Consider the following 115343-nt stretch of genomic DNA (forward strand, 5'->3'; position numbering starts at 1 on the left):
ATGCTCTGGACAGACTGCTTAACTCGCTTGCGACAAGAGCTCTCTGACAACGTCTTTGCGATGTGGATTCGTCCTTTGGTTGCTGAAGAAGTTGACGGTGTGATGCGTTTATATGCACCTAATCCATATTGGACACGTTATATTCAAGACAACCATTTAGAGTTAATTTCAATTCTTGCTGAGCAATTATCGGAAGGTCGAGTACGTCAGGTTGAAATCTTGGTTGATTCGCGTCCAGGTACTATTTTGTCTTCTCATGAGCAACCTGCAACCACGACTGCGGCTTTAAGTAACACCTCAACCACTCCAATTGTTCCTATTAAAGCTAAGAAAGAAACTGATTTGGTGCAACCAAGTCAAAATGTCACGAAAATACCAAAGAAAAGACAACTCAACCCATTATTTACATTCTCTTTATTTGTTGAAGGCCGTTCTAACCAAATGGCTGCTGAGACTTGCCGTAAGGTATTAACCCAATTAGGCGCATCTCAGCACAATCCTTTATTTTTATATGGTCCAACAGGTTTGGGTAAAACACACTTGATGCAAGCCGTAGGGAACGCACTTTTACAAGCCAAACCGAATGCACGTGTCATGTATATGACCTCGGAAAGTTTTGTACAAGACTTTGTCAGTTCATTGCAGAAAGGTAAGGTTGAAGAGTTTAAGAAAAATTGTCGTTCTTTAGATTTATTGTTGGTTGATGATATTCATTTGCTTGCTGGTAAAGAAGCAAGTCTTGTTGAATTCTTTTATACATTCAACGCCTTATTAGACGAATCTAAACAAATTATTTTAACTTCAGACCGTTATCCAAAAGAACTCACGGAACTGGATCCGCGTTTGGTTTCCCGATTCTCTTGGGGATTATCTGTTGGTGTTGAGCCACCAGATATTGAAACCCGTATCGAAATTTTGCTAAAAAAAGCTGAAAATAGTGGGGTAGATTTGCCACGAAATTGTGCTTTATTCATTGCACAACAAGTGGTCGCAAACGTTCGTGAACTTGAAGGTGCCCTCAATAAGGTGGTGGCTATTTCACGTTTTAAAGGCACTGCGATTGATTTGGATGTGGTGCGTGAGTCATTAAAAGATGTTTTAGCAATTCGTGCACGCACCATTAGTGTGGAAAATATTCAGCGTGTCGTCAGTGAATATTTCCGCATCCCATTAAAAGAATTAATCGGACCTAAGCGTACCCGTATTTATGCACGTCCGCGCCAATTAGCGATGGGGCTAGCTCGAGAGCTGACAGGGGATAGTTTTCCTGAGATTGGAATGGCATTTGGTGGTCGTGATCATAGTACCGTGATGCATGCCTGCGAAAAAGTGGTCAGCTTGCGAGAACAAGATCCAATTTTTAATGAAGATTATAAAAACTTACTTCGACTGTTACAAAGTTAATCTATTTTTCAGAGTTGCAAACTACTTTTAAGTGCAGCATAGTACACTGCTAACATTCATATCAGCTTCTGTTGTAAGAGGAATAAAATCGTGCGTTTGAAAATCGCTAAAGAAAGTTTAGTCAATGTTTTATCACATGTGGTGGGGGCTGTTGAGCGTCGCCATACCTTGAATATTCTTTCAAATGTCAAAATTCAAACCACTCAACAGGCCTTAACGATTACGGGTTCTGATTTAGAAGTTGAATTAGTCGCAAGCACAACTTTATCTGAAGGTGCTTGTTTAGAGGTAGGAGAAACAACAGTTCCTGCACGTAAACTCGTTGAAATCTGTAAATCCCTTCCGACAGCAGCCTTGATTGATTTGCAAATAACAGAAGACCAACGCTGTATTTTAAAATCAGGCAATAGCCGTTTCGTATTGGGTACCCTTCCAGCAGAAGATTATCCATTACTCACGACTGACAATAGTCAAGGTACTCAGGTTCAAGTCACTCAGCGTGAATTAAAACGTTTATTTGAAAAAACAGCCTTTGCGATGGCAGTTCAAGATGTACGTTTTTACTTAACCGGTACTTTGTTGGAAATTGATCAAAATCAATTGCGTACAGTAACAACAGATGGTCATCGTTTAGCTTTGTGTGAAGTTGCTGCTTCATCAACTGCATCTGCACCGATTCAAGCGATCGTACCTCGTAAAGCGGTTGGTGAGTTACAACGTTTACTGAGTATTGAAGATGAACAGTTGACCCTGTTGATTGGACGTGAATTGTTGAATGTCACCATCAATACGCCAAGCCGTGATAAAGAGCAGGGCGATATTACCGTGCGTTTCACCACGAAGTTAATCGATGGAAAGTTCCCTGATTATCGCCGTGTGATTCCTAAAAATGGTGATAAGCATGTCTCTATCGCTCATGATGTCTTTAAGCAATCTTTACAACGTGTTGCCATTTTAAGTAATGAAAAACTTCGTGGTGTTTTCTTGAATTTTAATCAAGATTCATTGCAGTTGCGTGCCAATAACCCAGAACAAGATGAGGCGGTCGAAGATATTGCAATTCAATATCAAGATGCACCTTTAGAAATGTCATTTAATGCGCAATATATCCTTGAAGTACTTGGTGTGCTGGATGGTGATGACGTGAAAATGAGCATGAGTGAAGCCAATCAGTCGGTGCTTGTTCAAGATCCAGCGCATCCTGATCAAACCTATGTCGTGATGCCAATGCGAGTTTAATGAAGATTGATGTTTGAGTTCTAAAGCATGCAAATCACGCGTTTAAATATCGAACGTGTACGTAATTTAAAGACGGTTGCACTCCATGAGTTGCAACCGTTTAATATTTTTTACGGCGCAAATGGTTCTGGAAAAACTTCAGTTCTAGAGGCTATTCATTTACTAGCAACAGGGCGTTCATTTCGCACCCATATTCCAAAACATTACATTCAATATGAAGCAGGGGATGCGATTGTTTTTGCGCAATCTGTCACTGAACGTATTGGTATGCAGAAGTTGGCTTCGGGCGAACAGGTGATTAAGGTCAATGGCGATACCATTGCGACTCAAGGTCAACTGGCAAAATTATTACCTTTACAGCATATCGATCCACAAAGTACCGATATTATTGATCATGGCGCAAAGCCAAGACGACAATTATTAGACTGGTTAATGTTCCACGTGGAACCTGAATTCTATTTTGCATGGCAGTATTATTCTCGCGCACTTAAACAACGGAATAGTTTACTCAAAACACGGCGTAATCTGACTTTGGCTGATTTAGAGCCTTGGAATAAAATGCTCAGTGATTATGGTGAAATGTTGCATTCACAGCGGGTCAGTATCGTTGAGCAATGGAACCAATTTTTCCATGAAGATTTAAAAATCCTGCTACCTAATCTTGAGATAGAACTGGAATACAATCCTGGTTTTCATACTGAGCAAGGTCTATTGCAAGACTTGGTTCAGCAGCATCAAAAAGATCTGGATCGGCGTTATACTGAGTATGGTCCGCATCGTGCTGATTTACGTTTAAAAACACCTTTTGGCAATGCTGATGATGTACTCTCTCGTGGGCAAAAAAAGTTGTTAATCATGGCATTAAAACTGTCACAAATTGCAATGCTACATGCGAGTAATAAGGAAACTGTGGTATTATTAGATGATCTGACAGCAGAGTTAGATGAGACCGCACAACAACGGTTAATTGAGCGATTGAGTCAGTTAGGAAGTCAAGTTTTTATGACCACCTTAGACCATGCGTCGGTATTAAAACACTTACAGGATTTGTCGATTTCTTTTCAATTATTCCACGTTGTTCACGGTCAAGTCAGTCTTGCTGCACTATAATTTTATTTCCTCATTTTTGGATAGATTAATATTTACTAGGGAGTAACCATGAGTTCAGAGTCTCAATCAGTCTCTCAAACAGAACAATCAAATGAAAAAGCTTATGATTCCTCTAGTATCAAAGTTTTACGTGGATTAGACGCGGTTCGTAAACGTCCTGGTATGTATATCGGTGACACTGATGATGGTACAGGTTTACACCATATGGTGTTTGAGGTGGTGGATAATGCCATCGATGAAGCATTAGCTGGTCATTGTGATGAAATTTTAGTCACGATTCATGAAGATGAATCTGTCAGTGTGTCGGATAATGGTCGTGGTATTCCAACAGATATTCACCCAGAAGAGGGGATATCTGCGGCAGAAGTGATTTTGACCATTCTGCATGCAGGTGGTAAGTTTGATGATAATAGCTATAAGGTGTCAGGCGGTTTACACGGTGTAGGTGTTTCAGTTGTAAATGCTTTATCAAAAAAATTACAACTTACGATTTATCGCGCTGGACAAATTCACGAGCAAGAATATCAGCATGGTGATTCACAATATCCATTACGTGTGATTGGTGAAACAGATAAATCGGGTACAACAGTTCGTTTTTGGCCAAGTGAGCTAACGTTTAGCCAAACTATTTTTAGTGTCGATATTTTGGCACGTCGTTTAAGAGAGCTATCTTTCTTGAATGCAGGTGTTCGAATCGTTTTGCGTGATGAGCGTGTCAATCTTGAGCATGTTTATGACTATGAAGGCGGTTTATCTGAATTTGTTAAATATATTAACGAAGGCAAACACCATTTAAACGATATTTTCCATTTTACCGTTGATGCTGATAATGGCATCGGGGTAGAAGTCGCGTTACAGTGGAACGATAGTTACCAAGAAAATGTACGTTGCTTTACCAATAATATTCCGCAAAAAGATGGTGGTACACACCTTGCAGGTTTCCGTGCTGCATTGACTCGTGGCTTAAACAGCTACATGGAAAATGAAAGTTTATTGAAAAAAGAAAAAGTTGCTGTGACTGGTGATGATGCACGTGAAGGTTTAACTGCAATTATTTCAGTGAAAGTACCTGATCCTAAATTCTCTTCACAAACCAAAGAAAAATTGGTTTCGAGCGAAGTAAAACCTGCGGTAGAGCAGGCCATGAACAAAGAGTTTTCTGCTTATTTACTAGAAAATCCGCAAGCAGCGAAATCGATTGCAGGTAAGATCATTGATGCGGCGCGTGCGCGTGATGCAGCGCGTAAAGCACGAGAAATGACCCGTCGTAAGAGTGCATTAGATATTGCTGGTTTACCGGGTAAATTGGCAGACTGTCAGGAAAAAGATCCAGCATTGTCTGAATTGTATCTAGTCGAGGGTGACTCTGCGGGCGGAAGTGCGAAGCAAGGTCGTAACCGTAAGATGCAAGCGATTTTGCCGCTGAAAGGTAAAATTCTAAATGTCGAACGTGCACGTTTTGACAAGATGATTTCCAGTCAGGAAGTAGGTACTTTGATTACCGCTTTGGGTTGTGGGATTGGACGTGAAGAATACAATCCAGACAAATTACGTTATCACAAAATCATTATCATGACCGATGCGGACGTGGATGGTTCACATATTCGGACCTTGTTATTGACCTTCTTCTTCCGTCAAATGCCAGAATTGGTTGAGCGTGGATATATTTATATTGCACAGCCACCATTGTATAAGTTGAAGAAAGGTAAGCAAGAACAGTACATCAAAGATAATGATGCACTTGAAACTTATCTGATTTCCAATGCGATTGATGAACTTGCATTACATGTCAGCGCTGAAGCACCAGCGATTAATGGTGCGGCATTAGCGAGCGTTATTGCTGACTACCAAGTGTCGCAAAAGAGCTTACAACGCCTCACTCAACGTTATCCTGCAAGTTTGTTGGATGGTTTACTTGAGATTGATGCATTTAAAACAGATCACAATCATGAACGTGACTATGTTGAATCATGGGCTGAGCAATTACGTGTTGCAATTGAAAAGTTACAACCAAGCTTACGCCCTGAGATTACATTAGAAGCGTTTGAACGTGAAAATGCACAAGGTGAGAAATCAGCACATTATTGGCCACGTGTCACTGTTTATGTACATAACTTACCGCATTCGTATTTACTCGATGCTGGTCTGTTAAATTCTGCTGAATATGCGCGTTTACTGAAGAACTCGAAGAGCTGGTTCAAGTTGCTTGAAGAAGGCGCTTATCTGCAAAAAGGCGAGCGTCGTATTCAGGTAAGTAATTTCCATCAAGTATGGCAACACATTTTACAAGACTCGCGCCGTGGCATGATGATCCAACGCTATAAAGGTTTGGGTGAGATGAATGCTGAGCAGCTTTGGGAAACCACAATGGATCCTGAAAATCGTAATATGTTGCAAGTGACTATTGATGATGCGATTGAAGCAGACCGCATGTTCTCATGCTTAATGGGTGATGATGTCGAGCCACGTCGTGCCTTCATTGAAGAAAATGCATTGAATGCAGATATTGATGCTTAATTAAATTGATGGGAGATTTAGTTTGTATTATTTCTCTCGTATATAAGAAAAAGGCGATGCTTGATGCATCGCCTTTTTCTTATATGAATGTTTCACGTGAAACATTCCGTTGATTAGGTTTCAACTAAATCACTGACTTGAATGAGTGCATGCCCAAATAAATAACCAGCAGTAACAAGCACACTAATCCATAATAGCGCACCTAAGATATTATAAATTACGAAATGCGTATAATTCATAGCACTAGAACCAGCTGCTAAAGGTGCAAAAGAACGCGCAAATGGGATAAAACGAGCCAATAGAATAGTTTTCCCACCATGTTTTAAGAAAAATGTATTGGTTTTCTTTAGATATTCTTGTTTGATAAATCGAGATTCCATCTTAAAAATTCGGTCACCAAAATGACGACCAATGTGATAATTCACCATGTAGCCTAAAGCCGCAGCTATAAAAAGTAAGCTAATCATATAACCGAGATGCATAAACTCAATGACTGAACATAAAGCGCCTACGGTGAGTAAAAGACTATCGCCTGGTAAAAAGAACATAAACACAAAGGCGGTTTCTGAAAAGATAATCAAAAAGAGGATCGCATAAATCCATAAGCCATATTCTTGAATTAAAATGGGAAGAATATGTTCAAAGTTAAAAATAAAATCTAAAGAATTCATTCAGTTTGTATGATCCAAAATAGAGTACTCACCAAATTGAAGTACAAAAATATAAAATGAACTTAGTTCTCAATGCGCATTTAAAAGTAATAACTTTAAAATGATAGGGTTGAGTATATCTAGCCTGAACCTAAAGCTCAATTTTATGAGAAAATTCCAATTTAGACCTTATCTGAAATGATTGGCTGAATCATGACATTTTTAGCAGGATTCTTAGTATTTTTAGTATCTTAGAAAACTGTAAGGTGGTCTTTTCCTCTGTGATGAGATAATGCCTAATTCATCATTGAGATAGAATTAGGCATTTATTTTTAAACTTCAAAAGAACTTTCTAACTCTTCAAGTTCCATCATCAACTCTAACAGTTGTTCTTCGTACTGTTCTAGCTTAGATTTTAGCTCAGTTTGTTCATTCATCAGCTTAATCAAATCATCTTTTCGATTGGCTTCGTATAAAGCACTGTCTGCCAAAGCATGTTCAATAGTGGCTAAGCGAGGCTGAACTTTCTCAATTTGCGCTTCAACTTTCTCAATATTTTTTCGAATAGGACGAGTTATTTCACGACGACGAGCCGCTTCTTTACGTTGCGCTTCTTTGTCTACTTTTGTTGCTGAGGTTTGAGGACTTGCTGTTTGCTGCTGTTGTGTATTTTGTGCATTGATTTGTTGTTGGCGTGCTTCACGTAACCATTTCGCATAGTCTTGTAAATCACCCTCAAACTCCGTGCATTGACCTGCATGAACCAAAAGTAAGTCATCACATACACTGGCAATTAATTGGCGTTCGTGTGAAACCAATACCACAGCACCATCGAAATCTTGTAGAGCCATACTTAAAGCATGGCGCATATCTAAGTCTAAATGGTTGGTGGGTTCATCTAGAATTAAAACATTTGGGCGCTGCCATACGATGAGGGCTAAAGCTAAGCGGGCACGTTCACCGCCTGAGAAACTTTCACACGGCGTATCCATACGTTCGCCACTAAAACCAAAACCACCTAAAAATGACCGTAAAGTAGCTTCACTGATTTTTCGATCAGCTATGCGAGCCAATTGCAGCATTGGACTGGCATTGGCATCTAAAGCATCCATCTGGTGCTGAGCAAAATATCCAATATTGAGTAATTCTGAGGCTTTACGTTCGCCAGCAAGTAATGGCAAATCACCCACTAAAGTTTTGATCAGCGTTGATTTACCCGCGCCGTTCATCCCTAGTAAACCAATACGAGAACTTGGAGTAATTTGCAGACGAATTTTTTCAGCAATCATTTTATCGCCATAACCAATCGTAGCTGCATCTAGACTAAGGAGTGGTGAACTCATTTTAGTAGGTTCACGAAAACTAAAGGTAAAGGGGGTGTCGACATGGGCAGGTGCAAGTTGTTGCATGCGTTCCAACTGTTTGATACGGCTTTGCGCTTGGCGAGCCTTAGTTGCTTGGGCTTTAAAGCGGTCAATATATTTTTGAATATGTGCGCGTGTTTCGAGTTGCTTTTCATAAGCTTGTTGTTGTTGTGCCAAACGTTCTGCACGAGTGGTTTCAAAGGTCGAGTAGTTCCCTGTATATAAGGTTAACTCTTGATTTTCGATATGCAGAATATGGTCGGTAATTGCATCTAAAAAGTCACGATCATGCGAAATGAGGACTAACGTTCCTTCATAAGCTTTAAGCCAATCTTCTAACCATAAAATCGCATCTAAATCCAAATGGTTCGTTGGTTCATCCAGTAACAGGAGATCTGAACGGCTCATCAAGGTACGTGCTAAGTTTAAACGCATCCGCCAACCACCAGAGAAGCTTGCGACATTTAAACGGATTTGATGGTCAAGAAATCCTAAACCTGCCATTAATTGGGCTGCTTTAGCCGGTGCTGCATAACCATGAATTTCATCAAATCGACCATGTAATTTGGCTAAATCATCATTACTTAGCTGGTCTGGATGAGCTAATTTTTCTTGAATATCCCAATATTCTTCGTCACCAGACAAAACAAAATCAATTGCTGGCATTTCTAAGGCTTTAATTTCCTGAGCCATGTGCGCCACAGTCCATACCGCAGGACGGGTTAGATTACCTTCGTCAGCAACCACGCCACCTAAGAAAGCGGAAAAGAGTGTTGATTTACCTGCACCATTCACGCCAGTAAGACCAATTTTCCAGCCAGGGTGAAGCTGCATCGATGCTTTTTGAAATAGGACTCGCCCACCACGGCGTAAAGAAACTTGGTCAAATTGAATCATGAGTCTGCAAGGTCGCAAAGAGATAGCTGCATTTTAAGGTGATCGCCCATGAATGCAAATTTTTATATTACAGATCAAACTGATCGAATTAAATCATTCAATCAATAAAAAAATAGAGCAAAAGCTCTACTTTTGTCATGCAAATCAGATTATTATTTAGTTTATATGAAAAAATAAGTAACAAGACTAGAAAGATAGAAACAGGATTATGAATGAAGAATGGAATTCTTGCATTAGGGGCGATGCTACTTTTGGGTTTAAACACTCAGGTAAATGCCTCAACCACAATTTGTGTTTTCGATTTATTGGGTAAGTCTGGTGAAGCCTACAAAGCCATGGAGGAATGGGCACTGGCTGCAAAAACATGGCGCGCTGACATTCATTTAATTAGCTATCAAAGTGAAGCACAAGCTGACAACGATTTTGAGCAAGGCAAATGCGATGGCGTATACATGACCTCTATGCGTGCACGTCGTTATAATAAATTTGCAGGTTCTGTCGATGCCATTGGTGCTGTACCGAGCTATGCGATTGCGCAAAAAGCAATTAGTTTTGCCTTGGATCAACGTAATCAACGTCGTCTGACCAGTAGTATAGGTAATCAGGTCTACGAAGTTGTCGGTATATCACAAATTGGTCTGGCTTATATTTTCGTTAAAGATAAAAAAATGGATACCATTGAGCAAATCAAGGGTAAAAAATTTGCTGTTCTAGCCTATGACGAAGCACAGAAAATCGTTGTGAAAAGCCTTGGTGGGCAAGCGGTCCTTTCAGACATTTCCGATATCGCTAAAAAATTTAACAATCGCCAAGCCGATATTATGGCCGCACCAGCTTATGCCTATAAACCATTAGAACTCTTTAAAGGTTTGGGAAATGATGGGGCAATTATTACTTTTCCAGCTGTCAACATGACCATGGATTTGATTATCCGTCCTGAAAAATTCTCAAGCAACTTTGGTCAAAATTCGAGAAATTGGTTCTTGAATCGTTTGAATAATAATTTTGCATTAATCCAAAGAATCGAGGCTGAACTACCAGCGAAATATAAAATTAATCTGAGCAATGAAGACAAAATGCGTTATCAGCAAATTTTGCGTGAAGCTCGAATTGGTTTAATTAAAAAGGGGATTTACGACGCCAGTATGATGAACGTTTTAAAGCGTGCCCGTTGTACTGTAGAACGTACCAATTTTGAATGTACCCTCGGTGGAGAATAATTTTTTAGTTTTTTGTGTGTTTGATAATTTGATTTTTTGCAGGGAAACGAAATGAAAAAGGGGTTGTTTGTTTTGGCTGGCTTAGCACTTATGGGTATGAGTGCAACTGGTCAAGTTCAGGCTAAACAAAATGTATGTGTATTTGATTTACTTGGTAAAGCAGGTGAAACATTTAAAATTACTGAAGAATGGGCAATTGCAGCTAAAGGATGGCAAGCAGATATTCGTTTGCTCTCTTATCAAGATGAAGCAAAAGCGCAAAATGATTTTGAGGCGGGTAAATGTGATGCTGTTTATATGACCTCGATGCGTGCTCGTAAGTACAATCGTTTTGCAGGGTCGATTGATGCAATTGGTGGGGTTACAAATAATCATGTCGCGCAAAAAGCGATTAGTTTTGCTTTGGACAAGAGAAATAAGCGTCGTTTATTGGCAAATGTCGATAATCAGAATTATGAAGTTGCGGGTATTTTACAATTTGGTTTGGCATATGTATTTGTACACGACCGCAATTTAAATACGATCGAAAAGGCAAAGGGTAAAAAGTTTGCCTACTTGCAATACGATATTGCACAAAAAGAGATTGTTGATAGTTTGGAAATGGTTTCCGTGCCTTCTGAAATCTCAGATTTTGTTAAAAAATTTAATAGCTATCAGGTAGATGTGATTGCTTCGCCAGCTTATGCATATAAACCCTTAGAAATTGAGCGAGGAATTTCAAAAGGTGGTGCAATGTTTTCGTTTCCTGTAGTCAACATTACGGGTGATTTGATTATTCGTCCAGAGAAATTCCCAGCGAATTTTGCTGCACAATCAAGAGAATGGTATGTTGATCAATTACCAAGAAGTTTTGCATTAGTGAAACGTCTCGAAAATGGGATTCCAAATAAATATAAGTTGAATCTTCCGAAGGAAGACGAAGTGCGTTACCAGAAAATTTTACGAGAAGGCCGTATTCGTTTAACCAAACAAGGAGTCTACGATCCAATTATGATGAGTGTATTAAAACGTGCTCGTTGTACAGTAGAAAGAACAAGTTTTGAGTGTTCTTTAGGAGGCGAATAATTCGCTTTTGTAATCTAAGTTAAATAGAGTGATTATTTTTGATAAATGATCACTCCATAAAACATTTGTGAAAATGTGATTTGGGTTGTAAAAAAACATAAAAAACCGGCTTATGTCGATAAATACACTAGGTTTTTAGGCAGAATTTGACTATATTTGTCTCAATTTGGCGTAAAAATATGCAAAAACAGCAAATAAGGGAAAACAAGATGAAAAAAGGAATTTGGGCATTGAGTGCTGCGACTCTATTTGTTATGACCACTCCTGTACAGGCAAAACAAGAAATTTGTGTATTTGATCTATTGGGAAAAGCTGGCGAATCTTACAAACTTGTTGAAGAGTGGAAGCTTGCCTCAAAAACATGGCAAGCTGATGTTGAGCTGATCCCTTATCAAGATGAAGAAAAAGCAGAGAAAGATTTTGATGCGGGTAAATGTGACGGGGTTTATATGACTTCGATGCGTGCTCGTAAATATAATAAATTTGCAGGATCGGTTGATGCTGTAGGCGCGGTGACTAGCAATGCGATTGCACAGAAAGCAATTACTTATGTGCTTGATAAGCGTAACCAACACCGTTTAACTGCAACAACCAATGGTGAAAAATACGAAGTTGTTGGTATTATTCAAGTTGGCTTAGCCTATATTTTCGTACGTGATAAAAATATAGATACGATTGAAAAGGCCAAAGGCAAAAAATTTGCGTATTTACATTATGATCAAGCGCAAAAAACGATTGTTGAAAGCATAAATCTTGTTGCTGTGCCCTCTGATATTTCAGATTTTGTGAAGAAGTTTAACAGTGGTCAGGTTGATGTAATTGCTGCACCAGCATATGCATATAAACCTTTAGAGATTAATAAAGGTTTAGCAAATGGTGCATTATTTAATTTTCCAGTTGTGAACATCACGGGAGATTTAATTATTCGCCCTGAGCAATTCCCGAGTGGTTTTGGTACCCAATCTCGACAATGGTTCGTGAACAAATTGCCAAGTAACTTCGCAATGGTACAGCGCTTAGAAGCGGGTATGAATGCGAAAAGAATTACATTGTCTAGTGAAGATAAAATTCGCTATCAAAAAATGTTGCGTGATGGGCGAATGAATTTGACCAGACAAGGGGTCTACGATGCCAGCATGATGAACGTCCTCAAACGAGCACGTTGTACGGTTGAACGCACTAACTTTGAATGTTCTTTGAGTGCCGAATAGTTATAGTTTTGTTCCTGAATTTATAAATTGATTAACAAAAGTCATCACTTATCACAAATATGTTTATGAAAATAAGTGAATGAGATAAAACAGGACAAAAAGCAAACATTATTGACATAAAAATAGAGCACAAGCTCTATTTTTTTTTGAAAAACATGATTAATATTTGCTTCGAACAAGGAGACAAACATAAAGTTTGTGGAAGGATGAAAAATATGAAAAAAATTGCGTTAGCTATTGCAGCAACTTCAATCTTAGGTGTATCTGCTTCTACTCAAGCAGCAATTGATGTGTGTGTATTCGACTTATTAGGAAAGTCAGGTGAATCATACAAAATGATGCAGGACTGGGCACTTGCAGCAAAAGGCTGGGGCGCTGATGTAAACCTTCTTGCGATTACAGATGAACAAGTCGCTGATAATAACTTTAAAGCGGGTAAATGTGCTGCTGTAGCAATGACAGCGATGCGTGCTCGTCCATATAACAAGTTTGCGGGTTCTATTGACTCTTTAGGCGGTGCGCCAAGTAATGAGATCGCTCAACGTGCGATTACTTATGTTCTAGATGAACGTAATGCTGCAAAAATGGTAACTAACCTTGGTGGTAATAAATACGAAGTTGCTGGTATTGCTCCATTAGGCGCGGCTTACATTTTCGTGCGTGATAAGAGTATTAACTCAATCGAAAAAGCAGCGGGTAAAAAATTCGCAGTATTGGGTTATGACGATGCGCAAAAAATTATGGTACAACGCGTAGGAGCACAAGCGGTACTTTCTGATATTTCTAACTTTGCTGCTAAATTTAACAATGGCCAAGTAGATATGGTAGGCGCTCCTGCTTATGCATATAAGCCATTAGAGTTGAGCAAAGGCTTAGGCGCTAACGGTGCAATGTTTAACTTCCCTGTATTACAAGTGACTGCGGATCTTGTGTTACGCCCAGAAAAATTCCCAGCTGGTTTTGGCCAAAAATCTCGTGATTATTTTGTGAAGCAACTTCCAAAAGCTTTCGCAATGATCAAGCGTTATGAAGCTGAAATCCCAGCAAAATACAAAATGAACTTAACTGCTGAAGACAAGTTAAAATATCAAAAATTAATGCGTGATGGTCGTTTAGAAATGACTAAACGTGGTATTTATGATGCTGGTATGATGTCAGTATTGAAGAAAGCACGTTGTTCAGTAGACAAAGCTAACTTTGAATGTGCATTACCAGGTGAATAATCATCAAATGCTATAAAAGTAACTTAAGGCCTAGATTTTTCTAGGCTTTTTGTTTTTAAGTGCTTGTCATTTAAGTCATTGTCTTTATGTGAAAATATCGCAATCATAACCATATAAAAACAAATGAAATCGATAAGATTTAAAAATATGTTTTAATCAGGAAGATTAAAAACGACTGTATTTAAACATATATTCATTTGAAGACCCTATCAGGATAGAACGTTGCTCTTCATATACGTAAATGTTTCGCAACAAAACAATATAGATGCAAAGGAAAAATAATATGCAATGGTTTAAAACACTCCTACTCGTAACGGGTATAGCAGCAGTATCTGCTGGAGCTCAAGCAAAACAAACAATGTGTGTATTTGACATTGTAGGCAAAAGCGGTGATGTGTATGCATTAATGAAAGATTATCAGCTTGCAGCTAAAACTTGGGGTGCAGATATTGAACTCAAAGTGGCAACGAATGAAGCTGTAATTGCTGAAGATTTTAAAGCAGGGAAATGTGATGGCGTCAGTATCACAGGCATGCGAGGCCGCCAATTCAATCCATTTACAGGCTCATTAGATGCAATTGGTGCTATCACCGACCTTAAGCTTGCTGTAAAAGTGATGCAAGGTTTAGCGAGTCCAACTTTTGCCAAAGCGATGGTCAATGGTAAATATGAAGTGGCTGGTGTAATTCCGATTGGTGATGCATATTTATTAGTAAACGACCGTAATATCAATACTGTTGCAAAAGCTGCAGGTAAAAAAATTGCGGTTTTAGACTATGATGAAGCACAAAAAATTATGGCTTCACAAGTGGGTGCTCAAGCTGTAAGTTCAGATATTACTAATTTTGGTGCTAAATTTAATAATGGTCAGGTTGATATTATTGGTGCACCTGCTGCCGCGTTTAAACCATTAGAACTTTACAAAGGTTTAGGTACTAAAGGGGCAATTGTCAATTATCCAATTTTACAGGTAACAGGTAACTTAATTATTCATCCTGATAAATTCCCAGAAGGTTTTGGTCAAAAATCAAGAGAATGGGTGAAGGCACAATTGCCACGTGCTTTTGGTATCTTGGGTAAAATGAAAGCGGATATTCCACAAAAATACTGGATGGAAGTACCTCCTGCTGATAAACCTGGCTATCAAAAATTAATGCGTGAGGCACGTATTAACCTTACAGCAAAAGGAATTTACGATAAGCGTATGATGAAGTTGTTATGGCAATTCCGTTGCCGTGAAGATGCCAAAAATTTTGAATGTGCTTTGCAGGAAGAGAATTATAAATAATCTGTTAAAAAGTCCTTAATCGTACTTTAAACTTCAAATACAGACCCGATATTGAGTATGCTATACTGAATATCGGGTCTTTTATTTATGAAAGACGTATTGAAGTCTGAGGAATATCTACCATGAATGCCCAAGCTCTTGAATTGTCAGATAATGCTGCCAACAAAGTTCGCCAATTACGCGAAAGTGAAGGGAATAACGACTTGATGTTACGTGTTTATGTAACGGGTGGTGGATGTTCAGGCTTTTCTTATGGTTTTAATTTCGCTGAAAGTGTTAATGAAGATGATGCTGAATTTACCAATGGCGACGTTAAAATGTTAGTTGATTCACTTAGCTATCAATACTTAGTTGGTTCAGTGGTTGATTATCTTGAAGGACTAGAAGGTTCTCGCTTTGTAGTGCAAAACCCGAATGCAACGACAACTTGCGGTTGTGGATCATCTTTCTCGATTTAATAGATTCTAAAGATAAAAAAGCTTCTCAATTTGAGAAGCTTTTTTATTGTTTACACCATCGTAATCGTACCTAAAATACGATCACCCGATGCACCTGTTACAGCGGGTAAATTACCGCTAAGTTGTTCAACGAAACGCATGGCTAACCATGCAAACGCCGTCGCTTCGACCCATGTCGGTGCCAAACCAAGGGCATCCGTGGTTTGTACTGACCAATTGTGTTTGCGTAAGCGCCAACGTAATTGTTCCAATAAATAAGAATTATAAGCACCGCCACCACAAACGTAGAGTTCGCCTGTTTCCATGCTAGAACGATAGACTGCTTTTTGAATTGCTCTTACGGTAAGTTTCAGTAAGGTCGCTTGAATATTTTCAGGCGTATCTTCTAGTTCGTCATAGGTTAAATCATTGCGCCAATCGATCAGTTGATCATCTAACCAATCAATATTAAAGTCTTCGCGACCTGTACTTTTTGGAGGTTCTTTCGAAAAGTATTCGTGTGAGTGCAGTCGATCTAATAGGGAACGTATTGGATGGCCATAAGCAGCCCAGTCGCCATTTTCATCGTATGGATGCCCTGTATGACGATGACACCATGCATCCATTAACATATTTGCAGGGCCTGTATCAAAGCCATAAACACCGTCAAGGTCATTTGCAGGCAACATACTGACATTGGCAATACCGCCTAAATTTAAAATGACACGATGGATACTGTCATGCTGAAACAATGCTTGATGAAAAGCTGGTACTAAAGGAGCACCTTGCCCTCCTGCGGCCATATCACGACGACGAAAATCTGAAATAACAGGAAGTTGAGTGATTTCAGTGATGATATTTGGATCACCAATTTGTAAGGTAAAGCCATGCTCAGGGCGATGACGAATAGTTTGCCCATGAGAACCAACCGCCTTGATTTGATTACGATCTAAATTGTTCTTTTCAATCAGCGTATTGATGCCATGTCCAATCATTTGTGCCAAAGCGACATCGGCTTTACCCATACGATCAATTTCATTGTCATCTGGAAGCGTGAGAGCCATTAACTCATCACGTAGCTCAGGCTCAAAAGGCACGGTCAGCGTAGCGTGCAGTGTTAAAGGATCAAATGAAGTTGCAACAATATCAACACCATCCATGCTCGTGCCTGTCATTACACCAATATAGATTGCGCTCATATACAACTTATCCTGCAAGATGCTGAAAAAATGTTAGTATATCGCACAAATTGAATAACTGATGTGTTTAGGTTTTGTGATGTCAAATTTCTTGCCAGCCGAAGAACAGCTTGCTCTCATTCAACGAGGCACGCACGAGATTATCTCTGACGAAGATTTACTTAAAAAACTGAAAGAGAATCGTCCACTCCGTGTAAAAGCAGGCTTTGACCCAACGGCTCCTGATTTACACTTAGGACATACGGTTCTAATTAATAAATTAAAAACCTTCCAAGATTTGGGACATGAGGTTACTTTCTTGATTGGTGATTATACCGCCATGATCGGTGATCCAACGGGCAAAAGCGCAACACGTCCGCCGTTGTCGCAAGAGCAAGTACTTGCCAATGCCAAAACTTATCAAGAACAAGTTTTTAAAATTTTAGATCCAAATAAAACCAAAGTTCGTTTTAACTCAGAATGGTTTAGCCAAAAAACTGCGGCTGATTTAATTCAATTGGCAAGTCAGCAAACAGTATCACGTATGTTAGAGCGTGATGACTTTACTAAGCGATATAATAACCATCAACCGATTGCGATTCATGAATTTCTCTATCCATTGGTACAAGGTTATGACTCGATTGCTCTTGAAGCGGATGTGGAGTTAGGCGGAACAGACCAAACCTTTAACTTGCTCATGGGACGTACTTTACAAGGTCGTTATGGTCAAGAATCACAAGTCTGCATTACTGTACCAATCCTTGAAGGTTTAGATGGTGTCAATAAGATGTCTAAATCTTTAGGCAACTATATTGGTGTATTTGACACCCCAGGTGCAATGTATCAAAAAATCCTGTCTATGCCAGATAGCTTGATTGAACGTTACTTTGATCTACTGAGCTTTAAGTCACTTGATGAAATCAAAGTCTTACTTGATGAAATGGCTGCGGGGCGTAACCCACAAGAAATCAAACGTATTTTGGCGCTTGAGTTGGTTGAACGTTTCCATGATGCAGAAGCAGCGGAAAATGCACATAAGAGCGCAGGTAACCGTGTAACTGAAGGTGAAGTGCCAGAAGATACCCCAGAAGTGACGATTTCTCGTGCTGAGTTTGGTGGTGAGTTATTTATTGCAACGATTCTTCGTGTTGCAGGTTTAAACCCAAATGCAGCTGCAGCGAAAGACGCCGTGGGTCGTGGTGCAGTAAAAGTTGATTGGAATGTGGTCGATATGAGCTACTCTGTAAAAGAGAATGTCACTTTAATCATCCAATCGGGTAAAAAAGCCATTGCACGAGTGACTTTCACTGACTAAATCGAAATGAAAATAATAAAAAGCAGGCCATGAGCCTGCTTTTTATACGTAAATAGCTGATAAAAACAACGAAAACACTGGTTTTGTAGAAAAAAGAAACATGCGAAAGAAAATAATAAAAAAGGGGGTTGCACCTGATGTGAAATACTGTAGAATGCACATCCATCGGCGGTGATGCAGATAAAAACTTGTTGAGAAACAAGGATTTGGCTAGAAGGGTTAGATTCTTGGATTGATTAGTGGGTTTAAAAATATCGAAATTACCTGTTGACTTTAGTTTAGATTAGAGTAACATAGCCGACCTAGCTTGATGATGACGAATCATCGAGAAGATCATTAAGAGAATAGAAGAACAACTTGTGTGGATTTTTACTGGTTGATCGATCGAAAATATTTCATTGATTGAAAGGTAGAAATTTCTCGAAGTTTATTTGAGCGAATTTTTAGTCAGAAAATTGATGAGCCAAGATTTGTAGCCATAAGCTACTAATGATTTTAAACTGAAGAGTTTGATCATGGCTCAGATTGAACGCTGGCGGCAGGCTTAACACATGCAAGTCGAGCGGGGTGAGGTGCTTCGGTACTGATCCTAGCGGCGGACGGGTGAGTAATGCTTAGGAATCTGCCATTTAGTGGGGGACAACATTCCGAAAGGAATGCTAATACCGCATACGTCCTACGGGAGAAAGCAGGGGATCTTCGGACCTTGCGCTAAATGATGAGCCTAAGTCGGATTAGCTAGTTGGTGGGGTAAAGGCCTACCAAGGCGACGATCTGTAGCGGGTCTGAGAGGATGATCCGCCACACTGGGACTGAGACACGGCCCAGACTCCTACGGGAGGCAGCAGTGGGGAATATTGGACAATGGGCGGAAGCCTGATCCAGCCATGCCGCGTGTGTGAAGAAGGCCTTTTGGTTGTAAAGCACTTTAAGCGAGGAGGAGGCTACCTAGATTAATACTCTGGGATAGTGGACGTTACTCGCAGAATAAGCACCGGCTAACTCTGTGCCAGCAGCCGCGGTAATACAGAGGGTGCGAGCGTTAATCGGATTTACTGGGCGTAAAGCGTGCGTAGGCGGCTGATTAAGTCGGATGTGAAATCCCTGAGCTTAACTTAGGAATTGCATTCGATACTGGTCAGCTAGAGTATGGGAGAGGATGGTAGAATTCCAGGTGTAGCGGTGAAATGCGTAGAGATCTGGAGGAATACCGATGGCGAAGGCAGCCATCTGGCCTAATACTGACGCTGAGGTACGAAAGCATGGGGAGCAAACAGGATTAGATACCCTGGTAGTCCATGCCGTAAACGATGTCTACTAGCCGTTGGGGCCTTTGAGGCTTTAGTGGCGCAGCTAACGCGATAAGTAGACCGCCTGGGGAGTACGGTCGCAAGACTAAAACTCAAATGAATTGACGGGGGCCCGCACAAGCGGTGGAGCATGTGGTTTAATTCGATGCAACGCGAAGAACCTTACCTGGCCTTGACATACTAGAAACTTTCCAGAGATGGATTGGTGCCTTCGGGAATCTAGATACAGGTGCTGCATGGCTGTCGTCAGCTCGTGTCGTGAGATGTTGGGTTAAGTCCCGCAACGAGCGCAACCCTTTTCCTTATTTGCCAGCGAGTAATGTCGGGAACTTTAAGGATACTGCCAGTGACAAACTGGAGGAAGGCGGGGACGACGTCAAGTCATCATGGCCCTTACGGCCAGGGCTACACACGTGCTACAATGGTCGGTACAAAGGGTTGCTACCTAGCGATAGGATGCTAATCTCAAAAAGCCGATCGTAGTCCGGATTGGAGTCTGCAACTCGACTCCATGAAGTCGGAATCGCTAGTAATCGCGGATCAGAATGCCGCGGTGAATACGTTCCCGGGCCTTGTACACACCGCCCGTCACACCATGGGAGTTTGTTGCACCAGAAGTAGGTAGTCTAACCGCAAGGAGGACGCTTACCACGGTGTGGCCGATGACTGGGGTGAAGTCGTAACAAGGTAGCCGTAGGGGAACCTGCGGCTGGATCACCTCCTTAACGAAAGATTGACGATCGGTAAGAATCCACAACAAGTTGTTCTTCGAAGATGTATCTGAGGGTCTGTAGCTCAGTTGGTTAGAGCACACGCTTGATAAGCGTGGGGTCACAAGTTCAAGTCTTGTCAGACCCACCAAATCTGAAAGATATATCGTTCATTAAGTGATAAGCTGGGGACTTAGCTTAGTTGGTAGAGCGCCTGCTTTGCACGCAGGAGGTCAGGAGTTCGACTCTCCTAGTCTCCACCATGAATTAAAAGAGTTTTTAAAACAAAATTAATTCAAAGCTAAGAAGATTATAGAGTTTAGTGAATACAGTCTAATTTGACTGGTTTATTAATCTCTGTGATTTATCACAGTTTACTGCAAGCTGACGAGGCTGTAGTTAATCATTAACAGATTAGAATTTGAGTCTGAAATAAATTGTTCAAACTCGATTAAATAGGAAGATAACAAGTAATTGTTAAATTAATATTTAATCTGAGAACTAGCAAAAACACTGAATCAAGCGTTTTGGTATATGAATTTAGATTGAAGCTGTATGGTGATTAAGTTCACAGACAACGAATAGTAGCAATTAAGTTTGCAACGCTAACACTGACTTGTATGTGTTAACGACTGTTTGGGGTTGTATAGTCAAGTAATTAAGTGCATGTGGTGGATGCCTTGGCAGTCAGAGGCGATGAAAGACGTAATAGCCTGCGATAAGCTCCGGGGAGGCGGCAAATATCCTTTGATCCGGAGATTTCTGAATGGGGGAACCCACCCGCTATAAGGCGGGTATCATAAGCTGAATACATAGGCTTATGAAGCGAACGAGGGGAAGTGAAACATCTCAGTACCCTTAGGAAAAGAAATCAATTGAGATTCCCTTAGTAGCGGCGAGCGAACGGGGAGTAGCCCATTAAGTTGTGTGTGTTCTAGTGGAACGCTCTGGGAAGTGCGAACGTAGAGGGTGATATTCCCGTACACGAAAGGGCACACACAATGATGACGAGTAGGGCGAGGCACGTGAAACCTTGTCTGAATATGGGGGGACCATCCTCCAAGGCTAAATACTCCTGACTGACCGATAGTGAACCAGTACCGTGAGGGAAAGGCGAAAAGAACCCCTGTGAGGGGAGTGAAATAGATCCTGAAACCGCATGCATACAAGCAGTGGGAGCCGACTTGTTCGGTGACTGCGTACCTTTTGTATAATGGGTCAGCGACTTATATTCAGTAGCGAGGTTAACCGTATAGGGGAGCCGTAGAGAAATCGAGTCTTAATAGGGCGTTTAGTTGCTGGGTATAGACCCGAAACCAGGCGATCTATCCATGAGCAGGTTGAAGGTTGGGTAACACTAACTGGAGGACCGAACCCACTGTCGTTGAAAAGCCAGGGGATGACTTGTGGATAGGGGTGAAAGGCTAATCAAGCCTGGTGATAGCTGGTTCTCCCCGAAAGCTATTTAGGTAGCGCCTCGGACGAATACCATTGGGGGTAGAGCACTGTTTCGGCTAGGGGGTCATCCCGACTTACCAAACCGATGCAAACTCCGAATACCAATGAGTACTATCCGGGAGACAGACTGCGGGTGCTAACGTCCGTAGTCAAGAGGAAAACAATCCAGACCGCCAGCTAAGGCCCCAAAATCATAGTTAAGTGGGAAACGATGTGGGAAGGCATAGACAGCTAGGAGGTTGGCTTAGAAGCAGCCACCCTTTAAAGAAAGCGTAATAGCTCACTAGTCGAGTCGGCCTGCGCGGAAGATGTAACGGGGCTAAAACTATGTGCCGAAGCTGCGGATTTGACAATAGTCAAGTGGTAGGGGAGCGTTCTGTAAGCCGATGAAGGTGTATTGAGAAGTATGCTGGAGGTATCAGAAGTGCGAATGCTGACGTGAGTAACGACAAAACGGGTGAAAAACCCGTTCGCTGAAAGACCAAGGGTTCCAGTCCAACGTTAATCGGGGCTGGGTGAGTCGACCCCTAAGGCGAGGCCGAGAGGCGTAGTCGATGGGAAATTGGTTAATATTCCAATACTTCTGTGTAATGCGATGAGAGGACGGAGAAGGTTAAGTCAGCCTGGCGTTGGTTGTCCAGGTGGAAGGTTGTAGGCATGTATCTTAGGCAAATCCGGGGTACTCTATGCTGAGAACTGATAGCAAGCTGTACTTGTACAGTGAAGTGGCTGATACCATGCTTCCAGGAAAAGTCTCTAAGCTTCAGTTACACAGGAATCGTACCCGAAACCGACACAGGTGGTCAGGTCGAGTAGACCAAAGCGCTTGAGAGAACTCTGCTGAAGGAACTAGGCAAAATGGTACCGTAACTTCGGGAGAAGGTACGCTGCTGACGGTGATGGGACTTGCTCCCTGAGCTATTGGCAGCCACAGAAACCAGGCCGCTGCAACTGTTTATTAAAAACATAGCACTCTGCAAACACGAAAGTGGACGTATAGGGTGTGATGCCTGCCCGGTGCTGGAAGGTTAATTGATGGGGTTAGCGTAAGCGAAGCTCTTGATCGAAGCCCCAGTAAACGGCGGCCGTAACTATAACGGTCCTAAGGTAGCGAAATTCCTTGTCGGGTAAGTTCCGACCTGCACGAATGGCATAATGATGGCGGCGCTGTCTCCAGCAGAGGCTCAGTGAAATCGAAATCGCTGTGAAGATGCAGTGTACCCGCGGCTAGACGGAAAGACCCCGTGAACCTTTACTGCAGCTTGACATTGAACTTTGACCTTACTTGTGTAGGATAGGTGGGAGGCTTTGAAGTTGGAACGCTAGTTCCAATGGAGCCGTCCTTGAAATACCACCCTGGTAATGTTGAGGTTCTAACTCTGCCCCGTAATCCGGGGCGAGGACCATGTCTGGTGGGTAGTTTGACTGGGGCGGTCTCCTCCTAAAGAGTAACGGAGGAGTACGAAGGTGCGCTCAGCGTGGTCGGAAATCACGCGTAGAGTATAAAGGCAAAAGCGCGCTTAACTGCGAGACCCACAAGTCGAGCAGGTACGAAAGTAGGTCTTAGTGATCCGGTGGTTCTGTATGGAAGGGCCATCGCTCAACGGATAAAAGGTACTCTGGGGATAACAGGCTGATACCGCCCAAGAGTTCATATCGACGGCGGTGTTTGGCACCTCGATGTCGGCTCATCTCATCCTGGGGCTGAAGCAGGTCCCAAGGGTATGGCTGTTCGCCATTTAAAGAGGTACGCGAGCTGGGTTTAGAACGTCGTGAGACAGTTCGGTCCCTATCTACCGTGGGCGCTGGAAATTTGAGAGGATCTGCTCCTAGTACGAGAGGACCAGAGTGGACGAACCTCTGGTGTACCGGTTGTGACGCCAGTCGCATCGCCGGGTAGCTATGTTCGGAAGGGATAACCGCTGAAAGCATCTAAGCGGGAAGCCTACCTCAAGATAAGATTTCCCTAGGAATTTATTCCTCTAAAGAGCCGTTCGAGACTAGGACGTTGATAGGTTGGGTGTGGAAGCACGGTGACGTGTGAAGCTGACCAATACTAATTGCTCGTGAGGCTTGACTATACAACACCCAAACAGTTGTTGTATTCAAGATAAATTCAATACATAACTTGATTTAGTGTGAAAACTAGTTAAAATGCTGAACACAAAGTTAGACTCAATATCTAATCCGTTAATAACTCATTTGGAAAAAGCCTTGGCATAGATAAGACCAAAGCAAGTATCCATAAACAGTTTGCTGGCGACAATAGCAAGAGTGAACCACCTGATCCCTTCCCGAACTCAGAAGTGAAACCTCTTAGCGCTGATGGTAGTGTGGCGTTTGCCATGTGAGAGTAAGTCATCGCCAGCTTTTAAATTATAAACACCCCCTCCGCTAATGCAGAGGGGGTGTTTTTTATTCGGGGCAGAATAAATAAATTGGCTTGTGTTAATATCCCTCTATATTTGTCTAGGGAGATGGAGTAGACATGAAAAAAGGCTTGTTGGTATTGGTTGTTAGCTTATTAGTTTCAAGTATGGCTTTTGCAATCAATGACTTGGATACAGGTCTAAAAGCTTATTATCAAAAGAATTATAAAGTTGCTTTTGACAGTTTTGAAAAATCAGCAAAGACGGGAAACGTTCAGGCAATACACTATTTAGCAAGTTTGTATTTTCAAGGCTTAGGTGTCCCCAAGAATGTAGAGAAGGCTTTTAACTTATTTAATCAATCTGCTCAAAAAGGTTATGCTCCCTCCTTAGCAAATCTTTCGATTATGTATTATGAAGGTATTGGAGTACAAAAAAATCCGGAAAAGGGTTTTGAATATACTGAAAAGGCTGCGAATGCAGGAGATTTGCAATCTCAATTTAATTTAGGTAATGCTTTTCGCAAAGGGAACTTTGTTAAACAAGATTATACTAAAGCTGCTTTTTGGTATGAAAAATCAGCAAAAGCTGGCTATTCTTTTTCTCAAAATGAGTATGGTTTATTATTTGCTCAAGGTTTAGGCGTTGAACAAGACTATTATAAAGCTTACGCATGGATCAGTGTTTCAGCTGAAACCGAAAATGATCAGGCAATTAAAAATTTGAAGAATTTTACTCAAATTTTTAATATTCAAGAAATGAAGAAGGCTAAGGAGCTAGCTGATCAGTATAAAACACTTTATCTTAAATAAAAAAATTAGGTATTTCTGATGAAACTCAACTCTTTTTCTCCACTGCCTGAAGATGATGAAGAACTGCATCTTCCTGAGCTAGTGTATTGGGCATCACTGGGTGATGTGGAACAAGTCGAGCAGCTATTGGCGGGGGGAACAGATCCTAATCAGACTGATGATGAAGGTTATAGCGCGCTTCAAGCTGCTGCCGAGAATGATCATTTAGCTGTGGTGAAGCTACTGGTGAGCAAAGGAGCAAATGTCGCTTATAAAGGCGAATATACTGCGCTGCAGCTTGCAGAAATGGCAGAGCATGACGAAGTGATTGTCTATCTAAAAAGTCTTTAAATCGCGCATGAAATAATAAATAAAAAGAAGCCCCATCATCCTGACGGGGCTTCTTAGTATTCAGTTTCTTGTCGTTTATATTCCTTATGAACGACCGCTTCTTGCGTATCTTGTTATTTTCAATGAGACTTCCTGTCTCTCTATGATTTGTATGATATGTGAAAACTTTAGAATGGGATATTCGCCAATCGCTGCGATTGTTGTAGGTTTTGGCTTACATCAATTTTGAGTGATGTAATCATAAATAATAAAAAACGGAATCAAAAGATTCCGTTTCTCACCTTATTACGATTTAGAAATGAACATCTAAACCGATATAAGGACCTTTAAAATTAAATTTAAGATCGTTTTTTTCGTAGTCATCTAATTTAATGTCTAAGATACGGTAGCCAGCTTTCAAGCCAACATCGACCAACAGATTATCAATAAAGTTATATTGTAATTCGGCTTGTGCGTCAGTAATTTTGGTATCATTGATGTTGCTATATAACAATTCAGCTTTAGCACTCAAGCCTGTAAATGGTAATTTTACACCTGCTGATCCATAGATCACAGGAACAGTTTTATCGATGTCTGTTTTGCTTAAACCGAGTGTTTTAACATCACCATTTAAACTGGTTGCGCCTAAACCAACATCTGCATTTACGATAGTATCCAAGATTTCATAATATAAAATGAAATCGGTATGGTCTATGTTCAAGTCATAAACTGGCCGACCTGCAACTTCATTTTCAGTTTGTGATTTTAAATTCACATAGCGAATTTTTGCATTTGGAATCAGTGGAATCGGGTGCTCAAATGCAAGCGAAACCTGTGCAGATCCCTTACGATCAAGGTCTTGATCTGGTGCAGATGTTTGTGCAGCTACATTGGCTTCACCGTTGTAATTCCAGTAGCTGAGATCGCCTTTTACACCAATCATATCTGCTTGTGCTAGACCACACAGACTTGTCCCTAAAGCTAAGATTGATATTTTTAATATTTTCATTTGATTGTCCTAATTCATATCAAAAACCGTAATGAATTGTTGTGAATTCATCAGTGATTGGGCGAATCATATAGTGATAATTGAAAATATACAGTAGTCTAATTTTAAATTTTGATAATGGGATGAAGAATAATGACCGATGCACAAAATGTTGTGGATTATCCTTTGTATGTTGCAGGAAAAGCAGTAACGACAGGTCAATGGTTAGAAGTTCATGATAAATATACTAATACGGTCTATGCTAGAGTTGCGTTAGCAGATGAAAAAGTGTTGGAAAAAGCAATTTCTGCATCAGTTAAAGCTGAGGTAGATATGGCGACTCTTAAGCCATTTGAAAAACAAAAAGTTCTATTACATTGCGTTAAACGTTTTAATGAATTACGTGAAGAATTGACAGAAATATTGATTGTTGAAGGGGGTAAGCCGCGAGGTGCTGCAAATGCAGAAGTGGAACGTCTGATAAATACTTTCCAATTGGCTGCAGATGCGGTCACACAACTTGATGATGGTCGAATGTTGCCTTTGGCAGTAACGCCTGCGGCTGCTCGTTTTCGAGGTATGGTTAAGCATGTGCCAATTGGTGCAGTTTCGCTGATTAGCCCATTTAATTTCCCTTTAAATCTGGTGGCACACAAGATCGCACCTGCAATTGCAGCAGGTTGTCCATTTGTATTGAAGCCTGCGAGTTTGACACCGATCAGTGCATTAATGATTGCCAAAGTTTTGGCGGAAACTGATTTACCCAAAGGCTCATGGTCAGTGTTGCCTTGTGATCGCCAAGCAGCAGATATTTTGGTAACAGATGATCGTTTTAAATTACTCAGCTTTACGGGGTCAGATCAGGTTGGTTGGGACATGAAAGCACGTGCAGGGCGCAAGAAAGTTACTTTGGAACTGGGTGGGAACGCTGCGGTTCTGATCGATGCAGATACCGTGATTGATGAGGCGCTGATTGATCGTTTGATCAGTGCCGCTTATGCACATGCAGGGCAAGTCTGTATCAGTGTACAACGGATTTTAGTTCATGCTGATCTTTATGTGGAAGTGAAAAAGAAACTGATTGCTAAACTGAAAAAAATTAAAGTAGATGATCCAAAGCTCAATACCACATTAGTAGGTCCGATGATTAAGGAAGCTGAAGCTGTTCGTCTGAAAAAATGGGTTGATAAAGCTGAGAAAAAAGGGGCAAAGGTTCTGACGGGAGGACATTTACAAGGGGTATTATTTGAACCAACCTTACTGGAAAATGTTGATCCCAAGCTAGAAATTTATAAGGATGAAGCATTTGGCCCGATTGCTATTTTAGAAAAATTTAAAGAGTTTGAGCATGGTATTAATACAATTAATCAAAGTCGTTTTGGTTTACAGGCAGGGGTATATACGCAAAATCTGAATAAAATGCTGTATGCATGGGATCATTTGCATGTTGGTGGAGTCATCATTAATGATGTGCCTACATTCCGTGTCGATAACATGCCTTATGGTGGCGTGAAGGATTCTGGATTAGGTCGCGAAGGAATTCACTCAGCGATTCGTGATATGCAAGAAGAACGTTTGCTCGCAATTAAACAATAAAATAGAAGTTCAAGCGGAGTTCTGGCTTCGCTTGATTAGTTTATATACTTGATTTTATAAATTGACTGTAAGGTCAAAATTTCATTCAGTTAAAAAATAATCAGTTATTTAAAAAACATAATTTTTCAGACAGAAATTACAGTAAAAAGAAATAAAAACAGGTATTGTTCGGCTATTAAAAAGCAGAAAAACAAAATCCAATCTTTAAGGAAGATGGTTTGGTTTTTGCTTGTTTGTTCATGAAAGTGAGAGGCCCACAAGGTTGGAATTTCATGCAAGCAAAACGATATTTTTTATGGCACTTTTCATGTCTGTTGGATAATAAAACCTAACGCAGTATGAAAAATGCCAGCAGTAAATTTTTAGGTGTTATATGGCAGATTCTCGTGAAAACTGGACATCACGATCTGGTTTTATTATTGCAGCTGTTGGTTCGGCTGTAGGTTTAGGTAATATTTGGCGCTTTCCTTATGTTGCCTACGAAAATGGTGGTGGTGCGTTTCTTATTCCGTATTTACTCGCACTCATTACGGCTGGTTTACCTCTTTTATTTTTAGATTATGCGACAGGTCATCGTGCGCGTAATTCACCTCCAAAAGCTTATAGAGCGTTATTTAAAGGTGGTGAAACATTAGGTTGGTGGCAAGTCTGTGTGTGTATCATTATCGGTTTGTACTATGCCAGCGTACTGACATGGGCGGGAAGTTATGTGTATTTCTCGATTGGTCAGGCGTGGGGCAGTGACCCAGAAAGTTTCTTCTTTAATACGTACTTACAGACCTCTAAAGCAACTGGCTTTGATTTGCAGTTTGTCAGTCATTTATTTTGGCCGATCGTTGGTATTTGGGCATTAACATTAATTATTCTTTATGGTGGCGTTAAAAAAGGCGTTGAATTATCAAATAAGATTTGCATGCCTTTATTATTCGTTCTGTTCACAGTTTTGGTGATTCAATCATTACGTTTACCTGGTGCAGCTGAAGGCTTAAATGCATTTTTCACTCCGAACTGGTCTGCAATGATGGATTATAAAGTGTGGTTAGCTGCTTATGGGCACACTTTCTTCTCATTATCTGTTGGCTTCGGGATCATGGTGACATACTCCTCTTACTTAAAGCCGAAAACCAATTTAACAGGCTCGGGTTTGATCGTTGGTTTTGCCAATGCTTCAACTGAGATCTTGGCAGGTATTGGTATTTTTGCAGCATTGGGTTTTATGGCTCATGCGGCGGGGAAAGAAGTACATGATGTTGTCAGTGGTGGTATTGGTCTAGCATTTATTGCCTTTCCAAAAATCATTTCAAGCTTGGGTGCAGGTGCAGATTTATTTGGTCTATTGTTCTTCTCTTCGCTTTTTGTCGCTGGTATTTCTTCCATGGTCAGTATCTTGGAAGTACCAATTGCAGCGATGCAAGATAAGTTAAAATGGAGTCGTAAGAAAGCAGTAACCATCATTGGTGGTGGTAGCGCATTCGTTTCAGTTATCTTATTCTCAAGCGTAAATGCGATTAAACTGGTGGATATTGTGGATCACTTTATCAATAACATCGGGATTATTGGTGGTGCATTATTATCCATCATCAGTGTGGCTTGGTTTAAGCGTTCAGCTTTAATCGAACTTCGTGATCATGTGAACCGTATTTCGACGATTCAATTGGGTAAAGGTTGGGATTTCACTTTAACTGTGATCACGTCTTTGATCTTATTAACCACATTGAGCATGACAGTGTTTAACTTGGTCAAAAATGGTTACGATACGTATAGCATGAGCTTGCAAGGTATCTTTGGGTGGGGCAGTGTGATTTTCTGTGCTGTCGTTGCAGTTATACTCAGCAAAATGAAAGATCGCTAGGAGCGCAGTTATGAATACTTCAGCAATCGTGATGATGATCATTTCAATGGTGTTTTTATGGGGCGGACTTGCTTTGTCTATCCTACACTTGATGAAACATCCAGAAGAGCTTGATGACGTTCTGGAAGAAGTCAAAGACCAACATACGCTGTAAATTAATTTAAAAAAAAGCAGGCTTTCAGCCTGCTTTTTTTATTACGCCATTTTTTTAATATGGCAATAATAGAAACCATCGCCAGAGTGCGCAGACGGTAATAATTGACGACCATAAGTCTGTTCAATCCCCCAATCCGCATTGATTTTGATTTCTTCTGCATCCGCATGTTCTGCAAAGAATGCCGCCATTTGCTGCTCATTTTCAGCCTTTAGAAGCGAGCAGGTGATATACAACAACGTCCCACCAACTTTGAGCTGTTGCCACATCTGCTGCAAAATCTGTTGCTGTAAGGCCACTGTTTGCGCGATATCGGTTGATTGTCTTAACAGACGAATATCGGGGTGGCGACGAATCACACCTGTTGCAGAACAAGGCGCATCCAGCACGATACAATCAACCAGTTCCTGTGCCTGCCACGTGGTGGCATCAGCGGTAATAATTTCAACATTGTCCTGATCTAGGGCAAGACGTTCTAAATTTTCAGAAACACGCAATAAACGTTTGGCATCATGATCAAGTGCAATCAATTTTTTAGGATTAAAGCGCTCAAGGATATGTGCGGCTTTACCCCCTGGTGCAGCACAGGCATCGACAACAACTTTATTATCTAAGTTCGGTAAAAGCGTCGCGCACAATTGTGCATGTTCATCTTGAACAGAAAAACCACCTTCTTCGAAACCGGGTAAATGGGTAATATTGCCCGTTTGCTCCAAAACAATGCCAACATCTGAAAGCGTGCAAGGACGAGCATCAATCTGCTCTTCGTCCAAGATCTCTAAATATTCGTTGCGACTGACTTGGCGTTCATTGATGCGGAGAGTTAGTGGAGCGACTTGTTTTAAGGCTTGGCATAGAGTCTCTGCTTGCTCAGGCCAATCTTTTTTAAGTCGCTTGAATAACCAACTTGGTAAACCATGCGTATTATTCAACGCTGTTTCAAACTCAGCTGTTTCACGTGAAACACGACGCAGAATCGCATTGACCAAACCACTCATTGGTTCGAAACCGAGTTGCTTAGCCGCATTTACCGTTTCTGAAATCGCAGCATGTACAGGAATACGGGTACATAAAATTTGATATAAACCTAGATATAAACAACTTTCTAGTGCTTCATTGTCTAATGGTTTCGTAAGCAATGGTAGAGTAATTGCTTTTAAAGAAAACCATTGGCGTAAACACCCTAAAGTAAGCTCGTGATATAAACCACGGTCACGTTCAGAAACAATATTGATATGTTGATTTAAAACAGAAGCCAAAGATTGCCCATTTTGAACAGCCAAAAGTGTTTTAATCACTTGCGCACGCAGGTTCAAATTTTTTGTAGATGATTGATTCGATTGGCTCATGGGAGAATTTGTCCAAGATGTAATTTCTGGGTTTGGCTAATTTGAACTGGATTGAGGGCTTTAGCACCTGGCCATTGCAAACTGGTTAAGCACACTGCGCTATTGTCGCCACAGGCAACATGTACGCCTTGTTTATCAATTCCTATGATTTCCCCCAATTGAGCATCCGTTTTACTGTGTTCAGAAAGGATCGAATTCCAAACCCTTAAAGCATTGTTTTCATCCAGTTGGATAAAAGCCACTGGCCAAGGATTAAAAGCACGAATATTACGATCGATTTGAACTGCATCTACAGTCCAATCGATACGGGCTTCGGCTTTGACTAATTTATGTGCATAAACGGTCAGAGCTTCATCTTGAACTTCACGTTTTTCGATAAAATCTTGTAAACTTTGTTCAGATTCGAGTACGGTACAAATCGCTTCTGCACCTTGAGCAGCTAATTTGTCATGCAGGCTAGCAGACGTATCTTCGGCGGTGATTGGACAGTAGGTTTTATACATCATATCGCCTGTATCTAAACCTGCCGCCATTTGCATGATGGTGATGCCCGTTTCAGTATCACCTGTGGCAATGGCACGTTGAATTGGTGCAGCACCACGCCAGCGGGGTAATAGTGAACCATGGATATTTAAACAGCCATATTTAGGGGTATCTAAAACCGCTTGCGGTAAGATTAAACCATAGGCTGCAACCACCATCACATCAGCACCTAGAGCAGCAAGTTCTTGTCGAGCTGCCAAGCCTTCTTCGGTAGACGCTTTAAAATTCAAAGGTTGGTAAACGGGTAAATCGTGTTCAAGTGCCAATTGTTTAACAGGCGATGGCGTTAATTTTTGACCACGTCCTGATTTACGGTCAGGCTGGGTATAAACAGCAATAATTTGGTGTGATGTTTTTAATAATGCCGCTAATGCAGTTGCTGCAAATTCAGGTGTACCAGCAAAAATGATTTTCACAAATGGAATCCAAATAAAACTTATCGCAAATTATAAGCGAAAAAGCGATAAGCCCCTAATTCAGGGCATGAATTGCTTTTGAGCAAAAAAAGATAGGCCTGTTGGTCATCTGTTAAACGATAACTTGTAGTATGATGCAAAGAGCTCAGTATCATTTCGCCAGAGAGAATGTCCTATTCTTCTCGAGCACAAACTTGTTGGGAATCAAAAATGCCTGATTATCGTTCGAAAACATCAACACATGGAAGAAATATGGCTGGCGCACGCGGTTTATGGCGTGCGACAGGTATGAAAGATGAAGATTTTGGCAAACCAATTATTGCGGTGGTCAATTCATTTACCCAATTTGTTCCTGGACATGTGCATCTTAAAGATTTAGGGCAACTGGTTGCACGAGAAATTGAAGCTTCTGGTGGTGTCGCAAAAGAATTTAATACCATTGCCGTTGATGACGGGATTGCCATGGGCCATGACGGGATGCTGTATTCACTACCATCACGTGATTTAATTGCCGATTCTGTAGAATACATGGTCAATGCCCATTGTGCCGATGCAATGGTGTGTATCTCGAACTGTGACAAGATCACACCGGGAATGCTGATGGCAGCAATGCGCTTGAATATCCCAGTGGTGTTCGTGTCTGGCGGTCCTATGGAAGCGGGTAAAGTCAAATTCCGTGGTAATGAAAAAGCCATTGACCTTGTTGATGCCATGGTCGTTGCAGCAGATGAAAGCTATACCGATGAAGAAGTTGCAGCATTTGAGCGTTCGGCATGTCCAACTTGTGGTTCATGTTCGGGTATGTTTACTGCAAACTCAATGAACTGTTTAACTGAAGCTTTGGGTTTATCATTGCCGGGTAATGGTTCTATTGTTGCAACACATGCCAACCGTGAAAAATTGTTCTTAAAAGCGGGTCGTTTAGTAGTTGAACTGGCGAAACGTTATTATGAACAAAATGACGACAGCATTCTGCCACGTTCAATTGCAACCAAAGCAGCATTTGAAAATGCGATGACTTTGGATATTGCAATGGGTGGTTCTACCAATACCGTATTGCATTTGCTTGCTGCTGCACATGAAGCAGAAGTTGATTTCACTATGGATGATATCGACAATTTATCTCGTAAAGTACCTGTATTGTCTAAAGTTGCACCTGCAAAGTCAGATGTGCACATGGAAGATGTACACCGTGCTGGGGGTATCATGGCGATCTTGGGTGAACTCGATCGTGCTAACTTACTGAACACCTCTTGCCCAACGGTACATGAACCTACTCTGAAAGATGCCTTAGACAAGTGGGATATTATCCGCACTGAAGATGCTGATGTTTATGAGTTCTATCGCTCATCACCGGGTGGTGTTCCAACTCAAGTGGCATTCTCACAAAACCGTTATTATTCAACTTTGGATGGTGACCGTGAGAAAGGTGTGATTCGTAATGCTGAACATGCTTTCTCTAAAGACGGCGGCTTGGCAGTCCTTTACGGTAACATTGCTTTAGATGGCTGTATTGTGAAAACTGCGGGTGTGGATGAGTCGATTCTTAAATTCACCGGTACAGCGCGTGTTTTTGAAAGCCAAGATTCAGCGGTTGAAGCGATTTTAGATCATAAGATCGTGGCAGGTGACATCGTTGTCATTCGTTATGAAGGCCCACGTGGTGGTCCAGGCATGCAGGAAATGTTGTACCCAACCAGTTACTTGAAGTCGAAAGGTTTGGGTAAGGACTGTGCATTGATTACTGATGGTCGCTTCTCTGGTGGTTCTTCAGGTTTATCAATTGGTCACGTGTCTCCAGAAGCAGCGGAAGGTGGTGCAATTGGTCTGGTTGAAGATGGTGATACCATCCAAATCGATATTCCGAATCGTACCATTCACCTTGATGTAGATGATGCAACGATGGCACATCGCCGTACAGCTCAAGAAGCCAAAGGTTGGCATCCAGCGGAAGAGCGTAAGCGTAAAGTTTCAAAATCTTTGAAAATTTATGCTTTGCATTCAACCAGTGCTGCGAAAGGTGCTGTACGCGTTCTGTAAACTATTGCTAAGCGACAATGTTTATCATCCCTCTTTATTACGATAAAGAGGGACTTTTTTCTGATTTTATAAGATACTCATTATACTTATTTGCTCACTTGTTTGAATTCAAGTTAGAGAAAGCTTATCCATTCATCACTTTATAATCATTAGAGGCGATCGACATGTCTTTGTTACGTCGTTGGTTTGATCCCATCCGATCGAGTTGGTTCTATCAAAAACCTTCTCGTCAGGCGGTGTTGCCCACGGAACAGGGTTTAAGTATTTACCTGCGTTTAGACGATGTTTATAGTTATCTTGCAGTACAACAGCTTGATCAGCTCAATGAAATTTTGAGTGATGAACTAAAACCTTTAAAAGTGATTATTTCAAGACAGGGTGCTGAGCCTCCTAATGGTATGTCAGAACAAGATTGGCAGAGTTATTGTTTAAATGATGCTAAAACTCTCGCCAAACAACATCGGTTTGGTTTCGATGAAACCCCTGAAATACCTAGTCCAGAAGCATTACAACAAGCAGAAATAATTCTAAAAAATACTCCTCTTAGAGAACAAAGTTTTTTACATTTACTCGAAGATGTATTCCACATGTTATGGCAACAACAATATGGGAAATTACGTACTCTTTATGCGATGGCAAGTCAGCATCAAACACCTCAAGATTATCCTGAACGTATTTTTAAAGATGTGCCTGTTGCAGCCAGTTACTTCGAATTTGGTGAGCGTAAATATCAGGCCGTTGATGATTTATTACGCCTTACACGCCGTTTGAAACAACAAAAATTACTCACCGGAAATCCAATTTTTCTGATTAATCATATCGAATGGCGTGAGCATCTCATTAATGACGGTGAGTCACTGACAGAAGTCCAAAGCTTACATCCAGAATTAGATCTGTATATTGCGCTTGAAGACCCTATGAGTTGGCTATTATTGGCTTATATCAAAGAAGAATTGGCCAATTATTATAATATTCAATTGAGCGTTTATCCGCTGAGCTATCATGGGCGAGATTGGTTTGACTGGAGTTTGGCGACCCGTGTTTCCAAACGTACACAGGTCGCATTCACCCCATTCTGTCGGCCTACCAAAGAAGCGACTTATGAAATGGCAAAACTATTTTATAGCGTGCCTGAAGAAGAACAGATCGATTGTATTCATGAGATATTGCAAGGTGTTTGGACGCGTGGCAAAGATCTTTCTTTCAAAACCCACTTTCAACGTATGCAGAAGCGTTTAGAGATTGACAACATTACCGAACAAGATGTTGAAGCTTTATTGAAACAGAATGATGAACTCTGTCAGCAAAAGCATCAGCCAGATTTTCCTGTATTGGAATTACGTATAGATGGGCAAAGTTATGTGTTTAATAGCTTATATCGGGTTTGGATGATTGAAAGTATCATTAGTAATGTACTTGAAGAAAAATATAAGCAAGAGAGTGAAGAATAGTTGATTTTCCTCAATAAAAAGCTTTAATAGGAATTGCCTGAAAAAACTAATAAATAGGAAATAAAGATGGGAACTTGGTCACATGAACCATTTGGGAATGACACGGCAAATGATTGGGCTGACGAATTAGAAGATGCGACTGATTTTTCAGTCATTGAAGCTACTTTACAGACGGCATTGGATGAAGGACAAGAATATCTTGATGCAGATGTTGCGATGGAAGCTCTAGCTGCGATAGAAGTGCTTGCCAAGAGTCTGGGTCATGGTACTCAAACAGATGTTTATACTGAGAAAGTAGATGAGTGGCTTGAGTCAGTTTCACTGAAACCAAGCGCAGATTTATTACTACAAGCTCAGCAAGTACTTGTTTTGGTTTTGTCAGATCAGTCTGAATTAAAAGATTTATGGCAGGAAGCGGATGATTATGAGATTTGGTTAGCCAGTATCCAACAGCTCAAAGATGCGCTTCATTAAGTACATCGAAGAATAAAAAAGGCAGCCTTAGCTGCCTTCAATTTTTTAGTTTTTGTCTTTTAAACTGAATAACAAGTTTAAGAAAATTGCCGCAAAAGTTGCGGTTCCAATTCCCCCTAAATTAAAGCTACCAAACAGTAATTCAAAGTTACCTGCACCTAAAATAATGGTGACAGATGCAACAATAAGGTTTTTATTATTAGAAAAATCGACTTTATTTTCGATCCAAATTTTCGCACCTGCAATGGTAATTAAACCAAATACTACGATCGAAGCACCCGTGAGGACTGCTGTCGGGATAGTACTAATCACTGCGCCAAATTTAGGAGACAGCCCCAAGAAAATTGCAAATACGCCAGCGATTACAAACACAATCGTAGAATAAACACGGGTCACTGCCATCACACCAATATTTTCACCATAGGTGGTCATCCCTGGTGCGCCAACACTACCCGATAACGTTGTGGCCAAACCATCCGCAACAAAAGCTTTACCCAGTTGAGGTGTAAGATCTTCGCCTGTCATTGAACCGACTGCTTTGATATGACCTAAATTTTCAGCGACTAAAATCAAAGCAACGGGAGCAATAATTAAAATTGCATTTAAATCAAAAGTTGGGTGTGAAAAAGTTGGGATACCAAACCATGGTGCTGCTGCGATTTGGGAGAAATCAATCGGTTTACCAAATCCTAGAATATTTGTTGCAACCACATATAGGGCATAAGCAATCAATAAACCCACTAACAGTAATAAACGTTGTAATAAGCCCTTGGTAAATACAGCAATAATGCCCATGCTTAATACAGTGATGAGTGCCATCCACATTTCAAAAGGTTGTCCAGCAACGCCTTTAATAGTAACGGGTGCAAGGTTGAGACCAATAATCATCACCACAGCACCTGTGACGACAGGTGGCATGAGTTTCTCAATCCAGCGTGTTCCTGTCAGCATCACAGCAAAGCCGATCAAGGCATAAAAAATACCACAGGCAACAATGCCCCCAAGCGCAACGGCTAGGTTTGGGTTAGCACCTGATCCTGTAACGTGACCTGTCGCTGCTGCAACAACACCGATAAAGGCAAAGCTTGAGCCTAAATAACTTGGAACACGTCCACCCGTGATCAAGAAGAAAATAATGGTACAAATCCCTGACATTAAAATGGCAAGGTTCGGGCTAAAACCCATGAGGAGGGGTGCAAGTACAGTGGCACCAAACATTGCAAATGCGTGTTGTACCCCTAATACCGCACTTTGTAAGGGCGGTAAATATTCGTTTGTCGCAACAGGTCGATGATCAATCTTTCCCTGATACGGCTGCCATTTTGGAAACCAATTTGACATAGATGAGACTCATTATGTGATATCAGCGGGTATGATACCCTGTCTTAAAACGAGCTTTCATCTACTGATCTTTGAGAATGTCGTTAGATAATCCGTTGAAGTTTAATATTTTTACCTTTTGGTAAAATTAGTTTTAAAATAAACTATCGTATTTATTATTTATTTTTTTCTAAATTATTTGAAAAGTTAACTATCTTATTTAAAAAATATTTTCTAATTTTTTTCTAAAAATGGAGTGTTTTGCCAATCTTGCCATCAACACGTGTGATTTATGTTGATGGCAAGGCTCTTATTTAGCCGGTATTGCGCAAACCTGCGGCAATCCCTGCAATACTCACCATTAAGGCATGATCGACAGGGCTATGCTCGGTTTGATGCTCGGCTAAATACAGACGACGGCGTTTCATCAGCTCTGCTTGTAATAAATGCAGAGGCAATAAATATGGTTTACGCACCTGCATGGATTGATCCAATACTTCATTATTACTCAGAAGTTTGGATTCACCTTTGAGACGTAACAGCGTATCGACGGCATTTTGCAAGCGTTGGCGTAGCTCAATCCCTAGAACTTTTAAGTCCTGATCTTGGGTGAGATGAGACTCATAGTACAGCGCAATGTCTGCATCGGATTTGGATAACACCATTTCCAGCATATCAATTAAAGTTTGGAAATACGGCCACTGTTCAAGCATTTCATTTAAGGTGTTTTGGTGTTGTCCATGTACCTGATTGATCGCCGTGCCTGTACCCAACCAAGCGGGCAGCATTAAGCGGATTTGTGTCCATGCAAATACCCAAGGAATCGCTCGAAGAGATTCTATGCCACCACTGACTTTTCGTTTGGCTGGGCGTGAACCAAGCGGTAGCATTTGTAATTCTAACTCAGGCGTGACTGTGCGTAGATAACTGACAAAATTCGGATTTTCACGCACAGTTTGGCGATAGACCTGTACTGATAAATCAGTCATTTGATTCATCAAATCACGCCATTGTTTCTTTGGCTCTGGCGGTGGCAATAACGTTGCTTCTAAAGTCGCTGCTGTATAGATTTCCAAATTTTGTAATGCGATGCCTTCTAAGCCAAATTTAAAGCGAATCATTTCACCCTGTTCAGTGACACGGATTGCACCTGAAATCGAACCTGGTGGTTGAGAGAATAGTGCTTGTTGGGTTGGTGCACCGCCACGACTGATCGAACCGCCACGACCATGAAACAGAGTCAATTGCACCCCATGTTGTCGAGCGACAGCGGTGAGTTCTTCTTGCGCACGATATTGTGCCCAGTTTGCCGACATAAAGCCTGCATCTTTCGCAGAGTCCGAATAGCCAATCATCACCTCATGTTTGCCTTGAATATGCTGTTTGTACCAATGCATATTGAATAAGGTACTCATAGTTTTGGCTGCGCCGTCGAGATCCCTTAATGTTTCAAATAAGGGTACCACTCGAAGAGGATGCTGAATGCCTGCTTCTTTTTGCAAAAGCAGCACCGCTAAGACATCACTCGGATATTCTGCCATCGAAATAATATAAGCACCCAAGCTCTCGGTAGGTTGTTCAGCCAAAGTGCGCATGGTCGCAAAGACTTCGAGTACATCAGGATGTTGAATCAAACTGCCTTCAGGTTCATTGAAATATTTAGGGAGTAAAGGACGTTTGCTTTGTAGTTCCTGAATGAGGAAGTTCTGACGGGCTTGCTCCGTCCACGATTCAAAGTTACCCAAACCTAAATATTCAGTAATCGCTGAAATGGCTTGACGATGCCGCCCTGATTCTTGGCGAATGTCGAGTTTGAGTAATTCAATCCCGAAACAATTCACACGATAAATGAAATCGAGTAATTGCCCATTGGCGATTTCAGCTAAGTTACTGTCGATCAGTGAGCGATAGCAGAGTAATAAGGGCTGTAATAATTCATCTTTATTTCGAATGATCTGGCTATCATCGGCTTCTAAGCCTTGTAAGCGTTGACCCAAGCAATGACGTGTTGCTTTCAAGCGTTCACGGGTTTCGCGTAAATATTCACGATAGGGTTCAGGATGTTCATAACCGAGTGCTTGAGTGAGTTCATCTGAACAGCTTTGAATTGATAATTCCCAGCGTAGATTTTCAATATCACGTAGATATAAATCAGCTGCCTGCCAACGTGATAACCATAATACTTCTTGGGTTACTTGATGAGTTACATTGGGATTACCATCACGATCACCGCCCATCCATGAGGCAAAGCGAATGGGTGCAATATTGAGTGGCAAATACTGTTCACAATGCTGCTGGGTGAGTTCATTCAGCTCACGAATAAACTTGGGTACAGCATTCCATAAGGTTTGTTCAATGGTGGCAAAGCCCCATTTCGCTTCATCGACAGGGGTCGGGCGATGTTGGCGAATTTCGTCTGTCTGCCAAGCTGAACTGACCAATTGTTTCAGGGTGGCGATGGTTTGTTGACGCTCACGTGGAGTGAGTTTTTGCTGATCCAGTTGAGATAGACAATCGGTAATATCATCATATTTTTGAATCAAGGTACGACGACTGACTTCAGTTGGATGCGCTGTGAGTACCAATTCAATTTTTAAATCGCAGATTTGTTCGAAGAGTTGTTTTTGATTGATCTGTTCAGTTTTGAATTTTTCAAATAAATGTGACAAAGGATTTGGATTAGGGGCTTGTTCGTCAAACTCAGCCTGACGACGATTACGCACCACATGATATTGTTCCGCGATATTGGCAAAATTAAGAAAATGTGAAAATGCACGAGTCAGCGGTAAAATTTCTTCATCTTTCAAGCCGAGAAAAAGTTGTTCGAGCTGTTTTTCTGCTTCAACTTGACCGTCACGAGCACCTTTGGCTAATGTACGGATTTGCTCAATTTGATTAAACAAATCTTGCCCAGCGTGTTGCTTTAAGGTCTCTCCAAGTAGATTGCCCAGTAAACGGACATCTTCACGTAATGGAGCTGTGATTTGTTGAATCATTCTATTTCTCCTCATGGTCTCTTTCGACTATAGCGCGATTGAGAGACAATCCAAGTGGAGAACGTAAATAAATGTGAATTTTATCTAATTTTTAGGTTGATATTTAAGCAAAAAAAATTCCATTGCTTGTTCAATCATCTGCTCGATTTCCATAGTGGTTGGAACGGGATCTAAGCCAAGCAAGACTTTATGATGACGTATGCCTAACAGCAATGACATGATGAGGTCAGTCAGTTTAAGTGGCTCATCTGCCCGAATGAATTTAAACGCAATCGCCTGCTCAAAAAAATCACACCAAACATTACACATTCGCGTATGTGATGCATCAAAAAATTGTTGTGTAAGTGGACTTTGTTCAGCGGCAAGTTCAAACAAGAGACAATCTAATTTAAGCGCCTCAGGCAAATAAATAATGTTTAAGGCTCGATGACACATTAAATACAATGCTTGCCCAAAATCGGACTCAGCTGTCAGTTCAAATTGTTTCGCTCGAATCGATTCTTCACAGCTTTCTTCAATCGCGCAGATAAATAAATTGGCTTTGTCTTGAAAGTGGTTATACACCGTGAGTTTGGTGACACCTGCTTCTTTTGCAATCTGATTCATATTGGTCGCGTGGTAGCCCATTTTTAAAAAAATAGATTTCGCAGCCTGTAAAATTTTGGCTCTCTTTTCTAAATCTTTAGGACGACCACTGTGAATTTGCACGTTACCTTTCTCTTTAATTCAATTAAAAATCAGAATGCTAGATTTATTTTTTAATTAGTGTACTCATGAGTATATTAATTAAAAAATAAACAATCTATCATAATGTGCATATTGTGCCTTAAAAAATCAATTTGAATAAGAGCGAAACAGAGATGAATCTGCTAAATCATGTAATTGTGGGGTTGCTCGTACTCAGCAGTGTCACTTTAACGGCATGTCAAAAAGAGGTTCCCAAGACAGAGGAAATTCCTTATGTCATGGTGACGCAGCCGAATACGAATCATATCGATCAAAAAAGTTATGCAGGTGATGTTCAAGCCAAGCAACAAACGGCATTGGCATTTCGTGTCGGGGGACAAATTACCGAACGTTATGTTGATGTGGGTGATCGGGTCAAAGTCGGACAGGTTTTGGCTAAATTAGATGTGAAAGACGCACAATTGCAAATGAACGCTGCCAAAGCACAATTGCAAAGTGCTGAAGCCGCAGCAAAAATTGCTGCTGAAGAATATCAGCGTTATCAACAGTTATTACCTGTCAATGCAGTGAGTCGCTCACAATTTGATGCGGTGAAAAATCAGTATGAATCTGCGCAAGCAGCTTTACAGCAAGCACGTTCTAATTATGAAGTGTCTTCAAATCAAACGGGCTATAACCAACTTATTTCGAATAAGAATGGGGTGATTACACAACGTCAAATAGAGGTTGGACAGGTCATCGCAGCAGCACAACCTGCCTATCAACTCGCCATTGAAGGCGAGCGAGAAGTCGTGTTTGGCGTACCTGAGCAAGCCGTTAGCAGCATTAAAGTGGGTCAACCTGCTTGGGTTACGTTGTGGTCTCAGCCTGATGCTCGTTTTGCAGCGAAAGTTCGTGAAGTGTCACCTGCCGCAGATCAATCTCGAACCTTCACAGTTAAAGTTTCATTATTGGAAGGGCAATCGAGCATCCAGTTGGGGCAAAGTGCGCGAGTAATTTTTGTCGCAAATGAAAATAATGTGTTGAGTGTGCCTTTATCCAGTGTCACTGCCAATAATCAACAAGCGTATGTTTGGGTGGTCAATGCCAATCAAACCTTACGTAAAGTCCCTGTGACGTTGGGCACTTATGGGCGTGATAGCGTACCGATCCTTTCAGGTTTGAAAGCTTCAGATTGGGTCGTGGTGGGTGGTGTGCATCTATTACGTGACCAGCAAAAAATCCATCCTGTAGATCGTGATAATCGCGAAGTCACCGTTAAAACGGGAGGTTAAGCATGAAATTTAACCTTTCAGAATGGGCGCTGAAGAATAAGGGCATTGTTCTGTATTTTATGCTGTTACTCGGCATTGTCGGAATTATGTCTTATTCCAAGCTCTCACAGAGTGAAGATCCTCCCTTTACGTTCAAAGTGATGGTGGTACAGACCTATTGGCCAGGGGCAACTGCTAAAGAAGTGTCGACACTCGTTACCGATCGTATTGAAAAAGAATTGATGACCACGGGGCAGTATGATCGCATCATGGCGTATTCACGCCCTGGTGAATCGTTGGTGACCTTTGTTGCTAAAGACAGTTTGCCATCGAGCCAGATTCCTGATATTTGGTATAACGTCCGTAAAAAGGTCAATGATGTACGTTCACAGCTACCGAGTGGCGTGCAAGGGCCATTTTTTAATGATGAATTTGGCGATACCTTCGGGAATATTTATGTCCTGACGGGTAAAGATTTTGACTATGCGGTAATGAAAGAATATGCCGATCGTTTGCAACTACAACTGCAACGGGTCAAAGATGTCAGCAAAGTCAATCTCGTTGGTCTGCAAGATCAGAAAATCTGGATTGAATTATCCAATACCAAAGCTGTTCAGCTCGGTGTCCCCGTGACTGCAATTCAGGAAGCGATACAAAAGCAAAATGATATGGCAGGTGCAGGTTTCTTTGAAACAGGTACCGACCGTATTCAAATTCGTGTCAGTGGGCATTTACATAGTGTCGATGACCTGAAAAAAATGCCGTTGTTGGTCGGGAATAAAACCATTCAATTGGGTGATGTTGCTGAAGTCTATCGTGGTTTCAGTGAACCTGCTCAGCCTCGTATGCGTTTCATGGGCGAGAACGGTATTGGGATTGCGGTGTCGATGCGCAAAGGTGGAGACATCATTGCACTGGGCAAAAACCTAGAAACTGAATTTAATAGCTTACAAAAGAGCTTACCTTTGGGCATGAAACTGCAAAAAGTTTCAGATCAGCCTGTAGCGGTACAACGCAGTATTCAAGAATTTTTAAAAGTACTGGCTGAAGCGGTGATTATCGTTTTATTGGTGAGTTTCTTCTCGCTCGGTTTCCGTACAGGGTTGGTCGTTGCATTGTCGATACCGTTGGTACTGGCGATGACGTTTGCAGGGATGAGCTTATTTGATGTAGGGCTACACAAGATTTCTTTGGGTGCATTAATTCTTGCACTGGGTTTGTTGGTCGATGATGCGATTATCGCTGTTGAAATGATGGCGATTAAAATGGAGCAGGGTTACAGCCGACTGAAAGCCGCAGGCTTTGCATGGCAAACCACCGCGTTTCCAATGTTGACAGGAACGCTGATTACTGCAGCAGGTTTCCTTCCAATTGCTACAGCTCAATCAGGCACAGGTGAATACACACGTTCTATTTTCCAAGTCGTGACGATTGCATTGATCGTTTCATGGATTGCTGCGGTTTTATTCGTACCTTATTTGGGCGAAAAATTACTGCCTGATTTCACCAAGCAAAATCAACAAGCGGCGTGGTATTTACGCCTATGGGCAAGGTTACGTAAGCAACCAGCACCTGTCGTTGAGGCACATGCTGGGCATCATGATCCATATCAGTCAAAATTTTATCAATCTTTCCGTGGTGTCGTTGAAATCTGTATTACCTATCGTAAGACAGTGATTGCAGTGACCGTTGGCATATTTGTGTTGTCAGTGGCGATGTTTAAATTCGTTCCACAGCAGTTCTTCCCAGCATCAAACCGTGCGGAAATTTTGGTTGATTTAAAATTAGAAGAAGGCGCATCACTGGTTGCGACTGAACAGGCAGTGCATAAGGTTGAGCAATTCCTTGCGAAACAAAAAGGGATTGATAACTATGTAGCCTATGTCGGTACAGGGTCACCACGTTTCTATTTACCTTTGGATCAACAGCTTCCACAAGCCAGTTTTGCTCAATTTGTGGTATTGGCATCGTCTTTAGATGATCGTAATGAAATTCGCCGCTCTTTAGAGAAACAAATCAAGCAACTCTTGCCACAAGTACGTACCCGTGTGTCTTTACTTGAAAATGGCCCACCTGTGGGTTATCCATTGCAGTATCGTGTCTCAGGTGAAGATTTGGCAACGGTTCGGGCAGAGGCACAAAAAGTTGCTAAAGTTGTAGGTGAAGACCTGAATACCACCAATGTCCATTTGGATTGGGGTGAGCCAAGTAAAATTATTGCGATTGAAATTGACCAAGACCGTGCCCGTCAAATGGGTGTTTCTAGTGTTGATTTAGCCAATTTCTTGAATGCTTCGGTGACAGGCTCAGTGATGAATCAATATCGTGAAAAACGTGAGTTGATTGAGATTCGTCTACGTGGTGATAAAACTGAACGTGCAGAAGTAGCTTCTTTGGCAAGCTTAGCTGTGCCAACCACCAAAGGAACAACCGTACCTTTGGCACAGATTGCAAAAATTGAATCGCGCTTCGAAGAAGGCTTGATTTGGCATCGTAACCGCCTACCAACGATTACAGTTCGTGCCGATATTCGAACCAATTTACAGCCTGCAACCGTGGTTCAGCAGTTAGCAGATAAAATGCAAACTTTACGTGCGGATTTACCAAATGGCTATTTGCTTGAGGTGGGGGGGACGGTTGAAGAATCTGCGAAAGGTCAAAATTCAGTCAATGCAGGTATGCCATTGTTCTTGGCTGTGGTAATGACCTTGTTGATGATTCAATTGCGGAGTATGTCACGTGCAACGATTGTTCTGCTGACAGCACCACTTGGCTTAATCGGAGTGGTTGCATTCTTACTCTTGTTTAATAAACCGTTTGGTTTCGTGGCGATGCTTGGGACGATTGCATTGTCAGGGATGATTATGCGGAACTCGCTGATTTTGATTGATCAAATTGAACAAGATATTCAGGCAGGGTATGCGCCGTGGGATGCGGTGATTGGTGCAACCATGCGCCGTTTCCGCCCAATTGTATTGACGGCATTGGCTGCGGTACTGGCGATGATCCCGTTATCACGCAGTCTTTTCTTTGGTCCAATGGCAGTTGCGATTATGGGAGGCTTAATTGTTGCGACCTTATTGACCTTATTTTTCTTACCTGCATTGTATGCAGCATGGTTCAAAGTGAAGAAAGCAACACCGCTATCGTAATTATTTTGTGAATAAAGGTGCGAAATATTGAAAATTTCAATATAGTAGCACCTATATTTGAAGACCAAAAAATAATTGAATTTCATTGCATGATTGGTTTGGCAAAATGCGATGAATGAGGTGATCTAGAGCATGGGGCAAGACAATGTTGAGCAGCATCGCCGTTACGTGGCGATTTCTTATGTGTTCATGTTTCTTGCATTATTTACAATCGTGTTTGCAGTATTTGCATACCTATTAGCGCGAAAAGTTGCGATTGTGGATAATGCTGAAGTATGGATTCATGCACATGCCCTTTGGATCATGCGTAACGTGCTGTTATTTACCATGATCATTTGCTTTGCTGCGTTATGGTTTATTCCATTATTCTTTTTTGCATGGGATAGTGCATTGTGGGTAACAGGCATGACGGTCGCAGGTGTGATTTTCAGTGCAATCGCATGGTTGTTTTTGTTAAATGCATGGATCAAAGGTGTTGCTAAGTATTTTAAAAATAAAGCGGTATTCTAATTTTATCGCTTTTTTATTGTGCTAGGCCTTGTAAATTTAGAGTAGTGCCCTTATTAAGGCTCTGTTGACTTTGTTAATAAAATGTCAACAGAGCTTATTTATTTGTAGAGATTGAACCAATTCCGTGAGGAGCATCGCCAACCATGGCTAAACGTGATTATTATGAGGTTTTAGGCGTTTCGAAAACCGCAAGTGATGATGAGATTAAAAAAGCCTATCGTAAGTTGGCGATGAAGTATCATCCAGATCGTAACCCAGACAATACTGAAGCAGAAGATAAGTTCAAAGAAGCTGCAGAAGCCTATGAAATCCTGTCTGATGGCGAAAAGCGCAGTATGTACGATCGCGCTGGTCATAGTGCTTTTGAAGGCGGTTTTGGTGGCGGCGGTGGCTTCGGTGGTGGTTTTAGTGCAGAAGACATCTTTAGTCAGTTTGGCGATATTTTTGGTGGTGCTTTCGGTGGCGGTGGTCGTCAGCAGCAACGTCAACGCCGTGGCTCAGATCTTCGCTATGTGATGGAATTGACGCTTGAAGAAGCTGTCAAAGGCGTAAAAAAGACCATTACGTTTACTGCACCTGCACCTTGTGATAGCTGTGATGGTAAAGGTTCTAAGAATCCAAATGATGTTGAGACGTGTCGTACCTGTCATGGTGCGGGTCAAGTACGTATGCAGCAAGGTTTCTTCTCGGTTCAACAAACTTGTAGTACTTGCCGCGGTCAAGGCAAAATTATCAAAAACCCTTGTAATACTTGTCATGGTTCGGGTGTTGCCGATCGTCAACAAACGCTTGAAGTCACCATTCCTGCGGGTGTGGACAACGGCGATCGTGTTCGCTTAACAGGTAAAGGTGAAGCGATTCGTGATGGTCAAGCGGGTGATTTATACGTTGAAGTCGTAGTTCGTGAACATGAAGTCTTCCAACGTGACGGTGCAGATCTATATATGGATGTGCCAGTCAGTATTGCTGATGCTGCATTAGGCAAAGAAATTGAAATTCCGACGCTTGATGGTCGTGTCAGCTTAAAAATCCCAGAAGGTACTCAAACAGGTAAGTTATTCCGCTTACGGGGTAAAGGTGTTCGTCCTGTACGTAGCAGCATGGTCGGTGACTTATTGTGCCGTATCGTGGTAGAAACACCTGTGAATTTAAACAGTCGCCAACGTGAATTGTTGAAAGAATTACAAGCGTCGTTAGATGGTGATGGACATGCCTCATCACCAAAGAAAAAGTCATTCTTTGACTGGTTTAACTGATGTTGAAAAAACCTGCTTCGGCAGGTTTTTTTATGGGAATTTTTTAGCGTAGGCATAGAGTTTTGCTATAGTAGCCCAATTGTTTAAATAAAAGACTAGGAAAAATTATGTCGACTTCTCCACGCATTGGAATCTTGGGTGCAGGCGGACGCATGGGGCGTATTCTGATTCAAGCAGTACAACAAGCAGGCTACCAACTCGCAGCAGCTGTTGAACGTCCAGAAAGCAGTTTGGTGGGTGCAGATGCAGGGGAACTTGCAGGGATTGGCAACATCGGCGTCAAGATTGTGGGAAATTTAAGTGAAGTTTTAAAAGACTGTGATGTGGTGATTGATTTCACTGCGCCTGTTGCCACTGAACAACACTTAAAGTTATGCCGTGAGGCAGGTGTTGCAATGGTGATCGGCACTACAGGCATGTCGGATGAACAAAAGGCTTTCTTAGATGAAACTGCAACACAGACTCCAGTCGTTTATGCTGCTAACTATTCAGTTGGTGTGAATGTTTCAATCAAATTATTAGAGCTCGCAGCGAAAGTGTTTGGTGATACCGTTGACATCGAAATCATCGAATCACATCACCGTCATAAAGTGGATGCACCATCAGGTACCGCATTTATGATGGGTGAGGCGATTGCAGATACCTTAGGCCGTGACTTGAAAACGGATGCAGTGTATTGCCGTGAAGGTCATACAGGCGCTCGTGAACGTCAAAGTATTGGTTTTCAAACTATTCGTGGTGGCGACATCGTCGGTGAACATACCGTGATGTTTATTGGTGAAGGTGAGCGTGTTGAAATCACACACAAAGCGACCAATCGAATGAATTTTGCTTCTGGTGCTGTGCGCGCGGCTGCATGGGTTGTTGGTCGTGAAGCACGTAAATATGATATGAAAGATGTTCTTGGCTTTAATGATATTGAAGTTTAATCTTTCTTTTTTCGCCTAAAGAGCTTGTTGAGCATCTAAAAAATGTGCTGTTCAAACAAGCTCTCACAATGACTAAAACAATTGAGCATGACATGAATAAAAAGCATATTGTTCTTGCTGCACTGCTAAGTGCGACCAGCTTGGCTACTAGTGCCGCAGAAGCACCTAAACTGAGTTTACATCGTAATAATATTAAAGTTTGGACTTACCAAACAGAAAATAATCCTGTTTTCCAATATAGAGCAGAAACCACTTTTGATGTGCCATTAGAACGGGCTGTTGCTGTGGTACTGGATGTTGAACGTACGCCACAATGGGTACCTTATGTTGCGAAAGCACAACTCTTGTCTCGTGATGAAAAGAAAGGTGAATTTACCCTATATATGTTGTTAGATTTTCCGTTTCCTTTAAAAGACCGAGATGTGGTGATTAAAGGTAAAATGATTAAAAATGCAGATGGTAGTATTAGTATTAAAAATAGTACAGTGAAGAATAGTTATCCTGAACAGCCTGATGTGATTCGTCTAACTCAGTATACGGGGGATTGGACATTTCAACGGCTCGCCAATAATAAAGTCAAAGTCATGACCAGTGGTTATGCCGATCCAGCAGGTTCGATCCCTCTCAGTTTTGTAAATATGTTTGTGCAGCAGCAACCGTATCAAATGCTAATGAGGATGAAGAAAGAAATTTATAACCCATTATATGCTCAGCCTAAGTTACCCGATATGTTGAAATAAACAGAGTGATTGATCATAAGAAAGCGGCTTTTATGCACTAAAAGCCGCTTTGTATTGTGATTTGTTATTTATAAGGATAATTTGGAACGGAGCCTGTTGCAGGCAAGGTTAACCAAGTGCCTTCATTTAAATGGTTAGACCGATTTACAGGTTGTGCATAGAACGTGAGGGGGGCTGTTGGTAAGTTCAGCATTGCAATCGACGCTCGTGCGGTATCTGTGACAGATAAACCATAGAACTGAAAAATATCTTTTAAGTCATAACCCATAATCTTTGAGCTCAGCACGTAGATCAGATCAGGACGACTCAAGTTTTTGCTGCTAAATGCACCCAGACCTAACTGATTTTTCTCTGCGATAGAGGCTTTGCTCAAATCAATCTGATTGTATAAACGCTGTGAAATATTGAGTAAGCGAATAAACTCCAATACCCCTTGTGCGTCGGGTTGAGCCTTGCCCTGATGTAATTTGGTATAATTGTGTGCTAGTTGTAGATGAAATGCTTGTTTGGCATTATCATTACCTTGCCATAAGCGTTTTTCCATATCGATACGGAGTGCTTCACCAGCCAAACCTGTATCACGGTTGCTTTTGATGTAGCTGTACAATTCCGAATGATTAAAGTTATTGCCATTATTATCTAAAGCATAAATTTCATATTTACGCAGCATACTTAAGCCTGCCAAAATATTATTGTTACACTCCACACCGCAACCAATCGTATTGCCATTTTCGCTAGATGGGAAGGTCATGGTGAGCACAGCTTGAACGGTATTGTGCCCCAATTCGTGCGCCCAACCCCAACCAATATCGACTCCTGTAGAGCCATCGGATGGATTACCCGAACATAAGAAGCCGCAGGTTGCAATCCAGCCAACAAAATGCTGTACGTTTGGCGCACGATGCAGAGCACTGGTGCAATCCCAATTCAAAGCGCGACAAGCCTGTTGAGTACTGTTATCTAGCGGCATATTGTTATAACCATTGGCAATATGGTTACTGTCATAAATCACGGCTTTAATTCGACTAATATATTCGTCTGGACTTAAATTGCCAATTGCATTGAGGGCATAGGCATTGGTTTGCTGAATTTCACCACCAACAAATTTAAAGGTATTCCAACCAAAGGTTTTGCTTTGCAGCACTTGAGTTGCCGCATTTTTTTCGGCGCTGCTCATTTCTTGGGTAAAGTCGTAATGTGCGTATTTGGCACTGCCCTTGATTTTCAAGGTGATGATGCTGCCTGCTGTGGCATTGCGATAATTCAGCATCAAAGGGCCGCCGAATGGACTAATAAAGGCATTATCCTGTTGCGGCAATAATTTGACAGGATAGCTGTTTGGACGCAATGGGCGTTTATAACCTGCATCATCAAATGGGCTGCCCCAAGTGCGTAAATAACTAGTTTGTATTGAAAGATCGGCTGCTTGTGCATCGACAATTTGAATTTGTACAGCCTTGGCTGGGATACTGGCACGACCAATACTCGTCATACCACTACCTTGTGGAATCGTCACGGTAATGGTTTCCCAATCACTGCTGACGGGCATATTCTGTGCCGCTGTAGGCATATAATCCCCAGCGCCATAGTTCGATGCACGAGTATTGGTGCGGTTATAATCGACCCAAGCATCAGATGCATAGGTATGCATAAAGGTGGTTGCATCACTGGTTTTTTTCAAACCTGTATAATTTACGGTTGGTCGCCATAAATCGGCAATCAGCACGAGAGCCTTGAGGAGCTCATTTTTATTCTGTGTACTAAAAGCAGATAAACCCTGAGCATTAAGCAATTGTAAGAGATTAGACTGGTTTAAAATGCTCTTAATTAGCGGATTATTATTGTTCAATTCACCCAAAGTCGTGGTGCTTGGATCAATCAGATATTGTAGGACCTGAATGCTGTCTTCAATTTGGTTAATTCGTTGCCAACGCTCTTCTAGAGTTGCGGTTTTAGCGATGAGCAGCGTATTTTTGTTGCGGAAAAAATTATGATTAACTTGAAGTTTTAATGCATTGAGTACTTTTTGGCTATTGGTTTGAGTTTGCCAAGTTGAGGCTTGGAAATAAATTGGTTTGCCTGCTGCCATGTATTTTTCGATGAGAGATTGATCAAATTTTTCTGTTTCGATACCTTGCCCAAGAACAATCACATCCAACGCTTGCCAACAGCTATTAGCAGGGTCTAGTACATTACAGTTTGCGTCACGAACCGTTGCACCCAGTTGTTTTTCCAAATAATTTTTAGCCTGTACTGCCGATGTGCCTCTTACACTAATGGTTAAGGATTTTCCAGCCAAGGATTGATGCGCATCACCTGTAATGAGCCAACGCAAGCTGTTGTTCATCACTTCGCTAAACTGTATATAATCGCTATTATTTTCCAGTATTTTATTAAACATTTCCTGACCATAAGCCAATACCCGGCTTTGATCAATTCGACTAATAACGCCTAGACCACAGCCTTTACCTGCTTGCAGACTTAAGGCATCTTCACAGACGGCGTCCCCCATAGCGAATGGTATGCTTTGACTAAGATCGGTCGGATACAGATTTAAAGAAACGTTACTAGGTACTTGTAAAACAGGTTGTATGGCTTGATTGTTGGTATTGGAATAGAGAGCAGTGAGCAGATTTTTTTGCCAGTCACGTTGTGTCTCTGCCTTAGCCAATGCCCATTTTAACAGTGCAGGTGTATCTTGTGCTGTGAGGTTCGCTGTACTGCCTGTACGTAAAGCTTCATTGATACGAGTATTGACTGAATGATCAGGTTGAATGCTGTCAGGCGGTTGCGTTGCTTCAGGTTTTGTTGTGGTACTGTCATTGCTGCCACCACCACAAGCAGTTAGCCCTAGTGTCAAAGAAAGTGCCAAGAGTGTGTTGCGTAAGACCAAAGTGTGTTCTGTCACCATAATTCCCCAAGATTAAAATAACAACGAGCAAACTGGCATATTGTTATACATATGCTCTGAGAGAGATTATAAGAAAAAACGGTCATATTTTTTAACTAACTATCGGATTATATTGAATTTTTATACATATTGTTTTGCAGAAAAATAGTTTTATGTGATCTAAGTACAATTCGAACAAGCTGATATTTGCATGGTGTGCTGATATGAGAAGCGAAATAAATTGTGAAAAGCCGATGGGCGATGTTTGTATATCTACACGATTTCAAGCCCAACGGTATGCCACAACCCTAACGCATATTATTTGATCATTTGATTGATTTTACTGGGTTTGCCAATAGCTGTTTCGGCAAGTTTGAGTTCTAAAACTTGAACAAGTTGTCCAGTCGGTTGTTGTACTGCAACTTTGACCTGTTGCTGTTGTTGCGTGCATTCAATTTTGACCGTTGGCAGAAAGTTACTTGAGAGCATCAGGCCATTTTCATTGGGCTTCTTATAGGTCAGTTTGATGACACGGGTCTGCTCAGTGGCTTCACTTTTCTCCATTTTCCATAATTCATAAGTCGATTGGTTTTGAATTTGCAGATATCCCTGTGAGAGAGATTTACACACTTGTTGTTGCTGATAAGTGGACTGGTCAGTCAGATTGCAGCCTGTAAAAAAAATTGTAGAAAATACAAATAAGATGTTGTTTTTCATGCTCTTATCCTTTGTCAGTTGATTTTTATAGCTTAACGGTGTTGTATTGACCAATACAGATACAGAAATTTATAAAAAAGCAGTACAGATATGACTTTTCAATATCAACGCCTAGCAGATCAACTGGCTCATAAAATTTATCAACATGAATTACAGCCACAGCAAAAGTTGAGTTCTTTAAGGGAATTTGCTCGTCAGCAAAGTATTAGTTTGAGTACCGCACAACAATGCTACGAACTGTTAGAAGCGAAAGGGCTGATTTATGTCAAAGCCAAGTCAGGCTATTTTGTAAGTTCAAGACAATATCAAAGTGCTGCTCCTAAAAGTCCAAGCTTTGAGTCCAAAGCACGGCAAGTCTCGAATTTAGACTTACAAAATCAGATTCAAACAGCATCGATTCAAAATCATTTAACCCCTTTAGGGGCTATTCAGTTGTCGCCCCATTTAATTCCTGTAGATGGGCTACGTCGTTCCCTACAGCGTGCGCTTAAACACTGTCAGCCTGAAGATTTTTTATATTGTAATAAACAGGGGCATGAGCAGTTACGTAAGGCTTTATCAGATCATTGGCGTGAAGATGGAATTTATGTCGCTACGGAAGATATTTTTATTACCAATGGCTGTATGCCAGCTTTGTCCCTGTTAATTCAGCAGATCAGTCAGGAAGGGGACAGTATTTTAATTCCAACACCTACTTTTAACGGTCAGTTGCAAATGTTGGCAAGTCTTAAGCGTAAGATTATTGAGATTCCAGCAGATCATCGAGGTATTGATCTTGAACGTCTTGAGTTTTTTATGAAACAGGGCGATGCCAAGCTGTGTTTACTCACTGCTAATTTTCAAAATCCATTGGGCTACTGTTTAAGTCATTCACAGAAGCAAAAAATTGCTCAACTCGCACAGCAATACCAATGTTTTATTTTAGAAGATGATATTTATGGTGAATGCAGTTTCCAAAAAGAGAGGCCTTTGCCGATTCGTTATTGGGATCAACAAGGCTACGTAATTTGGTGTGGTTCAGTCTCGAAGTCACTGTCTACAGCCTATCGTGTGGGGTGGTTTTGCTTGGGACAACAATTGCAACACTTACGACCACAACTCTTATCAAATAACGTCGGTGTCAATACACCCTTACAGTTAGGCTTGGCTGATTTCATTTATAGTCGTGGTTATCGTGAGCATTTGGATGACTTAAGACCGAAGTTGATGCAACAAGTCGAACAGTATCGTGCTTATATTTTGGAAGTATTTGATGGGATTTCAATCGCCTTGAGTCAATCAGAAGGTGGTTATGCTTTGTGGTTGCAACTACCAGAAAATATTACAGGCTTAGAGTTATATTATTTAGCGCAGCGCCAAGGGATTAATATCGTACCAGGGGAAGTATTTGGTGAAGATCAGCGTTATCAGCACTTCATCCGCTTAAATGCAGGACATGCGTTGACCACCGAAATCCGCCAAGCAATTCAACAGTTGGCGGATTGGGTGAGAGAGCGTATGTCGTCGATTTTAAATTAATCAAAGTCTGCTTTAAGTACAATACGATAACGTGCTTGACCTGAATGAAGTCGTTCAATTGCTTCATTGAGTTGAGACATTGGAAATAGCTCAATTTGTGGTGCAATATTTTTACGTGCGGCAAATTGTAGTAGTTGGCGCAGTGCTAAAGGTGACCCAGTTGGTGAAGCTGTAACAGATTTGGCACCACTCATGATAGTACCTACAGAAACTGGAATAGGCTCTAAGGTAATACCCAAGAAATGCATACTACCATTCGGTGCCAATGTATTGAGATAGGATTGCCAATTCAGGGTTACATTGACGGTGCTAAGCAATAGATCAAACTTGCCACGTTGCGCTTTGATCGCTTGAGCATCACGACTATTTACCACATGGTCAGCGCCCATGGCTTTGAGCTCTTCAGTTTTGTCTGGATTTGAACTAAATGCGGTAATCTCGCAACCCCAAGCCTTAAGTAGCTTGATGGCCATATGCCCTAAACCACCAATCCCAATCACACCGACATGATGTGTTGCTTGAATCTGATGTTTAAGCAAAGGATCAAACACGGTAATGCCGCCACAAAGCAATGGTCCTGCACTTTCAGGATCCAAAGCCTCCGGTAGAGGAATGACCCATTGCCAACCCGCGCGAACTTTTTCTGCAAAGCCACCCGCATGACCAACGATAGTCGCAACGCTGCCACCGGTACATAAAACTTGATGACCACCAATACAAGGATCACATGCTTGGCAACTTTCAGCTGTCCAACCAATGCCAACACGTTGACCAAGTTTCAGTCCTTTGGCTTCTGAACCGAGTGCGATAATTGTGCCAATAATTTCATGTCCAGCGACAGCAGGATAAACGGATGAATGCCATTCATTATTGATCACAGACAAATCTGAGTGACATAAACCGCAGTATTCAACTTTAACTTCAACCTGATGTGGCTTTAATTCACCTGCATCAAATTGATAAGGAACCAATTGCTCGCCTGCTTTCATTGCAGCATAAGCACGAATTTGGTTATTGCTCATTCGATAACTCCTTGGAAAGGAAAATGAATTGATATTATTTAAAATGGCAGTGATTTTCGTGATCGTTGACCATTCCTACCGCTTGCATAAACGCATAACAAGTTGTGGGGCCAACAAATTTAAAACCACGTTTTTTCAGTGTTTTTGAAAGTTTTTGACTGAGTTCGGTTTGTGCAGGTGCATCACGATAGTGAATGACATCGTTATTTGGAGTCTGATGGTCAACAAAGGCCCATAGCCAATGAGATACATCACCAACTTCATTTTTGAGTTGCTGCCATGCAATTGCATTGTCTCGAATCGCTTTAAGTTTACCTAGATGACGAATTAATCCTGCATCACTCAGTTTGTCTTCGAGTTGATCATCAGTAAACTCTGCAATCTTAGTAATTGGATAGTGAAAGAAGTGTGAACGGTAATTCTCGCGCTTTTTTAGTACTGTAATCCATGATAATCCAGCTTGTTGACCTTCAAGACAAAGCATCTCAAATAATCGTTTTTCATCTTGTTCTACTTTGCCCCATTCTTTATCGTGGTAGTTAATATAGAGTGGATCATTGGAGCACCAGCCACAGCGTTGAATCGTCATATTTGATGCTCCCTATTGTTATTCATATAAAATCATTAAAGTGTGAATGCCACCCATTCATTTGGGCGAGTATCCCAATAATACAGTTCAGCTGTATTTAAATCAGTAAATTTAAGCCAAAAGTCTTTACCAGATTTATCTGCAAATCCTGTGCTAATCAGCAGAGCATCTTCGGTAATTTCCATAATCCAGCCTTGATAGCTTGTACCATTGATGATGATTTTTTGCTGATTTCCAGACTCTGCAAATTTAACCAGTCGTTCAATCAATGCTTCTGACATTCTATGTTCCTAACGTAAATATGAGTATGGATTGACTGCTCCACGCCCTTTGCCATTTAAATAAATACCATAATGTAAATGTGGGGCAGTCGCACGAGCATTGCCTGTATTGCCCACATAACCAATGAGGTCGCCTTTATGAACATAGTCTCCCACATTAAGACCACGTTTATGACCATCTAAATGGGCATAGTAGTGCCAAGAACCAGATGGTCCAAGAATCCAAATGATTTTGCCACCTAAATTATTATTACGTAAATCAGCGACTAACCCTTCGGTAGCACTATACACTTTCGTCCCACGCTCCGCCATGATATCAATCCCTTCGTGGTTACGTCCTTGGCTACGTGCAGCTCCCCAAGTATCTCGTAATTCACTTCGATTGATACCTTTGACTGGAACGGGCAAACGGCTATCTAAACGCAGATTTTTAAGTTTATTGATTTGAGTGGCTGGTAGGGGCGTAGGCTTACTAGGCGTTGTCGTACATGCAGAAATTAGAATAGCCAATAGACTAATCACGATAAATGGAATCGAAAGACGCACACAAACTCCTTGTGATTTCGATTTACAACAATTAAGTAGAGCAAGTCTTTTGTTTTGCTGTAATCAATTTTTTCATGGCGGTTGGAATGCCTTTGGCAATCGCAGCTTCTGGACTTAGCCATACTCCATTTAATTCGATACTGAGCTGTTCTTTTTGATCATGTTCCACGTGGAACAGTTGTTCATGCAGTATCCATGTAAAGTGAGTAAAACTATGACTAATCTGTAGTGATGATACTTGAGCTTGGAGCTTAAATTGCTGTTCAATCTGTTGTAATTCGGTTGCCTGTTCGATGATAGGCAGACAATACAAACCTCCCCATAGACCGTGGGCTTCACGTTGTTGCCAAAGCCACTCACGATCTGCTTGAATTAGGAGCACATTCGCCGTTTTAACAGGGACAGGTTTTTTTGCTTTTTTAAATGGGAGTTCTTGTTCTAAACCTTGTTGATAGGCCTGACAGTGTTGTTGCATTGGGCAGTATAAACATAAAGGCTTTTTCGGTGTGCAGACTGTAGCACCCAAATCCATGATTGCTTGGGTGTAATCATGGTTACGTTCTTTCGGACACAGCTGTTCCGCAATTTGCCATAAAGCACGCTCATGTTGTGGCTTAGATAGATCATCTTCAATCGCAAAAAAACGTGCTAAAACTCGTTTCACATTGCCATCCATAATGACGCCATATTGTCGTAAGCCAAGAGACATTAATGCACCAGCAGTTGAACGACCAATGCCTGGTAATTCAATCCACTGTTCTAATGTTTCAGGAAACTTTCCTTTCTGCTTTACGATTGCAGCGGCTTTGTGCAGATTGCGTGCACGGGCATAGTAGCCTAAACCAGCCCAATAAGGGGCAACGTCATCCCAACTGGCCTGACCAAGATCGTCTACGGTTGGAAACCTTTCGATAAAGCGATCAAAATATTGCAGCACAGTTTTAACTTGAGTCTGTTGTAGCATGATTTCTGACACCCACACTTTGTAGGGATCATCAGCGACTTGCCATGGTAAATCGTGGCGGCCATGTTGGTCGAACCACGTGAGTAGTGCATCAGAAAATGAGAAATCAGACATGAATCAGAACAATCAAAAGCAGAGGCTTAGTATAATGAAAATATAATCGTGGACTCATTTAAATGATAAAAACATTTGTTCGTGTGTAGGAGACATAAATGCCACCTACACAGAATGAAGTCTTTGCGAAAGTTTATGCCAATATTTTGAATCAGGTTAAATGTTTATCTAGTAATTCATACATAGCTTCTAATCCTTGATGTTCAGCTTCGGCGTTATAGCCTAAGTCAACATTATTTGCTTTAGCTCGCTCATCTGCGAGGCGATTACTAAAACCATGTTTGGCATCTTCAAAAATAATCACGTCATGATCGACTTCTGCATCGTGCATTTCCTGACGGAAGCTTGCGACATCATCTAAAGAAACCATGGTGTCGATCTCACCATGTAATACAAGAATTTCAGCCTGAATCTTTCCTTTTTGTGCAGGTGCTTTAGGGCTTAAATTCGCGTGGAAGGTCACCACAGCTTTCAAATCGGCACCAGATCGCGCCAAATCCAGAACAACTTTACCACCATAACAAAAACCAATTGCTGCCAATTTTTCAGTATTGACCTCTGGTTGTGCTTTTAAAGCATCTAAGCCTGCTTGAGCACGCTCAACCACGGTGTCTACATGATCAAATGTTTGCATCATCCATGCAGATGCTTGAGGAACATCAGAGGTAACTTTTTTGTCTCCATACATATCAATTGCGAGAGCAGCAAAACCGTGTTCTGCAAGTTCACGCGCACGTTGCTCGGTGTATTCGGTACGTCCCCACCATTCTGGAGCAACAATAACTCCTGCAACTGGTACATCGCGGATAGGTGTCGCAAAATAGCCAATAAGGCGCTGACCATCTGGTGCAGTATATTCAATTTCACGTGTTGTAATTGGAAAGCTCATTTTTTAATCCTGATCTATATTTTCAATGCTTTGATTAAAGCATAAAAAAGCAAAAAATTGATGATGTTAGCGGAAAGACAAATTTTTATTCGGCTGAAATGATGACAATAAAAAAAGAAGAATACGGCGATTCTTCTTTTTTCTTTCTGAATTTTTATTTCTCTTTAAACTAAGCTTTACCGCGTGATAAAAAACCCACTACAGCAAGAATAGCCGCGATCACTAATAAAATGACGGCAAAGTCTTTGGATAAACCAGCAACACCACCAAAACCTAATAAACTCGCGATTAATGCAATCACTGCAAAGATAATAGCCCAACGGAACATATTACTTACTCCTAAATTTATCGTTATGAGATTACTATAGCGTGTATTTTTTGAACCAAATGTGGTGTTTCTGTGGTTGAAATGTTCAATAACTTAAGTATTGTTAATCGCTTAAGTCGCTTGGAAAACAGCTTGATTGGGAATAAATGCTATAATCAACACAAATTTTAAAAGCCTAAAACATTTGCCATGTCTACCGAATTGCGCGCTAACTTTTGGAAACTATATCCACTTGATCAGTTGAATAATACTGAGTGGGAGGCATTGTGTGATGGTTGCGGTTTATGTTGTTTGGTTAAGCTTGAAGATGAAGAAACGGCAGAAGTCGCATACACCAAAGTTGCATGTAAATTATTAGATTGTAAAACGGCACGTTGTTCTGATTATCCGAATCGTCAACAGCATGTTGCAGATTGTATTCAATTGACACCTGAAAGATTGCAAACAATTACATGGTTACCTCCTAGTTGTGCTTATCGCCGTTTGAATGAAGGTAAAAATTTACCGTCATGGCATTATTTAAATACGGGCTCACGTCAAAGTGTGATTAAAGCGAAAAAATCAGCAGCAGGACGCTGTATTTCAGAACAAGATATCAATGACGAAGATATCGAAGATTATGTCGTACGTTGGATACGATAAGATAGAGTTCTCTTTATTGATCAGCATTTCTCAGCAATAAAAACAATACTTTTACAGTAATTTTTCTATTCCCCCGATAGGATGAGCATCGAGAGGCAGGCATTGTTGCCGCAGGCTCTCTAGTTGTTTGAATGAAATGAGTTTGGGAAATAGACATGATCGCATCAAGAATGCTGTTCTTCACCGTAGGGCTTTTATCTTGTTATTCTTCGGTTTGGGCGCAACCGCTCAGTGAGCAGCAAGTCAAAGAGATTGTAGATCAGCAATTTAAACCACTATTAGATCAATATAAGATTCCTGGATTAGTGGTTGCGGTGACATTGAAAGGGCAGCATTACTTTGTAAATTATGGTGTTGCTTCCAAGCAAAGCAATCAACCGATGAGTAATAAGACCTTATTTGAACTTGGCTCAGTCAGTAAGACCTTTAATGCTACTTTGACAGGCTATGCACAGGCGCAAGGGCAATTATTGTTGTCTGATCATCCTGCCAAGTATTTTCCAGAATTAAAAAATACCGCACTGAATAAAGCTACGATTTTAAATTTAGGTACATATACCGCAGGTGGCTTTCCGCTGCAATTTCCAGATGAAGTTGTTAGTCAGCAGGATATGCTTCAATATTTTCAGACTTGGCAGCCAAAAACCAAAGTTGGTGCAGCTCGTCAATATTCCAATCCAAGTATTGGTTTGATGGGTTATGTCACGGCATTCGCCATGAAAAAGCCGTATGCAGAATTACTTGAGAAAACGTTGTTTCCGCAACTTGGTTTGACACAGAGTTTTATTCATGTGCCTGAGCAGCAGATGCCACAATACGCATGGGGGTATAAAAATGACCAACCCATTCGCGTTTCTGCGGGGATGTTTGATGCGGAAGCGTATGGCGTGAAGAGTAGCAGTTTCGATATGCTGAAATTTTTAGATGTTCAAATTTACCCACAAAAATTAAAACACCCTCTTCGCAAAGCGATTGAAAATACGCATGTTGGGTATTTTAAAGTCGGTGCGATGACCCAAGGTTTAGGTTGGGAGCAATATGCTTATCCTGTTAAGCTTGAAACACTTTTACAAGGCAATTCAAGCAAAATGGCTTTAGAAAGTCATATCGTTACACCGATCAAACAACCAAAGCGTGCTCGAGCAGCAACATTGTTTAATAAAACTGGTTCAAGTAATGGCTTTGGTGCCTATGCTGCATTTATTCCACAGCAGAAAATTGGGATTGTGATGCTCGCGAATACTAATTTTCCGAATGAAGCTCGAATTACTGCAAGCTACCATGTCATGCAGCAGTTACTTCAAAAGAATACTGCGCAATAGAATGTCGCGTGATTGCAGATTCAAATTGTAGATTTGGATCAGACGCAATAGACTAGGATAAAACAGTATAAAGTCCGTGATGATGTCAGATACGCATATTCCTTTACCTGAACGCTTACGCCCTCGTGATTTGTCAGAAATCATCGGGCAAGATCATTTGCTCGGTGAGCATGCACCGTTACGTCAAATGATTGATCAGGGGCATTTGCCTTCGATTATCTTTTGGGGACCACCAGGGGTAGGGAAAACCACGATTGCTTTATTATTGGCACAAGCAGTCGATCGCCCTTTTATTAGTTTATCTGCATTAAATACGGGCGTAAAAGAGCTGCGTGAAGTGATTGCTGAAAGTGGTGATCTACTGACACCAGTGGTGTTTATTGACGAGATTCATCGTTTTAATAAGTCACAACAAGATGCCTTACTGAATGCAGTTGAAAAAGGCAAAATCACTTTGATTGGTGCAACCACGGAGAATCCATCTTTTGAAGTGAATAGTGCACTGCTTTCTCGTTGTCAGGTTTATACCTTAAACAGTTTGGATGCTGATGCGATTCAAACCCTGATCAATAAAGCCATTCAAAGTGATAAGTTTTTGAAAGAGCGTTTTATTCAGATTGAAGAATATGATGCGCTTATTCAATTTGCTGCGGGTGATGCACGTAAAGCGCTTAATTTGATTGATTTAATTGCCAGCACTTTTGAGCCTGATATTGAAAATATCGTGACCAATGCGATTGTGGTCAAAGTCGCACAGCAGAATATTGCACGTTATGACAAATCAGGTGAGCAGCATTATGATTTGGTTTCGGCATTTATCAAATCAATTCGTGGTAGCGATGCGGATGCGACCCTATACTGGATGGCACGCATGCTCAAAGGTGGTGAAGACCCTATTTTTATTGCACGTCGAATGTTGATTGCAGCATCGGAAGATATTGGCAACTCGAATCCGAATGCCTTGTTGTTGGCGGGTGAGTGTTTCCGTTCAGTACAAGCGGTCGGTATGCCTGAAGCACGGATTATTTTAGGTCAATGTGCTGTATATCTCGCAACCAGCCCGAAAAGTAATAGTACCTATCTCGCGATTAACCGAGCTTTGGAGCTTGCCGAAAAAACTGCGAATTTGCCTGTGCCGTTGCATCTACGTAATGCACCAACCAAATTGATGAAGCAACAAGGTTATGGCGTGGATTATCTCTATCCACATCATTACCCTGAGCATTTTGTTTTACAGGATTATTTGCCACCTGAGTTGCGGGGTACGAAGCTGTATGAGCGAGCCTTAAATAAACGTGAAGTTGAAGCCGAACGTTTGCAGCAACGCCGTTGGCAGCAGGAACAGCAGCAACAATAAAGATCTGTTTAAACAGATGAGTTGTATTTTCACATTTCACCTAGTCAAGTTCCCAAAAGTGTAAATGGGAATCTGACTGCGGTTTTATATTCGATTTATTTTAACATGAACTCAAAAAAAGCCACACTCATTGGATTGCTTGCGATCTTCCTTTGGAGCTTGATCGTTGCTTTGATCAAGGATGTCAGCTCGCATTTTGGTGCAGTCGGTGGCGCAGCATTAATTTATACGCTTGCCTCTATTTTCCTGTTTTTTTCAGTAGGTTGGAGCAAGCTTAAAAATTTTCCAAAAGCCTATTTAATTTGGGGTAGTATTTTATTTGTTAGCTATGAAGTGTGTTTATCACTATCTATTGGCTTTAGCAGTAATAATCGAGAAGCGATTGAAGTTGGGATGGTGAACTATTTATGGCCAACATTCACGATGGTTGCTGCTATTGTATTTAATCAACAAAAAGCCAATTTTCTCATTATTCCTGGTTTTATGATCTCTCTCTTGGGCATTTGCTGGGTATTAGGCGGTGAGCAAGGTCTTGATTTACCTAGCATGTGGGCAAACATACAACATAACCCACTGAGTTATGCACTGGCTTTCATCGGAACGCTCCTTTGGTCGGCTTATTGTACTCTCACTGCGAAGATGGCTAAGGGTAGTAATGGGATTACCTTATTTTTTATGTTGGTTTCGATGGTGCTTTGGATTAAATATGCATTGATGGGCGGCGCCGCATTTGATTTTGATTGGTCATCTTCCACGTCCTTACTTTTTGCCGCTGCCGCTATGGGCTTTGGTTATGCTGCATGGAATGTCGGGATTTTGCATGGCAATGTCACGTTATTGGCAGGTGCTTCGTATTTCATTCCTGTATTCTCAGCTTTTTTCTCGGCAATTCTACTCAGTACGCCACTGACGATTTCTTTTTGGTATGGTGCCTTTATGGTGTGTATGGGGTCAATTTTATGTTGGTTCTCGACTCGAGTGAAGCAATAAGTAGGCGCATTTCAGATGGGTAGATGCTTTTATTCTGAGTTGTTATAGTCACTATATTTTTTAAGTGGCTACTAGACACTTCACATAAAAGATCGCATTATCGCGGCATATCACGGATGATAAAGCTCTGCCATGATCACAAACAAAATCAATGCTGCGGAAAGTATCCGAGGTTTAGCCTGCCTTGCGGTTGTGTTGTCACATCTATCGTTGACATTCTTTCCTCAAATGCATCATTTTGATTTAAGTGCTGTACCTCAATATCCCTTTTTTGATCAACTTTATCATTCTCCATTTGCATTCTTTTATTCAGGTACAGGCGCGGTTTTTGTCTTTTTTGTTTTAAGCGGTTATGTCCTAAGTTTATCGAGTTTAAAAAAGAAAAATTCAGCTGAAAAACTCAAAAAATCATTAATTAAACGTTATCCACGTTTGGCTATTCCTGCGTTTATTTCTTGTATTGTTGCCTACCTCGTTTGTTTTGTTCCTGTCGATGTTACGCATGTTTCTGAATGGGGGGCAGCTTTGGCAAATCCTCATCCAAAATTAAGTATAGCTTTGTATGAGGGCAGTATCGGAGCATTTTTATTTGGCGACTCAAGCTATAATTGGGTATTGTGGACGATGCAGATTGAGCTGCTCGGTTCATTGGTAATTTATCTCGCCAGTTATTTTTATAGCAAACGACCGATGCTTGCAGGTGTATTCTTGCTGTTGAGTACTGCGACAGCCTATACGATTTCACAAACAGTATTACTCGGTATGCTGAGCTTTATTTTAGGTATGGGTTTATTTCTATATGCATCAGAATTAGCAACAGGGTTATCTGTGTTGCTATTCACGCTGGGGCTATATTTCTGTGGTGCGCATAATGAAAGTTTGAGTTATCGGATTTTTGCTCAATTTTTAGGTGAGCAAACCTACGATTACCTGAATTTCATTGGCGGTTTTTGTATCGTGTATGCGGTATTAAAAGGCAAATGGTTAGCACAATTTTTTGATTCGCCATTTTTAGCTTTCTTAGGCAAGATCTCATTTTCTATTTATTTAATTCATCTTGCTGTGATTTATGCTTTAGCAATTCCTTGTTTTAATCTATTGCATATTCAATTGGGTTTTTCGTATTGGGTAGCGGGTCTGTGGGCGAGTTTGTTTACAGTGATGATAAGTATTGTTTTAGCGACTCCTTATAGTCGCTATGTGGATGATATTGCAATTAAAGTCTCTAATAGGCTTACAAAGATATTTTAATTTCACAGTATTCATTTCGTCTTTTGAATGTTGTATCGCACGATAAATATTATTTTCGTATTACAAAAAGAATCCTTTTAACCTTTTTCAACAGAAAAAGAATAAGGTTTAATAATAAAGACATAATAAAAACATGGAATTAGCTCTATGCATTTAAAATATTTTTATCCTGTTTCTCTCATCACTTTGTTTACCGTTGCTGTATCTGGTTGTATGAGCATCAAGTCAGCTCAACAGCAGTCAACGGAGAAATTATTTTATGGTGGCTCTATTCTGACGATGGAAGGAATGCAGCCTAAATATGCTGAGGCGCTATTAGTAAAGGACGGGAAAATCGTATTTGTTGGCTCGAAGCAGCAAGCAGAACGGTTGGCAAATGCCCAAGTTCAATATATTAATCTAAACAACAAAACCTTATTGCCGAGTTTTATTGATGCGCATAGCCATGTGAATATGGTGGGTTTTCATCAAATGGTGGCGAACTTGTATCCGATGCCTGATGGTTCAGTTTCTGATATCAACTCACTTGTAAAGGTAATGAATACGTGGAAGACACAAAATCCAGCAGTGATTAAAATGATGGGTGGTTGGATTTTGGGAAATGGTTATGATGATGCACAATTATCTGAACAACGTCATCCTACGGCAAGTGATTTAGATCGGGTGTCCAAAGATCAACCCGTGATGATTTTACATCAGTCTGGGCATTTAGCTTCTGTGAATCATAAAGCATTAGAATTACTGAATTTTAATCAAAATACACCAAATCCAGAAGGAGGAGTTATTCGTCGTGAAGCCAATTCAAATATTCCAAATGGAGTCTTAGAAGAATCGGCTTTATTTACGGCGATTGGTTCAATTTTTAAAGATGTGCCGCCGCAAGTGATGTTCCAAATCGCGCAAAAAGGTATCGATGCCTACGTCAAAAATGGTTTTACCACGGTACAGGAAGGGCGTGCAGATCAGGGCACAACGGAGATGTGGCATGCTTTAGCCAAACAAAATCAATTGCCAATTGATGTGGTTTCTTATCCAGATATTACCACCAGTCAGGAGTATATGCTGAAGCAAGGCAGTAGTCGTCAGTATAATCAGCATTTCCGTATTGGTGGCGTGAAAATCAGTTTAGATGGCTCACCACAAGGTAAAACAGCTTGGTTGACACAACCTTACTTAATTCCACCTGAAGGTAAAGATAAAAACTATAAGGGCTATCCTGCGATTAAAGATAACCAACAGGTCAATCAATATATTAATTTAGCGTTTAAACAGGGTTGGCAAGTACTTGCACATGCCAATGGTGATGCGGCAATTGATCAATTTATTGGAGCTGTAAAAGATGCCACATTAAAACAAGGCAAAGCAGATCGTAGAAGCGTATTGATTCACTCTCAAACGATTCGTGAAGATCAACTGGATCAACTGAAAGCCTTGGATATTATTCCATCCTTCTTCTCATTGCATACGTTCTATTGGGGGGATTGGCATCGTCAACAAACCTTAGGTGAGGCGAGAGCAGCACGTATTTCACCAACGGCAAGTGCTTTGAAGAAACAGCTTATTTTTACAGAGCATCATGATGCACCTGTTGTGCCGCCGAATAGTTTGATGATGTTAGATGCAACCGTCAATCGAGTGACACGCAGCAATTATGTATTGGGTGCAGATGAGCGCGTGAGTCCCTATATGGCTTTAAAATCCATGACTGATTGGGCAGCTTATCAATATTTTGAAGATCAGCATAAGGGCACGATAACTCAAGGGAAACTGGCTGATTTAGTGATCTTGGATCAAAATCCGTTGACTGTGCCAAATCGAGAGATCAAAAATATTCAGGTATTGGCAACCTATAAAGAAGGGAATCTGATTTATCAGAAATTAGGGAAGTAGATAAACCAATAAAAAACCAGCCTAATCAGGCTGGTTTTTACTCAGAAGTTAGAGTTTAGGCTTAGATATTATCTAAGTTAATGCCTAAACGTGTAGCAACTTCTTCATAAGCTTCAACCACACCACCTAAACCTTGGCGGAAACGGTCTTTGTCTAATTTTTTCTTGGTGTCTTTATCCCATAAACGGCAACCGTCTGGAGAGAATTCATCACCCAATACGATACGATCGTGGAATACACCGAATTCAAGTTTGAAATCAACAAGAATCATATTACCTGCATCGAATAATGCTTTCAGTACATCATTCACTTGGTAAGTCAGTTCTTTCATTTTTTCAAGTTGAGGTGCTGTTGCCCAACCTAAAGCAATTGCTTGAGATTCATTGACCATTGGGTCGCCAAGCGCATCATCTTTGAAGAACAATTCAAATGTTGGAGGCGTTAATTCTTTACCTTCTTCAACACCTAAACGACGACATAATGAACCTGCTGCGTAGTTACGAATAACGCATTCAACAGGGATCATTTGTAATTTCTTTACAAGTACTTCTGTTGGAGAAAGTAACTTTTCAAAATGAGTTTCGATACCCGCTTCAGCCAACTTTTCCATGATGAAGGCATTAAAACGGTTGTTCACCTTGCCTTTACGATCTAGTTGCTCAATTTTTTCGCCATTGAATGCTGATGCATCATCACGAAAGACTAAAATCAGGTGATCAGCATTATCTGTTTCATATACAGATTTTGCTTTACCAGTATAGAGCAAGGTTTGTTTTAACATGGGGGAACCTTTTGAAAAAGTATGCCTAGTAAACGACTAGGCTGGCCAATTTTGGTAAATCTGGGTTAACACTTCAGCTGCAACAGCAGGGTCTGCAAATGTTGTATCAAGTTTGAATAGCGCAACTGTATTGCTTGAGCCTACAGCCGATAATTTCAGTAGGTAATTTTGATCGCCTACTTTAATCGTTGCTTCATAGCCATTTTCTGCTTGAGAAATAACTTTGTAGTTGAGGCTACTCAATGTTGCAAAAGTATATTGCCACGCACCTGCTGTTGGGCCATCAACTTTGAGTAATGGGTTTTTATTCCCATCAGTGACGAGCTGTGGGCGACCCACTGTTGAAGCGGTTGCTGAAGTATTATCGGCTGAATTTTGCATCGCTTTTGGACGAGGCAATGCATAGCGGTTGCCACTTTCATTCTCAAGCTTTGGCGCATGCTCAATTGCAAGTGGGTCAACCGTAGGCGCTGGATACAATGGCGTAAATGGTCTTGCCGTTATGCCCTCAGGAAATTTGAGTGGTTCAAGGGCTTGAGCTTTTTTATAATCTAAAGAATGATTATTGAGGGCAAAACGACCACAACCAGTCAAACTCAAAGCTGAAATGACTAGGACAACACCAAGACGTAATTGCATCATAAATTGCTCGTATTAAATAATTCCCGCAGCTTTTAAATCTGTGCGGAGCGGTTCACGATATTGTTCTGCTAGAGCGGTTAATGGTAAGCGTACGCCAGTACCAATTGATCCCATCTCGTGCAATGCCCATTTCACAGGAATTGGGTTTGATTCGCAAAACAAAATATTGTGTAGATTTGCAATTTGTTGATTCAAGCTTTGTGCTTTTGCTTTATCTCCAACTAACGCAGCTTCACAAATTTCGCTCATTTGCTTTGGTGCAACATTGGCTGTTACAGAGATATTACCTTTTGCACCCAGTAAAATGAGTTCCCAAGCAGTTTCGTCATCACCTGAATAAACAGCGATTTTATTATTTAAACCTTCGATGAGGGCTTGACCACGTGGTACGTCGCCTGTTGCATCTTTAATACCAACAATGTTTTTAACATCAGCAAGACGAATAACGGTTTCGTTTTGCATATCGACACCAGTACGACCTGGTACATTATAAAGAATTTGTGGAATATCAACAGCTTCAGCAATAGCTTTGTAGTGTTGATATAGGCCTTCTTGTGTTGGTTTATTATAATATGGCGTAACGAGTAAGGCCGCATCAGCACCTAATTCTTTTGCAGCTTTAGTCAATTCAATCGCTTCACGCGTTGAATTTGCACCTGTACCTGCGATAATTGGAATACGTTTGTTGGCTACACGAATCACTTCTTTGATGACTTGTGTGTGTTCTTCCATGCTTAATGTAGACGCTTCGCCCGTCGTGCCGACCGCAACAATACTATGTGTACCTTGTTGGATATGCCACTCAACGAGCTTCTCAAGACTCTTCCAATCTACGCTGCCATCTTCAAACATAGGGGTGACGATTGCGACAATTGAGCCTTGAATATTCTGTGCTAGCTGAGTCATTTTAAAAAACTATCCTATTTTCCCATCCGAGATTGAATTAGTTGAAACGAAATATTGGATGGTTGCAGTATTTTGATTGGTCACCCAACAATTCGATCGGGTTGAATGACAATTACGCAAATTATGACTGATCGGAGGCATAAGAACAATATGCTTTAGTCAAACTGTGGAAAACTTTAATTCATCTTTATCTTGAATTGTTTTCATCTTTTGTAAAAGTGAAAACATGAGTAGCCAGAACATAATCAGCAGGGTATTGTAAAAATACAAGTTTTAAACTGGAGCATGGTATGCAGACACAATCTCATCATGTCGCATTAATTGTTGTTGATGTCCAAAATGGATTTACTCCTGGGGGGAATTTGGCCGTTGCAAAAGCAGATCAAATTATTCCGATTATTAATCAACTTGCAAAAAAGTTTGAGCATATCGTGCTAACACAGGACTGGCATCCTGAGCAACATATTTCTTTTGCAGATAATCACGACAATAAAGTGCCGTTTGAAACCATTGAATTGCCGTATGGAACCCAAGTGTTATGGCCGAAACATTGTGTTCAAGGCACTCACGATGCGGAATTTCATCCTAATCTGGATGTTCCAACTGCACAACTGGTTATTCGTAAAGGCTTTCATGCCGATATTGATAGTTATTCTGCTTTTATGGAAGCAGATCGTAAAACACCAACGGGTTTGAAGGGTTATTTAACAGAACATCAAATTGATACAGTATATATCGTAGGGATTGCCACAGACTTTTGCGTGGCGTGGACAGCCTTAGATGCTGCACAGATGGGCTTTAAAACTTATGTTATTGAAGATGCCTGTAAAGCGATTGATTTGGATGGTTCACTACAAAGCGCATGGCACAGTATGTTAGAGCAGGGGATTGAGCGTATTCAATCGACTACAATTTTGTCATAAGCTTGAGCCGCTTGATCCAAAGGCGTTAAACTTCTAAAACTGATAAATCAATATCAGTTAAACTCTAACTTCAGACAGAATTGAGCGTTTTATGTCAGTTGAACTTGATGATTTTGATCAGAAAATTATTCATTATTTACAAATGAATGGAAGATTAGCTAATCAAGAATTAGCAGAATTGGTGGGATTATCAACTTCTCAATGTTCACGTCGTCGTATTCAGCTTGAACAAAATAAAATTATTACGGGTTACTATGCGCAAATCGCATTAAGCGCAGATCCGACACCGATCATGGGTATTATTGAAGTGAAATTGCAAAACTACAATGATGCGACACATGATCGCTTTGTTGAGTTTCTTTTAAATGAACCTGCGGTGAAAGATATTCATAAACTCACAGGAAGTTATGATTTTGCACTGAAGGTTGCAGTCAAAAATTTAGATGAAATGGTCAAGTTGATTGGGATTTTGTCATCTAGTAACTTTGGCGTCAGTAATTTAAATACATCGATTGTGTTGGAAAAATTAAAAGAAAATGGGATTGTGATTAAGTAAAAAATCTTTCTCTTAGATCAATATCATTCAAACTGAAGCATTGGACTGTACTGCATAAAGATTATTCAAAAAAGAATATTTTGAGTATAAATTGCATTTATGGTGAAAATATAAGAATAAATTGCGAAATTTGAATAAAAATGATCAAATATGCCATATCTTTCTTTGAAAGATATTTCTCCCTGCTGTTGTTCTCCTATTGAGTTGTATCCTTATGAATACCGATCAGAATATATCTTTGGTCAGTCCAGTCATGCCCGTGATTGACCAACACTCTAAGATTGAAGATGGATTGGCAATGTTAATTGGAACATTCATTCTATCGTTTGCCATGACTTTATTGCAGCAAGCAGGGATTATGACAGGTGGTACAGCGGGCTTATCGTTGTTGATCCACTATATCACCGACCTGAAGTTTGGCATCTTATTTTTTCTGATCAATATTCCATTTTATTATTTTGCTTATAAAAAAATGGGCATGGCATTGGTCGTCAAGACATTTATTGCCGTTGGATTATTAGCTGGTTTTACCGAAATTATTCCTCATTTTTTTCATTTATCTAGTGTAAATCCAATTTATGCTGCGATTTTTGCGAATGTGTTGATGGGGGTAAGCTTTCTGATTTTATTTCGCCATCGCTCAAGCTTAGGAGGAATCAACCTCTTAGTTCTATATTTACAAGAACGCTTTAACATTCCAGCAGGTAAAGTGCAGATGGGAATTGATGTTACCATCTTATTAGTTTCGTTGTTTTTCGTAGATTGGAAATTGATTCTAATTTCAATTTTAGGGGCTGTTATTTTAAATTCAATTATTCTTTTGAATCATAAAAGCAGTCGGTATGTGGCTTAAGGAATCAGATTGTTATAATTTTTATATTAGTATTTAATGATGGAAGAACGGTTATATGGTCATAAAAAATAGTTTTTAATTAGATAACGAAAATCAGTAAGTTACAATGATTTCCTTCCATTATAAATGATAATATAGTTTAAATAAAAGGTGGTGTTCTAAAAAGTATGCTCATAAGAAAAGGAGGCAACGAGGAACAATTCAGCTATATTTAAATGTGTGAAAATCGAAATAGAACTTCATTGTCCTCGATGCCAGAGTACAAGTATAAAGAAGAATGGCATTAAACACGATGGTAAGCAAAACTATCGTTGTAAAGAATGTAATAGGCAGTTTGTGGGTGACCATAATTTGACGTATTTAGGCTGTCATTCAAAAGCGGTCAAATTGATTTTGCTTATGCTTGTGCGATGTTGTGGCATTCGGGATATTGCAAAGATTACGAGGTTTAGTATTGGCAAGATACTTAAAACGCTTACACAATCAAATCATGAAATAATTCCTCAAAGAACTCATTATAAATGCTTGGAAGTTGATGAATTTTGGACATTTGTAGGCAACAAGAAAGATAAGCATTGGCTACAGTACGTCTATGATAGAAGTAGCGGAGAAATAGTGGCTTTTGTATGGGGAGGAAGAGATGCTCATACAGCACAAAGGCTAAAAAACCGTTTAGAAGAACTGGGTATTACTTATGATTGTATATCGAGTGATCATTGGGAAAGTTTCATCAAAATTTTTAAGCCGGACCAAGAAGGGAAATATTATACAGTCGGGATAGAAGGAAACAACTGCCGATTAAGACACCGCATAAAGCGAGCAGTAAGAAGAACATGCTGTTTTTCGAAGAAGGTATTGAATCATGTAAAAGCTTTTAATCTTGGATTCTTTTACATTAACCACGGTTTTGTATAGTGATGTTAAAATGATCAGCATACATTTTGAAACACCACCAAATAAAAATGGCTCCAATTCTTATATGAAAGGAACCATTCTAACACTTAAAGATTGAAAGCCAATTTTTCTACAGCTTTAGGCATATAGTTCGTTAGTGCTGGTTGTTTAACAAGACCCAATAACTCGTAGACTTGACCACCAATTCCTGGGATTACTTCACCACTATTGCTGTCCTTTTGTGAATCTTTTGCAAAATACACAAAATTAAATTTTGATGAAATATCACATGGAAATTCTTTAATTAATGATATTTCTGAATTTTTATGAACTACAGGTGCTACAATAAAAATTTGTTTAGAATTTTTAATTTGACTTAGCATAGCAATCAAATTGGTGCGAACAACGCAACTACCTGACATTACAGATTTAACGATAATTATATTATCAGCTTGTTCAAATCCAGGTTCTATGAATTTATGAACAATTGGCGCTACGCTACCTTTAGTTGGTAATTGATAATGATTATTCCAAAAAACGGCAAGTTTTGTGGAAATCTGATTTTGCTTCAGTACGGATTCGACACCAGCTTGTAAGAAATCAGCATCTTCTGCCGTAGATATAATCAAGCAATTTTCTGATTTGTTTAAGTCCTGTACCAAAGATTCAGCTAATAACTTACCTAACTCTTTCATATGCTCACGATAAGCCCTTGGATTCGTTTTAGATTCCAATAAACCTTGCAAATGATCTTTTGCTAAATGATTAGCAATATTACTGTAGGTACGGTTTTTTATGCCCATTCTAAGCTCCTCCTAAAGGAGAAGAATCTAGGGATGTGTCTATGTTATTTAACTCGTCACTAGTTAAACTCATAAATAACATCGCTAAATCTTTAGTGTTAGTAATTTCCTGATATTTTGACTCAGGAACTTGTAGGATGAAATCTAAAGAAGCAGTGACTTCAAAGCCAGTTGCTATACATAAATATACCCTACCAGATTGTAATCTATAAGTTGTATTGTTGGAAGATGTCGTTACAATTTGTTCAACCCACTTAGGTATTTCACAATTGGTAGAAGTATTATTTCTAAATTTAATAAATGGATTTGGGTATGCACTTGAGCAAGCCTGTTCAAAAATGCTTTTAACGTCCTCTGAACTTCTGCCTTGTAAAACTCCTAAAATTAAATTTGCAGCGAAATCAATTTGAGATGGTTCATCAGTTTCAATTAAAGTTGTTACGTAATGCTTTAAATTAGTTTGATCTAAAAGTTCCACTAAGTTTTTACAATAAGGGAAAAAAATACATGTGTTAAGTTTATTCAATTTTATAGGTACTTTTTTTAGATTATCAATTCTTTTCTTTTCGCATGACACTAATAAATAATTTTTTGATTTAGTAATATTATGAAATTTTTTATCCAAGATAGTTTGGTGCTTACATCGAGTTGTGATGTCACTAGTCCAATTTGCTGCTGAACCAGAGGAGTTTTTAGCTTGAAAATTATGTTTGATAGATTTTTCCAAATCCCAGTGACATACGTCATCAATAAATGCTAATTCTTGACAACTCAATAAATGTTTTCTGTGATCTATATCTTGTGAGCCTAACTCGAATGCTTTAAATAATTGAAAGAAATTTTCATAATCTCTTCCCTTTTTATTATTAGTACCTCCAATATGTATTCTTTTTAGGTTCAAAAGAACAGCCTTTCCTAGCTCTTTTTCTACAAATAATTCAATTTCACTCAAGATAGATGATCCTATTTATCGATATAATTTATATACTAAAAATATCTTTAAAATGAATAATTATCAAGTGGACTAAAGAGCGGTTATGTATATTAAGTTCTTAAAAAAAATCACTATTTCTCACTGTTGTTAAATAATTTAAAAGTGCTATTTTTGTTTTGAGAAGTACAAGTAAATAATATTAGTAAGGTATCCTAACATTTAAGCATTAAAAAAACCCAACCCACTGTTTAATTAGTATGGTGGTTGGTGTAAGAGAGTAATAAAGTCTCATACTAAACTAGCCTTATCTCATTGAAATTTATAAATTGTAAATAATTGAAGAAAAAATAAAGTTTCATACTAAAAATTATTTTTTCTTCAATTTTCACTACCAGTTGAGTAATAAAGTTTCATACTGAAATGAAACTTTAGGCTCGTTTAATCCATTTTCATATTATATCAGTGATGTTAGAAAGTCAGTGTAAGCTTTCAGTTTTTCAATATCTTGAAGTAATTGGTTTTTTCTTCTCAAAATATCAGTTTTTAGTTCTGGAAAGTCTATCAGAGCCTGTTCAGAAGCTTTAATTTGGTTTTCAAATATCTTTTGCTTTTCTTTTAGTTCTTTAGCCTTGAAGCCAAGTTTTCCTGAGTCATTTTTAACGGTTTGGATTTCAAATTGCTTTCTAAATGTAGTCATACTTTTTGTTTCAATAAATGTTGAAAGTCTTGGATTGTCTAAATGAATGTTTTTGATCAAATGACCTTGATGTACAAGTTTTCTAAGGAGTCTATAAAGTTGTTGTTGGTTGATTCGTTGCTTTTCATTTTCTGAAAGATTTAATTTGTTCCAAATTTTGTTTGATGTCCATCCATCGATTTGGCTTTGAGATAGAAGTAAAAGAAAAGATTGAAAGATAGGGGAAGCAATTTGTTTCATAATGGAAAGCTAGAAAATATTAAAAGAGGATTATAATCCGTGGATATATAGTCCTCAAATAGTGATAGTTCTGTTTTTTAAGCATTTGAATGTTTATGTCAGAACTTACTATTCAATTTGGGCAATTAGTTCGCAAATACAGAAAAGAAAAAAGTATGTCACAAGAGCAATTGGCATTGCTATGTAATATGGATCGAAGCTATCTTGGACGGATTGAAAGAGGAGAGGTTAATCCCACTTTGGAAAAAATCTATGAACTGGCAAGTGCTTTAGAAATTTTACCTTCTAAATTAATTCCTTGAGTTAGAGAGATCTCTTTCTGATAATTAAGTAGTTCTAGTTTTAGTTCATTACAAATATTATTAAACTCATTTAATAAAAATAATCCGATACCCTCTGCCATTAATGGAGGAATGGCATTGCCGACTTGAGTGTATTTGGGGCAGCTTACTTTTCTTCGTTCTCCACCAGTTGTATAAGGGCCATGAAATTCGAACCAATCGGGAAATGATTGTAAACGAGCACATTCTCGTACAGTTAAGATACGAGGTTCGTCATAATGTAATAAATCATCTGGCAATGTTGTGATAGTTGGAGCACATTCCGATGGATCTAAAACTTTAGTAATTTGCTTTTTTGTATTGAAAGTATCTAATACATAATCTTTTGGCAGAGTTCGCATTCTTCGCAATTGATATTTTTCAGATAGTTTAGGGTTATTCAAATCGTTTAAAATTCTTTTAAATTTATTTTTTATAATAGTAGTATGGTTGGCCAAGCGTAGTCCTGTTGGTAAAAAATCTTCTGCAAGTCCATTTCTCATTAAATCAATATAACTTTTATTTAAATTTTCAGGACAATGTGTGCTGGAAATTTGTAGAAACTTATCACTTGAAATATCAGTGACATTTTTTAATTTATAAGCACGATTATGCTTGTTTAAAGTTTTTAGGTCCGCAATAGCCTCTTGTGCAGAAACTTTTTCTGGCAAATTTTTTATAGATTTAAATGCTTTAGCGAAGTTATTAAAACGCTCTTCAAAGAAAGGAGTAATTTTCTGACTAAATTCCAATATTTGTTTTTGAGATAAAGAGAAATTAATTCCAATTATCTCTTCAAGGCTAATACCAAATAATATAAATCGAATTCTATGTTGAGGAACCCCCCAGACAGAGCAATCTTCAATGAATGTTATTGGCAAATATCCTAATTCCGCTAATTTACTTTTGATACTATTAGCCGTGGCGGGTTGATCTTTGATTTTATATGTTATGCCTTTAACATTTTCCATCAAAATAATTTTGGGGCGTACTAAAGAAACTACTTTCAGATAGTCGTATACTAATTTACTTCTTGGGTCATTGGGATCTCTACGCCCAGCAGTTGAGAAACCTTGGCAAGGAGGACCTCCAACAATCAAATCAATAGATTTAGTACGGCCTAATTCCGCTAAAAGATGAGATTTTTCCAATATAAGCTTGTGTATGTCATAAGGCTGAATAGGTAGATCTTGTTGACTCCACTGATATTGATTAGAACTTGTTCCATCAATCAAGTTGAATTTTAAAGATTTAAATGCATCTGGATTTTTTTCTATAGCAAAAGTACCTGTAAGACCTGCCTGAAGAAGTCCTAAAGAAAGCCCGCCACAACCTGCAAATAAATCTATAAAGTGCATAACTCTATTTCATACCCAAACATAAGTAATGTAAAGGACAAGGTTGAAGAAGTCCAGGAATATTATGCACTATCACTACTCATGACGTCAGTTGATATTAGCGGTTGAGGTTGTTCTAATCCTTCCATAATACTATTGATGTGTTCAGCAGTTGTTTGTAATTTCTCCAAGTCATTAGTACATATTTGATTTAAATAATCATCAGTGTGATAACCAGCCTCTTTTAAAAGATCGATTTGTTCTTTAACGAATTGAGCATAATATTCAACGCCACCTTCAATCATTATGTCATCTAAATTTTTAATATTTGCTAGCTTGTTTAAAGGATTCTTGGCTTGTTCAACTTTGGTTGGAAGAGGTGGACTAGCATTCGGAAAGTTCATGACACGTGTAAAGACAAAACACATAGACATCATATCATTAGTGTTTTCTCCTGTAATGTCGTACCGAACCACGTTACTCAATTTTACTTTAAAATACCTATTATGCGCAGTTTTGATAAGCCAACTCATTAAACCAACAACGAGCATATTAATATGCTTTTGATTTTCTAAATCAGATCTAACAACCAAATTATTATTCAAGAGAATATTGGAAAAGGCTTTAATAAACTCTTGGAAATAAATTTCTTCACTTAAATTTTCATCAATACAGGCAACTAGTTCTTCATAGAGTGCCGAATTTGTAGTGTCCTTTGATGATCTTGTTGTGATAAATAGCACCCAACCTTCGGAAATCTTTTGAAATTGATACTCCATAAAGTTGTGCAAAGCTTTTAAACGGTTTTCAGTAGCATTCGGGATGACATTTTCACAAAAATCCAAATTTACTACATCAAAGCAGCCAAACTCATTCAATTTATCAAATGCAATAGATGAGGTGTTTTCAAGATAGTCAAAGTTAAGTTGCTCAACTTTAGAGCTTTTATCAACTCCATCTAAATCCATAATTTTACTAAGTTGGGTTTGTGCAGATGACCAACCTGTTTCAGTATTAATTAAACCAAATAAACAAATCTTTTTCTGAAGCGATGGTAATTTTTGCTGAAAGAAGCGAATATCCAATAAATCATTACCTGGTAACCCAAAATATTTAATAGTATCAATACCAGGCTTTAATTTTCTTACAATATGTTCTTCAATTTGATTCCACCATTGTTTGTGGCGAATCCACTGTTTTCTTGGTTTATGCCATGGCAAGAATTGTTTTTTTTCACTGACATTATTTGTAATTACTTCAGATGTTCCAAAATCATCAAATGTAGTATCAAAATCATCAAATTTCATTTTCATTACTCTCAATCTACATTCAAAACTTTAGAAATCATTTCAAATATGGTTTTTCTATCGTCAGCAGATAAACCATCGAGCAAATCAAAAGAATCAAGAACTTGAATAATAGCTGATACTTTTTCCTTTAATACTTCTTGGCGTGGGTTTGGTCTTTCATCACCAATCCATCTTGAAAATTCATTCTGATCTATTACATAACTATCAATTTTACTTTCATTATTTGAAATAAACTCAACAGGTCTAATTTCATCAATTTCTTTACCTTGTTTCTTAGCAGCATCAATGACCAAATCTGATAATGATTGACTACGAAAATTAGTAATAGTTTCAGAATTTTTATGACGTTCTTCTCTTTTAATTTCTTTATACTTACTAATAACTTGCCTTAAGGCATCGTGAAGCCAACGCATAATAAGTTGATAGTGTGGATGTGATATATTAAAGGACTCTCTATCAATATTTAATGCTGAATCTAAACCTTCATTTAGAAAAATTTCAGCTGTTAACTGCCCTCGAATAGTATATTCTGAAACTTGATATTTCATGAATGTAGTATCAAATAGAATACCAGAAGCATTATTTATTCTGAGAATAACGCCATTATGCTCTTTGGGAATTACTTTTGGACACCATAGAATGTAGGCATCAAAAGATAATTCTCCACCAGTAATATTTGGTTCATATCTGCTTAAATCTGGTTTTGCTGAGCCAATAAATAGAATAGGTTCTTTTACGATGGCTTGAGTAGAGGGTAGTTGGGTAAATTTAATAGGTCTAAACAACTCAACATCATCAATAAAAACTTGGAAACCAGTAGAGTTTGTTTCAGTTTTAAGGGTAAACAAATCTTTAATAGTTGTATTATTATTCAATAAAATTTTTTCTGATTTACCACCCTTTTTATTGCTTAATTGAAAAACATGAGGGTATTCATCATTAGTTAATAAAAATGGATGCTTTTCAATATAATCTACGGGAACAGATAAACCTAAGACCCATAACATATTTAAGTAGTTATCAAGGTCTTCTTCTAATTTTGGTGTAACTGTAGTATTCGTCCTTTCAATCATAGAATTATAAAATTTAGTAAATTTTTCCTTTGGAGTATCTTGTTTAGCCCAAGGTAACTTTGGTTCAATTTCTAACTTTTCATGATCATTGATATCTGTACATCCTATATGAAAGGTTCTTTGTATTACTTCGCTTTCATCATCTACAGATTCTTGAAGCCAGAGATCAACACTCTTAAGTTGGTCTTTAGCACTTTTTTTTATATTTTTTAAAATAATATCAGTACCGTGAGCCTTAGTATTAGATGTTTTCTCAGTCTTAATTTTTACTACACCCGTATCGAAACTTTCTCCTCTTTTTTCTTTTGAAGAAATAATTTGTTCTGAATAATTATTAAGTTCAATGTCTGCAATAAGATAGTAGTCAGTACCAGCTTGTTTTGTCACGATAGTAAATGTTCGGGTAAGTTGAGCAACACTAAATAAACCAATTCCAATTTTACCTATTAGTTTCCTTTTTTTCTGAGGACTTAAAGTCGGGTCATCTTCATTTGTTATACCAAGAGATGTATTTCTAGGATTGGCACTTCTTTTGGCACTTCCACCTATGTGATAAATTAAATTTGCTAAAACTTCTATAGACATACCATTCCCATCATCTCGGATAGTCATATGGTTAAATCTAGGGGCATCTGTTTCTATATAAACTGTTTCAGCATCAGCATCGTAGGCATTTGAAATTAACTCACGAATTGCCGAAGATGGTTGACGATAAATACCATCGGTAACTCTAGCTAATACTTTTTCATCAGTAGAAAGTTTTGCTTCAGAAACTTCTCCATTTTTTAATTTGGTTGTTATGTCTTCAACTAGAGTAGTTTGTTTTTTATTTATGTCATCTGATGGTGTTGTATTTTCAAGTTTATTTGTCACGATTAAATCCCAAATTTACAATAATTTATTTGTTGGTTTTTACATAATATATGAAAATTTACGTAAATTTAATTTTCTAGGCATTTATTTAGTCTATTAAGCCAGGTTTCTAATTCATTTTCTGAGATTTCTTGTTTATCGATATCCATCCGTGGATGATTCAAAGTACTACTCTTTAAGCTTATTCTTTTCAGAATGCCCTTAGGCCATCGTAAACATTGAGTGACTACAAGTTCTAGTACTTTTACTCTATCATTAGTATGCCAATGATTTGTATTTTTAAGCGATAAAATACGTGTTGAAAGTGGTTTCTTATTATCAGAAGTATCAACCTCTAAGATCACAATATTTTGATTATTAAGTTGAAAACTAACTTCGGCTACACACCTAGGATTACCATCAGTTTTTACATGTTTGGAATGACCTTGAATATTTGGTAGTTTGTGTAATTGAAAGCTAAAATTATTGATAGGGTTTTTTTTGCAAAATAAATCAATCATTTGTTGAAATGCAGAGAATCGATCAAGATACAGATGAAGATCTTCAGTCTCATCTTCTGCACCGTTAAATTCAGCAGAGGGGACAGAGCCTTCAGATACTGGTTCGTTAGTACTAACGTCAGATGATTCATTGGCAGATAGTAGGTCTTGATCTTTTGTGCCGTAATTTCTATGTCGAGTTTTTTTTGATGCTTTTCTTGTCTCAATTGCTTCAAGAAACTCAAAACTAGTAGGAACTACATCAATAATTTGCACATCATCATTGTTACCTTCTTCGTCATCTTTAATTGTTGGTTCTTTCCCATTATTTTTAGTGCCTGAAGAGCTTTCAGTTTTACCACCTGATTTTGACTCTATGAATTTATCGCTATAGAACTCAACCTCTTTTGATATATGGCTTGAGATTTTTTGAAAACCTGAAATTTCATTTACGAAAAACTCTGATGTTTCAGCTCTGTAATAACCATAGGTATCGAAGATTACGCCATCAAGTTGAGGTGGGTTAAAACAAAAATTCCAGATACGATATTGATCAAAATCATAGCCATACTGGGTGCAAAATTGGCTGATACTTTCAAAAGATTGTCGAATATCGCTATCAAGTAGAATCCAGGATAGGATTCTTCGTATACCTGCATCGTTGAAATGAGAGGTAGGATAGGAACAAGCAGGCAGAATGTTGATGAAGTAATGATCTGGGTTTGAAACAATATCAAAATCAATACTTAGACTATTTTCTAAAACTGCTGATCTTGCAAGATATGGAGTATAGAAAAAGAGCGATCTAGCAAGTTCAAATTGTGGAAGCCGAACTTTGATTGTTTCGGGCATTGGCTGTCCAAATTGATCGACTCGAAGAGCATCAAATAAGAAATGGTGTTCTAAAAATTTTCCTTTTGTTAAATCTGAATTGTAAGTAGAGGACACCCAATCTTGAGTTGAGGTGATTTTAAACCGTAAATGGTAACCTTTAGTGTATTCTTGCGTGGGATTGATATGACTGTTTTTCCTCAATAATTTTGCATTGGAAAAATTAGTATAGTCTGATGAGATCAGGCCATCTTCATTTTCTAGGCTTAAGTTAATTGCCCAAGTAGTAGAATTATGTTTTTTAAATAAAGCACCAATCTTTTTTATTTTCATATCTTTAGCTATGTGACTTATTTTAGCCATGATTAATCCTTTTAATCTGATTTAGAAATTTAAGAGTTTCATCGGTAAATCTTTCTTCGCTTAATCCCGACTTTCGTAATATTTTCCAACCAACTTGATGCTGATTAAGTATTTGAAATTGAATAATAGTTCGAGTAATTCTTCGGATTTGATAACTGCTAATATCTTCTGAATAAATATCCAGAAATTTATTCGTTAAAGGAAGTCGGTGTAGGTTTTTTTCTACAGTAGAGTGTTGTGGTAACTGTTTTAAATACCAATTTCTTGATTGTCTAGGCAAACTCAAATCATCTAATGATTTATAGAATACTTTGAACAGCAGTCTTACCAGTTGCCAGTCCCTCAGAGGCCAGTTAACTTTTTTAAAGCCTAATGTTGATAAAACATGAAATTTTTTATTTTCCGTTAGCAGCCAAGTTTTATCATTACGATAAAGCCATGCGTATAAAGCGGCATTTTTGAGTCTAGAGGGCTTTATTCCATATTTTTGGATCAAAGATACCCACTCATTACGTTTTTCTGTGAGTGTCGATATGTCTTTATATTCCGTTCCTTGAATTTGTGTATCAGTATTGGAAGGATTAGATGGAATCTGATGGATTTCGCTTACAATGGCTTTCCATGTCCAGCCTTTAGGATAGAAAGTTTCTAAGACAATAATATGTTCAAGATAACTGAATGACTTATGATGTTTTCTAAAAATAGCTCTGAGCCAGCTTGTTTCAGCATGAAGTCCATCCAGATGATGTTGTTGTAACCAATTTAAATCCCATTTTTTTATAATAGCAGTATAAATTTTTGTATGATCAATGTGTTTAGCACCTTTGCCGAATCCTAATCGCTTTGCAATACGCTGATAAAATTGACTCCATTGATGAAATGTTGGTGCTGATATTGGAGGAAGCTGTAAAAGCTCTTCAATACGTGTACTAATAATCAAATCTAACTTATGAGCAGGATTGGTAAGTTGCTTCCGATCTAGGATAAAACTTGCAGGAATAAATTGATGTCGTCCATTCAGATGGAGTGGTGGTAAAAATTCTGACAATTTAATTTTATGTTTGCTACAACAATTTGCGCCTTGGATGTACCAAACTCTTGACCAAAAGAATTCTCCATATTGGCGATATTGGTTTTTCAAGCAAAGGCTGCAATATCGATGCGTTGAAATTTGCTTAACTTTGGATGCAGCAACCCCTAATGCTAAATGGATAGAACCTTTTGATTGATTCCCCATCCATTGAAGGCATTTTAAACGTGTATTTTCTGGAGAAAATATAGCGTGGATTGGGAAAAGCGTATGTCCATAAACAATCTTTTCAAGCGTGTAGTTCGATGATAAATGCGTTAAAAGGCATATTAGATGGCTAGGTAAGTCAATCGTTGCAATGACCTTACGATTAGCAAATACTTCTTCGAGTAATTGCTTAGGACTTGTAATAGCATGGTGAATTCCAGCTCTTGCTATCGTGCTGTAAATTAGCTCATTAGGATATGGTGTAGGAAAGTTCAACATGCCAATTCCACTATTACATTGATTGCACCCAAATTTGAGTATCAAAAATCAAATCGCTTGATTGAAGAACGTCATGAAAATTTTGTGATTTTTGCTTTTGAGAAAATTTAAACCTTAAATCATCTGACGGTAAGCTCATCCATTCACTTTGTTTTATTTTTTTGAGATTCATTTTTTCAGATTTAATTTCTTTGTCCGCCTCAACTTCAGTTAGCCAATTCGAAACGATAGGCATGAGTTCTTGCATATTGAGATGAGGAAAGTCGGCAAAGGCTTTTTTGATTACAGCGATTACTTTAGATTCTGGATATCCAGTGGCAATAAGTAGGTTGTGCAATCTTTGTGCATGTACATTTCCATTGTATTGTTCAACATTATCTTGTTCTTCTTCTATTTTTTTCTGAAGTAAAAGTAATGTTTTGTCTACATATGGAATAGTTAAGTCGGAATAAAGTGCAATGCGATTAGGATCTCCTGACTTGAGTGCTTCTATCATTGGATGGACAAATTTGAGTTCATCCTCATAGACTTGTCTAAGAACCTATCCAGAATATTTTCTATGCAAAAGTAGCCTTAAAAAGGCTAAATTAATGAACTGAAGGCTCGTATTTAGGTGCTTTTCACAGTTTTTCCAAAGCCTTCTACATTTTTCTAACCAAGCAAATGATCTTTCCACAACCCAGCGTTGTGGTATGACTGCAAATTTATGTAATTCACTTCGTTTAGCAACTTCAACTCGCGCTCTGATTAAATCATTAACAGCCAAAGAAAAGGGTTCGCCTGTATAACCACCATCAACAAGTACAACCTCTACATTTTGTAAGGTGTCTCTATGTAAAGTTATGGCATCTAATGCACCTTGACGATCTGTTTTATCTGCTGTCGTAATAAATATTCCATGAGGCAGACCTTGAGTATCAACAATGATATGTCTTTTAATCCCTGAAACTCTTTTACCAGCGTCATAGCCTTTATTACGTGCGGTATCTGTGTTTTTTACACTTTGTGAATCAATGATGATAAAGCTCGTTTGTTCTTTCCGTCCATTGTTGATACGGGCCTCGCCAACCACATTTTTTTAAAGCCTGCTCAAGTATGCTAGGTTCAGTTTCTGATGGTTTTCTATTCCAAATCGAGAAGTAATAATGCACAGTGCTTTTAGGTGGAAAGTCTCGAGGAAGCATACTCCATTGACATCCACTTTTTAGAATATAGAGCAAGGCGCAAAACACTTCATAGACATCAACGACTCTTGGACGCGTTTGTTTTCTTCCGCTCAATAGTAACGGTTCAATTTCTTTAAAGGCTTCTCGACTAATGTCGCTGGGATATGGTTTTCTCATGGGGGAGAATTTAACAAATTATTTTTCCAATTGCCAAAAAAGAATGAAATTAATATTGGATAGGTTCTAAGCAAACGAGTTGTAATTTTTTCTAGTCCTGTCATGATCGCTCGGCATTGAGCCAAAACAAAAAGTTTGACGACTATATCCAATACTCCTTGAGAAAGTTCATACCAGCAGTCTCGAATTTCATCACTCAGTAGCTCTTTATTGGTTAGCCATTGGTACTTCCAAAGAGCATTGGTGAAAGCCATCCATTCTGTTTTAGTTGCGGTATTTGATAATGGGGGATTGTTCTGCATAGGTTCCCAAATAGCAGCCCCCAAACCAGCCCCACGACGTGCTGAACGCAGGTCACCATCAAATATAAATTTAGCTTTAGGTGTGCCGACCATAACCACTGGCAAACCTACAACATTGATTAAGGTGACAAAGAAGTTCAGCATTTTTTCAGCACCACCTGAATTTTTAACACTTAGATGTTGGATTTCGTCAATGACGAGTACACCAATAGCATAGGTATTAGTAATTTGACGCATATAATTTAAAAGGGCTTCGATTCCTAATCTCTTTAAAGCCACTTTTCTTTCAAAATCTGTTCCTAATGCAACATCAATCGCTTTAAAGAAATGCAAACAGAGGTTTTTCAGTGAACCATCATGAGGGCAGTCTATTTTGAGATAAACGAGCTGTGTAAAGTTGTATTTTTCATGATAAATCACTTGAGGATAAAGGTTCAGAATTCGCTGAAGCGTTGTGCTTTTACCACTGCCTGAACAACCGATAAGTGAATAGCTTAAAGCTGTAGATTTTGGGGCATCAAAACGAAAGGCATTAATGTCTCCTGACATGATACGTTCATAACCATTTTGCAAATGTTGATGCAATTTCCCATCAGCAATATTGCGCCCTACATAGCCTTGACGAATTAATATTGCTATTTTTTGCTCTAATGAAATATGGCGAGTAATTGGTTGAAAAAATTGATGAAGAAGTTGGGATGCAAGGTGAATTCTTTCGTTCTTAGATCTCAGAATATCTTGAGGATTAAAGTCTACTTTACCAATCAGATTTGCTTTAATATCTGAAATTTCTTGCATGATTGGTGGAAGAGCTTCAATAAATGGATTGTCTTTATATTCACCGAAACTAGGTGTGTAACGTGCTTGAATAAAATTTAAAGGCAAACTCATTTAGTCATCCTCATCAAATAATTCATCAGTTAAATCAGGATAGTGAACAGCTTCAGCCTCAAGAGAAGTGCTTGGTGTTTTGGCTTTAGGCATTGGAATAATATTTGTATCTACTATTTGTTGCTGTTTTACCTGAGCTTTGCGTTCCCTATTTTTTTCATTTGCTTTATTTGTAGATATTTCAGCGATACGTTGAGAGGGTTTAATTGGGCTTTTTACATTTTTGGTTTTAAGTTTCTCACTGATGAAAGCTTCAAGTTCTCTTCGTTTTTTTGATGCTTCTAATTCATGCTGTACAAGGTTCTCTTTCTGGGCTTTTTGTTTTTTTTTGATTTCCCAAAAAGTACAATCCAAGAATTCTCTAGATCGAGCGGAGAGAGTCCCTGTCCAATATTCAAGACTATTATCCTGTGGAAAAATATAAATTTTATTCATTAAATAAGGATCATATGCAGCCTCAAGATTTTGAGGACGAGCATTTCCTGTTTTTCGATGCAACCAACCAAGATCGAGTATTTCTTTCGCTAGATAGTAAAGACCGAATGCTTTGATACCTAAATCTGATATTGTGATTTTGGTGCGTGGTAATAAGGCGATTCTAAGAGCTTCTTCTGGAACACTTCGCAATTTTCCAGTTCTATTTTGAATGCCCCAATTCCATAAATGTATGGGAATGGTTGGTAAATCATTAGGCATATCAGCTTCACGATCATATGTCTTTAATACATGAAATTGATTATGTGAGATGATGCAGGCAAGAATGATTTCAGTAAATTGATGAATATTTAATGTTGCATCTTGACGGTAATCTCTCCCCCCAGCCTTTCTTACTGTAGTACCTTCAACAACACCTTTTCCTTTACCTTCTTTTTTGAAATAAGCTTGATATGTATTGAAAGCTTGCTCTACGATGCCTTTAGCATCACCACGTCTAGCTGGTGCATTTTCAAGTCTCAAAGCGAAGGTTTTTTCTAGTGCTTCAATTTGATAGCCTAATAGTTCTCCTCGGTCTGCGAGTAGGGCATCAGGTAGACCAATCGCTGGCCAATCTTCTGACTGAATTGATATCCCATATTTAGCACAATAGTTAACTTTATCAGTCATTGCTGTGTTCAGTGCTTGTATTGCCGCTAAATATGAAGGTGATTCAAAACCAATATAAAAGCCAGCGACTAATCTACTGAAGACATCAATTACAAAATAAATAGTAGGTCTGCCAACGATACTTTCTGGATTTGAGTTTGAAACTAGATAAATATCAGCAATCGTTGCATCAATTTCATAACGTGATCCAGGCCCCAATGCTTGAGAACTAGAAGTAGATTGTAAAGGTCGATAGTCCTTACGGTAGTTGGAAGTACTAATACGATATTTAATACTTTCAATTTTTTTAAATTCCTTTTCGTAGTAGTACTTAAACTGCCATATAGTCGGAATATCTGCTTCAGATGTATCTGGATAGAGATTTTTATAAGTGGTTTGAAATTTTCGATAGACAAATGGAAGCGAGTGTTTATTGTCTTTTAAAAAGAATAATTTAATAGTGCGATAGAAAAGCTTTTCAATTTCTTCATTAACATTGATGCCTTGTTCTTCACTATTATAGATACGAGGGCGTCCTAGTTTTTTGTCTTTAGCAATTCTTTTTTGACCTTTAGCTCCACTATTTCTGTAATCAGGAAGTAATGCATTAGGTGTTTGTCCTCTTTGCCAATATCTACGAGCTAAGCGATAAAGAGTTTGTTTGGTGACTTCATGCTGAGTCATGATTTCATGAATTATTTTTCCTCTTTGAGTGGGAATGAAAAATAATTCATGAGAGATTAGAGGGTAAATAAGAGTGTAATTTTGATCACGTTTTATTTCTTGTGTAGATCCTTTTTCGGGCTGAAAGAAGGCAAGTGACTCATGTGGGTCTACTGTTCTTTGGATACTGCTATCTTCTAGACCATTTAATATTTCTGTTTTAGTTATTTCGATGGGAAAAGCATTTTTAACGTCGAGATTAATCCAAACCACAGAGTGAGGCAGGATAGATAGAATCCTAAATAAAGAACTTTCAAAACTTAATACCTCATTGATTTTCAGCATGAAGTACCTCATTCCAAATATTAAGTTGACCCAATTGAATATGATCTGTTCTTAGATCTTTAAATGAAATATTGAGATCAAATATGAAATACCGCTGAGCAAGTAAGTCTCTGATTTCTCTTAAAGATTGTCCTATTTCAAAATGATATTTTTGATCAATGATTCTCGTTAATTCATTAATCTTTTTAGACTTATTTTTACTAAAAATTTCTGCATAAAAGTTTAGTTTATCTAACGTATCTTGTTCACTCAGTTTCATAGTATTTATTGAGCTGTACATCCATTGAATATTTTGGCTGACAATTCTAGGAACTTGGTGTTCAGTAAAAATATAAAAAGGAATGTTTTGCTGTTTCCAATATTGTCGTTCGATTTCTATTTTTTCTATTGTACGTGGGTCATTGAGAGCATTTGAATATTTAACTTGGATTGCAAATTTAGGAGATATTGAATTATTTGTATCCACTAAAAAATCGCTTGTCATGATTTGATAGTGTTTCCCAAATCTAGGGTGAGCGATTCCAATTGTCTCCGCAATTTTTAGAGTTTGTTCGAGATCTAAGGGATATTGTTCTCGAATATCGATAGTAGTGGAATGCCATTCCAGTAATAAAAAAGCAGAAAGTTCTAGATCAGACAGAAGATGATGGGTTCTTTGGCTTTTATGACCAAAAACTCGGTGAGATCGACCTTCTGAACTCACATCTCGAATTGTAATCCAAGGCTTATAGTTATTTCCAAAACCCTGTCCTCGTCCTTCTTTAATCCACTTTTGAATTTTGAGTTCATGATTTTGTGTGTTCTTAAAATTAGCCATAAAAAAATCCACACAACATGCTTTTTAGAGCATAGCTTGTGTGGATTTTTTGAGCAATCTAGTATTACACTTTATTACTCAGTATGAGACTTTATTACTCAGTATGAAACTTTATTACTCTAATACAGTTGGGTTTGATTTGTGTTTGAACAATAAAGTTGTAAACTTATGGTTTAATAAAATCAATGAGTTAAAAATTTAATACGTTCCAATTTTTACATTAAAGTCTTAAACTTGATTTAAGGCTTTAATTTTGAATTTAACAATATAGTTGTAAACTAAGAAATCAATATCTGATCTTTCGCTACACTTTTCTTAAAAGCTTAGTTTCTCTAACATGTAATATCTGATGTTATCGGTTAGTCTAAATCTAAGTATTAGGACTTTTATTATTTTTATGCGAAAGCAAAGAAGCTCTATCCCAATATTTTAGAAATAGGTTGGATAAGTTCACATTTCTTTAAGAGGGCATTCATCTAACGTACCACAACATGTCTTTCCTTTGAAATGGGCCCAAAAATTTGCTTCTTCCATTTTCCAATGGTAATAGTTGATCGCAAAATCGACAAAATATTTTTGGTGCAATTTTTTATTGCAGTTCCGTAGAGTGCTTTTATAATGTTTTTTACTTCGGCATCCGCACAGGCATTTTTGTCTTAATATGGCTATTCGCTTAAACTTTTCCCATACTACATACCATAGTAGACCATTTCTCAGTACCTTATAATAACTACCATTGCCTTTATTCGTCTTATGATAAGTGACCTGTATAGTGTCTGAAAAAACTAAATTTTTAAAATTTTCCCCAACTTTATCAAGTGCTGATAAAGCATCTCTTTGAAATTTGGCTGCTGAACCATGAGCCCAGGCATTTTGGTCAGGCCATTGTCTTTTGTTATGAACTCGTTCTTGTTTAAGTAAGAAGCCAATAAGTGTTTGCCACCAAAAAGCTGCTTTCTCAATGTCAGTAATACTTAAATCAATATCATTTTGCCAAGCTAAGCAGAAAGTACCATCAGAGTTGATATGTCGTTCTGGACAACATTTGGGTAATATCTGACTCGATTCAGACACCGCAACCCTATCATCTTTAACAGCATGAATCTCTAATTGGTAGGGAACAGTTTTACCATCGACTCTTTTCAAATTAATTAAAACATTTAAACATGATTTATCATGACTCTGAACTATAAGTTCAGAGTCATGAGTATTGTTCAGAGCAGTTACTAATAGTTCAATTGAGCTCATTTACAATAAGGTCTTACTACTTGTGTGCTTGCTTTCTGCATTAATGTAGAAGCACTATCATAGGCAGCTTCTTTTACGGACGTGGCTGAGGCATTTTTAGAATCAGCCAAAGACTCAATAACTTCATTGTAATCAAGGTGATTAGCTTTTCTATGATGGTTAAATAGTTTTTTGATGTCATCAGGAGCATGCCTGTAAGCTGCTTCACCCAAAGCAGTTTGATTCCCATCACATCGCATTTGAGTATTTTCTGATTCAATAACAGAACGACTTATACAACAACGTATTTTTTTACCCTGTTTTCCTAAACGACTGATAGCAATAGGTCCATATTCTAAACCGATCTGTAAACCCAAATCTCCTGTATCAATACCATTTTGAGCAAGTATTTCAAGTGCTAAGTCAAAACTACTTCTCATAGCACTAGCACAGATTACAGCAGTAGTGATAGTTTCAGGAATATTAGTAGATTGTGATGTTCCCTCACATATTACGCCATGAACACAATCTCCAATAAAGCGAATACGACGACCTCCAAAATCATTTGTTAATACACGTTCAAGTTCTGAACGGAGTACATGCAATACTTTTACCACCGCTTCAGGGTTGCTATTGATATGTTCAGTTACATAGTTGGTAAAGCCATCAATATCTGCATATATAGAAACAGCCTCTTGACGTTTTGAATTTCCTGGTGTCAGATTCAAAATGTCCATATCTTTAAGTGGAGGTGTTTGACGAGTAAATTTAAACTTACCAATAGGGTGAGAATTTAGATCATTACGCCAGCATTCAATAATTTGATCAACAGTTACAGGAATTTTTGTTTGTGAAACAATTTGATTAATATCAATATTATTTAGAGCTGTATTTTTTTCTGAACCAACCCGATTGAGACCAATCACTTCTCTGGCTCGATTAGTCATAAAAATACCTGATGAGTTACCACCACTTGCTATTTTAGCAGCGTGATTAGCTGGATCGCCTAGAAACAAGGGTTCGCGATGTCCATTACGCCCATTGTTTACAGTTAAAGCAATTCCGCTATCAATACCAACTCTCATTTTTGCTTGGGGAAGAGATGTATTGTCTTCATCTCGTTCATCATCAAGTTGGTTACTTACGTCTAAAATGGTTTTTGCAATAGCTACAGCTTTATAAATACGTTTTGATTCTGCATCACTTTCTGTATTATAAGGTTGCGTTATAACTGCATGAAGCCGTTGGTTATGATAGTCAACACGGATGGCCCCACAGCTTTCTAGTATCTTATCAATAGCTCGGTAGTGTAGGGATAAAAACTGTAATACACGCTTATGACATGTTTCTCCCTCAGAGATTGTAGTACCTAATAAGCCATCCATATTTAGTATATCAATATATAGATGAACCCCATCTAGGACACATGCTTCGGCAGTTTTGATATTGTTCAAATCTCTTCTTTTGACATACTCAGTAATTGTGATGTTGTTTACTTGAGCCAAACAATTGTTGATGCACTTTAGTGCAGCTTCTCGATTCCAAATCTTAGCCACGATGAATTTTTGCCTTTAGAATTTTCTAACTTATGGATGGGGGTTGATCATGAAAAATTCAAGCCCAACTGGGCTTTTATTTTGATTAAAATTCATTCGTGCTTGGTTCTTGAAAATTCATATATCTTACTTTTTATCTGATTGTAAAAAAGAATAATGAAATAAACTTTACTCAAAAATTTCTATTTATAAAAAAGTTTATTTGTCTATAATTGAATCAGAAAAACTCCATAGACTAAGTGTGGTTCTACATGACCAATTTTGATATAGATAAAAATATTGAGAAGAACCAGTGGCTGCTAGAAAAACAGCTAAATTGGATCAGTAATGGTGATGTAAAAATAGGTGCAATAGTAACTTTAAACTTAGCTTTATTAGCTGGTTTAGGAAGTTATTTTAATGCAAAAGAACCATTACTATTATTAGATATTTTATATGCCATTACTGTTATTATAATTATTGTGAGTATATATTTTTGTAAATTAGGATTTAGACCTAAGTTTGACCCTCCTAACCAGTCAAATATTTTCTTTGGAACAATAGCTAAAAATGATTTAACTACCTTTGTTCAAAGTATAGATAATATTACTAAAGAAACTTATTCGGAAGACTTATCAAATCAAATTTACAGAAATGCAAAAATCGCATCTATGAAATATGAATATTTATCTAAAGCCACTTCGGTTTTTTTAGTAGCTAGTGTTTTCTGGATCATTACATTGAGTATAACCTTGTTTACTAATAAATATTCCATAACTCAAAAAGAACCAGAAAAACCAACTAAAATTGAACTCATTAAATGAAAACTGATCCTAGACAGAATTGTGAACAGTCGATCCCTCTAAAGCTCTAAAATATTTCTGCTCAAAAACTTCTGGGCTTAACCAACCATTGGCAGAATGTCGCCTCATTCGATTGTAGTAAATCTCAATATATTCAAACAAAACAGCATTGGCTTCTTTTCTGGTAGTAAACACACTACCGTGTACCACATGACCTTTCAATGTATGAAAGAAGCTTTCGGTTACAGCATTATCCCAACATGAGCAGTGTACTGCGCAAGACTGCGTGACATGCTTTGAATACATCCATTCGTCAATAGTATCGCTCTAAAATCACGACTACAATACTGACTACCTTGATCCGAATGTACCATCACACCCTTTGGATAACCCTGACGTGCCATTGCATAATTAAATGCGTCACACACCAATTGACGGTCTATTCGATGGCTGGTTTGCCATCCCACAATACGACGGCTAAATAGATCCAACATCACGCACAAATACAACCAGCCTTCTTTGGTTCGAATGTAAGTAATATCTGTCGTCCATACCCGATTCGGCTTTGTGACTGTAAATTGGCGATCCAACAGATTGGGAGCTGTAGGCAAACGATGATTTGAATCTGTCGTATGCTTATATTTACGTGAAATCTTACTGCGTAACCCGAGATGCTTGAGCATTCTTCCTATCGTACGTTCACTCAGGCTATAGCCTAGATCATGCATATCATGAACGAGTGATGGTGCACCTAAGCGAGCATGATGGTGCCAATACACTGCTTTTAAATCCTTATATTTCTGAGCAGTATCAACTCGTCGCTTACGCCAAGCATAATAACCAGAAGGGCTGACGGCTAAGTATTTACAGGCGGAAAATATAGTGACTGCCTTTTTCATCGTTAAATCCGCAATTACCGTGTACTTTTCTTGGTTTGATCGACTGTCAGAAAGTACACATGCGCCTTTTTTAGAATGTCATTGGCTTCTCTAAGCTGTTTGACTTCTTTTTCTAAATCTAAAATACGTTGTTGTTCTGCTGTGAGTTGTCGTTTGCTGGTTCCTGCCAGATTCGTTTCTCGTACCCATTTATCTAGCGTTGAATAGCCCACACCTAACTTTTTGGCTATAGCAGCTAGTGATTCATGTGTGTTTGCTAGTGCGTACTCTATCGATTGTTGTTTAAATTCGGTGCTAAAGAGTTTCGCCATTTCTTGTATCTCCAAAGTTAATTTTACGTTAGCTTTAGAGGGACTATCTGTCCATTATTTTGGCTAGGATCAGTTGGGGGAAATGTGGATAAAGCTAGGGAAGAGATCATAAGCTCAATACAGGCTTATCCTGCACATTAATGAAAAGATAGGGAGTTTTAATCTCCCTATCCCTTTGAATTTAATTGATATTAAATTTTTTTAATAAGCTTAATAATATAAAGAATTAACTTTCTATTACAGACTAATTAATCGATTATAAATTCGATTTGCCCAACTATCTAAATCCTCAATGGCGACTTGCTGTCCCTCATCAATACGTGGATGATTAAATCTGACTTGTTGAGTTGCTATTTTTTGGATGAAGCTATGTGGCCAGTTAAGCGTTTTTTGAACTACAAACTTACGAAGTTTTTCATAATCTTCTTCCCAACTATTCATATCTTTTATCGTTAATAATTGGGTTGAAAGACGTGTTGTATTATCGGATGTGTCAACTTCTAGTAAAATGAAATGCTGGCCTCGATAAAGAAAATGTACTTCAGCAATACAACGTGGTTTATCATCAGCCTTTAGATGTTTGGTAAACCCTGCTACTTGAGGTAGAACTTTTAAAGTCAGTGAATACTGTATTCCATACTTTTCCTCAAGTTTATAAAGCATCTTCATAAATGCGGAGAAACGGTCTAGATATAAATGGGCATCATCAGTTTGATCCTTTGCACCCTCAAAATCCCCTGCTTTAACTGAACCACCAATTCCTGGTTCATCTGCATTCACATCGCCAATCAATTCATCAATATACTCTTGGGCATCATCTACGATAACAGCATTTTTTGTACCAGTTTTATCTGCGACTTTCCCAGTTTCAAATGGATCATCAAAATCAAGTAAAGTGGTTGGACCATCTACAATAGTAGGCTTATTGCTAGGCGTTGCTTCTTCCTCATCATTGAGTTTGGGCTCTGCATGATTCGGCTTTGGTGGTATGGTGCTGGTATTACCCGATTTTTTTGAGGCTTTAGAAAATTTATCATGATGAAAATAAACAGGTTTATCAATATGGGTGGAGAGCCCAGAAAAGCTAATGATTTCATCAATCTTAAATGTATTGGTTAACCTGTCGTAATAACCGTGTGCCTCAATGTTTACGTCTGTTAAGTTGGGAGGGATGAAACTAAAGTTCCATGTTTTTAGTGTATTATTAATGCTTTCAAAAGCTTGACACTGTTGAGCGATGCTTTCGTATGAAGCTCTTATGTTTTTATTCAGGAGTAAATATGCAAAAAATCGACGAAACCCAGGTTTATTGAAATGAGAAAGTGCAAGTGAACCCTCACATGAGGGAAGAACACTAATCAGGTAATGATCAGTCTTGTTCTGAATATCAAAGTCTTCTGCCAGCACATTCAACTCAAGCGCAGATCGAGTTAGGTAAGCATTCTGAAAGAAGAAAGCTCTTGCTAACTCAAGCTGTGGCAATTCAATACGAACCTGTTTAACGGTTTGTGCTTCATTTGAAAATGTTGCCAAAGCATCAAATCCAAAAAAATGAAATTGTGATTTAGATTGGGCAAAAGACATCCACTCTGCTGGTAAGGGGCATCTAAATTTTAGGTGAAATCCAGATTTTCGATGCTCATTTTGGGTAGAGTTGATAATTCGACGTTTAGCCAGCAAATGCATGTGGGAAAAAGAGGTGTTATATTTTGCTTTAGAATCTTCGGATTCTCCCCACAGATTAATAAACCAGGGTCTATCATCATATTTAAATAGTCGTCCTATACCTGTAATCAATGTATCTAAAGGGAGGCGTTTAATGTGCATAAATCTTCTTCTCACAAATCATATTTAGGAAAATTTGGGCTTCTTGAGTAATTCTTTCTTTACTTAATCCTGCAAGTCGCAATATCCGCCATCTATCTTTAGTACTGGACTCTGTATACCCAAGCCTGATCATGGCATGGGTAATTCTCCGTATTTGATAAGCTATTGTATCTTCAGAATAAGTTGAAAGAAATTTGGAGCTTAAAGGCAGTTGGTGCAAATTTTTGGAAATGGAATTTCCTTTGGATAATTGATTGAGAAACCAACTTTTTGACATTCTTGGACAAGCTAAGTCATCATTTGAACGATATAAAATTTTGAATAATTCTTTGGTTATTGAAAAATCACGTATAGGCCAATTTACTTTATTTTTTCGGACTTGGGGTTTTGACAAATGTTTTGAATTAAAGGTTAGGAGCCAATTTTGATCATTTCTATATAGCCATATATAAGTTGCTTGGCCTGATTTAATTTTACGACCAGACGTTACACCATGAAGTAGCACGATATCTTGCCATTTCTGTCTCATCCCCTCTATTTTTACAGGGGGAATATTGTCCGTAGAAGTAGGTCGTTTTACAAAATATTGGTTTGCTGAAATAGAGCTGACATATTGCAGAATGTCTTTAGGTGTCATTTCAGGTATAAATGAAGACCAGACAATACAATGTTCTAAAAAACTAAAGGCTTTGCGATGTTTTCTAAAAATAGTTTTGAGCCATGAAGTATCTTGATCAGAAGCAATCCCTAAATTCTTAGATTTGAGATAGGCATCGTTAAACTTTTTAATCACCTGCTCATAGGTTTGATCATGACAAACATGATTCCCCCTGCGGAAATTCTTTGTATCAGCAATTTCCAGATAAAACCTAGTCCATTGTTCATAGCTTGGCGATGGTTGGGGATCAAGTTGTAATAACTCTACAGTCATTTGCCCTAATATGAAGTCTTCCTTGAAGTAGGGATTAGGCATGTCCTGAGTTTGATTTGGTAATAAGGGCAAGAAAAGATGTCGATGCTGTTGTTGAATATAATCCTGAGACAGAAGTGAACAATTATGTTTCAGGCATATTGGAAGGTTAGGTACAAACCAAGCCCTATTCCAGAAATACTCGCCATAGCTTTCTCGTTGCTGCTGTATGCAGATTGGACAGTAATGGAGTTTGATGTTGTTGGGGACTCTGGAAGCATTCAGACCAAGCATAAGATGGACAGAACCAGATGCCTGCTCAGCCATTAAAGTGATTGCTTTTTGTCGATGGGATTCCTGAACAAAAGGTGCATATAAGCCAAACATCGTATGTTTGTAAATCAGTTCTATTAAACTAAAACGGCCAGTTCGCTGTAATAAATGTACGATAGCATTTAAATGACTGGGTAAGTCAATGGTAGCAACGACTTTTCTATCTTGGAAGACCTCATCAAGTAGCTGTTTGGGACTTTGAATGCCATGGTGTAATCCAGCACGGGCGATGGTACTGTAGATTAGTTCATCGGTAAGCGGTGTTGGAAAATTCCACATGATTCTTACCCCATACTATGACAACAGATCTGACATTTGCAGAATTAAACCTTGATGGTCTAATTGGGTATAAATACTTTCTGGACTGGCTGGGTTCATCGAAAAAATATGACGAAGATCGGTATCTTCCAACTCATTCCATTGTTTTAGGCTAATCCGTTGGTTTTTCTTTTTGGTTGCTGGTGCCTGTGATGGTGTATTGTCTGTCTCCATTGCTTGAACAATAGCAGCCAAGAGCTGTTGTCTAGATATTTGAGGTTTTAACGCTACAATTTTTTGAATAGCAAAGATGATGGAGTCTGATGGAAACTCATCTTTTAGCATCAGATATACACGTCGTTGATCATCATTACTCAACTGTTTTAAGGCTCGGTCTTCTTCGGATTCAACGGTAGATGCGGAGATTTTCTGAATAAGATGGATGATTTTCTTATCCATATCGGGTACAGCAAGATCTGAGAATTGAGCGATTCGTTCAGGTATACCTGAACGTAATGCGCTGAGCATAGGATGTACAAGTTTCAGCTCATCCTCATAAACACGTTTCAGCAGCTCTACAGTAATCGTTTCTGCTCCCGTTGCGAGGGCACGTAACTGGGCCAAAATAAAAAGTTTTACTACAATATCGAGAATACCTTGGCTCAAATCAAACCAGGTATCTCGAATCTCATCACTTAAGATAGGGTCTCTTTTCTGTAAGTACTGCAACTTCCAAAGCGTATTAGTAAATGCTATCCACTCAGCGTTTTGACTCTTCTGATCAGGTAGGTATTGTGGGATTGGATTCCAAAAGATAGATCCCAGACCAGCAGCACGTCGACTGGAACGTAGATCAAGATCAAAGATGTCTCTAGCTTTAGGTGTACCCACGAACAGCACAGGAATACCAATGGTATTGGTCATGGTGACAAAGAAGTTCAGCATTTTCTCTGAACCGCCAGACTTTGCCCGACTTAAATGTTGGATTTCATCAATGACTAACAGGCCTAAGGCAAACATATTGGCTGTTTGTGCCATGAGGGCAAGCATGGTTTCTACGCCATGTCTTTTCATCCCATACTTTTTCTCATAATTTGAACCAATGATTTTATCAATTGCCCGAAAAAAATTGAGACAAAGTTCTTTGAGCGAGCCATCATGCGAGCAATCTATCTTTAAATAGACGATCTGATGACGATTTAATGCTGGGTGAAAAATAACTTGAGGATATGATCCTAGTATTCTTCGTAAAGAGGTCGTCTTGCCACTGCCTGAACAGCCAATGATGGCCATGCTATGAGCAGTTGATTCGGTTTCATCAAAGCGTTTGGCATTCAGATTACGTGTTTGCAATCTTTCATAACCATTTTGCAGGTGTTGTTGCAACTTTCCTGTATTTGGATTACGACCAACATATCCTCCACGAATCATGAGAGAAATACGTTCACTCAATAACATATGCATTGCCAAAGGCTGGAAAAATGAACCTGTGATCTGGTGAATATTATGGGCTCGAATAACTCTTTTTTGCTTTAGATCATCAAGAGTAGGCGTTACTTTTGAGATAAGATTTTTTGTATCTTCAAAAGGTTCTTGAATAGGTGGTAGAGCCTCAATGAATGGGTTATCTTTATAAGCATGAACACCAGTATCCTGATATTCTGCATTTCTGATTATATGATTTGTCATGACTGATCATCCTCATCATCAAAAAGACCTGGAACGAACTGCGGATAGCTTGATTCATCTTGTTTTGGCTTAAATGAAATAATCGTTCCTTGATCTTTAGGGTGTCTATCAGTTTTTAAGGAAGTATTTGATAATTTCTCATTTTCACGAACAGACTTTTTATTCGATTTAATTTCAGATAAACGCTGGCGATTGGATACACCAGAGTTGGTCGCCATTTTTTTTGATTCAGCAATGGTGTCACGAATAAATTGATCCAACTCTCTACGGGCAGTTTTACTATTATCTTTTTCAATTGCATGTAGATTCTTTTCTTGATCTTGTATCTCCCACACTTGCCAAAATGACATACTCGCAAATTGACGACTTTTGGTTGATAAAGAACATTCCCAATAGATCGTACTATCATGTTTTGGGAATAAATATATCTTATCTACACAGCTTGGATCGTAGGCTGCTTGGAGATCCTGTGGGCGAGTGACTTCTTTACTACGATGTAACCAGCCTTCTCTGAGTATCTCTGATCCAATGTAATACAGGCCCCATAAATTGACACCAGAAGTGGAAATGGAAACTTTTTTACGAGGTAGTATCATGATTCGTAAAGTATCTGGGTCTACAGTACGAAGATGGCCTGTACGGTTTTGGATTCCCCAGTTCCATATATGTAATGGAATTGAGGGTAAGTCTGGAGGGAAATCTGCATCTCTGTCATAAGTATCCAATACATGATACTGATTACGATAAAGTATGGTCTTTATGATTATCTTGGCAAAGGCTGAAATAGGTACAACCGCCTCAAGACGGTAATCTTTTTCACCATGTTTTTGAATACGATTTCCTTTGACTACCCCAGGGGCATAAGGTTTGAATTCTGCCTGTAATGTTCCGAAATAGCGTTCAACAATGCCCTTTGCATCTCCTCGATATGCAGGTGCATTTTCAATACGAACATTATAACCATGGACTAAGCGTTCGACCTGATGACTCATCATCTCACCACGGTCAGCAAGAATTGCATCAGGTAAACCTATGGTTGGCCATTGTTCTGGCCCGATATCAATTCCAAGTAATTTGCATAAACTGGCTTTATCACTGCAAGCATTTACAATCGCCTGCATGGCAACAACATAGGATGGATTATGAAATCCAATATAGAATCCCACGACCATTCTGCTAAAAACATCAACCACTACATATAGGATCGGACGACCTAGAATCTTACTTCGATCATCATCAGCAACTAGGTAGATATCGGCAATAGTTGCATCAATTTCATAACGACTACCAGGTCCAAGCGTATTTGCTGTAGCAGTTCCACTTAATGGTCGTACATCTTTTTGGAAACTCAAGACAGGAGTTCTGGCTTCTATTCTTTGTGGAAGTTCGTATTCACGTTTGTAGAAATGGTCAAACTGTCTACGTGTCGGAATATCTCCCTGTTTTATATGTGGGTAATGTTGGACAAAAAGTTCTTCAAATTGTCGATGAGCCGATGTGATATTGATTTTCTTGTCATTTAATAATTCAGATTCAACGATTAACCGAAATAGCCGTTCAATTTCTGGCGTAATTTTAATACCAGTTCCATTGCCAAATTTACGTTTTGCTCCCGATTTTCTAGAGCCTGCCAAGGTTCTTGGCTTTCCTGGTGCACCAGCATTTCTATAATCTGGCAATAAGGCATTTGGAATTTGGCCTCTTTGCCAATAGCGGCGTAGATATTTGTATATCGTCGCCTTAGTTGCGATATTTGTCTGTTCTACTAAACGAACCCGTTTAGCTCTAATCTCTTCATTAAAACAGCTTGTGTCATATACGATTGGTTCAATAATTCGGTAAGCCTGAGCACGTTTTTCAAAAGCGACTGAGTTTACGGGTGGCTCTATAGACTTAAGATATTCAAAAGGGTCTGAACTTCTAAATAAGCGTTTTTCATCAATCCATTGTGAAAGTTGTTCTTCAAGAACTAAAGATGGAACTCCTTTGGATTCCTCCATATGAATCCATATGATTTCGCCAGATTGAAAGAATAAAATCCGGTAGTGGCTTTCATCAAATTTAACGACCTCATTGATTTGCCACATAAGACACCTCTAAATCAAACACTAGGTCAGCCCCTTTTAATTTCTGAAATGGCTGTTGGATATCAAATTTAATTAAACGATTTGCTATAAGTGTTCTTAAATATTGTAGGGTTGTTCCAGAGGTAGTTTTTTCCTGTGCATCTACTTCTGTACAGAGTTTAATGATAGAAATCTCTGGTTTTTTTGAAAAATAATAAGAAATTATATGTAGGCTATTCCAGATATCAGGCTCTAAATGTTCAGTAATAAAAGGGCTCAACCATTCGAGATTTTTTCGGGCAGTTGTGGGAATATTTTGTTCCGTCACAATACTCCAAGGAATTTCTTTGAATGCCCAGTAACGACGTTCAATTTCGAGTTTTTCGATAGTTCTTTCTTTGATGAGCTCTTTTAAGGGCTTTACCTGAATCACAAACTGAGGCTGTTTTTTGTCATTTGTATCTATAAGGAAATCGGAAGTCATGACTTGTTCTGAGCCTTGTATGTTGGGATGTCTCAAACCATGCTCTAAACAGATTTCTTTTGTGTCATCTAGATTTAAAGGAAATTGTTCCCGAATATCCTGAACAGAACTAGACCAATCTAAAATCAAAAAAACATACAGTTCCAAATTAGAAAGTAAATGATGCACTCTTTGCGTTTTATGAGAATAAATACGATGAGAGACCCCACGAGAGGGTACATCCTGAATAGTCAGCCATGGTTGGTAATCTTTTCCCATACCTTGTCCACGACCATCTTTTATTCTTTTGCTAATTTGTTCTTGTGTGAAGAATCTCGGTGCTCTACTCATAGAAAAACCCAGCCTACTTTTTAATCAGTATAGCTGGGTTTATCTGGTTTACAACTTTAATGTCTAGTTTAGAACTATATTGTTACAGTTTAGAACTTTAATGTTTAGTTTAAAACTATATTGTCTAAACACATGATTTTGATAAAATTTACAATTTTTTACTCTACCGTTACACTCTTCGCAAGGTTACGTGGCTGATCGACATCTGTTCCACGTAATACCGCAACATGATACGAGAGCAATTGCACAGGAATACTGTACACAATTGGTGCTAACCATTGATTGACAGCTGGAACATGAACGACATGTTGGCGATCTTTGCTATGAATACCACTGTTTTCATCAGCAAAAACAAATAGTTCCCCACCACGAGCTTGAACTTCTTCCATATTCGATTTTAACTTATCGAGCATTTCGTCTTGTGGAGCCAAGATCACGACAGGCATCTCATTGTCTACTAAAGCCAATGGACCATGCTTGAGTTCACCAGCCGCATATCCTTCAGCATGAATGTATGAAATTTCTTTCAGTTTCAATGCGCCTTCTAGTGCGATAGGGAAGTGTGTGCCACGTCCTAAGAATAAGCAGTGGTTCTTTTCAACGAAGAGTGCTGATAGGCGCTGAATCTCAGTATTGCCTTGTAAAGTATCTAAAATCACTTTCGGACAATGCCATAGCGCTTCTGTAATTTCATTCACTTGAGCATCTGCAAGACGTTGTTTAACTTGACCAACTTTCAAGATTAACAACATCAATGCTGCAAGTTGAGTGGTAAAGGCTTTGGTGGATGCAACGCCGATTTCAGGACCAGCAAGCGTCAGTAAATGATGATCTGTTTCGCGAACCATTGATGAAGTGGCAACGTTACAAATGGTCATGGTACTAATGTCGATGTTCTGAGCTTGAGCACGTTTTTGTGTTTCGCGTAATGCAGCCAAGGTATCCGCAGTTTCTCCAGACTGAGAAATACAGATATACAGTGTATGAGCAACAATGACAGGCGTGCGATAACGGAATTCACTTGCAATCTCAACTTGGCAAGGTACACCAATCAATTGCTCGAACCAGTATTTTGCAATCATACCTGCGTGGTAGCTGGTACCGCAGGCAATGATTTGTACTTGCTGAATTTTGTCAAAATCCGCATTGGCATGTTGAAGAAAATCTTCACGCAAATTATTGCCATTCAATGCTTGTGAAATCGTTTGTTGAATCGCTTCTGGTTGCTCATAAATTTCTTTGAGCATGAAATGCTTGTATTCGCCTTTTGATGCATTGCTGACAGTTGCATCCAATTCTTTGATTGGACGTTCAACACGGGTTCCATTGACAAAAACTTCAATACTAGTACGTGTTAAGCGCGCAATGTCACCTTCTTCGAGATAGACGAAACGATTAGTAACAGGTAATAAAGCCAATTGGTCTGAACTAATAAAGTTCTCGCCAATACCTACACCGATTACCAATGGTGAACCTTCACGCACAGTGATCAGTTCATCAGGGTGTGCGGTATGCACAATACCCAGTGCAAAAGCGCCTTTTAGGCGAGGAATAACTTTTTGTACAGCTTCAAGTAAGCTATCAGTTTGCTTTAAAGCATCGTTGACAAGATGAGCAACAACTTCAGTATCTGTTTGTGAGGTAAAGACATAACCTAGCGCTTGTAATTCATCTTTAAGGTCTTGGTAGTTTTCAATAATACCATTATGTACAACAGCTACATCACCTGAAACATGTGGATGAGCATTATTTTCAGTTGGTTTACCATGGGTTGCCCAACGGGTATGTGCAATACCCACATGGCCCATCAAGTTTTGTTCTGATACAGCTTCAGCTAGATTTGCAACTTTACCTACGCGACGCTCACGCAAGATTTTTTGATCATTCAGTAATACCAAACCCGCAGAATCGTAACCACGATATTCGAGACGTTTTAATCCTTCAATGAGGATGTCGGTTACAGAACGTTCAGCAACACCACCAACAATACCACACATAATTGTATCCTCTTATTTTTTCAGCTTTTGGGGACGTTGATAATTTGCTTTTTCAAACTGTTTAGATCGTTCGACAGCTAAACTATGCTCAGCCACATTTCGAGTTAAGGTTGAGCCTGCGCCTGTTGTTGCACCTTGACCAATTTTGATCGGTGCAACCAATGAGTTATTGGTACCAATAAATACATTGTCTTCAATCACAGTACGATGTTTATTTGCGCCATCATAATTACAAGTGATTGTCCCTGCACCAATATTACAATTCGCACCAATATCTGCATCACCTAGATAAGTGAAGTGATTGGCTTTTGAACCTTGTCCCATATGGGTATTTTTAACTTCAACGAAGTTGCCAATATGCACGTCATCCGCCAAGTTCGCACCTGGACGTAAGCGTGCAAAAGGACCGATTTGGGTATTTTCACCCACAATTGCATTTTCAAATACGCTATAAGCTTGAACTTTAGTGCCTGCCGAAATACGAGTATTTTTTAAAATACAGCCTGCGCCAAGTTGAACGTTGTCACCTAATTCGCAATCACCTTCAATAATGACATTGACATCAATTTGTACATCTTGACCACATTTCACAGTTCCACGTAGGTCAAAACGATTTGGATCAATTAAATGTACGCCTTGTTGCATCAATTCTTTTGCTTGTTGTTGCTGAAATTGACGTTCCAAAGTTGCAAGTTGTAGGCGGTCATTCACACCTTCAACTTCAAATTCAAGCTCAGGTTGAATTGAAGCAATTTCTAAGCCATCGGCAACGGCCATTGCCACGATATCCGTAAGGTAATATTCACCTTGAACATTGTTATTAGACAGTTTTGGCAACCATTGATGTAATTTGGCATTACTTACACAATAAATACCAGTATTAATTTCTTGTATTAGACGCTGTTCGTCAGAGGCATCTTTATGCTCAACAATCGCTTGAATCTTATCTGCTTGACGAACGATACGACCATAGCCTGTTGGATTCTCAACATTAAGCGTAATCATACCAATACCAGATTGGCTAGAGGCTTCAAGTAGCTGTTCAAGGGTACTTTGACGAACGAGTGGAACATCCCCATATAAAATCAAAGAAATACCATCTTGAGGTAATACAGGGAGAGTCATTTGAACAGCATGACCTGTTCCTAACTGTTCTGCTTGTTCAACCCACTCTATTTGTTCAGCAGCAAAGCTTTGTTTAACTAGATCACCACCATGCCCATAGATCGTAATAATATTTTGAGCATGTAATTTTTTTGCAGTTTGAATCACATGTCCTAAAAGTGGACGACCTGCCAATGGTTGGAGAACTTTGGGTAGTTTCGAACGCATCCGCGTTCCTTTCCCAGCTGCAAGAATAATAACAGTTGTTGACATAACTAACCCTAATATCAATGGTTTAAGTCAAAAAATAAAAATGAATCATAAAAATACAAAGCGCAGCCCAAAGACCTGCAATGATGTCATCAAGCATAATCCCTAGACCACCAGTAACTTTTTGGTCTGCCCAACTAATCGGAAATGGTTTCCAGATGTCAAATATACGGAAAAAAATGAAACCGACAATGACCCATAACCAGTTTAATTGCTGTAGATAGAGCAAGGGCAATAGCGTAATAGATTGCCCTGCAAATTCATCCCATACAATTCGACCATCATCGTGTACATCAATCACTTTGGCGGTATGTCCACAGATGTATATGCCCACCAAAGACATGATAAAAATTGCTAAAACACTCAAATTAAAACCGAGATATAACCAGAGTGGCGTAAATAGCAATACAAATGCAGAACCAAATGTTCCCGGTGCTTTAGGACTGAGACCAGAACCAAATCCAACCCCGCAGAAAACGATGCAGCGATCGAACCAAGTCATCTGTTTGAAGTGAATGGGAGGCTTATGCAAAATGTTGGTATCCATGAATTTGTAGTGGGTAATTCTCACCCATATACTCAAATAACAATCCAGTTTGTTGGGTAATTTTGCCGATTATTGTAAGCGGAACATCTAATTGTTGTCGTGACAGTTTTTCAAAATTTTGCGGTGATATTGTAAAACATAATTCGTAATCATCACCACCTGCAAGCGCATAATGCAAAGCTTGTCGCAAATCTATATTTTTTAGTGACTGATCTATCGGAAGCTGTTCAAGCTGTAATGTTGCACCTACTTTTGAGGCATTCAGAATATGTCCTAAATCTTGTGCGAGTCCATCTGAAACATCAATCATACTTGAGGCTAAACCTTTTAGCTGTTGCCCCAAATTACAACGAGGTGTTGGATAATCTAAGCGTTGTTGTAGAGGATGTCCTAAGTGTTGTAATCCAAACGCGGCATCACCAATCTGTCCACTAATACAGACATAGTCGCCGACTTGTGCACCAGCACGCGTGATGGCTTGACCTTGTTCAATCCAGCCTAAAGCGGTGACACTTATAGTGAGTTGGGTGCTTTGAGTGGTATCGCCACCAATCAGACTCACACCAAATTGATCGCAACAATCAAAAAGACCCTGACTAAATCCAGCCAACCAGTCATGATCAACGGTAGGGAGACTCAGTGCGAGTAAAATACTATGGGGTTTTGCACCCATGGCGGCGAGATCAGATAAATTGACCGCGACACTTTTCCAGCCAATGGCATGGGCAGGGGTATCTAAGGGAAAATGTCGACCAGCAACCAATGTATCTGCACAGATCACGAGTTGTTGTGAAGAAGGAGGGGTGACGATGGCTGAGTCATCACCGATACCTAAACTGACATCAGATTTTGATGCACGTTTAAAGTACCGCTCAATAATTGAAAACTCAGCCATGCAACATCAAGCCTATTATTTTGCTTGCTGTTTTTCAGCTTCACGAAGCTTTGATGAAAGACGGTCTAATACACCATTGATGTATTTATGGCTGTCTGCACCACCAAAGTGTTTTGCTAGCTCAATTGCTTCATCAAGTACAACGCGGTATGGAACTTCGAGATGATCTCGTAATTCATAAGCACCAAGTCGTAAGGTTGCAAGTTCTACACCATCTAGTGCAGTTAACTCACGATCAAGTACAGGGATGAGTAACTCATCTAAAGCTTCATGTTGAGCAACCACTTGAGTGAGCAATTCATGGTAATAGTTAAGGTCAACTTTGTGCATAGCATTTTCTACACGTGTACGTGCTTCAATTTCATGGACAGGGTTATGACTCATTTGCCATTCATAAATCCCTTGTACAGCAAAACGACGTGCTTTGCGTTTCGCTGCATAAGCGGCCTGAAGTGTTTGCGACATGCTTTAAATTGCCTTTAATAAGTTAACCATTTCGATTGCAGTCAATGCAGCTTCGCTACCTTTGTTTCCTGCTTTCGTACCTGAACGTTCGATTGCTTGTTCAATGCTGTCTGTCGTTAAGACACCATTGATCACAGGCATTGTGCTTTCAAGTGCAACTACACCTAAACCTTTCGCACATTCACCTGCAACAAAATCAAAATGTGGTGTACTACCACGGATCACTGCACCGAGTGCAATGATGGCATCAAATTTGTTTGAAGCCGCTAATTTTTTTGCAACGATAGGAAGTTCCCACGCACCTGGTGCGTGAATAACAGTAATCGCATCTTCTGAAACACCATGACGTTTTAGAGTGTCGATCGCGCCTTCAAGTAAATGTTCAACCACGAAGCTGTTGAAACGTCCTACTAAGATCGCATAACGACCTTCGCTTGCGAGATGTAATAAACCTTCAATTCGGCGAATTGCCATAGCAACCTCGATTATTTTGCTGTGATTTGATCGGCAGTGATATATTCCACTACCTCTAAATGGAAACCAGATAAAGCATTGAAACGAAGCGGAGAACTCAGAAGCTTCATTTTTTCAACACCTAAATCTCGTAAAATCTGCGCGCCAACACCAATCGTCTGGTACTGATGCGAAAGTGCTGCATTAGACTTAAGCGGTTTTGGTTGATTTAACTGCTCTAAGGCATGTCCTAGATCTTCTAAATGATCTTGACCAATCCATACCAATACACCGCGCTCGCTTGCAGCAATTGTTTTCATTGCTAGATCTAAATTCCACGCTGCCGAACCATCGGCCTTATTTAATTTTAATAAGTCGCGAACAGGATTAAAACCATGCACACGAACAGTGGTGATGCCTTGTTTTGGCTCGCCTTTTACTAAAGCTAAATGAATATCTGGATTACCGATTTCACGGTATTTGTATAAATCAAATTCACCATATTCGGTTTGAATCGTCTCTTGAGACAAACGCTCAACAGTTTGTTCATTGGTCATGCGGTAATGGATCAGATCCGCAATTGTACCGATTTTTAAACCATGTTTCTCTGCAAAGACTTCTAAATCAGGGCGACGGGCCATGGTGCCGTCATCATTAATAATTTCACAGATAACAGAGGCAGGCTCTAGACCTGCTAAGCGGGTGAGGTCGCATCCTGCTTCCGTATGACCTGCACGGTGCAGTACCCCGCCCGGTTGAGCCATTAATGGAAAAATATGACCAGGTTGAACGATATCACTTGGTTTAGCATGTGCTGCAACTGCGGTACGAATCGTATGCGCGCGTTCAGCAGCGGAGATACCAGTACTGATCCCTTCTGCTGCTTCAATTGACAGCGTGAAGTTAGTGGCATGTTGTGCACCGTTTTGATCTACCATTAACGGTAAATTAAGCTGTTTACAGCGATCACGGCTCAAAGTTAGGCAAACTAGGCCGCGTGCATGCGTAATCATGAAGTTAATATCTTCAGGGCGAACATGCGTTGCAGCGATGACTAAGTCACCTTCATTTTCACGATCTTCATCATCCATTAGGATGACCATTTTGCCTGCACGAATATCTGCGACAAGCTCTTCAACACGACTCAGCGGCATTCGCTTTCACCTTTTATGCTGCCTTATAGGGCACTAGTATTCGATAAATCTGGTGTAGTTTACCGTATTTTAATAAATTTCGCCTGTGCTTCTTTATCAATTAAAAAAGTGAATCAAGCAAATAATAAAGCAACGCTTTATCCTAATGGGCATTTATAGCCTTGTAAGGGAGCGTTGCATTTTAAATTAGAGCCAATCTAGCCGATTAGCCTAGGATTCAGTCGAAACTTTTACTTTTTTACCCATCAAAATTTCAGTGCGCAGATTTTGTGCTACGGTGGCACATTGCTCATTCATCCCATTAATCATAAAGGCATGACGAGTCATAATACTACTCGGATTTGGCATCACAACTAATTCATAACTGTTTTGAACCGTTTTGAGTTGCTCGTGATTGAGGTGTAAAGCTGCTTCTTTGGCATGTAAGTGTTGAGTTAAGCGTTTGGCTGCCTCAATCGCATCTAATTGCATCGCTTCTACAGCACTAGCAACAGCACCGCGTGTTTGTAGTGCAAAACGTTTATCTTCACGATAGCGTTTATATAAAACATCTGCCAATAACTGGAAAACAGCACCAATCATCATCAGGCATTCTAATGCATGAGGATGTTCTGATGTCGTCGACAAGGTTGCGCCTTCGGCATTAAATTCTTGAACGACGTTAATTTGTGTAGCGTCGAGTTGGTAATGTTTCGCACAGAGATCAATGCTTTTATCCAAGAATAATTGACAGAGTTTAAAGTAAGGCACAGAAACCGATTGATTGACACTGCTCAACAGTTGTTTTGGATCATAAAACTGGATATTCAATGCGACAGTTTGATGATCTAAATTGACTTGTTGATCTGTTGAAGCTTTTTCAATACGTGATTTTGGTTGTGCTTTTGCCTGTTGCTGTGCTTGTGCAACTAACGTGACTGTATTTTGCTTCTCAAGTGCAAGTGCCTGAGTTAAACGTTGAATTTCATGCTTGAGATGATTTTCTTGGTTAATACGGGCTAAATATTCACTGCGTGTTGGTCGAGCAATGGCACGGTACGCCAACCAAATCAACCCATGAATAAATAAAGATGCCAAAATCGCCAGCCATTGCGTGCGTAAGATTTCACCAATACTCGGTTGGATGAGCGTGATTTCAACTGTTCCAACTTTTTTCTCATTTTGTAACGCATCACGGACAAAGACTTCACCTTGACGCGTCTTTGCCATACCACTGGTTGCAAGGACTTGTTTATTGGCATCTAAGATACGGATTGAAGCAATACTCGGATTGGTTGCATAGCGATTGGCAACCAATGCCAATGAGACAGTATTGGCAGGTTCCAACTCTGAAAGACTATCCGCCACTAACTGACTGGTCATCAGTTGTCCTTGGCTGGCGCGATTTTCATTGAGTTGATGTGTCGTTGCAATCACCAATAAAAAGGTATGCAATGCAAAACTTACAATTAGTAGGCTAGCAAATAGCCCTTGGCGAGGCGCATTCAAGTTAAACTTCCAAGGCAAATAGATTTAGGTTGGGTTATGTTATGATTCTTACATACAATAGTTGTCGCTCAAACACGAGTCAATTCATGCGTGAAATCATTCTTATATCCTTTTTAGGACCAGATCAACCGAATCAGTTTACTCGATTAATGCAGGTACTTTCCGTGCATTCTTTGCAAATACTCGATGTGGGTCAGGCTGTTATCCATAATCAACTCACTTTAGGAATTGTTGTTGCTTCGGATAATGAGACTGCAACAGCATTAGCAATGAAAGAGATTTTGATTTTAGCACATGATATTGGCTTAACTGTGCGATTTAAACCAATCTCCAACGCAGAATATGATCAATGGGTGAGTGAAGGTGGGCGTACACGTTATATCGTGACGGCACTTGCACCAGAGCTTACCGCTGCGCATTTGCAGGCAGTCACTAAAATTGTATCGAGTCAGGGCTTTAACATTGAAACAGTAACACGCTTATCTGGTCGTTTAGATCTCGATGCAGAAAGCCAATTCCCACGTCGTGCCTGTGTTCAGTTTGGTCTAAGTGGACAAATGTTGGATGCACAAGCGATGCGAGCTGCATGTTTGAGTTTGTCGGGTGAGCTGAATATTGATGTGGCGGTGCAAGAAGATAATGCTTACCGTCGTAATCGTCGTTTAGTTTGTTTTGATATGGACTCAACCTTGATTGAACAAGAAGTGATTGATGAATTGGCGCTAGAAGCAGGCGTCGGTGAACAGGTCGCTGAAATTACTGAACGTGCCATGCAAGGTGAACTCGATTTCCAACAAAGTTTTCGTGCACGTGTTGCATTGTTAAAAGGCTTGGATGCTTCTGTATTACCTAAAATTGCAGAACGTTTAACCGTGACGGAAGGGGCGGAACGTTTAATCTCGACTCTGAAAGCATTGGGATATAAAACGGCAATCTTATCGGGGGGGTTCCAGTATTTTGCTGAATATTTACAAGCAAAGCTCTGTATTGATGAAGTCCATGCCAATATTTTAGATGTACAAGACGGGTTGGTGACAGGTGAAGTCAAAGGTGCAATCGTGGATGGCGCACGTAAGGCTGAATTATTGCGTCAATTGGCAGATAAAATGGGAATCTCATTAGAGCAGGCGATGGCTGTAGGTGATGGTGCTAATGACCTACCGATGCTTGCAATCGCAGGTTTAGGCGTGGCGTTCCGCGCTAAACCGCTCGTTCGTGAAAATGCGAATCAAGCGATCTCAAGCGTTGGTTTAGATGGTGTTTTGTACTTATTGGGTATGCATGATAAAGATTTGAATCGTGCCTAAAACAGCATATTTAGCCTTAAATAAAGCCGCTGTCTAAGCGGCTTTATTGATTTTAGACTCGTCATTAATTCGTCATATTTATGTCTAAATGTATAGAAAAACAACAATAAAGAAATTCTGAAAAAAGTTTCTGAATGATTAAAAAGAGCTATATTTTTTTGTAATGACACGCTGCAATTGATGCTATATAGCACTTTGAGACTTTTGTAATTTAAGAAAATGTAATGACAAAAGCATATTGCGACATCTTGTGTCGTATGGTTAATTTCAAGCTCTTTTTTTCTATAAAAAACCCTCCATAATGCTTAAAGACGTTAATGCAACACCAAATACTGTTTAGAGATTACAGAACAAATATGAGGTTTGGGCATGATCGATCCAAACCACCTTTTAAAGACGGAGGTTTCTATGGAAGCAGCGAATTTCACCATGTGGGTTGGATTTGGCTTAATCGCTGTCGCAGTTATTGCTGTTTTCTTTTCTCCGTATCGTCGTTGGTTAGGTTTTATGCTGGCAGGTATGCTGAGTTGGGGGCTGTTAGAAGTGGTGCGCTTTGCTATGCAAACCATGTTCGAAATGTCAGTTGCCTATAGCTATTTGACAGCTCTAAGCCTTGCGATGGTCACGGTTACATTCATTCTTTTACGCGAAGATCAACAAACTAGGAAACAATTGGAGAAGCGTCAATATATTGAACACACACCAGTCTACAAGGATGATCAACAACAATGTTCTAGCCGATAATTTATAATAATTTGAACTACATCAAAGGCATGCTCAGCATGCCTTTTTTGTATTAATTTTCTGAAACAAAGCTTTTACAGAGTTTTCTACAATTGTGCTAGGATACGGTTGTCTTAAATTTCATCATAATACTGTAGGCATAAATGTCATGAAGCTTTCTTCTTTACCTGTGATTCAGTTACCGATCGTTGATGTAAGCACTGATCCATTAGATTTATTGGTGGCAGGTTTGGCGTTACGTATGAAGCAATTGGCACGTACGAGCCCGAAGTTTATTGAATTGGTTCATGACCGTGAATTTCGTATTCAAATTGGTACAGATTTAGGTTTGGCACGTCAGATTATTGTTAATCGTGGCAAAATTGATACGGTTGCGGGTAGTCCTGAAAAAGCTGATTTTATTTTGCAATTTGCTTCAAGTGAGCAAGGCGTAAAAACTTTGGTAAAGGGTGATCCAACTGCATTCATGACAGGTATGCAAGATGGCAGCATTAAAATGGAAGGTGACTTCAGCTTGTTAGTTTGGTTTAACCAAGCAGCTAAATTGATTCCACCAAAAGTGCCAAAGCCAGTAAAAGAAAAAATCCGTCAAGCACGTGCATTTATTAAAGAAAAAACAGGTAAATAAACCAACCTGAAAGAAAACTCCCTAAAAGGGAGTTTTTTTATGTCTTATTTATTCAATTTCTAAATTAAAAGTCACTGGTCCGTCATTGATTAAATGAACTTTCATATCAGCAGCAAAAATACCTGTTTGGACATGAGCAAATTGTTGACGCGCATACTCAACCAATTGCTCATACAAAGCTTTCGCTTCGGCTGGCGGCATGGCAGGTCCAAAGTCAGGACGTAAGCCTTTTTGTGTTTGTGCCATCAAAGTAAATTGCGAAACCAATAAAAGTCCACCTTTGGCTTGACTGACATTCCACCCCATTTTGCCTTGTTCATCATCAAAAATTCGATATTTTAAAATTTTATCAATCAGTTTTTGCCCTTTCTCTAGTGTATCTTCTTTGCCTAGACCTAAAAAGACCAGTAAGCCGTGTTGAATCTCCCCCGTGGTTTGACCCTCAACTACCACTTTTGCTTCGAGAACTCGTTGAATTAATGCACGCATAAGATTGAAAAAAACAGAAAAATGAAGTGGGTAAGTTTAGCAGAGACACGCTATAAAAATGAGTTGTGCAGCAAAAGTCTACTATTCAATATGAGTCAATTGATTGTATAACAATAGCCATTATGCAAAAGAATCGGTTATAACCATCCGCTATGTCTGCCATTATTCGATCTTTACTCGACACTGACTTATATAAATTCACCATGCTACAAGTGGTGCTGCATCAATTTCCACAGACGCATAGCGTGTATTTATTTCGCTGTCGAAACTTAGAAGATACGGTTTATCCTTTGGTTGAGATTCTAGAAGATCTAAATCATCAGCTTGATTTACTCTGTGAATTGCGTTTTGCTGAAGATGAATTGCAGTATCTTCGTTCTTTACGTTTCATTAAAAGTGATTTTGTTGATTATTTAGAATTATTTCAGCTTAAACGTCGATTTATTCAAGCCAACATTGATGAATCGGGTCGGTTGGATATTCGGATTGAAGGGCCGATGGTTCAGGCCATGATGTTTGAGATTTTTGTATTGGCGATCGTCAATGAATTGTATTTCCGCCGTATCCGTAGCGATGAAGTATTGGCGGAAGGTGAACGTCGCTTACAACAGAAATTACTTCAGTTAGAACAATATGCTAAAGAACAAAAAGAGAGTGATCCACCATTTTTAGTTTCGGATTTTGGTACACGCCGTCGTTATAGTTTTGAATGGCAAAAACATGTGGTACAAGCCTTTCATGCGGTTGCACCAAAAGTGTTTCGTGGAACCAGTAATGTTCTACTTGCTAAAGAGCTGGGTATTAGCCCAATCGGGACGATGGCACATGAGTTTTTACAAGCCTTTCAGGCTTTGGATGTGCGATTGCGTAATTTTCAAAAGGCAGCGCTAGAAGCTTGGGTACAAGAATATCGGGGGGATTTAGGCATTGCCTTGACTGATGTAGTGGGAATAGATGCCTTCTTACGTGATTTTGATTTGTATTTTGCCAAACTGTTTGATGGCTTACGCCATGACAGTGGTGATCCGTACGAATGGGGCGATAAAGCCTATGCGCACTACCGTAAATTAAAGATTGATACCAAAACCAAGATGCTGACTTTTAGTGATGGTTTGAATTTAGAAAAAGCATGGTTATTACATCAATATTTTAAGGATCGTTTCCAAGTGAGTTTTGGGATTGGGACGAATTTAACCAATGATATGGGACAGACGCCATTGAATATTGTGTTGAAATTGGTGGAGTGTAATGGTCAGTCGGTGGCAAAAATTTCTGATAGTTCGGGTAAAACCATGACGGATAATGAAACGTTCTTGGCGTATTTAAGACAGGTGTTTGAGATTGAAGAAGCCTAGCTATTCTTTCACACTCAAAATCTGGTACGGTCGTGGAATAGCTCAAACGTTATGAGAGATTTGTATAAACGCTCTTTACTTTTGAAAGATCAAAAGTAACAAAAATCTTGTGTTGAACTGACGGCACATCCTTGATGCCGCAGTTCAACGGGCGGCATCCATGCCGCCTCCGCACCAGTAAATTGTCTCGATAGATTTATATGGCTTAACTTTCGCAATGGTCAGCAAATTTTATACTTCTAATCCATAATCGTTGCGCTTTTTGCTATATCTCCTTTTCTGCTAATTGAATGCAAAAAATCAGACAAAGATAAAAAGTCGGCTATGCTAAAATCATCCCCAATGCGGATGACAAAACAGCATAAAAATGACTGATGTAGATTTTAAACTGGGTTTACTGATTGAGCCTGAAGAAGTTGTACCTTATATAGGACATGAGCTGATTCGTGTCGTTGATTTAAGCCGAGCATCGGTTTATGAACAATTGCATATTCCTCATGCCATTCATTTACAGCCTAAATTCTTGGTTGCACAGCATGAACAGGCCAATGGGGTATTACCTGATCTAGCAGGTTTGCAGGCTTTAATTGAGAAATTGAATATTACCCCTCAGCACCATGTCGTGGTCTATGACGATGAGGGTGGCGCATGGGCAGGGCGTTTAATCTGGAATTTGCATTGTCTTGGTTTTAACCGCACCAGTTTGATTAATGGTGGGATTCATGCTTGGTTAGGTGCAGCTTTGCCAACAACCGCAGATGTTGAAAAAGTCATACCAGTCGCTGATCTTCTAAACGTTGATTTAGAGACGGTGCAACAACATCGTATTGAGTACAACGAATTACTTCAGCAAGTGCAAGAACAGAATATTCAGCTCTGGGATTGTCGTACCAATGAAGAATATACTGGACTACGTTTAGCTGCGCGACGCGGTGGTCACATCCCAAATGCATTGCATTTTGAATGGAGTACTGCCCTAAACCGTGAAAATCATCTAAAATTACACTCGCTTGAACGCACACAACAACGTTTAGAACAATTAGGCTTTAATTTACAACAACCTGTCGTGGTGTATTGTCAGTCTCACCATCGTTCGGGCTTGGCGTATATATTGGCAAGATTGCTCAATTGGCAAGTTAGAGCCTATGACGGTGCGTGGAGTGAATGGGGCAATCGCCTCGATAGTCCTATTATTTCAGGGGAGTCACCGTCTTGAGTTTTTCAGCAGATTTAAAAAAACAACTTTTTATCAAAGCACAAAATTTAGTACCGCAACATCAACTGAGCCGAGTCATTGGTAAAGTTGCAGCAAGTGAAAATGTTTTGGTGAAAACTGCTGTGATTCAAGCATTCAAAGCAAAATATGGCATTGATATGAGCATTGCCGAACAAACGAATCCAAATCAATATAAATCATTTAATGAATTTTTCACTCGTGCATTAAAACAAGGTGTACGTGGTGTAGATGAACAAGCAGATAGTATTGTTTGCCCTGCGGATGGTGCGATTTCACAGTTGGGTAAAATTGAAGCAGGTGATATTTTTCAAGCCAAAGGTCAAAGCTTTTCTGTTGATAAATTAATTGGCGATCCGCAACTGGCAAAGCCGTTTATTGATGGTCAGTTTGCGACGGTTTATTTGTCACCGAAAGATTATCATCGTGTACATATGCCATTGGCTGGCACGTTGACCGAAACTCTATATATTCCAGGTGAGTTGTTCTCAGTCAACCAAACTACAGCTGAAAATGTACCAGGTTTGTTTGCACGTAACGAGCGTATGGTGTGTTTATTTGATACTGAACTTGGTCGTATGGCGGTGGTATTAGTCGGTGCAATGATTGTGGCAGGCATTGAAACTGTTGCAACGGGTAAAGTAAAACCAACAGGTCGTGTTGA

Annotated in this window: 93 protein-coding genes, 2 tRNA genes, 3 rRNA genes and 2 pseudogenes (1 of these 100 running past the window's edge); 49 read left to right on the forward strand and 51 right to left on the reverse strand. The window is 39.3% G+C overall.

The features are described 5' to 3' along the window. The 4 genes from dnaA (at position 1) to gyrB (ending at position 6270) form a co-directional block, all read left to right on the forward strand. Positions 1-1404: a chromosomal replication initiator protein DnaA gene (gene dnaA / locus O1450_RS00005; protein WP_005219063.1), complete on the forward strand. Its 1404-nt coding sequence runs from the start codon at positions 1-3 to the stop codon at positions 1402-1404. A gap of 90 nt (positions 1405-1494) precedes the next feature. Beyond that, a complete protein-coding gene (gene dnaN, locus O1450_RS00010; RefSeq protein WP_269229234.1) occupies positions 1495-2643 on the forward strand; it encodes a DNA polymerase III subunit beta in 1149 nt (382 codons plus the stop codon). Between the two features lie 27 nt (positions 2644-2670). Then, positions 2671-3753 (forward strand): DNA replication/repair protein RecF, encoded by a 1083-nt coding sequence (gene recF, locus O1450_RS00015; RefSeq protein WP_269229235.1) that lies wholly within the window; start codon positions 2671-2673, stop codon positions 3751-3753. A 48-nt stretch (positions 3754-3801) separates the two neighbouring features. Further along, on the forward strand, positions 3802-6270 hold the full coding sequence (gene gyrB, locus O1450_RS00020) for a DNA topoisomerase (ATP-hydrolyzing) subunit B (RefSeq protein ID WP_269229236.1): 2469 nt from the start codon (positions 3802-3804) through the stop codon (positions 6268-6270). 113 nt (positions 6271-6383) lie between these two features. On the opposite strand, the gene O1450_RS00025 is transcribed toward gyrB, so the two are convergent. Together O1450_RS00025 and O1450_RS00030 are read right to left on the reverse strand one after the other, a co-directional pair. Next, positions 6384-6941, reverse strand: coding sequence for a VTT domain-containing protein (locus O1450_RS00025; protein ID WP_269229237.1), 558 nt, complete (start codon positions 6939-6941; stop codon positions 6384-6386). 311 nt (positions 6942-7252) lie between these two features. After that, positions 7253-9181, reverse strand: a complete 1929-nt coding sequence (locus tag O1450_RS00030; protein WP_269229238.1) for an ATP-binding cassette domain-containing protein — start codon at positions 9179-9181, stop codon at positions 7253-7255. Positions 9182-9393: 212 nt separating this feature from the next. On the opposite strand from O1450_RS00030, the gene O1450_RS00035 reads away from it, so the two are divergent. From O1450_RS00035 to erpA, 6 genes are all read left to right on the forward strand, one after another. Continuing rightward, positions 9394-10401: a putative solute-binding protein gene (locus tag O1450_RS00035; RefSeq protein WP_269229239.1), complete on the forward strand. Its 1008-nt coding sequence runs from the start codon at positions 9394-9396 to the stop codon at positions 10399-10401. A 51-nt stretch (positions 10402-10452) separates the two neighbouring features. Further along, positions 10453-11466: a putative solute-binding protein gene (locus O1450_RS00040; RefSeq protein WP_269229240.1), complete on the forward strand. Its 1014-nt coding sequence runs from the start codon at positions 10453-10455 to the stop codon at positions 11464-11466. 209 nt (positions 11467-11675) lie between these two features. After that, on the forward strand, positions 11676-12677 hold the full coding sequence (locus O1450_RS00045) for a putative solute-binding protein (protein WP_269229241.1): 1002 nt from the start codon (positions 11676-11678) through the stop codon (positions 12675-12677). Positions 12678-12892: 215 nt separating this feature from the next. Then, positions 12893-13900 carry a putative solute-binding protein gene (locus O1450_RS00050; RefSeq protein ID WP_269229242.1) on the forward strand — a complete coding sequence of 336 codons (1008 nt, stop codon included), beginning with the start codon at positions 12893-12895 and terminating at the stop codon, positions 13898-13900. A gap of 283 nt (positions 13901-14183) precedes the next feature. Further along, entirely contained in the window at positions 14184-15188 is a 1005-nt protein-coding gene (locus tag O1450_RS00055) for a putative solute-binding protein (protein ID WP_269229243.1), read from the forward strand. 122 nt (positions 15189-15310) lie between these two features. Then, positions 15311-15646, forward strand: coding sequence for an iron-sulfur cluster insertion protein ErpA (gene erpA, locus O1450_RS00060; RefSeq protein ID WP_005158950.1), 336 nt, complete (start codon positions 15311-15313; stop codon positions 15644-15646). Positions 15647-15696: 50 nt separating this feature from the next. On the opposite strand, the gene O1450_RS00065 is transcribed toward erpA, so the two are convergent. After that, positions 15697-16824 (reverse strand): anhydro-N-acetylmuramic acid kinase, encoded by a 1128-nt coding sequence (locus O1450_RS00065; RefSeq protein WP_269229244.1) that lies wholly within the window; start codon positions 16822-16824, stop codon positions 15697-15699. A gap of 61 nt (positions 16825-16885) precedes the next feature. On the opposite strand from O1450_RS00065, the gene tyrS reads away from it, so the two are divergent. From tyrS to O1450_RS00105, 8 genes are all read left to right on the forward strand, one after another. Then, positions 16886-18118, forward strand: coding sequence for a tyrosine--tRNA ligase (gene tyrS, locus O1450_RS00070; RefSeq protein WP_269229245.1), 1233 nt, complete (start codon positions 16886-16888; stop codon positions 18116-18118). A gap of 497 nt (positions 18119-18615) precedes the next feature. Beyond that, a 16S ribosomal RNA gene (locus tag O1450_RS00075) occupies positions 18616-20153 on the forward strand. Between the two features lie 59 nt (positions 20154-20212). Further along, positions 20213-20289 (forward strand) — tRNA-Ile (locus O1450_RS00080). Between the two features lie 36 nt (positions 20290-20325). Then, positions 20326-20401: transfer RNA gene (locus O1450_RS00085), tRNA-Ala, on the forward strand. 385 nt (positions 20402-20786) lie between these two features. Next, a 23S ribosomal RNA gene (locus tag O1450_RS00090) occupies positions 20787-23677 on the forward strand. A gap of 174 nt (positions 23678-23851) precedes the next feature. After that, positions 23852-23966, forward strand: a 5S ribosomal RNA gene (rrf, locus tag O1450_RS00095). The 16S, 23S and 5S rRNA genes sit together here with 2 tRNA genes alongside, the layout of an rRNA operon. A 118-nt stretch (positions 23967-24084) precedes the next feature. Next, on the forward strand, positions 24085-24777 hold the full coding sequence (locus O1450_RS00100) for a tetratricopeptide repeat protein (RefSeq protein ID WP_269229246.1): 693 nt from the start codon (positions 24085-24087) through the stop codon (positions 24775-24777). 18 nt (positions 24778-24795) lie between these two features. Then, positions 24796-25107, forward strand: coding sequence for an ankyrin repeat domain-containing protein (locus tag O1450_RS00105; protein WP_269229247.1), 312 nt, complete (start codon positions 24796-24798; stop codon positions 25105-25107). A gap of 292 nt (positions 25108-25399) precedes the next feature. On the opposite strand, the gene O1450_RS00110 is transcribed toward O1450_RS00105, so the two are convergent. After that, positions 25400-26095, reverse strand: coding sequence for a TIGR04219 family outer membrane beta-barrel protein (locus tag O1450_RS00110; protein WP_269229248.1), 696 nt, complete (start codon positions 26093-26095; stop codon positions 25400-25402). Between the two features lie 132 nt (positions 26096-26227). Between O1450_RS00110 and O1450_RS00115 the strand changes: the two genes are divergently transcribed. The 3 genes from O1450_RS00115 to O1450_RS00125 all read left to right on the forward strand — a co-directional run bounded on the left by O1450_RS00115 (position 26228) and on the right by O1450_RS00125 (position 29676). Then, on the forward strand, positions 26228-27670 hold the full coding sequence (locus O1450_RS00115; RefSeq protein WP_269229249.1) for an aldehyde dehydrogenase family protein: 1443 nt from the start codon (positions 26228-26230) through the stop codon (positions 27668-27670). Between the two features lie 373 nt (positions 27671-28043). After that, positions 28044-29522: a sodium-dependent transporter gene (locus O1450_RS00120; protein ID WP_269229250.1), complete on the forward strand. Its 1479-nt coding sequence runs from the start codon at positions 28044-28046 to the stop codon at positions 29520-29522. Positions 29523-29532: 10 nt separating this feature from the next. After that, positions 29533-29676, forward strand: coding sequence for a methionine/alanine import family NSS transporter small subunit (locus O1450_RS00125; protein WP_241334418.1), 144 nt, complete (start codon positions 29533-29535; stop codon positions 29674-29676). 41 nt (positions 29677-29717) lie between these two features. Here O1450_RS00125 and rsmB read toward each other — a convergent pair whose 3' ends face one another. After that, positions 29718-31025 (reverse strand): 16S rRNA (cytosine(967)-C(5))-methyltransferase RsmB, encoded by a 1308-nt coding sequence (rsmB, locus tag O1450_RS00130; RefSeq protein WP_269229251.1) that lies wholly within the window; start codon positions 31023-31025, stop codon positions 29718-29720. Beyond that, complete coding sequence (fmt, locus tag O1450_RS00135; protein ID WP_269229252.1) at positions 31022-31984, reverse strand: methionyl-tRNA formyltransferase; 963 nt, start codon at positions 31982-31984, stop codon at positions 31022-31024. The genes rsmB and fmt overlap by 4 nt, the downstream gene beginning before the upstream one ends. A 210-nt stretch (positions 31985-32194) precedes the next feature. Between fmt and ilvD the strand changes: the two genes are divergently transcribed. The 3 genes from ilvD (at position 32195) to O1450_RS00150 (ending at position 35949) form a co-directional block, all read left to right on the forward strand. Further along, on the forward strand, positions 32195-34024 hold the full coding sequence (gene ilvD / locus O1450_RS00140) for a dihydroxy-acid dehydratase (RefSeq protein WP_269229253.1): 1830 nt from the start codon (positions 32195-32197) through the stop codon (positions 34022-34024). A 164-nt stretch (positions 34025-34188) separates the two neighbouring features. Beyond that, positions 34189-35475: a hypothetical protein gene (locus O1450_RS00145; RefSeq protein WP_269229254.1), complete on the forward strand. Its 1287-nt coding sequence runs from the start codon at positions 34189-34191 to the stop codon at positions 35473-35475. A gap of 66 nt (positions 35476-35541) precedes the next feature. Then, positions 35542-35949 (forward strand): DUF4259 domain-containing protein, encoded by a 408-nt coding sequence (locus tag O1450_RS00150; RefSeq protein ID WP_269229255.1) that lies wholly within the window; start codon positions 35542-35544, stop codon positions 35947-35949. A gap of 45 nt (positions 35950-35994) precedes the next feature. Here the strand turns inward: O1450_RS00150 and O1450_RS00155 are convergent, their stop codons facing one another. From O1450_RS00155 to O1450_RS00165, 3 genes are all read right to left on the reverse strand, one after another. After that, positions 35995-37290: a solute carrier family 23 protein gene (locus tag O1450_RS00155; protein WP_269229256.1), complete on the reverse strand. Its 1296-nt coding sequence runs from the start codon at positions 37288-37290 to the stop codon at positions 35995-35997. A 293-nt stretch (positions 37291-37583) separates the two neighbouring features. After that, positions 37584-40265: a phosphoenolpyruvate carboxylase gene (gene ppc / locus O1450_RS00160; protein WP_269229257.1), complete on the reverse strand. Its 2682-nt coding sequence runs from the start codon at positions 40263-40265 to the stop codon at positions 37584-37586. An 84-nt stretch (positions 40266-40349) separates the two neighbouring features. Continuing rightward, positions 40350-40973: a TetR/AcrR family transcriptional regulator gene (locus tag O1450_RS00165; RefSeq protein ID WP_269229258.1), complete on the reverse strand. Its 624-nt coding sequence runs from the start codon at positions 40971-40973 to the stop codon at positions 40350-40352. A gap of 152 nt (positions 40974-41125) precedes the next feature. Between O1450_RS00165 and O1450_RS00170 the strand changes: the two genes are divergently transcribed. From O1450_RS00170 to O1450_RS00195, 6 genes are all read left to right on the forward strand, one after another. After that, on the forward strand, positions 41126-42226 hold the full coding sequence (locus O1450_RS00170; RefSeq protein WP_269229259.1) for an efflux RND transporter periplasmic adaptor subunit: 1101 nt from the start codon (positions 41126-41128) through the stop codon (positions 42224-42226). 2 nt (positions 42227-42228) lie between these two features. Beyond that, on the forward strand, positions 42229-45357 hold the full coding sequence (locus tag O1450_RS00175) for an efflux RND transporter permease subunit (RefSeq protein ID WP_269229260.1): 3129 nt from the start codon (positions 42229-42231) through the stop codon (positions 45355-45357). 132 nt (positions 45358-45489) lie between these two features. Further along, positions 45490-45867, forward strand: coding sequence for a hypothetical protein (locus O1450_RS00180; RefSeq protein WP_269229261.1), 378 nt, complete (start codon positions 45490-45492; stop codon positions 45865-45867). 143 nt (positions 45868-46010) lie between these two features. Beyond that, entirely contained in the window at positions 46011-47123 is a 1113-nt protein-coding gene (dnaJ, locus tag O1450_RS00185) for a molecular chaperone DnaJ (protein WP_269229262.1), read from the forward strand. Positions 47124-47230: 107 nt separating this feature from the next. Further along, positions 47231-48052, forward strand: coding sequence for a 4-hydroxy-tetrahydrodipicolinate reductase (dapB, locus tag O1450_RS00190; RefSeq protein WP_269229263.1), 822 nt, complete (start codon positions 47231-47233; stop codon positions 48050-48052). A gap of 92 nt (positions 48053-48144) precedes the next feature. Continuing rightward, positions 48145-48792, forward strand: a complete 648-nt coding sequence (locus O1450_RS00195) for an START domain-containing protein (RefSeq protein WP_269229264.1) — start codon at positions 48145-48147, stop codon at positions 48790-48792. A gap of 64 nt (positions 48793-48856) precedes the next feature. On the opposite strand, the gene O1450_RS00200 is transcribed toward O1450_RS00195, so the two are convergent. Together O1450_RS00200 and O1450_RS00205 are read right to left on the reverse strand one after the other, a co-directional pair. Continuing rightward, positions 48857-51703: an ImpA family metalloprotease gene (locus O1450_RS00200; protein ID WP_269229265.1), complete on the reverse strand. Its 2847-nt coding sequence runs from the start codon at positions 51701-51703 to the stop codon at positions 48857-48859. 297 nt (positions 51704-52000) lie between these two features. After that, complete coding sequence (locus tag O1450_RS00205) at positions 52001-52399, reverse strand: hypothetical protein (RefSeq protein ID WP_269229266.1); 399 nt, start codon at positions 52397-52399, stop codon at positions 52001-52003. A gap of 90 nt (positions 52400-52489) precedes the next feature. On the opposite strand from O1450_RS00205, the gene O1450_RS00210 reads away from it, so the two are divergent. Continuing rightward, a complete protein-coding gene (locus tag O1450_RS00210; RefSeq protein WP_269229267.1) occupies positions 52490-53917 on the forward strand; it encodes an aminotransferase-like domain-containing protein in 1428 nt (475 codons plus the stop codon). Here O1450_RS00210 and ahr read toward each other — a convergent pair. The 7 genes from ahr to O1450_RS00245 form a co-directional block, all read right to left on the reverse strand. Beyond that, positions 53914-54939, reverse strand: a complete 1026-nt coding sequence (gene ahr, locus O1450_RS00215; RefSeq protein ID WP_269229268.1) for an NADPH-dependent aldehyde reductase Ahr — start codon at positions 54937-54939, stop codon at positions 53914-53916. The two genes, O1450_RS00210 and ahr, sit on opposite strands and share 4 nt — an antisense overlap. A gap of 34 nt (positions 54940-54973) precedes the next feature. Further along, positions 54974-55528, reverse strand: coding sequence for a DNA-3-methyladenine glycosylase I (locus tag O1450_RS00220; RefSeq protein ID WP_269229269.1), 555 nt, complete (start codon positions 55526-55528; stop codon positions 54974-54976). Positions 55529-55563: 35 nt separating this feature from the next. Further along, a complete protein-coding gene (locus tag O1450_RS00225; protein ID WP_269229270.1) occupies positions 55564-55809 on the reverse strand; it encodes a hypothetical protein in 246 nt (81 codons plus the stop codon). Positions 55810-55818: 9 nt separating this feature from the next. Then, the gene (locus tag O1450_RS00230; protein ID WP_269229271.1) at positions 55819-56355 is read right to left on the reverse strand and encodes a M23 family metallopeptidase; all 537 of its coding nucleotides are present in this window, start codon (positions 56353-56355) and stop codon (positions 55819-55821) included. Positions 56356-56386: 31 nt separating this feature from the next. After that, the gene (gene mutY / locus O1450_RS00235) at positions 56387-57433 is read right to left on the reverse strand and encodes an A/G-specific adenine glycosylase (RefSeq protein WP_269229272.1); all 1047 of its coding nucleotides are present in this window, start codon (positions 57431-57433) and stop codon (positions 56387-56389) included. A 151-nt stretch (positions 57434-57584) separates the two neighbouring features. Further along, positions 57585-58322, reverse strand: a complete 738-nt coding sequence (locus tag O1450_RS00240; protein WP_269229273.1) for a dienelactone hydrolase family protein — start codon at positions 58320-58322, stop codon at positions 57585-57587. A 169-nt stretch (positions 58323-58491) separates the two neighbouring features. Then, the gene (locus O1450_RS00245; RefSeq protein WP_004659733.1) at positions 58492-58650 is read right to left on the reverse strand and encodes a DUF1328 domain-containing protein; all 159 of its coding nucleotides are present in this window, start codon (positions 58648-58650) and stop codon (positions 58492-58494) included. Positions 58651-58839: 189 nt separating this feature from the next. Between O1450_RS00245 and O1450_RS00250 the strand changes: the two genes are divergently transcribed. The 6 genes from O1450_RS00250 to O1450_RS00275 all read left to right on the forward strand — a co-directional run bounded on the left by O1450_RS00250 (position 58840) and on the right by O1450_RS00275 (position 66102). Further along, positions 58840-59292, forward strand: a complete 453-nt coding sequence (locus O1450_RS00250; protein WP_269229274.1) for a YcgN family cysteine cluster protein — start codon at positions 58840-58842, stop codon at positions 59290-59292. A 155-nt stretch (positions 59293-59447) separates the two neighbouring features. After that, the gene (ampC, locus tag O1450_RS00255; RefSeq protein WP_269229275.1) at positions 59448-60614 is read left to right on the forward strand and encodes a class C beta-lactamase; all 1167 of its coding nucleotides are present in this window, start codon (positions 59448-59450) and stop codon (positions 60612-60614) included. An 82-nt stretch (positions 60615-60696) separates the two neighbouring features. Beyond that, positions 60697-61971 carry a replication-associated recombination protein A gene (locus tag O1450_RS00260; protein ID WP_269230382.1) on the forward strand — a complete coding sequence of 425 codons (1275 nt, stop codon included), beginning with the start codon at positions 60697-60699 and terminating at the stop codon, positions 61969-61971. Between the two features lie 105 nt (positions 61972-62076). Beyond that, positions 62077-62961 carry an aromatic amino acid DMT transporter YddG gene (gene yddG / locus O1450_RS00265; protein WP_269229276.1) on the forward strand — a complete coding sequence of 295 codons (885 nt, stop codon included), beginning with the start codon at positions 62077-62079 and terminating at the stop codon, positions 62959-62961. 132 nt (positions 62962-63093) lie between these two features. Then, a complete protein-coding gene (locus tag O1450_RS00270) occupies positions 63094-64212 on the forward strand; it encodes an acyltransferase family protein (RefSeq protein WP_269229277.1) in 1119 nt (372 codons plus the stop codon). Between the two features lie 147 nt (positions 64213-64359). Then, a complete protein-coding gene (locus O1450_RS00275) occupies positions 64360-66102 on the forward strand; it encodes an amidohydrolase (RefSeq protein WP_269229278.1) in 1743 nt (580 codons plus the stop codon). Positions 66103-66163: 61 nt separating this feature from the next. Here O1450_RS00275 and purC read toward each other — a convergent pair whose 3' ends face one another. Genes purC through dapA form a run of 3 tightly spaced genes read right to left on the reverse strand, consistent with a single transcriptional unit; the run spans position 66164 to position 68431 of the window. After that, positions 66164-66883: a phosphoribosylaminoimidazolesuccinocarboxamide synthase gene (purC, locus tag O1450_RS00280; protein ID WP_269229279.1), complete on the reverse strand. Its 720-nt coding sequence runs from the start codon at positions 66881-66883 to the stop codon at positions 66164-66166. Positions 66884-66919: 36 nt separating this feature from the next. Beyond that, positions 66920-67522 (reverse strand): lipoprotein-34 precursor (NlpB), encoded by a 603-nt coding sequence (locus O1450_RS00285; protein ID WP_269230383.1) that lies wholly within the window; start codon positions 67520-67522, stop codon positions 66920-66922. 15 nt (positions 67523-67537) lie between these two features. Next, positions 67538-68431: a 4-hydroxy-tetrahydrodipicolinate synthase gene (gene dapA / locus O1450_RS00290; protein ID WP_269229280.1), complete on the reverse strand. Its 894-nt coding sequence runs from the start codon at positions 68429-68431 to the stop codon at positions 67538-67540. Between the two features lie 290 nt (positions 68432-68721). Between dapA and pncA the strand changes: the two genes are divergently transcribed. The 4 genes from pncA to O1450_RS00310 all read left to right on the forward strand — a co-directional run bounded on the left by pncA (position 68722) and on the right by O1450_RS00310 (position 71678). Further along, complete coding sequence (gene pncA, locus O1450_RS00295; RefSeq protein ID WP_269229281.1) at positions 68722-69354, forward strand: bifunctional nicotinamidase/pyrazinamidase; 633 nt, start codon at positions 68722-68724, stop codon at positions 69352-69354. 91 nt (positions 69355-69445) lie between these two features. Next, entirely contained in the window at positions 69446-69910 is a 465-nt protein-coding gene (locus O1450_RS00300; RefSeq protein WP_269229282.1) for an Lrp/AsnC family transcriptional regulator, read from the forward strand. Between the two features lie 214 nt (positions 69911-70124). Beyond that, positions 70125-70763 (forward strand): YitT family protein, encoded by a 639-nt coding sequence (locus tag O1450_RS00305; protein WP_005219171.1) that lies wholly within the window; start codon positions 70125-70127, stop codon positions 70761-70763. Positions 70764-70982: 219 nt separating this feature from the next. Beyond that, a complete protein-coding gene (locus O1450_RS00310; protein ID WP_269228136.1) occupies positions 70983-71678 on the forward strand; it encodes an IS1 family transposase in 696 nt (231 codons plus the stop codon). Positions 71679-71764: 86 nt separating this feature from the next. On the opposite strand, the gene O1450_RS00315 is transcribed toward O1450_RS00310, so the two are convergent. The 3 genes from O1450_RS00315 to O1450_RS00325 all read right to left on the reverse strand — a co-directional run bounded on the left by O1450_RS00315 (position 71765) and on the right by O1450_RS00325 (position 74331). After that, entirely contained in the window at positions 71765-72460 is a 696-nt protein-coding gene (locus O1450_RS00315) for a hypothetical protein (RefSeq protein WP_269229283.1), read from the reverse strand. Position 72461: 1 nt separating this feature from the next. Continuing rightward, a complete protein-coding gene (locus tag O1450_RS00320; RefSeq protein WP_269229284.1) occupies positions 72462-73412 on the reverse strand; it encodes a hypothetical protein in 951 nt (316 codons plus the stop codon). 436 nt (positions 73413-73848) lie between these two features. Further along, positions 73849-74331: a hypothetical protein gene (locus tag O1450_RS00325; RefSeq protein WP_269229285.1), complete on the reverse strand. Its 483-nt coding sequence runs from the start codon at positions 74329-74331 to the stop codon at positions 73849-73851. 89 nt (positions 74332-74420) lie between these two features. Between O1450_RS00325 and O1450_RS00330 the strand changes: the two genes are divergently transcribed. Beyond that, positions 74421-74633 carry a helix-turn-helix domain-containing protein gene (locus O1450_RS00330; protein WP_269229286.1) on the forward strand — a complete coding sequence of 71 codons (213 nt, stop codon included), beginning with the start codon at positions 74421-74423 and terminating at the stop codon, positions 74631-74633. Here the strand turns inward: O1450_RS00330 and O1450_RS00335 are convergent. The 12 genes and pseudogenes from O1450_RS00335 to O1450_RS00390 all read right to left on the reverse strand — a co-directional run bounded on the left by O1450_RS00335 (position 74582) and on the right by O1450_RS00390 (position 90660). Continuing rightward, positions 74582-76009, reverse strand: a complete 1428-nt coding sequence (locus tag O1450_RS00335; RefSeq protein WP_269229287.1) for a DNA cytosine methyltransferase — start codon at positions 76007-76009, stop codon at positions 74582-74584. The two genes, O1450_RS00330 and O1450_RS00335, sit on opposite strands and share 52 nt — an antisense overlap. Before the next feature lie 62 nt (positions 76010-76071). Further along, positions 76072-77295: a PP_RS20740 family protein gene (locus tag O1450_RS00340; RefSeq protein WP_269229288.1), complete on the reverse strand. Its 1224-nt coding sequence runs from the start codon at positions 77293-77295 to the stop codon at positions 76072-76074. 11 nt (positions 77296-77306) lie between these two features. Continuing rightward, entirely contained in the window at positions 77307-79244 is a 1938-nt protein-coding gene (locus tag O1450_RS00345; RefSeq protein ID WP_269229289.1) for an ATP-binding protein, read from the reverse strand. 68 nt (positions 79245-79312) lie between these two features. Further along, the gene (locus tag O1450_RS00350) at positions 79313-80917 is read right to left on the reverse strand and encodes a Tn7-like element transposition protein TnsE (protein ID WP_269229290.1); all 1605 of its coding nucleotides are present in this window, start codon (positions 80915-80917) and stop codon (positions 79313-79315) included. After that, complete coding sequence (locus tag O1450_RS00355) at positions 80910-82433, reverse strand: TnsD family Tn7-like transposition protein (RefSeq protein WP_269229291.1); 1524 nt, start codon at positions 82431-82433, stop codon at positions 80910-80912. The genes O1450_RS00350 and O1450_RS00355 overlap by 8 nt, the downstream gene beginning before the upstream one ends. 13 nt (positions 82434-82446) lie before the next feature. Continuing rightward, entirely contained in the window at positions 82447-82929 is a 483-nt protein-coding gene (locus O1450_RS00360; RefSeq protein WP_269229292.1) for a hypothetical protein, read from the reverse strand. A 45-nt stretch (positions 82930-82974) separates the two neighbouring features. Beyond that, positions 82975-83776 (reverse strand): IS5 family transposase gene (locus O1450_RS00365; RefSeq protein WP_269228195.1). Its coding sequence is split into 2 segments (ribosomal slippage): positions 82975-83511 and positions 83513-83776, totalling 801 coding nucleotides; the frame shifts between segments, so codons are not numbered across the junction. Between the two features lie 65 nt (positions 83777-83841). Then, positions 83842-84969: pseudogene (locus O1450_RS00370) on the reverse strand (ATP-binding protein); the annotation flags it as partial. Then, entirely contained in the window at positions 84970-87060 is a 2091-nt protein-coding gene (locus O1450_RS00375) for a transposase (RefSeq protein WP_269229294.1), read from the reverse strand. Beyond that, positions 87044-87877, reverse strand: a complete 834-nt coding sequence (locus O1450_RS00380) for a heteromeric transposase endonuclease subunit TnsA (RefSeq protein WP_002132325.1) — start codon at positions 87875-87877, stop codon at positions 87044-87046. The genes O1450_RS00375 and O1450_RS00380 overlap by 17 nt, the downstream gene beginning before the upstream one ends. A 450-nt stretch (positions 87878-88327) precedes the next feature. Further along, positions 88328-89125 (reverse strand): E2 domain-containing protein, encoded by a 798-nt coding sequence (locus tag O1450_RS00385; RefSeq protein ID WP_150378047.1) that lies wholly within the window; start codon positions 89123-89125, stop codon positions 88328-88330. Next, positions 89122-90660, reverse strand: a complete 1539-nt coding sequence (locus O1450_RS00390; protein WP_150378048.1) for an adenylate/guanylate cyclase domain-containing protein — start codon at positions 90658-90660, stop codon at positions 89122-89124. Before O1450_RS00390 ends, O1450_RS00385 begins: the two co-directional genes overlap by 4 nt. 251 nt (positions 90661-90911) lie before the next feature. Here O1450_RS00390 and O1450_RS00395 point away from each other — a divergent pair, with 251 nt between their 5' ends. Further along, complete coding sequence (locus O1450_RS00395) at positions 90912-91463, forward strand: Pycsar system effector family protein (RefSeq protein WP_150378049.1); 552 nt, start codon at positions 90912-90914, stop codon at positions 91461-91463. Between the two features lie 9 nt (positions 91464-91472). Here the strand turns inward: O1450_RS00395 and O1450_RS00400 are convergent. The 14 genes and pseudogenes from O1450_RS00400 to O1450_RS00465 all read right to left on the reverse strand — a co-directional run bounded on the left by O1450_RS00400 (position 91473) and on the right by O1450_RS00465 (position 108940). Beyond that, a pseudogene (locus O1450_RS00400) lies at positions 91473-92652 on the reverse strand (IS3 family transposase). A gap of 237 nt (positions 92653-92889) precedes the next feature. Next, positions 92890-94479 (reverse strand): Tn7-like element transposition protein TnsE, encoded by a 1590-nt coding sequence (locus O1450_RS00405; RefSeq protein WP_269229295.1) that lies wholly within the window; start codon positions 94477-94479, stop codon positions 92890-92892. Further along, a complete protein-coding gene (locus O1450_RS00410) occupies positions 94469-96001 on the reverse strand; it encodes a TnsD family Tn7-like transposition protein (protein WP_150378051.1) in 1533 nt (510 codons plus the stop codon). Before O1450_RS00410 ends, O1450_RS00405 begins: the two co-directional genes overlap by 11 nt. A gap of 15 nt (positions 96002-96016) precedes the next feature. Then, positions 96017-97669, reverse strand: a complete 1653-nt coding sequence (locus O1450_RS00415; protein WP_150378052.1) for an AAA family ATPase — start codon at positions 97667-97669, stop codon at positions 96017-96019. Further along, the gene (locus O1450_RS00420) at positions 97666-99756 is read right to left on the reverse strand and encodes an integrase catalytic domain-containing protein (protein ID WP_150378053.1); all 2091 of its coding nucleotides are present in this window, start codon (positions 99754-99756) and stop codon (positions 97666-97668) included. The genes O1450_RS00415 and O1450_RS00420 overlap by 4 nt, the downstream gene beginning before the upstream one ends. Further along, positions 99740-100549 (reverse strand): TnsA endonuclease N-terminal domain-containing protein, encoded by an 810-nt coding sequence (locus O1450_RS00425; RefSeq protein WP_171491793.1) that lies wholly within the window; start codon positions 100547-100549, stop codon positions 99740-99742. Before O1450_RS00425 ends, O1450_RS00420 begins: the two co-directional genes overlap by 17 nt. A gap of 158 nt (positions 100550-100707) precedes the next feature. Next, a complete protein-coding gene (glmS, locus tag O1450_RS00430) occupies positions 100708-102546 on the reverse strand; it encodes a glutamine--fructose-6-phosphate transaminase (isomerizing) (protein WP_269229296.1) in 1839 nt (612 codons plus the stop codon). A 12-nt stretch (positions 102547-102558) separates the two neighbouring features. After that, positions 102559-103923, reverse strand: a complete 1365-nt coding sequence (gene glmU / locus O1450_RS00435) for a bifunctional UDP-N-acetylglucosamine diphosphorylase/glucosamine-1-phosphate N-acetyltransferase GlmU (protein ID WP_269229297.1) — start codon at positions 103921-103923, stop codon at positions 102559-102561. Positions 103924-103945: 22 nt separating this feature from the next. Continuing rightward, positions 103946-104467, reverse strand: a complete 522-nt coding sequence (locus O1450_RS00440; RefSeq protein ID WP_269229298.1) for a phosphatidylglycerophosphatase A family protein — start codon at positions 104465-104467, stop codon at positions 103946-103948. After that, entirely contained in the window at positions 104445-105362 is a 918-nt protein-coding gene (thiL, locus tag O1450_RS00445; protein WP_269229299.1) for a thiamine-phosphate kinase, read from the reverse strand. Before thiL ends, O1450_RS00440 begins: the two co-directional genes overlap by 23 nt. Positions 105363-105377: 15 nt before the next feature. Beyond that, entirely contained in the window at positions 105378-105827 is a 450-nt protein-coding gene (gene nusB / locus O1450_RS00450) for a transcription antitermination factor NusB (RefSeq protein ID WP_004659763.1), read from the reverse strand. A gap of 3 nt (positions 105828-105830) precedes the next feature. After that, entirely contained in the window at positions 105831-106301 is a 471-nt protein-coding gene (gene ribH / locus O1450_RS00455) for a 6,7-dimethyl-8-ribityllumazine synthase (RefSeq protein WP_004659764.1), read from the reverse strand. Between the two features lie 11 nt (positions 106302-106312). Next, positions 106313-107434 carry a bifunctional 3,4-dihydroxy-2-butanone-4-phosphate synthase/GTP cyclohydrolase II gene (ribBA, locus tag O1450_RS00460; protein ID WP_269229300.1) on the reverse strand — a complete coding sequence of 374 codons (1122 nt, stop codon included), beginning with the start codon at positions 107432-107434 and terminating at the stop codon, positions 106313-106315. Positions 107435-107644: 210 nt separating this feature from the next. Then, positions 107645-108940: a hypothetical protein gene (locus O1450_RS00465; protein WP_269229301.1), complete on the reverse strand. Its 1296-nt coding sequence runs from the start codon at positions 108938-108940 to the stop codon at positions 107645-107647. Positions 108941-109008: 68 nt separating this feature from the next. Between O1450_RS00465 and serB the strand changes: the two genes are divergently transcribed. The 3 genes from serB to O1450_RS00480 all read left to right on the forward strand — a co-directional run bounded on the left by serB (position 109009) and on the right by O1450_RS00480 (position 111601). Continuing rightward, positions 109009-110229 carry a phosphoserine phosphatase SerB gene (gene serB, locus O1450_RS00470; RefSeq protein ID WP_269229302.1) on the forward strand — a complete coding sequence of 407 codons (1221 nt, stop codon included), beginning with the start codon at positions 109009-109011 and terminating at the stop codon, positions 110227-110229. A 408-nt stretch (positions 110230-110637) separates the two neighbouring features. Then, positions 110638-110973 carry a ciprofloxacin tolerance protein AciT gene (gene aciT / locus O1450_RS00475; RefSeq protein WP_269229303.1) on the forward strand — a complete coding sequence of 112 codons (336 nt, stop codon included), beginning with the start codon at positions 110638-110640 and terminating at the stop codon, positions 110971-110973. Between the two features lie 148 nt (positions 110974-111121). Beyond that, positions 111122-111601 (forward strand): hypothetical protein, encoded by a 480-nt coding sequence (locus O1450_RS00480; protein ID WP_004659770.1) that lies wholly within the window; start codon positions 111122-111124, stop codon positions 111599-111601. A 48-nt stretch (positions 111602-111649) separates the two neighbouring features. On the opposite strand, the gene dtd is transcribed toward O1450_RS00480, so the two are convergent. Continuing rightward, positions 111650-112090 carry a D-aminoacyl-tRNA deacylase gene (gene dtd, locus O1450_RS00485; protein WP_269229304.1) on the reverse strand — a complete coding sequence of 147 codons (441 nt, stop codon included), beginning with the start codon at positions 112088-112090 and terminating at the stop codon, positions 111650-111652. 152 nt (positions 112091-112242) lie between these two features. On the opposite strand from dtd, the gene pncB reads away from it, so the two are divergent. From pncB to asd, 3 genes are all read left to right on the forward strand, one after another. Next, positions 112243-113445, forward strand: coding sequence for a nicotinate phosphoribosyltransferase (pncB, locus tag O1450_RS00490; RefSeq protein ID WP_269229305.1), 1203 nt, complete (start codon positions 112243-112245; stop codon positions 113443-113445). 367 nt (positions 113446-113812) lie between these two features. Further along, positions 113813-114661 carry a sulfurtransferase gene (locus O1450_RS00495; RefSeq protein ID WP_269229306.1) on the forward strand — a complete coding sequence of 283 codons (849 nt, stop codon included), beginning with the start codon at positions 113813-113815 and terminating at the stop codon, positions 114659-114661. Further along, positions 114658-115343, forward strand: partial view of an archaetidylserine decarboxylase gene (gene asd / locus O1450_RS00500; protein ID WP_269229307.1) — the 5' portion only. It continues 166 nt past the right edge of the window; 686 of the gene's 852 nt are visible here — the first part of the coding sequence; its start codon is at positions 114658-114660; the stop codon falls past the right edge of the window. Before O1450_RS00495 ends, asd begins: the two co-directional genes overlap by 4 nt.

The sequence above is a fragment of the Acinetobacter sp. TR11 genome, assembly GCF_027105035.1.
In the GTDB taxonomy this organism is placed as follows: domain Bacteria; phylum Pseudomonadota; class Gammaproteobacteria; order Pseudomonadales; family Moraxellaceae; genus Acinetobacter.

Excerpts from the sequence above, each read along its gene's own strand:
- pncB (WP_269229305.1), top strand. The coding sequence starts at position 112,243 with ATGTCTGCCATTATTCGATCTTTACTCGACACTGACTTATATAAATTC.
- O1450_RS00175 (WP_269229260.1), top strand. The coding sequence starts at position 42,229 with ATGAAATTTAACCTTTCAGAATGGGCGCTGAAGAATAAGGGCATTGTT.
- yddG (WP_269229276.1), top strand. The coding sequence starts at position 62,077 with ATGAACTCAAAAAAAGCCACACTCATTGGATTGCTTGCGATCTTCCTT.
- aciT (WP_269229303.1), top strand. The coding sequence starts at position 110,638 with ATGGAAGCAGCGAATTTCACCATGTGGGTTGGATTTGGCTTAATCGCT.
- O1450_RS00155 (WP_269229256.1), bottom strand. The coding sequence starts at position 37,290 with ATGTCAAATTGGTTTCCAAAATGGCAGCCGTATCAGGGAAAGATTGAT.
- nusB (WP_004659763.1), bottom strand. The coding sequence starts at position 105,827 with ATGTCGCAAACACTTCAGGCCGCTTATGCAGCGAAACGCAAAGCACGT.
- O1450_RS00405 (WP_269229295.1), bottom strand. The coding sequence starts at position 94,479 with ATGCACATTAAACGCCTCCCTTTAGATACATTGATTACAGGTATAGGA.
- O1450_RS00205 (WP_269229266.1), bottom strand. The coding sequence starts at position 52,399 with ATGAAAAACAACATCTTATTTGTATTTTCTACAATTTTTTTTACAGGC.
- serB (WP_269229302.1), top strand. The coding sequence starts at position 109,009 with ATGCGTGAAATCATTCTTATATCCTTTTTAGGACCAGATCAACCGAAT.
- O1450_RS00065 (WP_269229244.1), bottom strand. The coding sequence starts at position 16,824 with ATGAGCGCAATCTATATTGGTGTAATGACAGGCACGAGCATGGATGGT.
- O1450_RS00385 (WP_150378047.1), bottom strand. The coding sequence starts at position 89,125 with ATGAGCTCAATTGAACTATTAGTAACTGCTCTGAACAATACTCATGAC.
- O1450_RS00240 (WP_269229273.1), bottom strand. The coding sequence starts at position 58,322 with ATGAGCTTTCCAATTACAACACGTGAAATTGAATATACTGCACCAGAT.
- O1450_RS00045 (WP_269229241.1), top strand. The coding sequence starts at position 11,676 with ATGAAAAAAGGAATTTGGGCATTGAGTGCTGCGACTCTATTTGTTATG.
- rsmB (WP_269229251.1), bottom strand. The coding sequence starts at position 31,025 with ATGAGCCAATCGAATCAATCATCTACAAAAAATTTGAACCTGCGTGCG.
- O1450_RS00415 (WP_150378052.1), bottom strand. The coding sequence starts at position 97,669 with ATGACAAATCATATAATCAGAAATGCAGAATATCAGGATACTGGTGTT.
- dapB (WP_269229263.1), top strand. The coding sequence starts at position 47,231 with ATGTCGACTTCTCCACGCATTGGAATCTTGGGTGCAGGCGGACGCATG.
- dnaJ (WP_269229262.1), top strand. The coding sequence starts at position 46,011 with ATGGCTAAACGTGATTATTATGAGGTTTTAGGCGTTTCGAAAACCGCA.
- O1450_RS00125 (WP_241334418.1), top strand. The coding sequence starts at position 29,533 with ATGAATACTTCAGCAATCGTGATGATGATCATTTCAATGGTGTTTTTA.
- O1450_RS00030 (WP_269229238.1), bottom strand. The coding sequence starts at position 9,181 with ATGATTCAATTTGACCAAGTTTCTTTACGCCGTGGTGGGCGAGTCCTA.
- O1450_RS00115 (WP_269229249.1), top strand. The coding sequence starts at position 26,228 with ATGACCGATGCACAAAATGTTGTGGATTATCCTTTGTATGTTGCAGGA.
- O1450_RS00360 (WP_269229292.1), bottom strand. The coding sequence starts at position 82,929 with ATGATAGAAGCACTCAAGTCAGGAGATCCTAATCGCATTGCACTTTAT.
- O1450_RS00410 (WP_150378051.1), bottom strand. The coding sequence starts at position 96,001 with ATGTGGAATTTTCCAACACCGCTTACCGATGAACTAATCTACAGTACC.
- purC (WP_269229279.1), bottom strand. The coding sequence starts at position 66,883 with ATGTTAAAACAAACCTTGCTCTATACTGGTAAAGCAAAATCTGTATAT.
- O1450_RS00040 (WP_269229240.1), top strand. The coding sequence starts at position 10,453 with ATGAAAAAGGGGTTGTTTGTTTTGGCTGGCTTAGCACTTATGGGTATG.
- O1450_RS00180 (WP_269229261.1), top strand. The coding sequence starts at position 45,490 with ATGGGGCAAGACAATGTTGAGCAGCATCGCCGTTACGTGGCGATTTCT.
- O1450_RS00300 (WP_269229282.1), top strand. The coding sequence starts at position 69,446 with ATGTCAGTTGAACTTGATGATTTTGATCAGAAAATTATTCATTATTTA.
- O1450_RS00325 (WP_269229285.1), bottom strand. The coding sequence starts at position 74,331 with ATGAAACAAATTGCTTCCCCTATCTTTCAATCTTTTCTTTTACTTCTA.
- gyrB (WP_269229236.1), top strand. The coding sequence starts at position 3,802 with ATGAGTTCAGAGTCTCAATCAGTCTCTCAAACAGAACAATCAAATGAA.
- glmU (WP_269229297.1), bottom strand. The coding sequence starts at position 103,923 with ATGTCAACAACTGTTATTATTCTTGCAGCTGGGAAAGGAACGCGGATG.
- O1450_RS00495 (WP_269229306.1), top strand. The coding sequence starts at position 113,813 with ATGACTGATGTAGATTTTAAACTGGGTTTACTGATTGAGCCTGAAGAA.
- O1450_RS00440 (WP_269229298.1), bottom strand. The coding sequence starts at position 104,467 with ATGGATACCAACATTTTGCATAAGCCTCCCATTCACTTCAAACAGATG.
- glmS (WP_269229296.1), bottom strand. The coding sequence starts at position 102,546 with ATGTGTGGTATTGTTGGTGGTGTTGCTGAACGTTCTGTAACCGACATC.
- pncA (WP_269229281.1), top strand. The coding sequence starts at position 68,722 with ATGCAGACACAATCTCATCATGTCGCATTAATTGTTGTTGATGTCCAA.
- recF (WP_269229235.1), top strand. The coding sequence starts at position 2,671 with ATGCAAATCACGCGTTTAAATATCGAACGTGTACGTAATTTAAAGACG.
- O1450_RS00170 (WP_269229259.1), top strand. The coding sequence starts at position 41,126 with ATGAATCTGCTAAATCATGTAATTGTGGGGTTGCTCGTACTCAGCAGT.
- tyrS (WP_269229245.1), top strand. The coding sequence starts at position 16,886 with ATGTGTTTAGGTTTTGTGATGTCAAATTTCTTGCCAGCCGAAGAACAG.
- O1450_RS00375 (WP_269229294.1), bottom strand. The coding sequence starts at position 87,060 with ATGCTGAAAATCAATGAGGTATTAAGTTTTGAAAGTTCTTTATTTAGG.
- dnaA (WP_005219063.1), top strand. The coding sequence starts at position 1 with ATGCTCTGGACAGACTGCTTAACTCGCTTGCGACAAGAGCTCTCTGAC.
- ampC (WP_269229275.1), top strand. The coding sequence starts at position 59,448 with ATGATCGCATCAAGAATGCTGTTCTTCACCGTAGGGCTTTTATCTTGT.
- O1450_RS00330 (WP_269229286.1), top strand. The coding sequence starts at position 74,421 with ATGTTTATGTCAGAACTTACTATTCAATTTGGGCAATTAGTTCGCAAA.
- O1450_RS00055 (WP_269229243.1), top strand. The coding sequence starts at position 14,184 with ATGCAATGGTTTAAAACACTCCTACTCGTAACGGGTATAGCAGCAGTA.
- O1450_RS00380 (WP_002132325.1), bottom strand. The coding sequence starts at position 87,877 with ATGGCTAATTTTAAGAACACACAAAATCATGAACTCAAAATTCAAAAG.
- O1450_RS00195 (WP_269229264.1), top strand. The coding sequence starts at position 48,145 with ATGAATAAAAAGCATATTGTTCTTGCTGCACTGCTAAGTGCGACCAGC.
- O1450_RS00025 (WP_269229237.1), bottom strand. The coding sequence starts at position 6,941 with ATGAATTCTTTAGATTTTATTTTTAACTTTGAACATATTCTTCCCATT.
- O1450_RS00035 (WP_269229239.1), top strand. The coding sequence starts at position 9,394 with ATGAAGAATGGAATTCTTGCATTAGGGGCGATGCTACTTTTGGGTTTA.
- O1450_RS00145 (WP_269229254.1), top strand. The coding sequence starts at position 34,189 with ATGTCTTTGTTACGTCGTTGGTTTGATCCCATCCGATCGAGTTGGTTC.
- O1450_RS00315 (WP_269229283.1), bottom strand. The coding sequence starts at position 72,460 with ATGGGCATAAAAAACCGTACCTACAGTAATATTGCTAATCATTTAGCA.
- O1450_RS00245 (WP_004659733.1), bottom strand. The coding sequence starts at position 58,650 with ATGTTCCGTTGGGCTATTATCTTTGCAGTGATTGCATTAATCGCGAGT.
- erpA (WP_005158950.1), top strand. The coding sequence starts at position 15,311 with ATGAATGCCCAAGCTCTTGAATTGTCAGATAATGCTGCCAACAAAGTT.
- O1450_RS00200 (WP_269229265.1), bottom strand. The coding sequence starts at position 51,703 with ATGGTGACAGAACACACTTTGGTCTTACGCAACACACTCTTGGCACTT.
- O1450_RS00275 (WP_269229278.1), top strand. The coding sequence starts at position 64,360 with ATGCATTTAAAATATTTTTATCCTGTTTCTCTCATCACTTTGTTTACC.
- O1450_RS00425 (WP_171491793.1), bottom strand. The coding sequence starts at position 100,549 with ATGAGTAGAGCACCGAGATTCTTCACACAAGAACAAATTAGCAAAAGA.
- O1450_RS00120 (WP_269229250.1), top strand. The coding sequence starts at position 28,044 with ATGGCAGATTCTCGTGAAAACTGGACATCACGATCTGGTTTTATTATT.
- O1450_RS00100 (WP_269229246.1), top strand. The coding sequence starts at position 24,085 with ATGAAAAAAGGCTTGTTGGTATTGGTTGTTAGCTTATTAGTTTCAAGT.
- O1450_RS00220 (WP_269229269.1), bottom strand. The coding sequence starts at position 55,528 with ATGACGATTCAACGCTGTGGCTGGTGCTCCAATGATCCACTCTATATT.
- O1450_RS00420 (WP_150378053.1), bottom strand. The coding sequence starts at position 99,756 with ATGTGGCAAATCAATGAGGTCGTTAAATTTGATGAAAGCCACTACCGG.
- O1450_RS00350 (WP_269229290.1), bottom strand. The coding sequence starts at position 80,917 with ATGGCTAAAATAAGTCACATAGCTAAAGATATGAAAATAAAAAAGATT.
- O1450_RS00305 (WP_005219171.1), top strand. The coding sequence starts at position 70,125 with ATGAATACCGATCAGAATATATCTTTGGTCAGTCCAGTCATGCCCGTG.
- O1450_RS00105 (WP_269229247.1), top strand. The coding sequence starts at position 24,796 with ATGAAACTCAACTCTTTTTCTCCACTGCCTGAAGATGATGAAGAACTG.
- ribH (WP_004659764.1), bottom strand. The coding sequence starts at position 106,301 with ATGGCAATTCGCCGAATTGAAGGTTTATTACATCTCGCAAGCGAAGGT.
- ilvD (WP_269229253.1), top strand. The coding sequence starts at position 32,195 with ATGCCTGATTATCGTTCGAAAACATCAACACATGGAAGAAATATGGCT.
- dapA (WP_269229280.1), bottom strand. The coding sequence starts at position 68,431 with ATGACTCAGCTAGCACAGAATATTCAAGGCTCAATTGTCGCAATCGTC.
- ppc (WP_269229257.1), bottom strand. The coding sequence starts at position 40,265 with ATGATTCAACAAATCACAGCTCCATTACGTGAAGATGTCCGTTTACTG.
- ahr (WP_269229268.1), bottom strand. The coding sequence starts at position 54,939 with ATGAGCAATAACCAAATTCGTGCTTATGCTGCAATGAAAGCAGGCGAG.
- O1450_RS00225 (WP_269229270.1), bottom strand. The coding sequence starts at position 55,809 with ATGTCAGAAGCATTGATTGAACGACTGGTTAAATTTGCAGAGTCTGGA.
- O1450_RS00335 (WP_269229287.1), bottom strand. The coding sequence starts at position 76,009 with ATGCACTTTATAGATTTATTTGCAGGTTGTGGCGGGCTTTCTTTAGGA.
- O1450_RS00210 (WP_269229267.1), top strand. The coding sequence starts at position 52,490 with ATGACTTTTCAATATCAACGCCTAGCAGATCAACTGGCTCATAAAATT.
- O1450_RS00340 (WP_269229288.1), bottom strand. The coding sequence starts at position 77,295 with ATGAAATTTGATGATTTTGATACTACATTTGATGATTTTGGAACATCT.
- O1450_RS00395 (WP_150378049.1), top strand. The coding sequence starts at position 90,912 with ATGACCAATTTTGATATAGATAAAAATATTGAGAAGAACCAGTGGCTG.
- O1450_RS00150 (WP_269229255.1), top strand. The coding sequence starts at position 35,542 with ATGGGAACTTGGTCACATGAACCATTTGGGAATGACACGGCAAATGAT.
- O1450_RS00110 (WP_269229248.1), bottom strand. The coding sequence starts at position 26,095 with ATGAAAATATTAAAAATATCAATCTTAGCTTTAGGGACAAGTCTGTGT.
- O1450_RS00250 (WP_269229274.1), top strand. The coding sequence starts at position 58,840 with ATGTCTACCGAATTGCGCGCTAACTTTTGGAAACTATATCCACTTGAT.
- O1450_RS00285 (WP_269230383.1), bottom strand. The coding sequence starts at position 67,522 with ATGCAATTACGTCTTGGTGTTGTCCTAGTCATTTCAGCTTTGAGTTTG.
- mutY (WP_269229272.1), bottom strand. The coding sequence starts at position 57,433 with ATGTCTGATTTCTCATTTTCTGATGCACTACTCACGTGGTTCGACCAA.
- O1450_RS00480 (WP_004659770.1), top strand. The coding sequence starts at position 111,122 with ATGAAGCTTTCTTCTTTACCTGTGATTCAGTTACCGATCGTTGATGTA.
- O1450_RS00355 (WP_269229291.1), bottom strand. The coding sequence starts at position 82,433 with ATGTTGAACTTTCCTACACCATATCCTAATGAGCTAATTTACAGCACG.
- O1450_RS00270 (WP_269229277.1), top strand. The coding sequence starts at position 63,094 with ATGATCACAAACAAAATCAATGCTGCGGAAAGTATCCGAGGTTTAGCC.
- O1450_RS00260 (WP_269230382.1), top strand. The coding sequence starts at position 60,697 with ATGTCAGATACGCATATTCCTTTACCTGAACGCTTACGCCCTCGTGAT.
- O1450_RS00050 (WP_269229242.1), top strand. The coding sequence starts at position 12,893 with ATGAAAAAAATTGCGTTAGCTATTGCAGCAACTTCAATCTTAGGTGTA.
- thiL (WP_269229299.1), bottom strand. The coding sequence starts at position 105,362 with ATGGCTGAGTTTTCAATTATTGAGCGGTACTTTAAACGTGCATCAAAA.
- dtd (WP_269229304.1), bottom strand. The coding sequence starts at position 112,090 with ATGCGTGCATTAATTCAACGAGTTCTCGAAGCAAAAGTGGTAGTTGAG.
- ribBA (WP_269229300.1), bottom strand. The coding sequence starts at position 107,434 with ATGCCGCTGAGTCGTGTTGAAGAGCTTGTCGCAGATATTCGTGCAGGC.